The organism is Shinella zoogloeoides, assembly GCF_003574625.1.
Classification (GTDB): Bacteria; Pseudomonadota; Alphaproteobacteria; order Rhizobiales; family Rhizobiaceae; genus Shinella; species Shinella zoogloeoides_A.
Window position 1 is genome coordinate 227167 of the sequence record NZ_QNUJ01000004.1, and the last position, 112223, is coordinate 339389.

General features: G+C 65.4%; 102 protein-coding genes and 1 pseudogene (2 of these 103 only partly in view). 55 read left to right on the top strand and 48 right to left on the bottom strand.

Annotated features, from left to right (window positions below; translation table 11 throughout):
* Positions 1–314, top strand: partial view of an NADP-dependent phosphogluconate dehydrogenase gene (gene gndA, locus DSD28_RS09455; RefSeq protein WP_119256136.1) — the 3' portion only. 1117 nt of this gene lie to the left of the window's left edge; 314 of the gene's 1431 nt are visible here — the last part of the coding sequence; the start codon falls outside the window, past its left edge; its stop codon occupies positions 312–314.
* A 65-nt stretch (positions 315–379) separates the two neighbouring features.
* Here the strand turns inward: gndA and DSD28_RS09460 are convergent, their stop codons facing one another.
* A complete protein-coding gene (locus DSD28_RS09460; protein ID WP_119256137.1) occupies positions 380–1633 on the bottom strand; it encodes an MFS transporter in 1254 nt (417 codons plus the stop codon).
* Between the two features lie 134 nt (positions 1634–1767).
* A complete protein-coding gene (locus tag DSD28_RS09465) occupies positions 1768–2802 on the bottom strand; it encodes a LacI family transcriptional regulator (protein ID WP_432430849.1) in 1035 nt (344 codons plus the stop codon).
* 669 nt (positions 2803–3471) lie between these two features.
* Between DSD28_RS09465 and DSD28_RS09470 the strand changes: the two are divergent.
* A pseudogene (locus tag DSD28_RS09470) lies at positions 3472–4194 on the top strand (Gfo/Idh/MocA family protein); the annotation flags it as partial.
* Between the two features lie 221 nt (positions 4195–4415).
* The gene (gene mgrA, locus DSD28_RS09475; RefSeq protein ID WP_119256140.1) at positions 4416–5447 is read left to right on the top strand and encodes an L-glyceraldehyde 3-phosphate reductase; all 1032 of its coding nucleotides are present in this window, start codon (positions 4416–4418) and stop codon (positions 5445–5447) included.
* Positions 5448–5452: 5 nt separating this feature from the next.
* Here the strand turns inward: mgrA and zigA are convergent, their stop codons facing one another.
* Both zigA and znuA read right to left on the bottom strand, forming a co-directional pair.
* Positions 5453–6658: a zinc metallochaperone GTPase ZigA gene (gene zigA / locus DSD28_RS09480; RefSeq protein ID WP_119256141.1), complete on the bottom strand. Its 1206-nt coding sequence runs from the start codon at positions 6656–6658 to the stop codon at positions 5453–5455.
* A 96-nt stretch (positions 6659–6754) separates the two neighbouring features.
* Complete coding sequence (gene znuA / locus DSD28_RS09485; protein ID WP_119256142.1) at positions 6755–7789, bottom strand: zinc ABC transporter substrate-binding protein ZnuA; 1035 nt, start codon at positions 7787–7789, stop codon at positions 6755–6757.
* A gap of 98 nt (positions 7790–7887) precedes the next feature.
* Between znuA and DSD28_RS09490 the strand changes: the two genes are divergently transcribed.
* The 3 genes from DSD28_RS09490 to DSD28_RS09500 are packed head-to-tail and all read left to right on the top strand — an operon-like array spanning position 7888 to position 10017.
* Complete coding sequence (locus DSD28_RS09490; RefSeq protein ID WP_119256143.1) at positions 7888–8811, top strand: ATP-binding cassette domain-containing protein; 924 nt, start codon at positions 7888–7890, stop codon at positions 8809–8811.
* Positions 8804–9625 (top strand): metal ABC transporter permease, encoded by an 822-nt coding sequence (locus tag DSD28_RS09495; protein WP_119256144.1) that lies wholly within the window; start codon positions 8804–8806, stop codon positions 9623–9625. The genes DSD28_RS09490 and DSD28_RS09495 overlap by 8 nt, the downstream gene beginning before the upstream one ends.
* Positions 9622–10017: a Fur family transcriptional regulator gene (locus tag DSD28_RS09500; RefSeq protein WP_119256145.1), complete on the top strand. Its 396-nt coding sequence runs from the start codon at positions 9622–9624 to the stop codon at positions 10015–10017. Before DSD28_RS09495 ends, DSD28_RS09500 begins: the two co-directional genes overlap by 4 nt.
* Here DSD28_RS09500 and DSD28_RS09505 read toward each other — a convergent pair.
* A complete protein-coding gene (locus DSD28_RS09505) occupies positions 10014–10544 on the bottom strand; it encodes a gamma carbonic anhydrase family protein (RefSeq protein WP_119256146.1) in 531 nt (176 codons plus the stop codon). The genes DSD28_RS09500 and DSD28_RS09505 overlap by 4 nt on opposite strands.
* A gap of 102 nt (positions 10545–10646) precedes the next feature.
* Here DSD28_RS09505 and dusA point away from each other — a divergent pair, with 102 nt between their 5' ends.
* Together dusA and DSD28_RS09515 are read left to right on the top strand one after the other, a co-directional pair.
* Positions 10647–11711, top strand: a complete 1065-nt coding sequence (dusA, locus tag DSD28_RS09510) for a tRNA dihydrouridine(20/20a) synthase DusA (protein WP_119256392.1) — start codon at positions 10647–10649, stop codon at positions 11709–11711.
* A 181-nt stretch (positions 11712–11892) separates the two neighbouring features.
* On the top strand, positions 11893–12468 hold the full coding sequence (locus tag DSD28_RS09515; protein ID WP_119256393.1) for a J domain-containing protein: 576 nt from the start codon (positions 11893–11895) through the stop codon (positions 12466–12468).
* 21 nt (positions 12469–12489) lie between these two features.
* Here the strand turns inward: DSD28_RS09515 and DSD28_RS09520 are convergent, their stop codons facing one another.
* Positions 12490–12912, bottom strand: a complete 423-nt coding sequence (locus DSD28_RS09520) for a hypothetical protein (protein ID WP_119256147.1) — start codon at positions 12910–12912, stop codon at positions 12490–12492.
* Positions 12913–13898: 986 nt separating this feature from the next.
* On the opposite strand from DSD28_RS09520, the gene DSD28_RS25855 reads away from it, so the two are divergent.
* Positions 13899–14954 carry a HEPN domain-containing protein gene (locus DSD28_RS25855; protein WP_162911328.1) on the top strand — a complete coding sequence of 352 codons (1056 nt, stop codon included), beginning with the start codon at positions 13899–13901 and terminating at the stop codon, positions 14952–14954.
* Between the two features lie 74 nt (positions 14955–15028).
* Here the strand turns inward: DSD28_RS25855 and uvrB are convergent, their stop codons facing one another.
* Both uvrB and DSD28_RS09530 read right to left on the bottom strand, forming a co-directional pair.
* Positions 15029–18070 carry an excinuclease ABC subunit UvrB gene (gene uvrB, locus DSD28_RS09525; protein ID WP_119256148.1) on the bottom strand — a complete coding sequence of 1014 codons (3042 nt, stop codon included), beginning with the start codon at positions 18068–18070 and terminating at the stop codon, positions 15029–15031.
* 95 nt (positions 18071–18165) lie between these two features.
* Complete coding sequence (locus DSD28_RS09530; RefSeq protein ID WP_162911329.1) at positions 18166–20154, bottom strand: putative bifunctional diguanylate cyclase/phosphodiesterase; 1989 nt, start codon at positions 20152–20154, stop codon at positions 18166–18168.
* Between the two features lie 174 nt (positions 20155–20328).
* Between DSD28_RS09530 and DSD28_RS09535 the strand changes: the two genes are divergently transcribed.
* The gene (locus DSD28_RS09535) at positions 20329–20682 is read left to right on the top strand and encodes a DMT family protein (RefSeq protein WP_119256150.1); all 354 of its coding nucleotides are present in this window, start codon (positions 20329–20331) and stop codon (positions 20680–20682) included.
* A 5-nt stretch (positions 20683–20687) separates the two neighbouring features.
* On the opposite strand, the gene DSD28_RS09540 is transcribed toward DSD28_RS09535, so the two are convergent.
* Positions 20688–21278 (bottom strand): hypothetical protein, encoded by a 591-nt coding sequence (locus tag DSD28_RS09540; protein WP_119256394.1) that lies wholly within the window; start codon positions 21276–21278, stop codon positions 20688–20690.
* 15 nt (positions 21279–21293) lie between these two features.
* Positions 21294–21680 carry an acyl-CoA thioesterase gene (locus tag DSD28_RS09545; protein WP_119256151.1) on the bottom strand — a complete coding sequence of 129 codons (387 nt, stop codon included), beginning with the start codon at positions 21678–21680 and terminating at the stop codon, positions 21294–21296.
* 189 nt (positions 21681–21869) lie between these two features.
* On the opposite strand from DSD28_RS09545, the gene DSD28_RS09550 reads away from it, so the two are divergent.
* From DSD28_RS09550 to DSD28_RS09575, 6 genes are all read left to right on the top strand, one after another.
* Positions 21870–23690, top strand: coding sequence for a methyl-accepting chemotaxis protein (locus tag DSD28_RS09550; protein WP_119256152.1), 1821 nt, complete (start codon positions 21870–21872; stop codon positions 23688–23690).
* Positions 23691–23939: 249 nt separating this feature from the next.
* Positions 23940–25106: an extensin-like domain-containing protein gene (locus DSD28_RS09555; RefSeq protein ID WP_119256153.1), complete on the top strand. Its 1167-nt coding sequence runs from the start codon at positions 23940–23942 to the stop codon at positions 25104–25106.
* 5 nt (positions 25107–25111) lie between these two features.
* On the top strand, positions 25112–25888 hold the full coding sequence (locus DSD28_RS09560) for an aminoglycoside adenylyltransferase domain-containing protein (protein ID WP_119256154.1): 777 nt from the start codon (positions 25112–25114) through the stop codon (positions 25886–25888).
* A 416-nt stretch (positions 25889–26304) separates the two neighbouring features.
* Complete coding sequence (locus DSD28_RS09565; protein ID WP_119256395.1) at positions 26305–27231, top strand: ABC transporter ATP-binding protein; 927 nt, start codon at positions 26305–26307, stop codon at positions 27229–27231.
* On the top strand, positions 27228–27989 hold the full coding sequence (locus tag DSD28_RS09570; protein ID WP_119256155.1) for an ABC transporter permease: 762 nt from the start codon (positions 27228–27230) through the stop codon (positions 27987–27989). The genes DSD28_RS09565 and DSD28_RS09570 overlap by 4 nt, the downstream gene beginning before the upstream one ends.
* Positions 27990–28130: 141 nt before the next feature.
* Complete coding sequence (locus tag DSD28_RS09575) at positions 28131–28508, top strand: VOC family protein (RefSeq protein WP_119256156.1); 378 nt, start codon at positions 28131–28133, stop codon at positions 28506–28508.
* A gap of 52 nt (positions 28509–28560) precedes the next feature.
* Here DSD28_RS09575 and DSD28_RS09580 read toward each other — a convergent pair whose 3' ends face one another.
* Genes DSD28_RS09580 through DSD28_RS09590 form a run of 3 tightly spaced genes read right to left on the bottom strand, consistent with a single transcriptional unit; the run spans position 28561 to position 30327 of the window.
* The gene (locus DSD28_RS09580) at positions 28561–29259 is read right to left on the bottom strand and encodes a retropepsin-like aspartic protease family protein (protein WP_119256157.1); all 699 of its coding nucleotides are present in this window, start codon (positions 29257–29259) and stop codon (positions 28561–28563) included.
* Complete coding sequence (locus DSD28_RS09585) at positions 29256–29450, bottom strand: DUF1289 domain-containing protein (protein ID WP_119256158.1); 195 nt, start codon at positions 29448–29450, stop codon at positions 29256–29258. The genes DSD28_RS09580 and DSD28_RS09585 overlap by 4 nt, the downstream gene beginning before the upstream one ends.
* 43 nt (positions 29451–29493) lie before the next feature.
* Complete coding sequence (locus DSD28_RS09590) at positions 29494–30327, bottom strand: adenosylcobinamide-GDP ribazoletransferase (RefSeq protein WP_119256159.1); 834 nt, start codon at positions 30325–30327, stop codon at positions 29494–29496.
* Between the two features lie 258 nt (positions 30328–30585).
* Between DSD28_RS09590 and cobT the strand changes: the two genes are divergently transcribed.
* Positions 30586–31602, top strand: coding sequence for a nicotinate-nucleotide--dimethylbenzimidazole phosphoribosyltransferase (gene cobT / locus DSD28_RS09595; RefSeq protein WP_119256160.1), 1017 nt, complete (start codon positions 30586–30588; stop codon positions 31600–31602).
* Between the two features lie 96 nt (positions 31603–31698).
* A complete protein-coding gene (locus tag DSD28_RS09600) occupies positions 31699–32076 on the top strand; it encodes a diacylglycerol kinase (protein ID WP_119256161.1) in 378 nt (125 codons plus the stop codon).
* A 14-nt stretch (positions 32077–32090) separates the two neighbouring features.
* Here DSD28_RS09600 and DSD28_RS09605 read toward each other — a convergent pair whose 3' ends face one another.
* Positions 32091–33626 (bottom strand): sensor histidine kinase, encoded by a 1536-nt coding sequence (locus DSD28_RS09605; protein ID WP_119256162.1) that lies wholly within the window; start codon positions 33624–33626, stop codon positions 32091–32093.
* Between the two features lie 166 nt (positions 33627–33792).
* On the opposite strand from DSD28_RS09605, the gene DSD28_RS09610 reads away from it, so the two are divergent.
* From DSD28_RS09610 to DSD28_RS09620, 3 genes are all read left to right on the top strand, one after another.
* The gene (locus tag DSD28_RS09610; protein ID WP_162911330.1) at positions 33793–34362 is read left to right on the top strand and encodes a thermonuclease family protein; all 570 of its coding nucleotides are present in this window, start codon (positions 33793–33795) and stop codon (positions 34360–34362) included.
* The gene (locus tag DSD28_RS09615; protein WP_119256164.1) at positions 34362–35000 is read left to right on the top strand and encodes a uracil-DNA glycosylase family protein; all 639 of its coding nucleotides are present in this window, start codon (positions 34362–34364) and stop codon (positions 34998–35000) included. The genes DSD28_RS09610 and DSD28_RS09615 overlap by 1 nt, the downstream gene beginning before the upstream one ends.
* Positions 35001–35066: 66 nt before the next feature.
* Positions 35067–35555, top strand: a complete 489-nt coding sequence (locus DSD28_RS09620; protein ID WP_119256165.1) for an Lrp/AsnC family transcriptional regulator — start codon at positions 35067–35069, stop codon at positions 35553–35555.
* A gap of 7 nt (positions 35556–35562) precedes the next feature.
* Here the strand turns inward: DSD28_RS09620 and DSD28_RS09625 are convergent, their stop codons facing one another.
* The 3 genes from DSD28_RS09625 to DSD28_RS09635 all read right to left on the bottom strand — a co-directional run bounded on the left by DSD28_RS09625 (position 35563) and on the right by DSD28_RS09635 (position 37764).
* Positions 35563–35931 carry a hypothetical protein gene (locus DSD28_RS09625; protein WP_119256166.1) on the bottom strand — a complete coding sequence of 123 codons (369 nt, stop codon included), beginning with the start codon at positions 35929–35931 and terminating at the stop codon, positions 35563–35565.
* Between the two features lies 1 nt (position 35932).
* Positions 35933–36805, bottom strand: a complete 873-nt coding sequence (locus tag DSD28_RS09630) for an NAD(P)-dependent oxidoreductase (protein WP_119256167.1) — start codon at positions 36803–36805, stop codon at positions 35933–35935.
* 143 nt (positions 36806–36948) lie between these two features.
* Positions 36949–37764 (bottom strand): class I SAM-dependent DNA methyltransferase, encoded by an 816-nt coding sequence (locus tag DSD28_RS09635; protein ID WP_119256168.1) that lies wholly within the window; start codon positions 37762–37764, stop codon positions 36949–36951.
* A 127-nt stretch (positions 37765–37891) separates the two neighbouring features.
* On the opposite strand from DSD28_RS09635, the gene DSD28_RS09640 reads away from it, so the two are divergent.
* Positions 37892–38620 carry a DUF2270 domain-containing protein gene (locus DSD28_RS09640; RefSeq protein WP_119256169.1) on the top strand — a complete coding sequence of 243 codons (729 nt, stop codon included), beginning with the start codon at positions 37892–37894 and terminating at the stop codon, positions 38618–38620.
* 12 nt (positions 38621–38632) lie between these two features.
* Here DSD28_RS09640 and DSD28_RS09645 read toward each other — a convergent pair whose 3' ends face one another.
* From DSD28_RS09645 to DSD28_RS09660, 4 genes are all read right to left on the bottom strand, one after another.
* Positions 38633–38899: an usg protein gene (locus DSD28_RS09645; protein ID WP_119256170.1), complete on the bottom strand. Its 267-nt coding sequence runs from the start codon at positions 38897–38899 to the stop codon at positions 38633–38635.
* 144 nt (positions 38900–39043) lie between these two features.
* Positions 39044–39874, bottom strand: a complete 831-nt coding sequence (locus tag DSD28_RS09650; RefSeq protein ID WP_119256171.1) for an ABC transporter permease — start codon at positions 39872–39874, stop codon at positions 39044–39046.
* On the bottom strand, positions 39871–40674 hold the full coding sequence (locus DSD28_RS09655) for an ABC transporter permease (protein ID WP_119256172.1): 804 nt from the start codon (positions 40672–40674) through the stop codon (positions 39871–39873). Before DSD28_RS09655 ends, DSD28_RS09650 begins: the two co-directional genes overlap by 4 nt.
* A 204-nt stretch (positions 40675–40878) precedes the next feature.
* Complete coding sequence (locus DSD28_RS09660; RefSeq protein ID WP_119256173.1) at positions 40879–41661, bottom strand: ABC transporter substrate-binding protein; 783 nt, start codon at positions 41659–41661, stop codon at positions 40879–40881.
* A gap of 339 nt (positions 41662–42000) precedes the next feature.
* Between DSD28_RS09660 and DSD28_RS09665 the strand changes: the two genes are divergently transcribed.
* A complete protein-coding gene (locus DSD28_RS09665) occupies positions 42001–44160 on the top strand; it encodes an OmpA family protein (RefSeq protein WP_119256174.1) in 2160 nt (719 codons plus the stop codon).
* Positions 44161–44220: 60 nt separating this feature from the next.
* Here DSD28_RS09665 and mobB read toward each other — a convergent pair whose 3' ends face one another.
* From mobB to DSD28_RS09680, 3 genes are read right to left on the bottom strand one after another with little or no spacing between them, the layout of a single operon-like run.
* Positions 44221–44730: a molybdopterin-guanine dinucleotide biosynthesis protein B gene (mobB, locus tag DSD28_RS09670; RefSeq protein WP_119256175.1), complete on the bottom strand. Its 510-nt coding sequence runs from the start codon at positions 44728–44730 to the stop codon at positions 44221–44223.
* Positions 44727–45362 (bottom strand): molybdenum cofactor guanylyltransferase MobA, encoded by a 636-nt coding sequence (mobA, locus tag DSD28_RS09675; protein ID WP_119256176.1) that lies wholly within the window; start codon positions 45360–45362, stop codon positions 44727–44729. The genes mobB and mobA overlap by 4 nt, the downstream gene beginning before the upstream one ends.
* A gap of 57 nt (positions 45363–45419) precedes the next feature.
* The gene (locus DSD28_RS09680; protein ID WP_119256177.1) at positions 45420–46322 is read right to left on the bottom strand and encodes a DMT family transporter; all 903 of its coding nucleotides are present in this window, start codon (positions 46320–46322) and stop codon (positions 45420–45422) included.
* Between the two features lie 355 nt (positions 46323–46677).
* Between DSD28_RS09680 and DSD28_RS09685 the strand changes: the two genes are divergently transcribed.
* Positions 46678–49221, top strand: a complete 2544-nt coding sequence (locus DSD28_RS09685; RefSeq protein WP_119256178.1) for a methyl-accepting chemotaxis protein — start codon at positions 46678–46680, stop codon at positions 49219–49221.
* Between the two features lie 60 nt (positions 49222–49281).
* Here the strand turns inward: DSD28_RS09685 and DSD28_RS09690 are convergent, their stop codons facing one another.
* Positions 49282–49920, bottom strand: coding sequence for a DUF1176 domain-containing protein (locus DSD28_RS09690; RefSeq protein WP_119256179.1), 639 nt, complete (start codon positions 49918–49920; stop codon positions 49282–49284).
* A gap of 19 nt (positions 49921–49939) precedes the next feature.
* The gene (gene moaA / locus DSD28_RS09695; protein WP_119256396.1) at positions 49940–50926 is read right to left on the bottom strand and encodes a GTP 3',8-cyclase MoaA; all 987 of its coding nucleotides are present in this window, start codon (positions 50924–50926) and stop codon (positions 49940–49942) included.
* 200 nt (positions 50927–51126) lie between these two features.
* Between moaA and DSD28_RS09700 the strand changes: the two genes are divergently transcribed.
* From DSD28_RS09700 to DSD28_RS09715, 4 genes are all read left to right on the top strand, one after another.
* Positions 51127–51501, top strand: a complete 375-nt coding sequence (locus DSD28_RS09700) for a gamma-butyrobetaine hydroxylase-like domain-containing protein (protein WP_119256180.1) — start codon at positions 51127–51129, stop codon at positions 51499–51501.
* Between the two features lie 54 nt (positions 51502–51555).
* Positions 51556–53382: a monovalent cation:proton antiporter-2 (CPA2) family protein gene (locus tag DSD28_RS09705; protein WP_119256181.1), complete on the top strand. Its 1827-nt coding sequence runs from the start codon at positions 51556–51558 to the stop codon at positions 53380–53382.
* 71 nt (positions 53383–53453) lie between these two features.
* On the top strand, positions 53454–54020 hold the full coding sequence (locus DSD28_RS09710; protein WP_119256182.1) for a TMEM175 family protein: 567 nt from the start codon (positions 53454–53456) through the stop codon (positions 54018–54020).
* A gap of 15 nt (positions 54021–54035) precedes the next feature.
* A complete protein-coding gene (locus tag DSD28_RS09715) occupies positions 54036–55247 on the top strand; it encodes a low temperature requirement protein A (RefSeq protein ID WP_119256183.1) in 1212 nt (403 codons plus the stop codon).
* Here the strand turns inward: DSD28_RS09715 and DSD28_RS09720 are convergent.
* The gene (locus tag DSD28_RS09720; protein ID WP_119256184.1) at positions 55244–55720 is read right to left on the bottom strand and encodes a MarR family winged helix-turn-helix transcriptional regulator; all 477 of its coding nucleotides are present in this window, start codon (positions 55718–55720) and stop codon (positions 55244–55246) included. The two genes, DSD28_RS09715 and DSD28_RS09720, sit on opposite strands and share 4 nt — an antisense overlap.
* A 47-nt stretch (positions 55721–55767) precedes the next feature.
* Between DSD28_RS09720 and DSD28_RS09725 the strand changes: the two genes are divergently transcribed.
* From DSD28_RS09725 to DSD28_RS09735, 3 genes are all read left to right on the top strand, one after another.
* Positions 55768–56676 (top strand): alpha/beta hydrolase, encoded by a 909-nt coding sequence (locus tag DSD28_RS09725; protein WP_119256185.1) that lies wholly within the window; start codon positions 55768–55770, stop codon positions 56674–56676.
* Positions 56677–56793: 117 nt separating this feature from the next.
* The gene (locus tag DSD28_RS09730) at positions 56794–57138 is read left to right on the top strand and encodes a hypothetical protein (protein WP_119256186.1); all 345 of its coding nucleotides are present in this window, start codon (positions 56794–56796) and stop codon (positions 57136–57138) included.
* Between the two features lie 37 nt (positions 57139–57175).
* Positions 57176–57922, top strand: coding sequence for a M15 family metallopeptidase (locus DSD28_RS09735; RefSeq protein ID WP_119256187.1), 747 nt, complete (start codon positions 57176–57178; stop codon positions 57920–57922).
* A 15-nt stretch (positions 57923–57937) separates the two neighbouring features.
* On the opposite strand, the gene DSD28_RS09740 is transcribed toward DSD28_RS09735, so the two are convergent.
* From DSD28_RS09740 to fumC, 3 genes are all read right to left on the bottom strand, one after another.
* Positions 57938–58582, bottom strand: a complete 645-nt coding sequence (locus DSD28_RS09740) for a L,D-transpeptidase (RefSeq protein ID WP_119256188.1) — start codon at positions 58580–58582, stop codon at positions 57938–57940.
* A 334-nt stretch (positions 58583–58916) separates the two neighbouring features.
* Positions 58917–59987, bottom strand: a complete 1071-nt coding sequence (locus tag DSD28_RS09745; RefSeq protein ID WP_119256189.1) for a GGDEF domain-containing protein — start codon at positions 59985–59987, stop codon at positions 58917–58919.
* A 167-nt stretch (positions 59988–60154) separates the two neighbouring features.
* Complete coding sequence (gene fumC / locus DSD28_RS09750; RefSeq protein WP_119256190.1) at positions 60155–61579, bottom strand: class II fumarate hydratase; 1425 nt, start codon at positions 61577–61579, stop codon at positions 60155–60157.
* 503 nt (positions 61580–62082) lie between these two features.
* Here fumC and DSD28_RS09755 point away from each other — a divergent pair.
* The gene (locus tag DSD28_RS09755) at positions 62083–63963 is read left to right on the top strand and encodes a L,D-transpeptidase family protein (protein WP_119256191.1); all 1881 of its coding nucleotides are present in this window, start codon (positions 62083–62085) and stop codon (positions 63961–63963) included.
* Positions 63964–64053: 90 nt separating this feature from the next.
* Here the strand turns inward: DSD28_RS09755 and DSD28_RS09760 are convergent, their stop codons facing one another.
* Complete coding sequence (locus DSD28_RS09760; RefSeq protein WP_119256192.1) at positions 64054–64728, bottom strand: HAD family hydrolase; 675 nt, start codon at positions 64726–64728, stop codon at positions 64054–64056.
* A gap of 189 nt (positions 64729–64917) precedes the next feature.
* On the opposite strand from DSD28_RS09760, the gene rpiA reads away from it, so the two are divergent.
* Positions 64918–65616 carry a ribose-5-phosphate isomerase RpiA gene (gene rpiA, locus DSD28_RS09765; protein ID WP_119256193.1) on the top strand — a complete coding sequence of 233 codons (699 nt, stop codon included), beginning with the start codon at positions 64918–64920 and terminating at the stop codon, positions 65614–65616.
* A gap of 18 nt (positions 65617–65634) precedes the next feature.
* Complete coding sequence (locus DSD28_RS09770) at positions 65635–66174, top strand: DUF2059 domain-containing protein (protein ID WP_119256194.1); 540 nt, start codon at positions 65635–65637, stop codon at positions 66172–66174.
* A 69-nt stretch (positions 66175–66243) separates the two neighbouring features.
* On the opposite strand, the gene DSD28_RS09775 is transcribed toward DSD28_RS09770, so the two are convergent.
* On the bottom strand, positions 66244–66579 hold the full coding sequence (locus tag DSD28_RS09775) for a hypothetical protein (protein WP_119256397.1): 336 nt from the start codon (positions 66577–66579) through the stop codon (positions 66244–66246).
* A 270-nt stretch (positions 66580–66849) separates the two neighbouring features.
* On the opposite strand from DSD28_RS09775, the gene gor reads away from it, so the two are divergent.
* From gor to DSD28_RS09790, 3 genes are all read left to right on the top strand, one after another.
* Positions 66850–68238 carry a glutathione-disulfide reductase gene (gene gor / locus DSD28_RS09780; RefSeq protein WP_119256195.1) on the top strand — a complete coding sequence of 463 codons (1389 nt, stop codon included), beginning with the start codon at positions 66850–66852 and terminating at the stop codon, positions 68236–68238.
* 147 nt (positions 68239–68385) lie between these two features.
* Complete coding sequence (locus DSD28_RS09785) at positions 68386–69759, top strand: class II 3-deoxy-7-phosphoheptulonate synthase (RefSeq protein WP_119256196.1); 1374 nt, start codon at positions 68386–68388, stop codon at positions 69757–69759.
* A 121-nt stretch (positions 69760–69880) separates the two neighbouring features.
* Positions 69881–70276 carry a GFA family protein gene (locus DSD28_RS09790; protein WP_119256197.1) on the top strand — a complete coding sequence of 132 codons (396 nt, stop codon included), beginning with the start codon at positions 69881–69883 and terminating at the stop codon, positions 70274–70276.
* Between the two features lie 3 nt (positions 70277–70279).
* On the opposite strand, the gene DSD28_RS09795 is transcribed toward DSD28_RS09790, so the two are convergent.
* The 4 genes from DSD28_RS09795 to DSD28_RS09810 all read right to left on the bottom strand — a co-directional run bounded on the left by DSD28_RS09795 (position 70280) and on the right by DSD28_RS09810 (position 75073).
* Positions 70280–71995 carry a pilus assembly protein TadG-related protein gene (locus DSD28_RS09795; protein WP_119256198.1) on the bottom strand — a complete coding sequence of 572 codons (1716 nt, stop codon included), beginning with the start codon at positions 71993–71995 and terminating at the stop codon, positions 70280–70282.
* 1 nt (position 71996) lies between these two features.
* Positions 71997–72419 carry a TadE/TadG family type IV pilus assembly protein gene (locus DSD28_RS09800; RefSeq protein WP_245424795.1) on the bottom strand — a complete coding sequence of 141 codons (423 nt, stop codon included), beginning with the start codon at positions 72417–72419 and terminating at the stop codon, positions 71997–71999.
* 144 nt (positions 72420–72563) lie between these two features.
* Positions 72564–73094 carry a DUF1003 domain-containing protein gene (locus DSD28_RS09805; RefSeq protein WP_119256199.1) on the bottom strand — a complete coding sequence of 177 codons (531 nt, stop codon included), beginning with the start codon at positions 73092–73094 and terminating at the stop codon, positions 72564–72566.
* Positions 73095–73150: 56 nt separating this feature from the next.
* A complete protein-coding gene (locus tag DSD28_RS09810) occupies positions 73151–75073 on the bottom strand; it encodes an LTA synthase family protein (RefSeq protein ID WP_432430852.1) in 1923 nt (640 codons plus the stop codon).
* 298 nt (positions 75074–75371) lie between these two features.
* Here DSD28_RS09810 and DSD28_RS09815 point away from each other — a divergent pair, with 298 nt between their 5' ends.
* From DSD28_RS09815 to DSD28_RS09825, 3 genes are all read left to right on the top strand, one after another.
* The gene (locus DSD28_RS09815; protein WP_119256201.1) at positions 75372–77051 is read left to right on the top strand and encodes an NAD+ synthase; all 1680 of its coding nucleotides are present in this window, start codon (positions 75372–75374) and stop codon (positions 77049–77051) included.
* Positions 77052–77146: 95 nt separating this feature from the next.
* Positions 77147–77905, top strand: coding sequence for an NYN domain-containing protein (locus DSD28_RS09820; protein ID WP_162911332.1), 759 nt, complete (start codon positions 77147–77149; stop codon positions 77903–77905).
* A gap of 171 nt (positions 77906–78076) precedes the next feature.
* A complete protein-coding gene (locus DSD28_RS09825) occupies positions 78077–79492 on the top strand; it encodes a diguanylate cyclase domain-containing protein (RefSeq protein WP_162911333.1) in 1416 nt (471 codons plus the stop codon).
* On the opposite strand, the gene DSD28_RS09830 is transcribed toward DSD28_RS09825, so the two are convergent.
* On the bottom strand, positions 79489–80520 hold the full coding sequence (locus tag DSD28_RS09830) for a LacI family DNA-binding transcriptional regulator (RefSeq protein WP_119256204.1): 1032 nt from the start codon (positions 80518–80520) through the stop codon (positions 79489–79491). The two genes, DSD28_RS09825 and DSD28_RS09830, sit on opposite strands and share 4 nt — an antisense overlap.
* A 198-nt stretch (positions 80521–80718) precedes the next feature.
* On the opposite strand from DSD28_RS09830, the gene DSD28_RS09835 reads away from it, so the two are divergent.
* Complete coding sequence (locus DSD28_RS09835) at positions 80719–81537, top strand: SDR family oxidoreductase (RefSeq protein WP_119256205.1); 819 nt, start codon at positions 80719–80721, stop codon at positions 81535–81537.
* A gap of 17 nt (positions 81538–81554) precedes the next feature.
* Here the strand turns inward: DSD28_RS09835 and DSD28_RS09840 are convergent, their stop codons facing one another.
* Positions 81555–82661, bottom strand: a complete 1107-nt coding sequence (locus DSD28_RS09840; protein WP_162911334.1) for a DUF2865 domain-containing protein — start codon at positions 82659–82661, stop codon at positions 81555–81557.
* A 240-nt stretch (positions 82662–82901) separates the two neighbouring features.
* Between DSD28_RS09840 and DSD28_RS09845 the strand changes: the two genes are divergently transcribed.
* Positions 82902–84479, top strand: coding sequence for an ABC-F family ATP-binding cassette domain-containing protein (locus DSD28_RS09845; RefSeq protein ID WP_119256207.1), 1578 nt, complete (start codon positions 82902–82904; stop codon positions 84477–84479).
* A 50-nt stretch (positions 84480–84529) separates the two neighbouring features.
* On the opposite strand, the gene DSD28_RS09850 is transcribed toward DSD28_RS09845, so the two are convergent.
* Positions 84530–86842: an NADP-dependent malic enzyme gene (locus tag DSD28_RS09850; protein ID WP_119256208.1), complete on the bottom strand. Its 2313-nt coding sequence runs from the start codon at positions 86840–86842 to the stop codon at positions 84530–84532.
* A 233-nt stretch (positions 86843–87075) separates the two neighbouring features.
* On the opposite strand from DSD28_RS09850, the gene DSD28_RS09855 reads away from it, so the two are divergent.
* Together DSD28_RS09855 and DSD28_RS09865 are read left to right on the top strand one after the other, a co-directional pair.
* A complete protein-coding gene (locus DSD28_RS09855) occupies positions 87076–87921 on the top strand; it encodes a UDP-2,3-diacylglucosamine diphosphatase (RefSeq protein WP_119256209.1) in 846 nt (281 codons plus the stop codon).
* Positions 87922–88236: 315 nt separating this feature from the next.
* Positions 88237–89460, top strand: coding sequence for an MFS transporter (locus DSD28_RS09865; protein ID WP_119256211.1), 1224 nt, complete (start codon positions 88237–88239; stop codon positions 89458–89460).
* Here the strand turns inward: DSD28_RS09865 and dgcA are convergent.
* Positions 89430–90413 carry an N-acetyl-D-Glu racemase DgcA gene (dgcA, locus tag DSD28_RS09870; protein ID WP_119256399.1) on the bottom strand — a complete coding sequence of 328 codons (984 nt, stop codon included), beginning with the start codon at positions 90411–90413 and terminating at the stop codon, positions 89430–89432. The two genes, DSD28_RS09865 and dgcA, sit on opposite strands and share 31 nt — an antisense overlap.
* Before the next feature lie 95 nt (positions 90414–90508).
* Between dgcA and DSD28_RS09875 the strand changes: the two genes are divergently transcribed.
* From DSD28_RS09875 to DSD28_RS09890, 4 genes are all read left to right on the top strand, one after another.
* Positions 90509–91693: an ABC transporter permease gene (locus DSD28_RS09875; protein ID WP_119256212.1), complete on the top strand. Its 1185-nt coding sequence runs from the start codon at positions 90509–90511 to the stop codon at positions 91691–91693.
* A gap of 8 nt (positions 91694–91701) precedes the next feature.
* Positions 91702–92484: an ABC transporter ATP-binding protein gene (locus DSD28_RS09880; RefSeq protein WP_245424796.1), complete on the top strand. Its 783-nt coding sequence runs from the start codon at positions 91702–91704 to the stop codon at positions 92482–92484.
* Between the two features lie 46 nt (positions 92485–92530).
* On the top strand, positions 92531–93901 hold the full coding sequence (locus DSD28_RS09885; protein ID WP_119256214.1) for an MlaD family protein: 1371 nt from the start codon (positions 92531–92533) through the stop codon (positions 93899–93901).
* Positions 93902–94031: 130 nt separating this feature from the next.
* Positions 94032–94649: an ABC-type transport auxiliary lipoprotein family protein gene (locus DSD28_RS09890; RefSeq protein WP_432430850.1), complete on the top strand. Its 618-nt coding sequence runs from the start codon at positions 94032–94034 to the stop codon at positions 94647–94649.
* A gap of 360 nt (positions 94650–95009) precedes the next feature.
* On the opposite strand, the gene DSD28_RS09895 is transcribed toward DSD28_RS09890, so the two are convergent.
* Both DSD28_RS09895 and DSD28_RS09900 read right to left on the bottom strand, forming a co-directional pair.
* Complete coding sequence (locus DSD28_RS09895) at positions 95010–95969, bottom strand: Tim44 domain-containing protein (RefSeq protein WP_119256400.1); 960 nt, start codon at positions 95967–95969, stop codon at positions 95010–95012.
* Positions 95970–96150: 181 nt separating this feature from the next.
* On the bottom strand, positions 96151–102036 hold the full coding sequence (locus tag DSD28_RS09900; RefSeq protein WP_119256216.1) for a kinesin: 5886 nt from the start codon (positions 102034–102036) through the stop codon (positions 96151–96153).
* A 530-nt stretch (positions 102037–102566) separates the two neighbouring features.
* On the opposite strand from DSD28_RS09900, the gene DSD28_RS09905 reads away from it, so the two are divergent.
* Positions 102567–102935 (top strand): Hpt domain-containing protein, encoded by a 369-nt coding sequence (locus DSD28_RS09905; RefSeq protein ID WP_119256217.1) that lies wholly within the window; start codon positions 102567–102569, stop codon positions 102933–102935.
* Positions 102936–103119: 184 nt separating this feature from the next.
* Positions 103120–103440, top strand: coding sequence for a 2Fe-2S iron-sulfur cluster-binding protein (locus DSD28_RS09910; protein WP_119256218.1), 321 nt, complete (start codon positions 103120–103122; stop codon positions 103438–103440).
* A gap of 402 nt (positions 103441–103842) precedes the next feature.
* Here the strand turns inward: DSD28_RS09910 and DSD28_RS09915 are convergent, their stop codons facing one another.
* Entirely contained in the window at positions 103843–104451 is a 609-nt protein-coding gene (locus tag DSD28_RS09915) for a DUF922 domain-containing Zn-dependent protease (protein WP_119256219.1), read from the bottom strand.
* Between the two features lie 150 nt (positions 104452–104601).
* Between DSD28_RS09915 and folP the strand changes: the two genes are divergently transcribed.
* The 3 genes from folP to folK are packed head-to-tail and all read left to right on the top strand — an operon-like array spanning position 104602 to position 106371.
* The gene (gene folP / locus DSD28_RS09920; protein ID WP_119256220.1) at positions 104602–105501 is read left to right on the top strand and encodes a dihydropteroate synthase; all 900 of its coding nucleotides are present in this window, start codon (positions 104602–104604) and stop codon (positions 105499–105501) included.
* On the top strand, positions 105498–105866 hold the full coding sequence (folB, locus tag DSD28_RS09925; RefSeq protein WP_119256221.1) for a dihydroneopterin aldolase: 369 nt from the start codon (positions 105498–105500) through the stop codon (positions 105864–105866). Before folP ends, folB begins: the two co-directional genes overlap by 4 nt.
* Positions 105856–106371 carry a 2-amino-4-hydroxy-6-hydroxymethyldihydropteridine diphosphokinase gene (gene folK / locus DSD28_RS09930; RefSeq protein WP_119256222.1) on the top strand — a complete coding sequence of 172 codons (516 nt, stop codon included), beginning with the start codon at positions 105856–105858 and terminating at the stop codon, positions 106369–106371. The genes folB and folK overlap by 11 nt, the downstream gene beginning before the upstream one ends.
* A 3-nt stretch (positions 106372–106374) precedes the next feature.
* Here the strand turns inward: folK and DSD28_RS09935 are convergent, their stop codons facing one another.
* The 4 genes from DSD28_RS09935 to DSD28_RS09950 form a co-directional block, all read right to left on the bottom strand.
* A complete protein-coding gene (locus tag DSD28_RS09935) occupies positions 106375–106923 on the bottom strand; it encodes a hypothetical protein (RefSeq protein ID WP_119256223.1) in 549 nt (182 codons plus the stop codon).
* 147 nt (positions 106924–107070) lie between these two features.
* Positions 107071–108132: a YcjF family protein gene (locus DSD28_RS09940; RefSeq protein WP_119256224.1), complete on the bottom strand. Its 1062-nt coding sequence runs from the start codon at positions 108130–108132 to the stop codon at positions 107071–107073.
* Positions 108129–109604 carry a YcjX family protein gene (locus tag DSD28_RS09945; RefSeq protein WP_119256225.1) on the bottom strand — a complete coding sequence of 492 codons (1476 nt, stop codon included), beginning with the start codon at positions 109602–109604 and terminating at the stop codon, positions 108129–108131. Before DSD28_RS09945 ends, DSD28_RS09940 begins: the two co-directional genes overlap by 4 nt.
* Before the next feature lie 69 nt (positions 109605–109673).
* Positions 109674–110198, bottom strand: a complete 525-nt coding sequence (locus DSD28_RS09950; protein WP_245424797.1) for a SixA phosphatase family protein — start codon at positions 110196–110198, stop codon at positions 109674–109676.
* Positions 110199–110559: 361 nt separating this feature from the next.
* Here DSD28_RS09950 and dksA point away from each other — a divergent pair, with 361 nt between their 5' ends.
* Positions 110560–110979 carry an RNA polymerase-binding protein DksA gene (dksA, locus tag DSD28_RS09955; protein ID WP_119256227.1) on the top strand — a complete coding sequence of 140 codons (420 nt, stop codon included), beginning with the start codon at positions 110560–110562 and terminating at the stop codon, positions 110977–110979.
* Positions 110980–111173: 194 nt separating this feature from the next.
* Positions 111174–111548 (top strand): VOC family protein, encoded by a 375-nt coding sequence (locus DSD28_RS09960; protein WP_119256228.1) that lies wholly within the window; start codon positions 111174–111176, stop codon positions 111546–111548.
* Positions 111549–111584: 36 nt separating this feature from the next.
* Here the strand turns inward: DSD28_RS09960 and DSD28_RS09965 are convergent, their stop codons facing one another.
* Positions 111585–112223, bottom strand: partial view of a flagellar biosynthetic protein FliO gene (locus tag DSD28_RS09965; protein ID WP_119256229.1) — the 3' portion only. It continues 339 nt past the right edge of the window; 639 of the gene's 978 nt are visible here — the last part of the coding sequence; its start codon lies beyond the right edge, outside the window — the gene reads right to left on this strand; its stop codon occupies positions 111585–111587.

Sequence of the window (112223 nt, forward strand, 5' to 3'; positions counted from 1 at the left end):
AGTTCCTCGACGCGATCACCAGCGCCTTCACCAAGACGCCGGATGCCGCCAACCTCATCGTCACCCCGGCCTTCGCCGAGATGGTGAAGGAAACCGACGGGGCGCTGCGCCGCGTCGTCTCCGCCGCCGCCCTGCACGGCCTGCCGGTCCCGGCGCTCGCCTCGGCGCTCGGCTATTTCGACAGCTACCGCCGCGGCCGCGGCACGGCGAACGTCATCCAGGCCCAGCGCGACTTCTTCGGCGCACACGGCTTCGACCGGGTGGACGGTGCCGACAGTCATCACGGCCCCTGGGGCTCCGGCCTCAACGGCTGAGTTCCGGCGAAAGCCTGAAAGGCCCGGTCGCAAGACCGGGCCTTTTGCTTGAACGGCGGGAGGCGTCAGGCGTAGGCGCCCCTGAGATGCGGGCCGACGGCACCGCTCGATGCGGCTGCCGGGGCAAGCTCGACCGACGCCTTCGGCGGCGGCATTCTGGTGCCGATGGCGAACAGGATGGCGCTGACGATCGAGAAGCCGGCGAAGAGAAGGAACATGCCCGGCCCGCCGAAGGCGCCGAGCATGAGGCCGCCGAAAGTGGGGCCGACGAAGTTGCCGACGGTCGAGAAGGAATGGGCGCCGAAATAGCTGCCCCTGTTGCGGTCGTTCGAAATGCCGTCGACCAGCATGTATTCGGACGGGACGACCAGAATTTCCCCGATGGTGAAGATGACCATGGAGATCGCGAGGCCCCAGAGGCCGCTGGAGGCAAGGAAGCCGAGCTCGCCGACGAGGAACAGCAGGCAGCCGGTCACAAGTGCATTCAGCGCTCCGGCGCGTTCGATGAAGAGGCGGGCGAACGGGTTTCCGATCAGGACCACGGCGCCGTTGATGGAGACGATATAGGCGAAGATCTCGACGCCGCCGGCGATGTTACCGGCGAGGTAGGGAGCAAGCGTCGCCGACCATTGGCCGTAGACCGCCACCAGCATGGTGCCGCCGCCGACGAAGAAGGCGAGGCGGGGATCGCGGATCGCCATCTTGATGCTCTGGAGCACCGATATTTTCGGCGCGGGTGCCTGCTCGGCCTCGCTAAGCTGCACGGGCACTTTCAGCATGTAGAGGGCGAGCGCGAAGAGAGCGTAGACGATACCGGCGATGACGAACAGCGTCATGGATGCGGCGCCTGCCGCGATCCCGATCAGCGGGCCGACGGCGAAGCCGAAATTGATCGCCATGTACCGCCAGGAGAAATATTTGAGGCGCAGCGGTTCGAGGCACACGTCGCTCATCAGGGCGCGGGATACCGGCTCGTTGATCGCGATGGCAACAGCCGCGACCACCTGGGCAATGCAGAATGCGATGACGGTTTCGGCGACACCCATGCCGACCATGGCGAGGGCCATGGAAAGCAGCGTGAGCGTCAGCACGGTCTTGCGCCCTATCTTGTCCGACAGGGAGCCCGCGAAGGGCGCTGCGACCGCGCCCACCAGCGGGCCGATACCCAGCAGCATGCCGATCATCGCCGGCCCGAGGCCAAAGGTCTGCTGCAGCTTGATGGCAAGGAATGAGAGCGTCATCGCCCTCGCGACATTCACGAGGCCGGCGCCTGCGATGAGGAACAGCACATAGTTCAATCTTTGTTTCTCGTGGGCCATCGCCGCTCCTGCTTGCCGTCGCGACTGCTTCAATTCAGCGACGGCTTTGCGATGCCTAAAAAACGGGCGGCCTGCAACGGCTATATATGGCTACGCCCAGTTGCCGGCATGCCGAAGCGGCATGGGGTGATGCGTCAGGCCTCGTCCGTCGGGATCGGATAGCTCAGCGTCTGCAATTCTTCGGGCGGAATGCCCTCTATGCGGGCGATGACGGCCTTTGCAAGCTCCCGGCCGGCGAGGCGGATATCCTCGCGCATGGTGACGACCTCCGGCCGCAGCCATTGCAGGAACATGTGCGGTTCCTTGGAGACCATGTCGATGTCCTGCCCGAGCCCGCGGCCCCTGGCCTCGAGTGCCGCGATCAGCGCGACCGCGCCGGAGCCGCTGCCGGAGACGATGCCGTCAGGCCCGTCGGTGGTGTCGAACAGCGCCTCGGCGGCCCCGCGGATCTCGCGAAGATTGTTGTCGAGGTTGACGGTGTTGAAGGGCAGGGCAGTCGCGCCGAAATCGCGGATGCCCTTTTCGAAGCCCGCCCGCATGTGCAGGTAGAAGGTGAGGTAGGGCGGCGGCTGGAGCAGCATCAGCCGCTTGCGGCCGAGCTCGACCAGCTTGCGCACGGCCTCGTAGGCGAAGCGCTCGTTGTCGAAGTCGTGATAGGGATGGACAAGGCCCATCTCGGTGCGGCCATGCGTGACGAAGGGGAAGTTTCGCTCCATCATCAGCGCGACGCGCGGGTCCTTCGGCTCGGTGCGCGAGATGATCACGCCGTCGGCCGCGCCCGTTTCCAGCACGTAGCGCACCGGGTCGAGCGCATTGCCCTGCGTGCGGTAAGGCGTTACCACGAGATGGTACTGCGTTGCGGCGAGCACTTCCGAGATGCCGACGACCATGGGGCTCGTCAGGCCCATGATCTCCTCTTCCAGGCTGAGGATCAGGCTGATGACATTGGTCTTGCCGGTGCGAAGGCGCACGCCCGCGCGGTTCGGCTGGTAGCCGATCTGCCGGGCGACGAGGCGCACGCGCTCCTTCGTCTCGCTGCTGATGTCGGGCGCATCCTTCAGCGCCCGCGAAACGGTGGTGATGCCGAGGCCCGTCATGAAGGCGATGGTCTTCAGCGTCGGCCGCTCGCTGGAGGGAGGCGTCGATGCCGCCCGGCCCCCGCTCTTCATTCTGTCCATCCCCGCCTGTCCACCTCTTCGCATTAGCGGCCGGTTATACAGATTTTGCTTCCGCCCGCCACTCCCTGCCGGAAGTATCTATAAATCTGAAACGATACAGGTGCTTTGTCGAAGTGAAGTTTCAGGAAACTCCGTGTTTTCACTCTGCTTGCCTGACACTGCGCCGCAAAGCGATAATTCATGCGGTTACGAATGCGAGGTGTGGAAAACGTCGCTTTCCAATATAAATATAATAAATACAGTGTATTAATTCTCTTTTTTCTTTGTGCTTTCCTGTTCGCCTCGAGTCATAAGCGACCACTGCTCGACGGAAAACACATGAGCGACGCCCGGGCTGATTGCGTGGTCAAATCGATTGGATTAACTTTCCACTGAAACGTTTCAGTCGGGTAGGAGACTCATGGAAATTTGCTCGAGACGCCCACCGAGATGGTGGTGCGTTGCATCGGCCTGCGGCAGGTCGAGCTGATCACCGACAAGGACGAAGCGGGCAGCCGTTTCGCGCTGAAGGTCAACGGCCGCGAAATTTTCTGCCGTGGCGCGAACTGGATTTCGGCCGATGCCTTGCCGTCCCGCATTACGCCATCCGGCCTGCGCGACCTCCTGCGATCGGCCGTCGACGCCAATATGAACATGCTCCGTGTCTGGGGCGGCGGCTTCGACAGCGGCAAGCTTGGCAAGATCATGTCGGGCACGGCGCATGTGCTGGGACCAGGCATGGAGAGCTGGCACCCGAACCCGGACTTCTTCTTCGCGCCGGGCGGCGGGCCGATCCTCGACATGGGGCCGTATTACGTCAACAACCTCGTCAACCTTGTCGGCCCGGTGAAACGCGTCGTGGCGCTCGCCAACCGGGCGCGCGAGGAGCGGGTGATCGGCAACGGCCCCCGCCTCGGGGAGAAAGTGCCGGTCGTGGTCGCGACGAACATCCACGCCATTCTCGAATTCGCCAGCGGCGCGCAGGTGGCGCTGATGGCGAGCTGGGACGTCTGGGCGCATCGCCACCAGAACATGGAGCTCTACGGCACGGACGGCGCCGTCTTCGTGCCGGACCCGAATTTCTTCGGCGGGAAGGTCGAGGTCGCCGGTGACGACAAGGAGCCGAAGGACGTGGAGGTCTGGGATCATCCGCTGACCGCGCAGAACTTCCAGTTCGACTGGGGCAAGCAGGCGAACTACCGCGGCATCGGCCTTGCCGACATGATGGAGGCGGTGACGACCGGCCGCGACTATCGCTGCTCGCTCGACCGCTCGCTGCACACGATCGACGTGCTGACGGCGATCCTGCGTTCGGCGGAAGAGGGCCGGGCGATCGACATCGTGACGACCTGCACGCAGCCGGAGGCGCTGGGCATCGAAGAGGCACGGGCGTTGCTGCGGTGAGCGGCGGCGCGGCCCCTCATCCGGCCTGCCGGCCACCTTCTCCCCGCAGGCGGGGAGAAGGGGATATGTTGCGCCGGTTTCCCAAATCTCCAGCCTTGCATGGGGCCCGTCCCTCTCCCCGCTTGCGGGGAGAGGGATAGGATGAGGGGCAATTCCCCTTGTGAATACCGGCATGGGAGCGCTATGCAGGCGCAACACCTATCCAGCAAAGGAACGCGACCATGGCCTGGCAGCCGGCGGAAAACCGTTACGACACGATGACCTATAACCGCGTGGGGCGCTCCGGCCTGAAGCTGCCGGCGATCTCGCTCGGCCTCTGGCACAATTTTGGCGACGACACGCCGCATGACCGCAAGGTCGACATGTGCCGCACGGCCTTCGACCTCGGCATCACCCATTTCGACCTCGCCAACAATTATGGCCCGCCGGCCGGCACCGCCGAGATCGCCTTCGGCGAGATCCTGCGCACCGATTTCAGGGCGCTGCGCGACGAGCTGATCATCTCCTCCAAGGCCGGCTACGATATGTGGCCGGGTCCTTATGGCGAGTGGGGCAGCCGCAAGTACCTCATCGCTTCCTGCGACCAGAGCCTGAAGCGCATGGGCCTCGACTATGTCGATATCTTCTACTCCCACCGCTTCGACCCGGATACGCCGCTGGAAGAGACCTGCGGCGCGCTCGACCATATCGTGCGCTCGGGCCGCGCGCTCTATGTCGGCATCTCCTCCTACAATTCGCAGCGCACCCGCGAGGCCGCCGCGATCCTGAAGGACCTCGGCACGCCCTGCCTCATCCACCAGCCGAGCTATTCCATGCTCAACCGCTGGGTCGAGGAGGATGGCCTCGTCGATACGCTGGAAGACCTCGGCATCGGCTCCATCGTCTTCTCGCCGCTGGCGCAGGGCATGCTGACGACGAAGTATCTCGGCGGCATTCCGGGCGACAGCCGCGCGGCGCTGAACCACTTCCTCAAGAAGGATTTCATCCGCCCCGAGATCATCGACAATATCCGCAAGCTGAACGCCATCGCCGAAAAGCGTGGCCAGACGCTGGCGCAGATGGCGCTCGCCTGGGTGCTGCGCGGCGGTCGCATCACCTCAGCACTGATCGGCGCCAGCCGTTCCGCGCAGATCGTCGATTGCGTCAAGGCGCTGGAAAAGCCCGATTTCACGGCCGAGGAACTGGCCGAGATCGATGTCTACGCCAAGGAAGCCGACATCAACCTCTGGGCCAGCTCCGCGGAACGCGACTGACATTTTCAGCTCACCTGCCGGACCCAGACAGGAAACGGGTCCGGCAGGTTCGCCCACCGGGCAGGTTCGAAACCGTCCGCTTCCACGAGACAGGCATCGAGCCGGCGACGGATATCGGCTTCATCCATCGGGTCCGCGCCGATGAAGACCAGTTCCTGCCGCCGGTCGCCCCAGATCGGGTCGGAGTGGCGGGTGATGGCGTCTTGCGCCGCCCGATCCTCCGGCCAGTGCTGGCGCGGCACGGAAGCCCACCAGAGGCCGAGCCGGCCGCTCCTGACAAGCGCACCCGCCTGGCTCATCTCCCCGACATAGTGCGGGCGGGTGGCGAGCCAGAAGAAGCCCTTGGCGCGAATGACGCCCGGCCAGCTCTCATCAAGGAAGGCTTTGAAGCGGGCAGGGTGGAAGGGGCGTTTTGCCCGGTAGACGAAGGAGCGGATGCCGTATTCCTCGGTCTCCGGCACATGGTCCCGGAAGCTGTGCAGTTCCTTGAACCAGAGCGGATGTTCGCTCGCCTGCTCGAAATCGAAACGGCCGGTGCCGAGGATATCGGCGAATTCGACGCGGCCGAAATCCGTCTCGATGACGCGGGCGCTCGCATTGAGGCCGCCGACGATCTGGCGTGCGGCGAGGAGATCGGCGGGGCTTGCAGCGCCCGCCTTGTTGAGCACCACCACGTCGGCGAATTCGATCTGCTCGACCAGCAGTTCCACCAGCGTGCGCGTATCGCCTTCGCCGACGGTTTCGCCGCGATCGGCGAGGAAATCCTGCGAGCCATAGTCCTTGAGGAGGTTGGCGGTGTCGACGACCGTCACCATCGTGTCGAGACGGGCGACATCCGACAGGCTGCGGCCGTCTTCGTCGCGGAAGTCGAATGTGGTGGCGACGGGCAGCGGCTCGGAAATGCCGCTGGATTCGATCAGCAGGTAGTCGAAGCGGTCCATTTCCGCCAGGCGCCGCACCTCGTTCAGGAGGTCGTCGCGCAGCGTGCAGCAGATGCAGCCATTCGTCATCTCGACAAGCTGTTCATCCGTGCGTGACAGGTCCGCACCACCCTCGCGGATGAGGGCGGCATCGATGTTCACCTCGCTCATGTCATTGACGATGACCGCGACGCGCAGGCCGCTGCGGTTGTTGAGGACGTGGTTCAGCAGCGTCGTCTTGCCAGCGCCGAGGAAGCCGGAAAGGACGGTGACGGGGAGGCGGTTGTCCATCGGGATTTGCCCTTTATGTTATATTATTACATTTGATCGGCTGAAAAAGGCGGGAAAATTCCCGCCTTCCTGTGCGCTTGTTGGGAGGCCGAGTGCTCAGCCGTCCTTGCCGAGGCAATCGCGCAGGGATGTCGCGATGCTCTTCATCAGGGTGAAGTAGAGGTCCGGGCCGGGATCGAGCGTCGCTGCTTCGGGGTCGAGGGTGCCGGACTTTGCCGGCGTGCCTTCGATCACCACGTTCACCAGCTTCGGCTCGAACTGCGGTTCGGCGAAGACGCAGGTGGCGCCGAGGGTCTTTACCTTGTCGCGGATCTGGGTCAGGCGTTCGGCGCCGGGCAGGGTTTCCGGGCTGACGGTGATCGAGCCAGCGGCGAGCACGCCGTAGTGGTGCTCGAAATACTGATAGGCATCGTGGAAGACGATGAAGGGCTTGTTCTTGATCGGCGCAACCGTCTCGGCGAGTTCCTTGTCGAGCGTGGCGAGCTTCTCGTCCAGGCCGGCGAGGTTCTTGTTGTAGGTCTCCGCATTGGCGGGGTCCTTTTCGGCAAGCACCTTGGCGGCCTCGGCGGCGATGGCGCGGGCATTTTCCGGGCTCAGCCACAGGTGCATGTCGAATTCGCCGTGCTCGTGGCCTTCATGTCCGGCTTCCTCGCCATGCTCGTGGCCTTCGGCCTCCTTGGCATGGTCGTGGCCATCGGTGTCGTGGGAATGGCCTTCATGGGCGTGATCGTGGCCTTCCTCGCCCTCATGCGTATGCGCCTCGAAGGGGCCGCCCTCGCGGAACGGCAGCTTTTCAAGGCCCGGCGCGTCCTCCAGTTCGACGACGGTCGCCTTGCCGCCGAGCGATTCCAGCGGCTTTTCCAGGAAGGCCTCCAGCCCGTGGCCGACCCAGAAGATGACATCGGCATCCTGCAGGGCAGCGGCATTGGAGGGTTTGAGCGAATAGGTGTGCGGCGAGGCGGCACCCTCCACGATGAGACTTGGTTCCCCGACGCCCTGCATGATCGCGGAAACAAGCGAATGGATCGGCTTGATTGAGACGACCACGCTGGGCGCTTCGGCCCGCGCCGCGGCTGCGCCGACGGCAAAAAGGGCGGTGGAAAGAAGGAGGGTGCGAACGGCCTTTTGCATGGGATCTCCGTCTTGAGTGGAAATGTAATGTTATTACATCAATTGCGTTATGCTATAACGTGTGCCATATCGAGTGGCAACAGGCTTTTGGAAAAATCATGCTGCAGACCCCGAACAGGACCGTTCCGCCGCTCGTCTCCCTTTCCGGCGTCGGCGTGCGCCGCCAGGGCCGCTGGCTCGTGCGCGGCGTGGAATTCTCCATCGCGCCCGGCGAGATCGTCACGCTGATCGGTCCCAACGGCTCCGGCAAGTCGACCACCGCCAAGACGGCGATCGGCGTCATGAAGGCGGACGAGGGCAGGGTGGAGCGCAAGGCCGGGCTGAAGGTCGGCTATGTGCCGCAGAAGCTTGCCGTCGACTGGACCATGCCGCTCACCGTCGACCGGCTGATGACGCTGACCTCCCCGCTGAAGGGCGCTGAGATCGATGCCGCACTTGAGGCGACGGGTATCCGCCATCTTGCGCGCGCCGAGGTGCAGCATCTTTCGGGCGGCGAGTTCCAGCGCGCGCTGCTTGCCCGCGCCATCGCTCGCAAGCCTGATCTTCTCGTGCTCGACGAGCCGGTGCAGGGCGTCGATTTCTCCGGCGAGATCGCGCTCTATGATCTCATCAAGACCATCCGCAATGCGACCGGCTGCGGCATCCTGCTCATTTCGCACGACCTGCATGTCGTGATGGCCGAGACGGACACCGTCATCTGCCTCAACGGCCATGTCTGCTGCCGCGGCACGCCCGATATCGTCAGCCAAAGCCCGGAATATTTGCGCCTCTTCGGCGCCCGGGCCGGCCAGACGCTCGCCCTCTACAACCACAATCATGACCATACGCACCTGCCCGACGGCCGCGTGCTGCATGCCGATGGCTCGATCACCGACAATTGCCGGCCGGACGACGGCCACCATGCCGTCGATATCCTGCCTTCCGGCGGGCGGGCGGGGCGGATGCGCCTCGGCCATGTGCACGGGCCGAACTGTGGCTGCGACCACGAGGCGGCAGGCAGCAAGGAGCCGCGCGATGCTTGACGATTTCTTCATCCGCGCCCTCGTCGCCGGCATCGGCCTTGCGCTGACCGCCGGGCCGCTCGGCTGCTTCGTCGTCTGGCGGCGCATGGCGTATTTTGGCGATACGATGGCCCATTCGGCGCTGCTCGGCGTCGCGCTGTCGCTGCTGATGGATTTCAACCTGCTGCTCAGCGTCTTCATCGTCGCGGCGACGGTTTCGGTGCTGTTGCTGCTGCTCCAGAAGCGCGGCACGCTGTCCACCGATGCGCTGCTCGGCATACTCTCCCATGCGACGCTCGCCATCGGCCTCGTCATGGTCTCCTTCATGACGTGGGTGCGTATCGACCTCGTCGGATTCCTTTTCGGCGATATCCTCGCGGTCTCGCGCGCCGATGTGGACCTCGTCTGGGGCGGCGGCATCCTCGTCACCTTCGCGATCATCTGGATGTGGCGTCCGCTGATCGCCTCGACGGTCAATCCGGAACTGGCGGAGGCTGAGGGCATGCAGCCGGAGAAGACGCGGCTCGTCTTCATGCTGCTGATGGCGCTCGTCATCGCCATCGCCATGAAGATCGTCGGCATCCTGCTGATCACCTCGTTGCTGATCATTCCCGCCGCGACGGCGCGGCGGTTTTCCACCAGCCCGGAGATCATGGCCGTGCTCGCCTCCGTCATCGGGGCGCTGGCCGTTGTCGGCGGGCTGTTCGGTTCCCTGAAATTCGACACGCCTTCCGGTCCCTCCATCGTGGTCGCAGCACTTGGCCTTTTCATTCTAAGCCTGTTGACGAAGCCGAGGATGGGCGCAGTGGCGGCAAGCGAAGGAGGTCGTGCATGACCATGCAGCAATTGACGCGCAACCAGGGCCTCGTCTTCGACGTGCTGACGCATTCCGAAGGTCCGCTTAGCGCCTACTCCATCCTGGACAAGCTGCGCGACAGCGGTTTTCGTGCGCCGCTGCAGGTCTATCGGGCACTCGACAAGCTGCTGGAATTCGGCCTCGTGCATCGCCTCGAAAGCATGAACGCCTTCGTCGCCTGCGCCCATCCGGACGAGGGCTGCCATGCCCATGGCCTGACGGCCTTCATGATCTGCGAGACCTGCGGCGATGTCGTCGAATTCCACGATCACATGATCGAGGATCGGCTGAAGGGCTTTGCGAAAGACCGCAACTTCAAGACCGGCAAGACGACGATCGAGATCCGCGGAACCTGTGCCGGCTGCGCCTAGACGATCGCTTTGAGACCCCTCTTGAAGCGCTGCCAGTTGCGCACATAGCTTTCGGCCGATTTCTTCAGGCCTTCCACGGCGTCCGCATCCAGCGTGCGGATGGCCTTGGCCGGCGAGCCGACGATCAGGGAATTGTCCGGAAAGACCTTGCCTTCCGTCACCAGCGCATTGGCGCCGACGAGGCAGTTGTTGCCGATGACCGCGCCGTTCAGCACCGTCGCGCCCATGCCGATGAGCGAATTGTTGCCGATGGTGCAGCCGTGGATGATGGCGCTGTGGCCGATGGTGCAGCCTTCGCCGATGATGACGGGCTTGCCGGGGTCGGTATGCACGACGACGCCTTCCTGGATGTTCGAGCGCGCGCCGACGATGATCGGCTCGTTGTCGCCGCGCAGCGTCGCGCCGAACCAGATGCCGACATCCTCGCCGAGGATGACCTTGCCGATGACATTGGCATCCGGCGCCACCCAGTAGCGGTCGTCGGCGGGAAGCGTGGGTGTCCGGTCGTCAAGGGCGTAGAGCGGCATGGGTTCCTCCTTCGAATCCTCGGGGCAGTCTAGCACCCATCCCGCCGGGCGGGGAAAGGCCGAGGGTGGTTTTTCCCGGCCATATGGAGTATGAGCCGCGCCATGACGAAGACAGGCACATTCTACCAGCAGGCCGTGGAGACGGGGACGAAGATCTTCGCGACCGCGCCGATGATCGACTGGAGTGATCGGGCGTACCGCGTCTTCGCGCGGCAGCTTACCAAGAACGCGCTGCTCTTCACCGAGATGATCGTCGCGGACGCGATCCTGCGCGGCAACCGCGACCGGCTGCTCGGCTTCGACGCGGTGGAGCAGCCGGTGGCGCTCCAGCTCGGCGGCAACAGCCCGGAGAAGCTGGCGGAGGCGGCGCGGATCGGCGAGGGGTTCGGCTATGCCGAGATCAACCTCAATGTCGGCTGCCCCTCGGACCGGGTGCAATCCGGCACCTTCGGCGCCTGCCTGATGCGCGAGCCGGACTTGGTGGCCGATTGCGTGGCGGCGATGAAAGCGGCGGTTGCCATTCCCGTGACCGTCAAGTGCCGCATCGGCGTCGATGACCAGAACCCTGAAGTGGCGCTGCGCGATCTCGTTTCGCGGGTGAAGGCTGCCGGGACGGATGCCGTCTGGGTCCACGCGCGCAAGGCCTGGCTGCAGGGGCTTTCGCCGAAGGAGAACCGCGATATCCCGCCGCTCGACTATGGTCTGGTGCGGCGGCTGAAGGCGGAAAACCCGAATCTTTTCATCGGTCTCAATGGCGGGCTTCACAGTTTGAGTCAGGCTGTTGAAGAGATGGATGGCCTCGATGGTGTGATGCTCGGAAGGGCTGCCTATCAGGATAGCTGCGTTCTGACGGGCGTGGATGAACTTTTTCCGCATCCGCTGCTGGGCGGCCGGCCCTCCGGCATGTCTTCCGGTCCGCAGGCGCTTCCGGTCGCCTATTGGGAGGCGGTGCGGGACGGCATGATGGCCTATGCGGGCGAGGTGATCGCACGCGGCGGCCGGGTGGCGCATGTGACGCGGCATATGGTCGGGCTGTTCCAGGGTTTTCCGGGCGCGCGGCGCTATCGGCAGATCCTTTCGGCCGATGCCACGAAGCCCGGCGCGGGGCCGGAGGTGATCTCGGCGGCTTTCGCGGCGGTGCGGGGCGAGGTCGAGGCAGCGGAGTAGCGCTTTCTGTGCATCGTCGCGGCGTCACCACAATTTCGTCCCCTCCGGGTCGGAAAACGGCGTAAACAACGAACGACGCAATGCAGAAGCAGGTCCAGCAAAAGTGCGCAGCGGTTTTGCGTCCGGACTTGCGAAAGACAGGCAGAAACAGACAGGTGGCCGCGTGATCGATCCCTACGCCATGCTCGGACTTGAGCGCGATGCCGATGACGGCGCGGTCAAGACCGCCTACCGCAAGGCCGCCAAGGGCATGCATCCCGATTCGGGCGGCGATGCCGACCAGTTCGCCCGCCTGCAGGCCTGCTACGACCTCCTGCGCGACCCCGTGCGCCGCAAGGTCTTCGACGACACCGGCTTCGACCCGCAGCTCGCCGATCCGCGCGACCTCAAGGGCCTGATGCTGCTCGAGCCGCTGGTCAACGACGTCATCCTCGACGAGCGTGAGCCGGGCAGCTTCGATCCGCTGGCGGCGATGCGCCGCAAACTCTCCGACGACATCGTCAAGAGCCGCTTCCACATCCTCGAGCTGGAGCGCCACCGCAACCGCGTGCGCCAGCATATCGACCGCCTCGGCCGCAAGGCCGGCACGGATTTTCTGGGCTCCATGCTGCGCGCCCGCTCGCAGTCGATCACCGAGGCGATCCGCAATGCGGAAGGGCAGATCCAGGCCATCGAGCAGGCCTATACCATGCTGGAAGGCTATTCCTACGAACTGGCCGCGGCGCTGGAGCCCATGAAGGGCGAGGCGGCGGAATAGGCTGCCCCACCATCCCGGACATCACCATTTCAGCGGCGGCGAAAACCCGTCCCGGTCCGCTGGCGGCCGATTTTCGCGTATCCCGGCGAAGCGGCGGAACTCGCGCAGCGTCTCGCCCCGCAGGAGCGGGCGGGTGATCTCCACGGCGGCGTCCTGAAGCGCCCGCTCGTCGCGCCAGAAGGAGGCGAAGAACAGCTTGCTGTCCCGGCGGCCGTAATCGCGCACATCGCGGACCTGCTCGGCAAGCTGGTCGAAAAGCGCGCGCTGGCCGGCGTCGAGATTGGCGAGGCAGCAGGGCTGCTGCGTCTTGCGGAAAAACCAGGCGCAGCGTTTCTGTCGCCGGCAGGAGCGGTGGCGGCAGACGCGCTCCGGCAAGGCGAGCATCTCGGCGGTGCGGGCGAGCAGCGCGGCGTCGAGCGGGGGCAGTCTGGATCGGTCGAACATGGAAACTCCTAGAGCATTTCCAGCAAAAGTGCGAAGCGGTTTTGCGTTCGGAGAATGCGGCGAAACAAAGAGTTAGAGCGTTTTCGCGATTCGGAGAAAAGCGGAAATGCTCTAGTGATGGAGAGAGGTGAGGGAGGCGCATCGCGCCGGCCGCGCCCGCGGCGGACATGCGCCATCGTTCCCGCGCGAAAAACACCGCCGGGGCTTGCGCATGAAACTTCGGACGGGGCGCTGAAAGCTGCCGGGTCAGAAGTAGAAATGGCACCTTTCAGCGCCCCGTTCGGTGGTTTTTGCCCGCGACTTGGGTCTCTCTGCAAAGGCCGGGTCCGGCGGCGGTTGGCCGTCGGTTTCCGGGGCGGGCTCCTTCCGATTTTGGCGCGCCGGACCGGGCGCTCGTTCGCTCCCGCTCCGGGCGGAAAGGCTTTCACCTTTCCCGGAAAAACGTCACCCCGGCGGACGATGCCGACGCCGTCCGCCAGTCCCGGCCCCCTTGTGTGCCGCACAGGCACGCCCGGCGCGCCGTTCGGGGATGAAACCACGGGACCGGTCCGACGTCCCGCCGTTTCCCTCGTGTCGCCGGAGGGAGACCATTTTCCGCAGGCCCCCTGGGCGAAGGCCTACGTCCTTCCTCCACCCAAAGCACCGACCCCGCCTCGCCGCAACGCCTTGCGGTGTATCCGCGGTGGGATGAGGGGAGTATCGCATGGGTTTTGGAGGCGGGGAAAATTGCTCCACGCTCGTGGGCATTATTGTTGCACCAATGAAAATTGTAGGAGGAGTTTGTTTTAGGTTGAATGGCGCATGTGATTGATAATGAAATATTTTTTTATCTTTTATTGGTGTTTCAGGCGCTGCAAATCTCGTTTTCGGTGAAATTATAGGCCGTTGAATGTTGCGAAATTTTCACCGTTACTATTCGCCTTAGTTGAAATACCTTACGGGGATTCTCCCGGAATTTAATTCTCTGAGATGCTGTTGAGGTCTATATGAGTTCGATACCTGAGCGTGATCCAGTTAGGTTTTGTGTGAACTTAGGTGCTTATCTTACGAGAACAATTTCCGACGATTTTTGGGAAACTATAGATCCCGCTCATATATGCGCGTGGAAAGCTGCCACCAAAATTCTGCAAAACAGAACTTTTATTTTAGAGGATGATAATATTGATATATCAGTAAATTGGATGCCCGTGATCGATCGTATAAGTGCACATTATAAAGTGACAAGCGATCTATATAGGCCAGAAAATAAAGATAGATTATCTGAAGTGGTGCAAGGTTTTTCAACGGAAATAGTTTCTGTAGAATTTTCCGCATCGTCAAATTTAAATTTCGATAAAAATAAAACGTTTAATCGCCTGTATCATTTTATTGAATATTATCTATACGACGTATTTCTTGTCATGAATATAGCGTCTCCATCCTCTGCTAATTTTTATAGTACGTATATTTTCGATAAAAATATATCTAGTCCTAAAAATATGAGTTTGTCGACGGGTTTGTTTGAAACTTCTCTAATGGAGTCACTTGATGGCAAGTGGCCAGAGATAAAATTTATTGATTTGGAGTTGGTATCAAATTGGTATCATTCTGTTCGATCTGAACTGAAGCTTATTCCTTCTAGTAAGGTTGAGAAAATGCTTTTCTCGCTGCTGTTTTTGGCGTCTTCACCTGTGTCGCCTACAAATGTAGTTTGGATATTTTACGCGTTGGAGGCTTTATTTGATTGTAAGGTTGGAGAGAATTTTCGAATTCTGGTTTCCAGAATTGAGCTCCTACTTAAGCCGACAGCGAATGAATCTTCATATTTGCGAAAAAGAATGCGAGAAATTTATGATCTTCGGAGTTCTTTTGTGCATGGGGGCTTGGAAATTGTGCATCCTATGGAGAATGAGATTATCGATAAATCTATTGATAGCTCTTATATGAGGTTGATGAGAGCTACCGACTTCGGATTTCAAATCATTCTTGCTTCCGTGCAGGCTATTATTTCCGAAGGTTGGCGCGAACCCATTTTTCAAGAAACCCTTAGCGGAATTAAGTAGTCTCTTTTTAACATGACAAAAGAAAATGATGGAAAGGTTTGAGGATTGGCACTGACCGCAAACGGTAAGTGTGTTCACTGCCCCGGCCGTCCCGTCTTCCCCTTCGTCCGCCCCTTGCGCTTCGCCTCCGCCGGATCTTCATAGCTTCCGGCGCCGATCTTCCCGCGCCGAACCGGCTTGGCATCGTCCGCGCCGCTCGTCCGCTCCGGCTGGCCTTCGGCTGCCGGGGCGGTGCGTTTCTTGGTGGAGAGGGTTTCGCCCGGGCGTTGGGGGAGGTCGCCGGTGACGGGTTTTTCGGTGCGGCCGACGGTCATTTCGTCGAGGGTGTTCCTGCGGAAGAGGGATTTTCCGGCCGGAGTGGCGACGTCGCGGCCCATCTCGTCGAGGGCGGGCTTGCGGAAGAGCGGGCGTTCGGTGTCGGTGCCCGGGCCCATGTCGTCGAGCGAGGGTTTGGCAAAATAGCTTTTGCCATTCTCTTCTGTGCTCACGGCCGCAGCGCCCTTCGGGCTAGCCTCCGCACGGGGCGCCGGACGACCGGTGACGGCCGCCTGGCCTTGCGGCTTCGCCGCGCTTTTGCCCTTTCCTCCACCTTCCTGCGACCGTGCTTCGTCCCGTGCCATCGGGTCGTCCATGACGGCGAGTTCGGCGGCCTTGAGGCGTTTGATCTCGTCGCGGATGCGGGCGGCGGCTTCGAAGTCGAGGTCGGCGGCGGCGTCGCGCATCTGTTTTTCGAGCGCTTCGAGATGGGTCTTGAGGTTGTTGCCGACGAGGTGGCCGGCATCCGCGAACCCCTTGCCGGAGACGCCGGAAATGTCGGCGCGGACGTGGTCGCGCTCGTAGACGCTGTCGAGGATGTCGGAGATTTTTGCCTTCACGGATTCCGGGGTGATGCCGTTCGCCTGGTTGTAGGCGACCTGCTTCTCGCGGCGGCGGGTCGTCTCGTCCATGGCGCGCTGCATGGAGCCGGTGATCTGGTCGGCATAGAGGATGACCTTGCCGTCGACGTTTCGCGCCGCGCGGCCGATGGTCTGGACCAGCGACGTCTCGGAGCGCAGGAAGCCCTCCTTGTCGGCGTCGAGGATGGCGACGAAGCCGCATTCGGGGATGTCGAGGCCTTCGCGCAGCAGGTTGATGCCGACGAGCACGTCGAAGGCGCCCAGACGAAGATCGCGGATGATCTCGATGCGCTCCAGCGTGTCGATGTCGCTGTGCATGTAGCGCACGCGAACGCCCTGCTCGTGCAGGTATTCGGTGAGGTCTTCAGCCATGCGCTTGGTGAGCACGGTGACGAGGGTGCGGTAGCCGGCGGCGGCGGTCTCGCGGATCTCGCCCAGCACGTCGTCCACCTGGCTCTTGGCCGGGCGCACCTCGACCGGCGGGTCGATGAGGCCGGTCGGGCGGATGACCTGTTCGGCGAAGACGCCGCCGGACTGCTCCAGCTCCCAGCCGCCCGGTGTCGCCGAGACGGCGATGGTGTCCGGGCGCATGGCGTCCCATTCCTCGAAGCGCAGCGGGCGGTTGTCCATGCAGGAGGGCAGGCGGAAGCCGTATTCGGCCAGCGTCGCCTTGCGGCGGAAGTCGCCCCGGTACATGGCGCCGATCTGCGGGATGGTGACGTGGCTTTCGTCGATGAAGATCAGGGCGTTGTCGGGGATGTACTCGAAAAGGGTCGGCGGCGGCTCGCCGGGGCGGCGGCCGGTGAGGTAGCGCGAATAGTTCTCGATGCCGGCGCAGGAGCCGGTGGCCTCCAGCATTTCCAGGTCGTAGCGCGTGCGCTGCTCCAGGCGCTGGGCTTCCAAGAGGCGACCGGCCTTTTCCAGCTCCACGAGGCGGTGCTTCAGCTCCTCGCGGATGGCCTTGATGGCGCCGTTGAGGGTGGGGCGCGGGGTGACGTAGTGGCTGTTGGCGTAGATTTTTACCGATTTCAGGTCGCCGGTCTTCTGGCCGGTCAGCGGGTCGAACTCGGTGATGGCGTCGATCTCGTCGCCGAACATGGAGATGCGCCAGGCGGCATCCTCAAGGTGGGCGGGGAAGATTTCGATGGTATCGCCGCGCACGCGGAAGGAGCCGCGCTGGAAATCCATCTCGCGGCGCTTGTACTGCTGGGCGACGAGGTCGGCGAGGAGCTGGCGCTGGTCGAGCCGTTCGCCCACCTCCATCTGGAAGGTCATGGCGGTGTAGGTCTCGACCGAGCCGATACCGTAGATGCAGGAGACCGAGGCGACGATGATGCAGTCGTCGCGCTCCAGCAGCGAGCGCGTCGCGGAGTGGCGCATGCGGTCGATCTGTTCGTTGATCGAGCTTTCCTTCTCGATGAACGTATCGGAGCGCGGCACATAGGCTTCGGGCTGGTAATAATCGTAGTAGGAGACGAAATATTCGACCGCGTTGTCGGGGAAGAAGTTCTTGAACTCGCTATAGAGCTGCGCGGCCAGCGTCTTGTTCGGCGCGAGGATGACGGCGGGGCGCTGGGTCTCCTCGATCACCTTGGCCATGGTGAAGGTCTTGCCCGAGCCGGTGACGCCGAGCAGCACCTGGCTGCGCTCGCCGGAGGAGAGGCCGCCGACCAGATCGCCGATGGCGGTGGGCTGGTCGCCCGCGGGCTTGTATTCGCTGACCATGCGGATGGGGATGCCGCCCTCGGATTTTTCCGGGCGGGCGGGGCGGTGCGGCGTCCAGAGCTTGCCGTCCTTGAACAGCGGATTGCCGCTCTCGATGAGCGCCGAAAGCGCCTCCACCGTGGCGGTGACGCCGGAGCCCCTGTCGAGCGCGGCCGCGTCTTCCAGCGAGACGTCGAGGCCGGAGACCGGGTTGAGGCCGGCGGCAGCGCGGGTCTTTGGATCGGACGAGCCGCCGATCGAGACGCCGCGCGAGGTCTTCGAGACCGTCACCTGCTCGGTGTGGCGGCGCGCGGCATTCTCCACCGTCTTGCGGTGCTTGCCGGCCTTGGAGGCGACCTCGCGGCGGCTTTCGACGCTCGCGGCCTCCGCCTCCGCCTCGAGCTGCTTCACCCAGTCGGAGACGCTGCCGCTAAGCGGTTCTCCCTCGAAGGGCGATTGCGGGGCTTCCTCGAAACCGGGGTTCGGGGCGGTGGATTTCTTCGGTGATCTGGCCATGCGGAGAATATGGAGAGAGTCACCGCGAAAGGGAAGGGGTGACGAGTACAAAAGGGAAACGAATCTGTCGTCTCATGCCGCTTCGGCGGCGGGTGCTATCGTGCGGACGGTCGGGTGCGCGCGGCATGCTCGTTCAGCCAGCGCGGGACTTCGGCGGCGGGCATGGGGCGGGCGAAGAGGTAGCCCTGCGCGTGGCGGCAGCCGAGCATGCGCAGGATCTCGGCCTCCTCCTCCTTCTCGACGCCCTCCACCACGATGTCGATGGAGAGGGCGTGGCCGATGCCGATGAGGGCGGAAATGAGCGCCTGGTTCTCGCGGCTGGTGGCGATCCCCGAAACGAAGCTGCGGTCGATCTTCAGCCGGTCGATATGCAGGCTGACGAGATAGGCGAGGGAGGAATGGCCCATGCCGAAATCGTCGACGGCGAGGCGGAAGCCGGCGGCTTCCAGCCGGGCGAGCTCGGCGCCGGCGGCCTGCGTGTCGAGCGTCGCCTCCTCGGTGATCTCGATCTCCATCAGGCTGGGGGAAACCTCGTGTTCCTTTGCGATGCCGGTCAGGAGGCGCGAGAGCGTGTCGCCGGAGAATTCGCGCGGCGAGACGTTCACCGCGACGGCCGCCTCCGGCAGGCCGAGCCGGGGCAGGGTGCGCAGGAATTCCGCGGCGCGGGTGGCGACATAGCCAGTGAGCGCCGTCGAGATGTGCAGGGCCTGGGCGGCACGGACGATATCGGGCGGGGCGACGGCGCCGAGCTCGGGATGCGTCCAGCGCAGCAGCGCCTCGAAGCCGGTGACGGCGCCGGTGGCAAGCTCCACCTGCGGCTGGAAGACGACCTGCAACTGGCGTTGCTCGATGGCCTCGGTCAATGTCGCCTCGATGAGGCGCTGGTGCTCGATCCGGGCCTTCAGCACCGGGTTGAACAGGCCGAGGCGGCGGCGCCCGCCTTCCTTGGCGGCATAGAGGGCGATGTCGGCGCTGGCGAAGAGGTCGTCGGCCGTGTCGCCGTGCTGCGGATAGAGGGCGAGGCCCGCGCTGGCGCCGACGGTGACGGGGCGCTCGCCGATGAGGATGGGATCGCCGGCGAGGCGCACGATGCCGTCGCCGATGGCGCGTCCGCGCGCTTCCGCCTTCTCGCCCTCGACGATGACGGCGAACTCGTCGCCGCCGAGGCGCACGACGAGGTCGGTCGGCCCGGTCAGGCTGACGAGGCGGCTGGCGATCTCGACCAGCACCGAATCGCCCGCGCCGTGCCCCATCGTGTCGTTGATCGCCTTGAAGCGATCGAGGTCGATGGCGAGCAGCGCGAGCGTATCGGCGGGCAGGCCGCTCGCCAGAAGGTTGCGCAGGCGCTCGTTGAAGAGGGTGCGGTTGCCGAGGCCGGTCAGCGGGTCGCGGTTCGCCAGCGATGCGAGCTGGTGGTAGGACTGGCGGATCTCCGCATTGGCGTCGGACAGCGAGGCGGCGAGCGCCACCGCCTTCAGCCGGTCCATCTGGCTGCGGATGAAGCTCGCCTCGCTGAACTGGCTGGCGCGCAGCATCATCACGGCGAGCAGCAGCGCGTCGGCGGCGATGACGTAGGCTTCCGTCGTGCCGGCGAAGAGCAGTGAGGCGAAGGCCGCGGCGAGCGGCGGGCCGGCGAAGAGAAGAGCGGTGCGGGCATAGGCGGTGCTCTGCATCAGCGAACCGGCGCAAATGCCGCAGATGATGAAGATCAGATAGGGATTGAGCCCGTTCGCGCCGTGGGCGGCGCCGATGAAGGGCGGCAGGCTCCAGGCAAGGCCGCTCCCGAGCGCGCCGAAGGAGAGTACGCCGAGCGCGCGTTCCGGCCGCTCGACGGCGCAGTTCATCCGCCGGACGATGCGCACGGCGACATAGCGCGCAAGGTTGATGGCCAGCACGGCGGCGAGCCAGAGGAGGATGCCGAAGGCTGGCCCGTCGAGCCAGAGCACGGCGGCGGTGGTGGCGGCGATGAAGCTGTTGGCGTTAAGCGACAGCACGATGCCGTCCAGCACGGACAGGGCCTGCGCGGAAAGAATCTGTCGTCTCGTCGTTTCGTCCGCCGGCATCAGCCGGACTGCATCGGTCATTCTCTGTCCCCGCCCAGAAGCGCGTGCCGCCTTTTTCGCGGTCTGCGCAGAGGGTGGGGCGGGGGGCATAAGATAGTCTTAACGGGGGATCGCGAGAATCCATGACGTCCGGCTTGACGTGGCCGTCGGCTGAGCTATGCCATCGGCATATTCCCTTCCTTTCAGGATTCGCCGATGCCCTTCAGCCTCAACCCCGCGGCCGTGTGGCCGATCGTGCTGCTCTGCCTCTCCAACGTCTTCATGACCTTCGCCTGGTACGGGCACCTCAAGTTCAAGTCGGCGCCACTCTTCGTCGCGGTGCTGGCGAGCTGGGGCATCGCTTTCTTCGAATACTGCCTCGCTGTGCCGGCCAACCGCATCGGCCACGAGGTCTATTCGGCCGCGCAGCTCAAGACGATCCAGGAAGTGATCACGCTCCTGGTCTTCGCCGGCTTCTCGGTGTTCTGGCTGAAGGAAAGCCTGACCTGGAACCATGCGGTCGGCTTCATGCTGATCGCCGCCGGCGCTGCCTTCGTCTTCAAGGGCTGAGCGGCTTACTCAAGCATGTCGAAGGCGCGGAAGATCCAGCTGAGCTGGTAGAGGATGCCGAGGCTGACGAAGGTGGTGTGGTAGCGGCGGCTCGCCGTCCACGCCGCCAGAAGGCACAGCACGATGAAGACGGCGTTGCGTGCCGGATATTCGTAGCCGAAGGAGCCGAAATAGGCCTTTCCCTTCAACGCCGTGTCCAGGAGATCCACCGCGAAGACGAGCGCGAAGGCGCCGAAGAACCATTTGCGCCGCGAATAGAAATAGTCCTCATAGCCGGCATAGTCGTCGAGCGTGGTCGGGAACAGGAAGACGGCGAGCAGGAAGAACAGGCAGCAATAGCTGATCAGGAAGAGATAGACGCCGAAGCCGATGGTCGCCAGCGCCTGCAGGCGGAACTCCCACCACCAGAAATGCAGAAGGAACAGCAGCAGGAAGCCCGCCCAGGCCAGATGGACCGGATAGGCCTTCACCTTGCCGGGGTGCTGGACGAAGAGCGCAACGCCGGTGAGGATGCGCGCCACGCTGAGGCTGACCACCATGCCGATGACGACGCGAACATGGCCGAAGAGCGCGGGATCGTGCTGGACATGCTCCATGGCGCCCTCCATCTTCTATTCGACGGGTACGGGGGTCGGGTGACCCTGCTGGTCGAGCGCGACCATGACGAAGGTGGCGCCCGTCACCTTTTCCAGCGTCGTGGTGAGATAGCGCTGCGCCCAGGCCTCCACTGCCAGCGTGATCGAGGTTCTGCCGACGCGGGCGATGTCGGTATAGATGCTGAGCGTGTCGCCGATCTTCACCGGCAGTTCGAAGGCCATTTCCTTGACGGCGGCGGTGACGACACGGCCGCGCGCCCGCTCGGCGGCACGGATGCCCGAGGCAAGGTCCATCTGCGCCATGACCCAGCCGCCGAAGATGTCGCCTGCGGCATTGGCATCGCCCGGCATGGCGAGCGTGCGAAGGGTGAGCTGTCCGTTCGGCATTTTCGTATCGGTCATGCGGGGCCTCTCCAACTTTCCTTCAGGTCTAGCCGAATGCGGGCCATGGAGAAAGGGGGAAGGGCAGGCGCATTTTCGAGTATTTTCAACCTCTAAAAATTGACGATTGCAATTTTAGATCATTTTAAAGGGTTTCCCGCAGCTTCGTCGACAAGGCGTATTGCGCCTGCCGAAGTCGAGGAGAGCCCGGTGAAGAATTACAGAATATCCACGCGCCTGTCGTTGCTTGTGGGCCTTGCCCTGACCATCTTCGCCGTCGCGCTCGTCTACAGCCTCTACCATTACCAGGAGGCGATGGTCGCCGAGCGCAAGTCGAAGCTCGCGGCGATGGACGAGAGCATGCTGACGCTCTTCAAGCATTACCACGAGCTGGAGGTTGCCGGCACGCTGACCCGCGAGGAGGCGCAGACTCGGGCAAAGGACGCCGTGCGGGCGCTGCGCTACGAGGACAGCGGCTATTTCTGGATCAACGACATGAATGCCGTGATCGTCATGCACCCGATCAAGCCGGCACTCGACGGCACCGACCAGTCGGGCATGGCCGACCCGACGGGCAAGCACATCTTCACCGAATTCGTGAAGGCCGTGAAGGCGAGCCCGACCGGGCAGGATTTCGTCGATTACTACTGGCCGAAGCCGGGCTTCGAGGAGCCGGTGCTGAAATATTCGCATGTCGCGGGCTTCGCGCCCTGGGGCTGGGTCGTCGGCACGGGCGTCTATGCGGACGACCTCGCCGCCCTGTTCCGCCGCAACGCCCTCGGCATGGCGGTGATCCTCGCCGCCGGCGGCCTCGTCATCATCCTTGCCGCCTATGCTATAGTGAAGAGCGTAACCGGCCCCATCGTGCGCCTCAAGGCGACCATGCAGGCCATCGCCGAGGAGGACGTTTCCGGCGCGGTGCCGGAGACCGACCGCAAGGACGAGATCGGCGAGATGGCGAAGGTGGTCTCGATCCTGCGCCAGTCGGTCGCCGAGCGGGCGGAGCTGCGTGTCCGTGAGGGCGAGCAGCAGGCCCGCCTCGATGCCGAGCGCTCGGACGGCGAGCGCCGCCAGCGCGCCGTCAGCCAGAGCCAGTCGGATGCCATGCAGACCGTCGGCGAGGCGCTGGAACGGCTGGCGGGCGGCGACCTGACGGTCTCCATCTCTGCGATCGCGCCGGAATATGCCAAGCTGCGCGACGATTTCAACAGCGCGGTGGACGCGCTTTCCGGCGTCGTCCATGCCATCGCCCGGTCCACCGACATCGTGCATGGCAGCGCATCGGGCATTGCCGAGGCGGCCAACAACCTATCGCATCGCACCGAGCAGCAGGCGGCCTCGCTCGAGGAGACTGCCGCGGCGCTCGACGAGATCACGGCGACGGTGCGCAACGCCTCCGACCGCGCGGCGGAGGCGAGCCGCATGGTGGTCGAGACCAAGCAGTCGGCCGGCCGGTCGGGCGCCATCGTGCGCGACGCCGTCACCGCCATGAGCCGCATCGAGGATGCCTCCAACCGCATCGGTCAGATCATCGGCGTGATCGATGAGATCGCCTTCCAGACCAACCTCCTCGCGCTCAATGCCGGCGTCGAGGCGGCGCGGGCGGGCGAGGCGGGGCGGGGCTTCGCGGTCGTGGCGCAGGAGGTGCGCGAGCTTGCCCAGCGTTCGGCCAATGCCGCCAAGGAGATCAAGGGGCTGATCGGCAATTCGGCCGCGGAAGTCGGCAACGGCGTGGCGCTGGTGCGCTCGACTGGCGATGCGCTCACCGAGATCGAGACCCTCGTCAACCGGGTGAACGATCAGGTGACCTCTATCGCCACCTCCGCCCGCGAGCAGGCGACGGGCCTTGCCGAGGTGAACACGGCGGTCAACCAGATGGACCAGATGACGCAGCAGAACGCCGCCATGGTCGAGGAGACCAATGCCGCCGGCCAGACGCTGACCCGCGAAAGCGAGCAGCTGAAAGCGCTGCTCGGGAATTTCCGGCTGGATGCAGCCGGAGCGGCGGACCACCGCCGCCGCGCGGCATAATCAGAAGACCATCTCCGGAATGCCTTGCCCCGGCGCCCCCGCGCCGGGGTTTTTCGTTTCCGCCGGGAACGCTTCGTTTACCCTGTTGCGACAAAATCCCAAGGGAAAGCAGGCATGTCGGCCTGCCGTCCGGCTTTCAGGCCCGTCTCGTCCGAATGCGGACAAAAGCGGCCTGCACCATCGCCGGACAGGACTGTGTGCAACCGGGACTCCGCAACGGGCGGAGGCGGGCGCCGGGCGGATGTGACCATGGGTATTGCGTTTGTTTCTCGTCTTCGAAGGCCGCTCGGGCTCCTGTTGATCCCGGCGATGCTGGCTGCCTGTTCCGGCGGCATGACGCCGCCTGACGATATCGACGGCGCGGGCGTCAGCGCGGTCACGCCTGTCATGGATATGGGCGATACGGGCGGCGAGCCGGTCGAGACCGCGATGGCCGTGCCGGTGCGGCAGAAGAAGCGCCTGCCGATGATCGACAGCGACGAGGCGATGGGCGTCACGCAGCCGGTGCAGGCCTCTTCCGGCGCGCTCACCGTTCCCGAAGGCGGCGTCAACATGGACGAGGGGCTCGGCGTCGGGCGCGTCGAGGGGCTGGCCGAGGCGCAGGCGAACGAGATTGCCGAGGGCAATGCCAGCCAGGTCGTGGTCGACGGTGTCGGCACGGATATGCCGCGGCAGGTCGGTGAGCCGGCGTCGATCCCGATGTCGGACGGGGGCGCGGAACTCGGCGGCGAAGGCGACGGATATCTTCGCGTGCCGGACAAGGCGGCGACGCGCCGGCGGCAGGCGAGCGATGGCGAGCAGGTCGCCTTCCTGCCGCGGATGAGCAACCCGATGCAGATGCCCGAAGCGATGGGCGGCATGCCGGCCTCCGAACGGGCCTGTCGGCAGCGGCTGCAGAAGCTCGGCGTGAAATTCCGCGACGTGCCGCGCATCTCCCGCGGCCGCTCCTGCGGCATCGAGTGGCCGGTGGAGCTTTCCGGCCTTTCCGGCGGCATCCAGATCAAGCCGGCGGCGCAGGTCAACTGCCAGATCACCGAGGCCTTCGCGCGCTGGGTGAAACAGGAACTCGTGCCCTCGACGCGGATGCGCTACCTCTCCGGCGTCTCGGCCATCCACCAGATGTCGTCCTATTCCTGCCGCACCATGAATTCGCAGCGCGGCGCGGCGATGTCGGAGCACGCCAAGGGCAATGCCATCGACGTCGGCAAGATCGTGCTGACCTCCGGCAAGGCCATCGCCATCGAGAAGAAGGGCTTCTTCGCTTTCCGCGAGAAGGGGCTTCTGAAATCGGTGCGTGGCGACAGCTGCAAGTATTTCTCGACCGTGCTCGGCCCCGGCAGCGACCGCTTCCACAAGGACCATTTCCACTTCGACCTTCGCGCGCGCAAATCGGGCTACCGGCATTGCAGCCTGTGAGCGTGATGGCGGACGGGCTGAAACAGGCGAGGGCGGCGTGCGATGTGTTGCGCGACGTGCTCGGCGACGCCCTCCTGGCCGTCTACCTCCATGGTTCGGCGGTTTCCGGTGGATTGCGGCCGCAAAGCGATGTCGATCTGATCGCCGTCATCGAGCGGCGCATGACAGATGGGGAGCGGCGGACGCTTCTTGCGGCGCTGCTTGTCCTGTCGGGTCCGCACCCGGCCCCGCCGGGCGGACCCCGATGCCTTGAGGTGATGATTTTCGTGAAGGCGGATCTCGCAAGGCCGGCCTTTCCGGCGCGGGTCGAATTCCTCTACGGCGAATGGCTGCGCGATGCATTCGAGACCGGGGTTCTTCCCGGACCGTCAAGCGATGCGGAGAATACGCTGGTGCTGGCGCAGGCGCGCCGGGAGGCGATGGCGCTCCTCGGGCCGGATGCGCGGACGCATCTGCCGGAAATCCCGGCGAAACACGTGCGCCGGGCGATGCGCGAGGCGCTCCCCGCGCTTCTGGCGAGCCTTGAGGGCGATGAGCGCAATGTGCTGCTGACCCTTGCCCGGATGTGGCGGACCGCGGCCCTCGGTGATTTCGTCGCCAAGGACGTGGCTGCCGTCTGGGCCGCGCCGATGATGGCCGCGGGCGAAGCTGAGACGCTGCTCCTTGCGCGGGACGGCTATACCGGCAAGGCGAAGGACGTCTGGCTGGACCGGCGAGAGGCTGCCCGTCGCGCGGCGGATGCCATGTCCATGGAGATATCCGCGCTGCTGGAGCCGGATTGAAGGCAAAAAAAGACCGGCGGGACGCCGGTCGAAAGGGTGGCAGGCACGCGGAGGGGCGGCTGCCCGGAACTGTCACATTCCACCACCCGCGCCGGGGCGTCCGGCGAGGATGCATGCGGGCTTCCGTAAGGAAGCGGGCGGATGGGGCCGCCGGAGGCTCCCGCAGGGTATGGGAGCAAGGCCGCTGCGCAGGCAGGGGAACGATGGGGTGAGCGGGGGTGCAAACCGTTCCCTTCGGCCTCGATGAGAGCTTCCCTGAAATCGGTCACGGTTTGATGACAGGCGCTGTCCCGTCGCATGAAGATTTTGCGAGAGCCGGGCGGGGCGAATTTTTTCCGCGGCACGGGTGAAAATTGATGAGGAACACGCCATATAGGGTGTCCTTCCGCATGAATTTCCTCTTTCCGGACCCTCCCATGGCGCCCATCGTTTCCATTCGCAACCTTACCAAGAGCTATGCTTCGGGGTTCCAGGCGCTGAAGGGCGTCGATCTCGACATCGAGGAGGGCGAGATTCTCGCGCTGCTCGGGCCGAACGGCGCCGGCAAGACCACGATGATCTCGATCATCTGCGGTATCGTCACGCCGAGTGGCGGCAGCGTGACCGTCGCGGGCCACGACATCCTGCGCGACTATCGCGAGACGCGCTCCATCATCGGCCTCGTGCCGCAGGAGCTGACGCTCGACGCCTTCGAGACGGTGTGGAACACGGTGGCCTTCTCGCGCGGCCTGCACGGGCGCAAGCCGGATCCGGCGCTGATCGAGCGTATCCTCAAGGACCTTTCGCTTTTCGACAAGAAGGACACGATGCTGCGTCACCTTTCCGGCGGCATGCGGCGGCGCGTGCTGATCGCCAAGGCGCTCTCCTACGAGCCGAAGGTGCTGTTCCTCGACGAGCCGACGGCGGGCGTGGACGTGTCGCTGCGCAAGGACATGTGGCAGCTCGTCGAGCGCCTGCGCGCCGCCGGCGTCACGATCATCCTGACGACGCACTATATCGAGGAGGCCGAGGAGATCGCCGACCGCATCGGCGTCATCAACCACGGGCAGATCCTGCTGGTGGAGGACAAGAAGGCGCTGATGGCCAAGCTCGGGCGCAAGCAGATGACCGTCGAGCTTGCCGAGCCGATCGCCGCAGTTCCTGACGCGCTGTCGGCCTACGGGCTGACGCTTGCGGGCGAGGGCGCGCGCCTCGTCTACGAATTCGATTCCACCGGCGAGCGCACCGGCATCTCCTCGCTGATCACCGCCCTCTCGCAATGCGGCCTGCGGGTGAAGGATATTTCCACCGAGCAGAGCTCGCTGGAGGACATTTTCGTGGAACTGGTGGGAGCCGGCGCATGAACTTCGAAGCCATCAGGTCCATCTACGCATTCGAGATGGCGCGCACGCGCCGCACGCTGTTGCAGAGCGTCGTGTCGCCGGTCATCACCACCTCGCTCTATTTCATCGTCTTCGGCGCGGCCATCGGCTCGCGCATGCAGGAGGTGGGGGGCGTTTCCTACGGCGCCTTCATCGCGCCCGGCCTCATCATGCTGACGCTGCTCAACCAGTGTATCGGCAACGGCTCCTTCGGCATCTATTTCCCGAAATTCACCGGCACGATCTACGAGATCCTGTCCTCGCCGATCTCGATGATCGAGATCGTCATCGGCTATGTCGGGGCGGCGGCGACCAAGGGGCTGATCGTCGGCACGATCATCCTCATAACAGCCTCGCTCTTCGTCGACATATCGATCAAGCATCCCTTCATGATGGTGCTGTTCTTCGTGCTGACGGCGGTGAGCTTCTCGCTGTTCGGCTTCATGATCGGCATATGGGCGAAGGACTTCGAGCAGCTCAACCTCTTCCCGATGCTGATCGTCCCGCCGCTCGTCTTCCTCGGCGGCAGCTTCTATTCCATCGAGATGCTGCCGCCCTTCTGGCAGACCGTCAGCCACTTCAATCCGATGCTCTATCTCGTCTCCGGCTTCCGCTGGAGCTTTTACGAGATCGCCGACGTCAATCCGATTGTCAGCCTCGTGATCGTGCTCGGCTTCCTCGTCGCGTGCCTGTCGATCACGGCCTGGATCTTCAAGACCGGATACAAGCTGAAGAACTGAGACCGCCCCATTTCCTTGCGGTCCCGGCCGCGCTAGTCTCGACATCGTGGGCACCGTCCTGCTGACCCAAACATCAACGCGCGTACCTTTCGCCGGCACCGTCCGGTACGGTTTCGCGCCGTTGCAAACGGAGGTTCTGCGATGAACGACATCGCCGATCACGGTGTCCGGTTTGGACGGATTGCGGCCATGCTGCCGGTCAGGGACATGGACAAGGCCCATGACTTCTACACGCGCGTTCTCGGTTTCACGAAAGTCTTCGAGAACGGAAATCCCGTCGGCTTCATGATCCTGAAGCGCGATGCGGGGGAGCTGCACCTCACCCTGCAGCCCTCGCACGAGGCGGCGAATTTCAACGTCGCCCATCTGATGGTGGACGATGCCGATGCGCTGCATGCCCTGTGCCAGCGCCACGGCCTGAGGATCATCAAGCGCCTTCAGGACAAGGACTATGGCCTCAGGGCCTTCGTGTTCGAAGACCCGGACGGCAACCGCATCGATGTGGGGCAGCCGATCTGAGGCGAATGAACGGGGCGGCATGGTCCGCCCCGTTTTCGCCTGTCGCGAAATGTCAGTCCTTCAGCCGCAGTTCGTCGCGGGTGATCTCGATGGAGCCGAGGGTTTCGAGGAAGCTCATGCCGAGGAGGCTCTGGTCGAGCCGGCCCTGTTCGGTGACCATGCCGCGGATCGTGCCGCGCAGGATGGGGCCGATGGCGATCTGGCGCAGCGTCACGGGCGCGGCGAGCGCCCGGCCGTTGGCGGTGGAGACGTCGATGGAGAAGACGAGGTTGTCCGGGTTGATGCCGAGGCGCATGGCGTCCTCGTAGGAGAGTACCACCGAGCTTGCGCCGGTATCGACCAGCATGCGCATGGGAATGCCGTCGATGCTCACATCCGCCTCGAAATGGCCGGAGACGCCCTTGTGGATGACGAGGATCTGCTCGCCCTCGGCATTCGTCGTCACCACGGCGCGGCCGGGGATGAGGCCGGCGGTCAGCCGGTTGCCGACCTCCTGCAGGTCGAAGCGATAGAGATAGCCCGTCGCCAGCGCCATGATGATCACCAGCCAGATCGCCGCCTGCCGCAGGCTTTCGCCCCATTGCCGGCGGCCTGCCAGAATGCCGGCGGCGAGCATCGCGCCGATGGCGGAGAGCGAGACGAGCCGGCCGAAATCGTCGTTGGCAAGGCCGAGCGTGCGACCGCCGTCATGGTTGAGGATGAGGAGCGCAAGGCCCCCGGCGAGGATGGCGAGAAGGATATAGAGCCTCATGCGCTGCGCTCCGTCATCGGGGCCTGCCGGGGCATCGCGGCGAGCCGGGCCGGCAATGTCGCCATCAGGCTTCGGCGCTCGTCGGATGTGTAGCGCGTCCAGGCGCCGATCTCCTCGCGCGTGCGCCCGCAGCCGAGGCAATAGCCGGTCTCCGTATCGATCGAACAGACGAGGATGCAGGGCGATTCCATCGCGGCTCCGGGCTTCGTTGCGTTTCGGTTCTATATCGGCGGCTCAGAGCGCCAGGGCAAGGGCGAAGAGCACTGACATTTCCGCGAGCTGCTGGGTCGCGCCGATCGTGTCGCCGGTGTGTCCGCCGATCTTGCGGCCGGCGATGCGGTTGAAGACCAGCACGGCGGCGACGGCGGCGGCGAGCGCGAGGACGAGCGCGAGGACCGTGCCGTGCGGCAGGAGGAGGAGCGCGGCGATCGCGATGCCGCTTGCCAGCGCGAAGATTGTGGCGCTGCCGTCCGGTTCGCCGACGGAGGCGGCGACGCCGTCGCGGCGGGCGGGCGGCAGCAGCGACCAGTGCCAGACCATGGCGGTGCGGCTGGCGGCGGCGACCGCAAGCAGCACCATGCCGAGGCCGGAGGGCGTGAGCACCGTCGCAAGCGCGGCGATGGCGGCGGCGCGCAGGCCGAAGGAGAGGATGAGCGCCACGGCGCCGTAGGAGCCGACGCGGCTGTCCTTCATGATCGCCAGCGCGTTGTCGCGATCCCGCCCGCCGCCGATGCCGTCGGCGCTGTCGGAAAGCCCGTCCTCATGCAGCGCACCGGTGACGAGCACCTGCAATGCGAGGGCGGCGAAGGCCAGCAGCGCGGGCGGGGCATGGATAGCCGAAAGTACGGCGGCAAGGGCCGCCGCCGGCAGGGTGATCAGTACGCCGGCCAGCGGGAAGGCGCGCACGGCCTGCGACAGGCGGCCGTCATGCCCGGTGAAATGGCGCTGCGGCACCGGCACGCGCGAGAGGAAGGCGACCGAGCGTGCCGTGTCGTCGATGAAGTCGTGGATGGCCAAGGCGAGCGCTCCTTCCTGGGAGCGACGGCGAAGTCGGCGATTGTCCCTCATCCCCTGCCTCTTTCGCCCCGCAGGCGGGGAGAAAGAGGCAGAACGGCGCGCCCATCGTTCCTCGCCCCGTTCACGGGGAGAGGATGCCGGCAGGCAGGGTGAGGGGCCTTTCGCGCGGCTGTGCCTTCGCATCCGGTTGCCCTGTGACGAAAGGGCGGCGCAGACCGCCGCAATTGCGGTTGTCGGATTCGCGCCCTCGCTCTATTAGGAGACACCAAACACCCGCCTTTGAAAGCCTGAAGCGAGGAATTCCCCAAGATGAGTGCCAGCGGCCTGCCGTTCGATGATTTTCGTGAATTGCTGCGTAACCTGCCCGGTCCGGATTCGGCGGCGCTGGTCGCGGCGCGAGAACGCGATTCGCAGCTCACGAAGCCGCCGGGCGCGCTCGGCCGGCTGGAGGAGATCGCCTACTGGCTTGCCGCCTGGACCGGCCGTCCGCCCGCCGTCACGCGTCCGCTCGTCGCCATCTTCGCCGGCAATCACGGCGTCACCAAACAGGGCATCACGCCCTATCCGTCCACCGTCACGGCGCAGATGGTGGAGAATTTCGCGGCCGGCGGCGCGGCGATCAACCAGATCTGCGTGACGCACGATCTCGGCCTCAAGGTCTTCGACCTCGCGCTCGACTATCCTACTGCCGACATCACCGAGGAAGCCGCGCTCTCCGAGCGCGACTGCGCCGCCACCATGGCCTTCGGCATGGAGGCCGTTGCCGGCGGCACGGACCTCCTGTGCATCGGCGAGATGGGCATCGGCAACACGACGATCGCGGCAGCCATCAACCTCGCGCTCTACGGCGGCACGGCGGAAGAATGGGTTGGCCCCGGCGCGGGTTCGGAGGGCGAACTGCTCCAGCGCAAGATCGCGGTGGTGAAGAGGGCGGTGGAGCTGCACCGCGCGCATCTTTCTGATCCGCTCGAAGTGCTGCGTCGCCTCGGCGGGCGCGAGATCGCGGCGATGGCCGGCGCGATCCTCGCCGCGCGCATGCAGAAGATCCCCGTCATCATCGACGGCTATGTCGCGACGGCGGCGGGCGCAATCCTGCGCGCCGCCAATCCCTCGGCGCTCGACCATTGCCTGATCGGCCACGTCTCGGGCGAGCCGGGGCACATGAAGGCCATCGAGAAGCTCGGCAAGACGCCGCTGCTGGCGCTCGGCATGCGGCTTGGCGAGGGCACCGGCGCGGCGCTTGCTGCCGGCATCGTCAAGGCGGCCGCGGCCTGCCATTCCGGCATGGCGACCTTCGTTCAGGCGGGCGTCAGCAACCGTTCGTAGCGCATCGTCGGCAAAAAGCCCCAATGGCGTGAATTGAGAGCCCCGCATGCCCGTCCCAAGGGCATGCTGCAGGCACGGTGAGAGCGGGATATCGGAATGGGTCAGGCACCAATCGAGAAGAAGACGGGCATCAGCCACCTGTTCGCGGCGGCGAGCTATTCGGCGGCCGGCGCGCGCCGCCTGCTCGGCGAATCGGCCTTCCGGCACGAGCTGATCGCCTTCGGCGTCGCCATGGCGATCTTCGCCTTCGTCGGCGCGTCGTTCTTCCAGTATGTCGCGATGGCGATCCTCTTCCTGCTGATGGTCGCCTTCGAGGCGCTCAACACCGCCATCGAGGAGATCGTCGACCGGGTGTCGCCGGAGATTTCCGAGATGGGCAAGCATTCGAAGGACCTCGGTTCCTTCGCCGTCTTCTGCCTCATCATCGCCAATGCCGGCTATGCCGGGTATGTGGTGGTGTCCCAGTTCATCTGAACGTGGCCGACGCCTCAGGCGAAGCTCTTCCTGCGCGGGGTAACGGGCTGGGTCTCGCTGACGGCGGGCAGGCTCTGGAGGACGCGCTTGGCGGGCAGGATGGCGATGGCCTCGGTGCCTTCGCGCAGCCGGGATTTCAGGATGAATTCGCCGTTGTGCTTGGCGAGGATCGCCTGGACGATGGGCAGGCCGAGGCCGGTGCCCTGTTCGGCGCTCTTGATGGCGATGGAGCCCTGGCCGAAGGCGGAGAGGACCACGGGAATCTCGTCTTCCGGGATGCCGGGGCCGTTGTCCTTGATGGAGACATACTGGCCGCCGCCGGCCGTCCAGCCGGCTTTGACGACGACTTCGCCGCCCTGCGGCGTGAACTTCACGGCGTTCGACAGGAGGTTCAGGATGACCTGGCGCAGCGCCTTCTCGTCCGCCCAGACCGCCGGCATGCCGCTCTCGACCTGCTCGGAGATGGTGATGTTCTTGGCGCGGGCGCGCAGCTGCACCATGCCGATGCAGTCTTCGGCGATATCGACGAGCGCCACCGAATCCTCCGCGAGATCGTACTTGCCCGCCTCGATGCGCGAGAGGTCGAGGATCTCGTTGATGAGGTTGAGCAGGTGCTGGCCGGAGCGGTGGATGTCGGACGTGTATTCCTTGTAGACCGGGTTGTTGAGCGGCCCGAGCACTTCCGTCGACATGACCTCGGAGAAGCCGAGGATGGCGTTGAGCGGGGTGCGCAGCTCATGTGACATGGAGGCGAGGAAGCGGGATTTCGCGAGATTCGCCTCCTCGGCGCGGCGGCGCGCCTCGTCGGACATGGACTTGGCGACCTCCAGCTCGGCGATGAGGTCGTCCTTCTCCGATTGCGAGGAGAGGAGTTGCGCACTGGTGTGGCGCAGGCGGTGCGTCATGAAGACGAGGAAGGCGAGGGCGGCGGCGACGATGGCCGTCATGCCGACGGTCGAGGGATCGGGGCGCAGCAGCGAGGAGGCCGACAGCGCGATGATCGTGGGCATGAAGGCGCACAGGATCGCATGGCGCAGCATGAGCGTGCTCATGGCGGTGACGGCGAGCGCCACCAGCAGCGAGGAGCCCTTGTAGAAATCGAAGGCGACGCCGGAGCAGCGTCCGCAGGTCTGGAGCGCGAAGGTCGCCCAGGCAAGGCCCATGAGGACCTGCGCGAGGAGGAAGCGGCGCTGCCAGCGGCGCACGTTCTCGCCGGTGATGTCGTGCCGGCGCGCGCGGCGCGCGACGAGCATGCCGATGGCATGGACGCTGAGCGCCAGCACGGCCCAGGCGAGAAGGCCGATCTCCTGCGTGAGGTAGATGCCGCCGGCGGCGATCAGCACCACGACGACCGGGATGGCGAGCGCGCCCTGCACGGTCGCGCTGATGTGGAGCTGCATCATCTCGCGGTCGAAGCCCGGCGAATTGCCCGTTGCCGTCTGCAACCGCTCGCGAGTCGCGCGGACAGCCCGCGAGACAGCCTTGTTACGATGGCTGCGCGACTTGTCGACGATGATCTTGTCGGTCGAGGTACTGACGCCGGTACTCATCACGGTTGCAACTGTTGCGGACAGCATTGAATTCTAGGGTGGAATCCTTAAGAAGATGCTGCCGCGCATAAACCATTTGCGAACCATTCCGGCATTTTCCGTGACATGCGTTCGGCCATGTTCCGGCATAGGACCGATGTCGGGAATCAGGATAGGAATACGGTCCATGGGACTTTCCAGGCGGGGACGCGATGTCGGCGTGGCGGTTGCGTTTCTGGCGCTGACGGCGCTGATCGTCTTGCGGGTCGGCGGCGAGAGCGGCGGGACGATCACCGGCACGGCGCGGGCGGCGGACGGCGACACGCTGACGCTGGAGGGCCACCGCATCCGCCTCCTCGGCTTCGATGCGCCGGAGCTCATGCAGATGTGCAAAAGAGACGGCGCGGAATGGCGCTGCGGCGTCGCCGCGCGTTCGCGCATGGCGGAGATGTTGCGCGCCGGGCCGATCACCTGCCGCACGCAGGCCACTGACAAGTACGAGCGATGGCTGGCGCGCTGCACCGGCGCCGACGGCGCCGATCTCGGCGAGCGCATGGTGCGGGAGGGGCTTGCCGTCGCCTATGGTGGCTATGAGGGCGAGGAGCGGCTCGCCAAGGCCGAGCGCAAGGGGCTCTGGGGCTCGCAGTTCGACGTTCCACAGGAGTGGCGGCGGATGAACGGTCGGCCTCAGGAGGGACGGCATATGGCCGAGCCCGGCCTGTTCGGTGACATTCTGGAAGCATTGGGACTGAACTGATGGACGCAGACGGAAGGGAACGCGATCTGGCGGCGCTTGCCGCCGCCATTGCGGCCTGCCGGCTCTGTCGCGACGCGCCCGCGAAGGCCGACAATCCGTTGCCGCACGAGCCGCGGCCGGTCGCGGTGCTTTCCGAAAGCGCCCGCATCCTGATCGCCGGGCAGGCGCCGGGGCTGCGGGTGCACGAAAGCGGCCTGCCGTTCAACGACGCATCGGGCGACCGGCTGCGCAGCTGGATGGGCGTCACCCGCGAGGATTTCTACGATCCGCGGAAATTCGCCATCGTGCCTATGGGCTTCTGCTTTCCGGGCTACGACGCCCATGGCAGCGACCTGCCGCCGCGGCGGGAATGCGCGCCGCTGTGGCGCTCGCGCGCGATGGCGGCCATGCCGCAGGTCGAGCTGGTGCTGGCGATCGGCCAGTATGCGCAGTCCTGGCATCTCGGCGCGGCGAAGGCCGCCAGCATGACGGAGACGGTACGCGACTGGCGCCGGCATCTCCACCGCAACACGGGGCCGGCCGTGCTGCCGCTGCCGCATCCGAGCTGGCGCAACACGGCATGGCTCAAGCGCAATCCCTGGTTCGAGGAAGAGGTGCTGCCCGAGCTGCGAAAGCGTGTGAAAACGCTGGCTGGGTGAAATGTAATTCTTCCCATCCGGCCTGATTTGGGTGTATGAGGGAATTAATTTTCATAGGGGGACACAATGGACCGTCTGGACCGCAAGATCCTGCGTCTGCTACAGGAAGATTCCACGCTCGCGGTGGCGGATCTCGCCAAGAAGGTGGGGCTTTCCACCACGCCCTGCTGGCGGCGCATCCAGAAGATGGAAGAGGATGGCGTGATCCGCAAGCGCGTCGCGCTGCTCGATCCCGTCAAGATCAACACCAAGGTCACCGTCTTCGTCTCGATCCGCACCAATTCGCATTCGACGGAATGGCTGAAGCGCTTCTCCGAGGTGATCGTCGAGTTCCCGGAAGTCGTCGAGTTCTACCGCATGAGCGGCGAGGTGGATTACCTGCTGCGCGTCGTCGTGCCCGACATCGCGGCCTATGACGCCTTCTACAAGCGCATGATCGCCCGCATCGAGATCCGCGACGTCTCCTCCGCCTTCGCCATGGAGCAGATCAAGTACACGACCGAGCTTCCGCTCGACTACATGGCCGTGGACAACCAGAAGAGCGGCGAGGAATAGGCGCCGCTCACAGGTCGTCCGGCGGCCTGAAGGTGACGAGAAGCGTCTTCCACGTCGCATAGGGCGCAAGCTCGGCCAATCCCTTGAAGGGCGCGCAGCGGACGACGGCGCGCACCGCGCTCGCGGCAAAAGCCTTTGTCGCCGGGTCGCCGGCGACGGGGCCATCGATCGTCGGCGACCCGTCGAGTTCACCGGATTCGGTCAGCGAGACCTTCACGCGCACCGTAGCATCGACCGGCGTATCGGCCGGGAGCGACCAGCACCGGGCGATCTGCCGGTGCAGCGTCGTGGCCAGCGCCGCCGTCGCGTCCTCGGCCCTCGCCGGTGCGGAGAGGGCGAGGGCGGCCAAAGCGACGAGGGCTGTGCGGCGCAGCACCCTATTTCCTTTCGAGCCGCGCCAGCAGGGAAGACGTGTCCCAGCGGTTGCCGCCCATGTCCTGCACGTCGCCGTAGAACTGGTCGACGAGGGCGGTGACGGGCAGCTTGGCGCCGTTGCGGCGGGCTTCGGACAGCACGATGTCGAGGTCCTTGCGCATCCAGTCGATGGCGAACCCGAAATCGTATTTGCCGGCGTTCATCGTCTTGTGGCGGTTCTCCATCTGCCAGGAGCCGGCGGCGCCCTTGGAGATCACCTCCACGACTTTCTCGATGTCGAGGCCGGCCTTCTTGCCGAAATGAATGCCCTCGGCGAGGCCCTGCACGAGGCCGGCGATGCAGATCTGGTTGATCATCTTGGTGAGCTGGCCGGCGCCGGCCGGGCCCATCAGGCCGACCATGCGGGCATAGGCGTCAATGACGGGTCGGGCCTTTTCGAAGGTCGCCTCGTCGCCGCCGCACATGACGGTGAGCACGCCGTTCTCCGCGCCGGCCTGGCCGCCGGAGACGGGGGCGTCGATGAAGCCGCAGCCCTTTTCCTTCGCGGCGGCGTCGAGCTCGCGGGCGACTTCGGCGGAGGCAGTGGTGTTGTCGATGAGGATCGCGCCCGGCTTCATGCCTTCGAGGACGCCGTCCTTGCCGATCGTCACCGAGCGCAGGTCGTCGTCGTTGCCGACGCAGGTGAAGACGAAATCGGCGTCCTTCGCCGCTTCCGCCGGCGTGCGAAACGCCTTGCCGCCGAATTCGGCCGCCCATTTCTCCGCCTTGGCGAAGGTGCGGTTGTAGACCGCCACCTCATGGCCTCCCTTGACCTTCAGATGGCCTGCCATGGGATAGCCCATGACGCCGAGACCGATGAATGCAACCTTTGCCATGTCGTAACCTCCTGCAATTGCTGGCAGGTGGTGTAGCGGATGATCGATTTCGGCGAAAGTGTTTCTCGCAAAAGGTGATGGTGCGGGCGTGGATGGATCCTTGGGGTCGACCCGAGGATCCATCATCCGCGAAAACCTTCCGGTCAGCCGCGATATTTCGCCAGCACCAGATGGCCGGCAATGGGCTCGCCTTCCTCCATGCGCACGGTGATGTCCGTGATCTCGACGAGGTCGAAGCCGGTTTCGTCGAGGCGCTGGCGGACATAGCCGGCGGAATGGGCGAAGCGCTGGTGCGGGCCGACCATGAAGGGACGGCCGGCGAAGGTTTCGTCGGGCAGCGTCTCGGAGGAAAAGATGAAATGGCCGCCGGGCACGAGATTCTCGGCGGCGCCGAAGAACAGCGGCTCCAGCGCGCCGAGATAGGGCAGCACGTCGGTCGCGGTGATGAGGTCGAAGGGCTCGTCCTCGTTGTCGTCGAGGAAATCGACGGCCTCGGCGACGTAGAGCGTCTCGTAGAGGTCCTTGTCGTGGGCGACCTCGACCATGTTCTCCGAGAGGTCGACGCCGGTGATGTCCTCGGCCATGTCGCGCAGTGCCCCGCCGGTGAGGCCCGTGCCGCAGCCGAGGTCCAGGACGCGCTTGAACGGTCCCAGGCCGAGCGCCTGGAAGCGCTGGCGCACGAGGAGCGGCACGCAATAGCCGAGCTGGTCGACGAGCACGTTGTCGAAGACCTCGGCATGCTGGTCGAAGAGCGTGGTGACATAGGCGTCGGGCGCCTTTTCGGGCGTGTCGCCGCGGCCCATCGAGGCAAGGCGCACGGCCGCGCCGCCGTGGTCTTCCGGGTCGAGCGCCAGCACCTCGGCATAGGCCTTCGCGGCGGCGTCGAAATCGCCGGACTTCTCCAGCGAAAGGGCGCGGTTGTAGGCTTCCGCGAGCGCGTCTTCGTCGATCTTCTTCATGCGGCGTCTCTTACGGTCCGGTGCGGGCTTTGGCAATGAAGGATGCGCGGGCAAATAAGCATTTATCAATCAACGAAAGAGGCGCATGATCGCTCCCAAGACCAAAAAGACCATTGGGAGGAATGACATGCCCGCCGATATGCCCCTCACGTCGCTCTCCACCGATGCCAAGCGTTCCGCCAGTCCGGGCCTGCCGTCGACGCCGATGGAGACGATCAACACCATGGTGCACTACTACCGTGGCGAGCTCGGCCGCATGGCCGGCTGGCGCGACCGCATCGACCGGACCTCGAATTGGGCGATCACGGTGGTCGCGGCGCTGCTTTCGGTGTCGCTGTCGACGCCCAACGCGCATCACGGCGTGCTGCTCTTCGCCATGCTGCTGGTGACGCTGCTGCTCCTCATCGAGGCGCGGCGCTACCGCTTTTTCGACGTCTACCGGGCGCGGGTGCGCCAGCTCGAGCGGTTCTATTTCGCCGAAATCCTCAATCCGCGCGACCAGCTCGCCCTCGACTGGGCGGCGCCCATCGCTAAAAGCCTGCGCAAGCCGGAGTTCCTGATCAGCTACCGGGATGCCGCCTGCCGGCGGCTGCGGCGCAACTATTGCTGGATGTATCTCATCCTGCTGCTTGCCTGGGGGCTGAAGATCTCGTCCTCGGCTTTGCAGCGGCCCGCGACGGCGGGCCGGGACATGTCGCTCGCCGTCGAGCATGTGGTGGGCAATGCGGCGCTCGGGCCGGTGCCCGGCGGCGTGGTGATCGCGCTGGTGCTGATCTTCTACGTCGCCATCGCCTATTTCTCGCTCAAGGTGGACATGTCCGACAGCGAACTGGCGCACGGCTCGGTGCATGTCTGAGCGGAGCCGGCGTCAGTTGATGACGAATTCGCCCTTCAGCGCGCGCCATTCCGTCGCCGAGATCAGGCGGCGGTGGACGTAGCTGACGGAGTGGATGGGTCCGTCCAGCTTCTCCTGCCAGAATTTCAGGAAGCTCTTCATCTCCGGGAAATCCGGGGCGAGATCGTAGTGCTGCCAGATATAGGTCTGCAGGAATTGCCGGTGGTCCGGCATGCGGTAGAGGATCTGGGCCGTGGTCATGCCGTAGCCCCTGAGTTGCAGTGCCATGTCGTCGGTCATAACGGACCTCATTGCTTGCGAATGATGGTCCTTATGAGTGTGCGCCGGCATGATTAACCGGACCTTAAAATCTGCACTGTAACGGGAATAATTCCGTAAAAACAGGATGTTGGCAGCACCCATCGTCGAGTGCTGCCAAGATGTTCAGCGCTTGAGGTGGCGCGTCAGGCGGGCTTCCAGCCAGGCCCAGACATTGCGCAGCAACTCCACGATGATGAGGTAGAGCAGCGCTGCCCAGAGATAGGCCTGGTAGTCGAAGGTGCGCGAGAAGGCGCGGCGGGTCTCGCCCATCAGGTCGAAGACCGTGACGATGGCGACGATGGCCGAGCCCTTGATCATCAGGATGATCTCGTTGCCGTAGGGGCGCAGCGCCACGATGAGCGCCTGCGGCAGGATGACCTTGAAGAAGGCGACCTTCTTCGGCAGGCCGAGGGCGGCGGCGCCCTCGTGCTGGCCGCGCGCGACGCTCTCGATCGCCCCGCGCAGGATCTCGGCCTGGTAGGCGGCCGTGTTGAGGGTGAAGGTCAGCAGCGCGCAGTTCCATGCATCGCGGAAGAACCACCAGAGCCCCCAGGCCTTCAGCTCGGCCGAGAAGCTGCCGAGGCCGTAATAGACGAGGAAGAGCTGCGTCAGCAGCGGCGTGCCGCGGAAGAAGTAGACATAGCCATAGGCGAGCCAGGACAGGGCCTTGTTCTTCGACATGCGCGCGAAGGCGATGGGCAGCGAGAGCAGGCCGCCGAGCACGATGGAAAGGCTGACGAGCAGCAGCGTCACGCCGAGGCCGGAAATGTAGTTCGGGCCGTATTTGGTGAATTTCTCCGGATCCCAGCCCTCGACCATCATCATGAAGATGCCGACGGTGAGCGCCAGCCAGACGCCGAGGAAGATGTTGCCGAAGAAGCGGCCGGCGGTGAAGGGCTTGGGCGGCGCCGGGGGCGGGGCCTGCGGCGGCAGGAGGGTGGTGACGTGGCTCATCGCGCGGCCTCCGAACGCTTGGCCCAGCTCTCGATCCACGAGAAGATCAGCGAGGAGAGGAAGGCGAGGATGAGGAAGAGCAGGCAGGCGATGGCGTAGAACTCAAAGGCCTGCTTGGTCACGCGCGCGGCGACGCTCGTCTGGCGCAGGATATCGGGAAGGCCGACGACCGAGACGAGGGCGGTATCCTTGAGCAGCGCCATCCAGAGATTGCCGAGGCCGGGCAGGGCGACGCGAATGAGCTGCGGCAGGACGATGAGCTGCATGGTGCGTCCGTGATGCAGGCCGAGCGCATAGCCCGCCTCGTACTGGCCGCGCGGAATGGCCTTGAAGGCCGAGAGCAGCACTTCCGAGCAATAGGCGGAGAAGACGACGCCGAGCGCCACCATGCCGGCGGCGAAGGCATTGATCTCGACCGTGCCCTGATAACCGATGGCGGTCATGAGGTTCTGTACAAGGATCTGCAGGCCGTAATAGACGATGAACAGCGTCAGCAGTTCCGGCAGGCCGCGGAAGAGCGTGGTGTAGATGTCTGCCGCCAGGCGCAGCGACTTTTCTTCCGACTGCTTGGCAAGCGCGATGAAGAAGCCCATGGCGAGACCGACGGGCAAGGTGGCGACGGCAAGCGCTCCGGTGACCAGGAAGCCGAAGGCGATCTCGTCGCCCCAGCCGGCATCGCCGCATGCCAGCAGCGTGTTACCCGCGAACAGTTTGAAGATGCCGACCGGCCCGCAGAGAGGATCTATGATCCCGAAAAACGCGTATACCGCCTCGACAATGGCGGTGAAGAACCCGCTCATGCCAAAATCCCCCGATGCGCTTTGCGCTTGTCTTTAAGGCGTTTTCCACGCCCCGTCTTTTGTTCGTAGCGACGCCGTTTCGGTCGCGAAACCCCGTCTATCCTCGACTTCTCAAACAAATACGGCGGGAGAGCAAGCCCTCCCGCCGCTGCATTCTCGTGATGGGGTCAGAAAAAACCCGCATGAAGAGAAAGATGTTGCCTATCACTCACCGTAGACGTCGAACGGGAAGTACTTGGCGTTGATTTCCTGGTACTTGCCGTTGGCGCGGATCGCGGCGATCGCCGCGGTGAACTTGTCGGCGAGCGGATCGCCCTTGCGCACGGCCGCACCCACGCCGTTGCCGTTGATGACGGGATCGACCGGCAGGGTGCCGAGCAGCTTGCAGCAGGCGCCGTCTTCGGTCTTCAGCCATTCGGAGAGAATCACAACGTCGTCGATGGCCGCATCGATACGGCCGTTGGCAATGTCGAGCTTGTATTCGTCAGCCGTCGGGTAGAGCTTGAGCTCGGCATCCTTCATATGCGCTTCGGCATAGTTGGCGTGGGTCGTGGAACCCTGTGCGCCGAGCGTCTTGCCGGCAAGCGATTCGGCCGAGGCGTCCTTGATGTCGGAATCCTTCGGCACGACGATGGCCGGCGGCGTGTTGTAGTACTTCTTGGAGAAGTCGACCTTTTCCTTGCGCTCGTCGGTGATCGACATGGAGGCGAAGATCGCGTCGAACTTCTTTGCGATCAGCGCGGGGATCATGCCGTCCCAGTCCTGCGTGACGAAGGTGCAGTCCGCCTTCATCTCCTCGCAGAGGGCCTTGGCGATGTCGACGTCGAAGCCGGTCAGCGTGCCGTCGGATTCGAGATTGTTGAAGGGCGGGTAGGCGCCTTCCGTGGCGATCACGATCTTCTCGCCCTCCGCCATCGCGGCAGACGAGGCGAACAGCGCGATGACGGCGGCGGAGGCTGCCAGCGTGAAACGTTTGGAAATACGCATTTTAATCCTCTCAGTTGAAGGCGCTCGGGTTCTTCTTTTTGTCCGGGCCTTAAGTCCAGCGGGCAGGGCTGCCCGCTTGGGCCGGATAATCGACCCGTTTTCGCCAAAAAATCAACTGGTTTTCCGCCGTCATTCCGCCCCGTTTCCCCGACAATTTCTGCGCCCGCCTCTGGTTCGGCGGAAGGCGCGACCTATCTCGCCGGTCAACAGGAGGTTGTTCAGCGGGCATTCAGGCGCCTCTGATTACGCCTTTTCAGGAAAACGGCGATTTGCCGACCGGCCGCAGAAGCCGGCCGGTCGCTCTCGAAACAACAGACGGGACACCGTGAGGACAGAACGATGACTTTTCGCTCAAGACTTTTTGCAACCGTGGCGCTTCCGCTGCTTTCGGCATCGCTGATCGCCACGCCCTCGCTGGCCGATGCCCTGTCAAAGCCCTTCGAGGTTGCTCAGGAAAGCTCCGATGAAGGCCAGCCGAGCGAGGACGAACTGCTGCTGAAGCAGCAGCAGGAGGAACAGCGCCAGGCAGAGGAACAACAGCGCCAGGCCGAAGAGCAGCAGCGTCAGGCCGAGGAACAGCAGAAGGCTGCCGAGGATCAGCAGCGCGCGGCCGAACAGGAAGCCCAGCGTCAGGCCGAGGAGCAGAAGGCCGCCGAGGAAAGCGCCCAGCCGGCCGCCGAGGAAGAGCAGCCCCGCACCCAGAAGGAGCGCAAGGGCAAGAAGCGGCACCAGCAGGAGCAGCAGAGCGAAGAGCAGCAGCCCTCCGAGGAGCAGAACGCGGTCGGCGAGGACACCCAGCGCCAGGCTGAGGATCAGCAGCGCGCTGCCGAGGAAAGCGCCCAGCCTGCCGAAGAAGAGCAGCAGCGCCCGAAGAAGGAGCGCAAGGGCAAGAAGCACCAGCAGCAGCAGGAGCAGCAGCAGACCGAGGAGCAGCAGCCCGCCGAAGAGCAGAATGCGGACACCCCGCGTCAGGCCGAGGAGCAGAAGGCCGGTGAGGAAAGCGCCCAGCCAGCCGAGGAGCAGCAGCCCTCGCAGAAGGAACGCAAGGGCAAGAAGCGGCACCAGCAGGAGCAGCAGCAGACAGAAGGGCAGCAGCCGACCGAGGAACAGCCGGCGATGACCGGCAAGGGCACGCCTGCCGAAACGGAAGGACAGCCTTCGACCGCCGAACAGCCGATGGACGCGGAACAGCAGCCGGCCACCGCCGAGGGCGGCGAGGCATCCGGCGAGAAGAAGGCCCCGGCGGTCGTCGAGACCCTTTCCGAGGAGCAGAAGCAGGAAATCGCCGCTGATCCGAGCAAGACCGACGAAACCGTCGTCCTGCCGGTCGAAAACGGTGCCGCCGTGCTGGACAGCGACAAGGACGCCGACAATGCCGGCGGCCAGAAGAGCCGCGACCAGCGCCGCAAGAAGCGCGAGGAACTGCGTGCCGAGGAAGAGGCGGCTCCCATGCCGGAATCCGACGTCTCGGCCCAGGCTCCCATCTCGGACGAGGTGCGTGAGGCCCTGCCGCAGCGAATCGACGCCGCGATCAAGGAAAAGGGCGAGCGCCTCGACGCCGCGCCTGTCTTCGAAGTCCCGCAGACGACCAATGTCATCAACAATACCGTGATCAACAACACGGTGAACAACAATGTCACGCATGTGAACGTGGTGGAGAAGGTCGACAACCGCATGGTTCTGTCGATCGGCAACCAGCTCGTCGTGCGTGGCGACGACCGGGAACGCCTGCGGCACGATTCGGAAGAGGTCTATTACGACAACCTCGCGCGCGGCCGTGTCCGTGAAACCATCGTGCGTCCGGGCGGCGTGCGGCTGGTGACGATCTACAACCGCTACGGCGACATCATCCAGCGTTCGCGCATCGGCCGCGACGGCGACGAGCATATCCTCGTCTACGCGCCCGACCTCGGCGACGATGCGCCGCGGCCCGATTTCGTCGATGTCGGCTACGAGCTGCCGCCGATGCGCCTGCGCATTCCGGTTCGCGACTACATCATCGACACGTCCAGCGATCCGGACCGCGACTATTACGACTTCCTCGCCGAGCCGCCGGTCGAGCGCGTCGAGCGCGTCTACACGATTGACGAGGTGAAGCACTCGGCCCGCCTGCGCGACAAGGTGCGCCGTATCGACCTCGATACGATCACCTTCGCTACCGGCAGCGCGGAAGTGCCGATGTCTCAGGCCCGCACCCTGCGCAAGGTCGCCGACGCCATGCAGAAGGTGCTGGACAAGGATGCGGGCGAGACCTTCCTCATCGAAGGCCATACGGATGCGGTGGGGTCGGACAAGTCGAACCTCATCCTCTCCGACGAACGCGCCGAATCCGTCGCGAGCCTGCTCACCGACGTCTATGGCATCCCGCCGGAAAATCTGCAGACGCAGGGCTATGGCGAGCGCTTCCTGAAGGTTCGCACCCAGTCCGCAGAACAGCAGAACCGCCGCGTCACCATCCGCCGCGTCACGACGCTGGTCCGCCCGGTTGCGCAGAACTGATCGCAGGCATGAATAGGAAAGGCCGCGGGAGAAATCCCGCGGCCTTTTCATGTCCGGCGGTCAGGAAAGGCCGGTAAGGCGGACGACGAAATCGGCGATGGCCTTCGTGTCGTCGAGGTCGAAGACGGGCAGCGCCGTGTTCGTGACCGGATGGTCGGCGGCGATGGCGGCGATATGGGGATCTTCCGGGGCGAGCGGCGTGCGGTTGGCCGCGTCCAGCCGGCGCGCCTCGATCTTCGGGATCGGCTCGCGCTTGTAGCCCTCGATCAGCACGAGGTCGCAGGGGGCGAGGCGGGCGAGGATCTCCTCGAAGGAGGGTTCCGGCGCGCCGCGCAGCTCGTGCATGATGGCATAGCGCGTGCCGGAGACGATGGTGACCTCATGGGCGCCGGCCTGTCGGTGGCGGTAGCTGTCGGCGCCGACCTTGTCGATGTCGAAGTCATGGTGAGCGTGCTTGATGGTCGAGACGCGGTAGCCGCGGGCGACGAGTTCGCTCACAAGGCGGACGGCAAGGCCGGTCTTGCCGGAATTCTTCCAGCCGGCAATGCCGAAGATTTTCGGTCGCGTCATCGTTCCAGTATCCAGAGCCAGTTTTCCGCCGCATCGAGATCGTCCGGCGTATTGATGTTGAAGAAGGGGTCGAAGGCGCCGCGCGGGGTCTCGACCGCTGGAAAGGCGACCTCCCGCGCCTGGTGGCGCTCCAGGTAGCTGCGCACCCTGAGCGCGCCCCCGCCGGTCAGCCAGGCGGCAAGATCGTCCATCAGCGCGACGGGCCAGAGGGCGAAGACCGGATGGGGGCCGCTCACCGAGCGGGCGGCGGCGATGCGCTCCGGCCTGTCGACGGCCTCAGCGAGGCGTGCGACGAGATCGACCGGGAAGAAAGGGCTGTCCGTCGGCACGGTCGCCACGTGGCTCGCTTCGGGATGAAAGCGCCTTGCATGGTCGAGGGCGGCGAGCACGCCGCCGAGCGGGCCGGAGCGGGAGGCGTCGAGATCGGCGAAGACCGGCAGTTCCCCGCCTTCCTCGAAAAGCACGGGGCCGTTGGCATTGACGGCGAGGGCGGAGACCTGCGGGCGCAGCCGCCGGGCGGCGCGGTCGATCAGCGAGAGTCCGCCGAGCCGGATGCGCGCCTTGTCCTGCCCCATGCGGGACGACAGGCCGCCGGCCAGGATCACGCCCGGTATCGTCTCGCTCAGTGCCATTTCCTCCCCGCCTTTCCTTTATCCGATCTAGGCCCTGCGGGCTTTGCCCGCAAGTGTTCAGGATGCCACGGGGATTTGCGCTTCGGCCGCCTCGGACCGCCGCCGGTTCTCGCGATAGAAGGTGTAGAGGCCGGAGGCGACGATGATCGTAATGCCGACCGTCATCCAGGCGTCGGGCAGTTCGGCGAAGAACAGGAAGCCGATGGCGATGGCCCAGACGAGGCTGGTATAGCGGAAGGGCGCGATGAAGGAGATCTCGCCGACGCGCATGGCGCTGACGATCGTCTGGTAGCCGACGAGAAGCAGCACGCTCGCCGCCGCCAGCCGCGCGAGGACATCGGGCGGCATTGGCTGCCAGCCGCCCATCGGCACGACGAGCGCCCCGCCAAACAGCGTGATGGCGGCGGCCGTCACGGCGCTGATGAAGATGGAGGGTATGTCGCTGCGAATCCTGCGGGTGGAGAGGTCGCGCGCCGCGGCGCCGACCACCGAGCCGATGGCGTAGGTCGCCGCCATGGAAAAGCCCTCCGGGCCCGGCCGGATGATGACCAGCACGCCGGCGAAGCCCGCGGCGATGGCAAGCCAGCGCCGCCAGCCGACCGTCTCGCCGAGGAACAGCGCCGCGCCCAGCGTGACGGCGAGCGGCAGGGACTGGAGGATGGCGGACGTATTGGCGAGCGGCATGGCGCCGAGAGCCGAGATATAGGTGAGCGAGGCGAATATCTCCGCCGCAAGGCGCAGCGCCACGGCCGGCTGCAACACGATCCGCCAGGAGCCGAGCGCGCCCATGCTCCATGCGATCAGGAGGACCAGCGCGCTGGTCATCAGCCCGCGCACGAAGAGGATCTGGCCGGTATTCATGACATGGGTGACGGATTTGACGAGGGCGTCGTTGCAGGTGAAGGCCGCCATGGCGATGACCATGTAGAGCGCGCCCCGTGCGTTTCCGGAAGTGTTCATGCGGATGATTCCGAGCCTCTGTCGTCTTGTCATAGGCCGAATGGCGCAGCTTATCGACCGGAACAATCAGGGGTAACGGCAAAAGAGGATGCAAAGTCCGGTTTCCGTGCGGCTTGCGCCTGAATTGCTGCCCTCCCGCCGAAGGGTTTCATTAAGCTTCCCCACCTATCGTTGCGTGATCCCGATGAGCGATCGCATGATGCGACGGGTGAGGGCGCGCCGCCTGGTGGAAGATCGGCCGAAGCCCTGACAGCGAGGAGAACGGCCGGGCTCGGCAACGAGCCGAGCGGCCGCTTCGGCTTTGAGACACCCTGGGAAATCTTGGCTCTCATAAGAAGAACATATTGGGGAATCCATGTCATTCATCGACCGCCTGCTGCAGCAGCGTCGCATCGTCACGAAGGTGCTGCTGTTCGTCATTCCTCTCGTCGCCCTGATCGCGGGCATCGGCCTCGTCGGCTATTTCACCGCGAGCACGCTCAACGGCCACATGACCGTGACGCGCGAGACGATCAACAGCCTGTCGCATTTCCAGAACCTGCGCACCGGGCTTCAGGATTTCGTCGACCGGCCGGGCCAGGAAACGCGCGATGCGCTGGGCGCGCGGATCGACGAGCAGGAGGCCGGCATCCACGATCTCGACGCGCTTCTGCCCGACGCGGCGGAAAAGGCGAAGATCGCCTCCGTCGTCGCGCTTGCCGCGACCATGCGCAGCCAGAGCGAGACGCTCTGGGCCATCGACCAGGAGCGCAACGCCGTGACGGCTGACCTCGAAGGCGCGCTTGCCGCCATGACGCGCGACGGCGAATTCGCCGAAAAGCAGATCGGCGTCATCCGTGGCGAATCGGGCGAGAAGGAAGCCTTCGCCAAGGCGCTGCTCTTCGACGCCGCCGCCTACCAGGGCCTTGCCGAGCGCATCGGCAAGTTCCGCAAGCCCGTCGCGCTGGCGATGAAGGCCGAGGACAAGGTGAAGGCGGCCGAGACCTACCTGCCGCCGCTCCTCAAGCAGCTCGACGAATCCAAGGCGATCGCCTCGGCCAAGGCGCTGGAGCAGATCAAGCCGCTCGAGGTCGAGATCGCCGCCATCAAGGAAATCCTCGCCGCCGGCGACGATGCCGAGACGAAGAAGACGAAATTCGTGCCGGTTCTGACGCGGCTTTCGAAATTCGATGCGGATTTCGTGAAGGAGGCCGGCAAGAACTCCGACACCGCCGCCAAGCGTTTCGTCGGCATGGATGCCGAGATCGCCCTCCTGAAGACGCTGATCGCGCTGATGGGCGATACGTTCAAGGGCATCGACGAGACCCGCCTGCATATCAGCGAGCTGCACCGCAAGCTCGACCAGGCGAGCCGCGACGCCGTGCTGGTGGACGTGAAGGCGGTTTCCGAAAGCGCCGGCAAGCTTGCCGAACTCGGCGCCAAGAATGCCGCATTGCGCGACCTTGCCGAAAAGCTCGCCCCCTCGCTCGCCAAGATCAAGAAGGGCACGCAGGATCTCATCTCCGTCGGCGAGAAGTGGCAGGCGGCGCGTGTTGCCGCCTATGCCTCGGTCGCCGATGCCAGCCAGACGCTCGAGCAGTTCGTCTCCAGCGCGCAGGAAGCCGGCAAGAAGGACAGCCAGCGCTCGGCCAATGTCTCCATCATCGCCATGGTCGCGGGCACGCTGCTCGCCATCGTCGGCGGCCTGATGCTGGTGGAAACCCTGCGCGGTCCGCTGAAGCGCGTCACCGAGGCCATGTCGCGGCTCGCCAGCGGTGACCTCGACATCAGCATCGACGGGCGCAACCGCGGCGACGAGATCGGCGACATGGTGCGCTCGGTCGCCGTCTTCCGCGATGCGGCGCTTGAGAACATCCGGCTGGAGCAGGAGGCCGAAGCCCAGCGCCAGCTCACCGCGGAAGAGGAGGCCCGCCGCGCCAGCGAGCGCGCCCGCATCGAGGCGGAGCAGACCGAGGCGCTGACGGCGCTGTCCGACGTGCTCGGCCAGCTTGCCGCCGGCAATCTCGAGGAGAGCATGACGGAGGCGCTGGCCGCCGAATATGTCGCCATGGCCCGCACCTACAACAATGCGGTCGAGGCGCTGCGCGCCACGCTTTCCGACGTTCGCGCGACGACGATGGAGATCAACGGCGGCGCCGGCAACCTTGCCGCCTCCGCCGACGACCTCGCCCGCCGCACCGAGCAGCAGGCGGCGGCGCTGGAGGAAAGCTCGCGGGCGCTCCGCCAGCTCACCGACATCGTCCGCTCGACGGCCGAAAGCGCGCAGCAGACCGCCGTTTCCGTCGACGAGACGCACAGCTATGCCCGGCGCTCCGGCGAGGTCGTGGCCAAGGCGGTCGACGCCATGGGCGAGATCAACCGCTCCTCGGAGAAGATCGGCACGATCATCGGCGTCATCGACGAGATCGCCTTCCAGACGAACCTGCTCGCCCTCAATGCGGGCGTCGAGGCCGCGCGGGCGGGCGAGGCGGGGCGCGGCTTCGCCGTCGTCGCGCAGGAGGTGCGCGAGCTTGCCCAGCGCTGCGCGGGTGCCGCCCGCGAGATCAAGGGCCTCATCTCCGACAGCTCGGCGCAGGTGCGCAACGGCGTCGCGCTCGTCACCGAGACGGGCGAGGCGCTGACCGTCATCAACGAACACATCTCCTCGATCCATACGCTCGTCGGCAAGATCGAGGCGGCGGCGGCCGCGCAGTACGAAGGCATCAACGAGGTGAACCAGGCGGTGCACCAGGTCGAGCTCATCACGCAGCAGAACGCCGCGATGGTGGAGGAGAATACCGCCGAGATCCACGGCCTGCGCCGGCGCGTGCAGACCCTCAACGAGAAGATCGACCACTTCAAGACCCGCGACCTCGACCTGCGGCAGGACGACGGCTACGGCCGGTATCACGCGGCCTGAGGGCAAAAACTTTCGGTTGGAGGCGGGCCGGGCGGAAGCCCGGCCGTTTTCACGTCGGCCCTACCTGCCCGCCTCGTAGACGACATAGCTTTCCGGAACGTCCGGCAGAGGGTCGCCATAGGTGGGGTCGAATTCGAAGCGGATCAGCACGAAATCGCCGCTGCGGAATGTCCATTCACCGCTGTCCCAGGCGTCGCCGATGCCGCGCCATGCGGTATGGCTATTGATGGTCCGGCTCTTCTCGTCGAAACCGGCATTCACCAGAAGCGGCGTCGCGCGGAAACCGCGCACGATCGGCTCGGCTTTCAGCCTGTTTCGGTTGTCGTTCGTATAGCTGTAGTCGACGTCGGGCATGGCGAAGGCGATAAGCTTCGGCGTGTCGTCGTTACTCGTCTTCAGCACGACGGCATTGCGGATATTGTAGGCGCCGGAGCCGCAGAAGAGCAGGTAGAGCTCGGCCTGAATATCCTCGCCACCGGGATCGTAGGTGGGCTTGTAGGAGAAGCGGTAGACGGAATGGGCGAAGCCTTCCGCCTCGGGCCCGGCCATCGGAACCTCCTCCATGCCGTTCATGTCGCAATTCTCGCCGAGAGCCGCTTTGGCGATGGCCTCGGCGGCGGCGATGCCGGCCGGGCGGTCGGCGGTGACGCCGGGCGCGGGAAGGGCGGTGCAGAGGAGGGCTGCTAGAAGACGTTTCACCTGGCCTCCGTTCCGGCGATCAGCCGCCGGTGACGCTCATGTGACGGGCGACGGCCGGGCGGTTGCGGCGGTCGATGATGAAATCGTGGCCCTTCGGCTTGCGGCCGATCGCCTCGTCGATCGCCTGCGAGAGCAGGGCGTCGTTCTCGGAGGCGCGCAGCGGCAGGCGTAGGTCGGCCGCGTCGTTCTGGCCGAGGCACATATAGAGCGTGCCGGTGCAGGTGAGGCGGACGCGGTTGCAGCTTTCGCAGAAATTGTGCGTCATCGGCGTGATGAAGCCGAGGCGGCCGCCGGTCTCCTCCACCGTCACGTAGCGCGCCGGGCCGCCGGTGCGGTAGGCGTTTTCGGTGAGGGTGAATTCTTCGGCGAGCCGGGCGCGCATTTGCGAGAGCGGCAGGTAGCGGTCCGTGCGATCCTCCTCGATCTCGCCCATCGGCATGGTCTCGATGAGGGTGAGGTCCATGCCGCGGCCGTGCGCCCAGCGCATCAGGTCGGGGATTTCGCGGTCGTTGAAGTCCTTCAGCGCCACGGCGTTGATCTTGATCCTGAGGCCCGCGGCCTGTGCCGCGTCGATGCCCTCCATGACCTTGGAAAGCTCGCCCCAGCGGGTGATGGTCCTGAACTTTTCCGCGTCGAGCGTGTCGAGCGAGACGTTGATGCGCCGCACGCCGCAATCGGCAAGCTCGGCGGCATGCCTTGCAAGCTGCGAGCCGTTCGTCGTCAGCGTCAGCTCGTCGAGACGACCGGCATGGACATGGGCGCCGAGCCCGCGCACCAGATGCATGATGTTCTTGCGCACCAGCGGCTCGCCGCCGGTCAGGCGCAGCTTGCGCACGCCCTTGGCGATGAAGGCGGAACAGAGCCGCTCCAGCTCTTCCAGCGTGAGGAGATCCTTCTTCGGCAGGAAGGTCATGTTCTCCGCCATGCAGTAGGTGCAGCGGAAATCGCAGCGGTCGGTGACCGATACGCGCAGATAGGTGATCGCCCGCCCGAAGGGGTCGATCATCGGCGCTTCGGATTGCGCGACCGCGTTCGCGCCGTTCCAGGGTCCTGCATGCGAATTCAAACCACGTCTCCTTTATCGACATGTCGTGCGCGGGGCGCGCTCCGTCAAGCCAATGCGGCGATTATGACAGCATTTTCAGCCTTGCGCATCCCCGGCTTGCGGCATAGTCCTTCGCGAAATCGAATGGAAAGGGATCAGGCATGAGCGACCTCTGGCCGACCGAGCTGCGTGTGTCCAAGGACCGCCAGCGTCTCGTCGTCACCTTCAACGACGACGCGAGCTTCGATCTTTCCGCCGAGCTCCTGCGCGTGCTTTCGCCCTCTGCCGAAGTGCAGGGCCATGGGCCGGGGCAGAAGGTGACGGTGCCCGGCAAGCGCAATGTCGCGATCATCTCCATGACGCCGACCGGCAATTACGCCGTCCGCATCGGCTTCGACGACTTTCACGATACCGGCATCTATACGTGGTCCTATCTCCGGGAACTCGGGGAAAAGGGCGCCGGGCTCTTTGCCGATTACGAGCGCGAGCTTGCGGAGAAGGGCATGAGCCGCGATATTTCCGAGAAGCCGCGATAAACTTGGACTGCCTGCCGAAGGTAGCGTCCATTCCAATCCCGTCGGGAGACGCCTTTGGCAGCAGAAACGAACGCAAACGATCTCACCCAGGTTGTCGTGCTCCTGGCGGCGGGCGTCGCCGCCGTGCCGGTCTTCAAGAAGATCGGCCTCGGCTCGGTGCTCGGCTATCTGGCGGCGGGCCTTGCCATCGGTCCGTTCGGCCTCGGCTTCTTCTCCGATCCGCAGGCGATCATCCATGTCGCCGAACTCGGCGTGGTGATGTTCCTCTTCATCATCGGCCTTGAAATGCAGCCCTCGCGGCTCTGGGGCATGCGCAAGGACATTTTCGGCCTCGGCACGTTCCAGGTGCTCGGCGCCATGGCGGCGCTCACCGGGATCGGGCTTGCCTTCGGCTTTCCGCTCATTCCCTCCTTCGTCGCCGGCACCGGCTTCGTGCTCACCTCCACCGCCATCGTCATGCAGATGCTGCAGGAGAGGGGCACGCTTTCCACGCTCAAGGGGCAGCGCATCATCGCGATCCTGCTCTTCGAGGACCTTGCCATCGTGCCGCTGCTCGCCGTCGTCGCGCTGCTCGGCACGGGTGCAGCGGCGGCGGATGCGTCCGACCGCTGGCTGTCGATCGCGATTGCCATCGGCGCGGTCGTCGCGCTGGTGCTGGCCGGACGGTACCTCTTGAACCCGCTCTTCCGGGTGCTGGCGGCATCCGGCGCGCGCGAGGTGATGACGGCGGCGGCGCTGCTCGTGGTGCTCGGCTCGGCGCTCGCCATGCAGCTCTCGGGCCTTTCCATGGCCATGGGTGCCTTCCTTGCCGGCGTGCTGCTCTCCGAATCGTCCTTCCGCCACCAGCTCGAAGCGGATATCGAGCCGTTCCGCGGCATCCTGCTCGGCCTGTTCTTCCTCGGCGTCGGCATGGCGATCGACCTTTCGGTCATCGCCGCCAACTGGACGCTCGTGGTGGCGAGCGTCGCCGGCTACATGGTTGCCAAGACGGTGCTGATCTACGTCGTGGCGCGCCTCGTCGGCACCTGTCACAGCGAAAGCCTGGAGCGGGCGGTGCTGATGGCGCAGGGCGGCGAGTTCGCCTTCGTGCTCTATGCCGCCGCCGTCTCCGCCGGCATCCTCAACGGCGAGCAGAACGCCATCCTGACGGCGACCATCATCATCTCCATGGTGCTGACGCCGCTCTTCGTCATGCTGCACGACCGGCTGGTGCCGAAGAGCCAGCCATCCATCGAGGGCCTGACGTTGCCGGAAAATGTCGAGGGCACCGTGCTGATGATCGGTTTCGGCCGGTTCGGCCAGATCGTTAGCCAGCCGCTGCTTGCCCGTGGCTATACGCTCTCGCTGATCGACAAGGACGCGGAATTCGTGCGCGACGCCTCGGAATTCGGCTTCAAGGTCTATTACGGCGACGGCTCGCGCATCGACATCCTGCATGCGGCGGGCGCGGCGACGGCGAAAGCGATCCTCATCTGCGTCGACGACAAGGAAGCGGCGGTGAAGATCGCCGAGGTGGTGAAGGAGGAGTTCCCGCTCGTGCCCCTGCTTGCCCGCGCCTATGACCGCGGCCACGCGATCGACCTCGTCCATGCGGGGGTCGACTTCCAGATCCGCGAGACCTTCGAATCCGCCATGATCTTCAGCCGCGAGACGTTGAAGGCGCTCGGCGAGGACGAGGAACTGGCGGGCGAGGTGGTCGAGGAATTCCGCGACACGGACCGCGAGCGCTTCTCCCTCGAGACGGTCGGCGGCATCTATGCGGGCCGCCAGCTCATCCGCGGCAATGCCCAGCCCGCCGATATCGTGGCTGCGCGCACCGGCAGGGTACGGGCGGCGGCGGAAGAGGAGCGCCAGCGCCACGCCGAGGAAGAGGCGAATTGACGTTACGCAATCTTCTGTAGCGACTCAGCGCAACATGCGGCATCTCTAATGAGAACGGATAGGGAGCGCGCATGAACAAGGGACGTCTGGAAGCCTTCAGCGATGGCGTGATCGCCATCATCATCACGATCATGGTGTTGCAGCTCACGGTGCCGAAGGAACCGACCTTCGCGGCGCTGCTGCCGCTGATGCCGGTCTTTCTCGGCTATATCCTGAGCTTCGTCTATGTGGGGATCTACTGGAACAACCATCATCACCTGCTGACGGTATGTGACAATGCCAGCGGCAGCGTGCTCTGGGCGAACATGCATCTGCTTTTCTGGATGTCGCTCATTCCTTTCGTCACCGCCTGGATGGGCAACAATCCCTCCGCGGCGCTGCCGACGGCGCTCTACGGCGCGATCCTCCTGCTGTCGGCCATCGCCTATGCCATCCTGCAGATACGAATCGTTGCGGTTCATCCCGATCCCGAGCGGGTAAAGCGCGCCCTCGGAACCGACTTCAAGGGACGCTTTTCGCCTCTCTTCTATCTCGCCGCGATCCTGCTCGCCTTCGTCTCTCCGACGATCTCGCACCTCATCTACGCCGCCGTCGCGCTGCTCTGGGTGGTGCCGGACCGTCGTCTCGAAAAGCTCTAACCGAGGAAACCCGCCATGACGGCGCAGAATGACGAACGCTTCGCCCATTCCGCGAGCCTGCGGGCACGCGGCACCGCGCAGGAAGGCAAGGTCGCCTTTGCCGAGCTCTTCTTCGATCTCGTCTTCGTGCTGACGATCATCCAGCTTTCCCATACGCTCGCCGCACATTATTCGCCGCTCGGCCTCGTCGAGGCGGGCGTGCTGTTGCTGGCGGTCTGGTGGGTGTGGATCTACACGACCTGGGCGACGAACTGGCTCGACCCGGACAAGACGCCGGTGCGCGTGCTGCTCTTCGTGCTGATGTTCCTCGGCCTGATGCTCTCCATCGCCATTCCGACCGCCTTCGGCGAGGGCGGGCTGCTGTTCGCGCTGACCTATGTCGCCATGCAGGTCGGTCGCTCGGCCTTCACCGCCTTCGCGATGCGGCGGGACTGGCCGGAGAACAGCCGCAACTTCACGCGCATCACCGCCTGGACGGTGTTTTCCGCCGTGTTCTGGCTGGCCGGCGCCTTCGTCGAGCACGAGGCGCGGCTGGCGCTCTGGCTGGTCGCGCTCGGCGTCGAATATGTCTCGCCGGCGCTCGGCTTTGCCGTGCCCGGCCTCGGGCGTTCGTCGGTGAGCGACTGGCAGGTGTCGGGCGAGCACATGGCCGAGCGTTGCGCGCTCTTCGTCATCATCTGCCTCGGCGAGACCATCCTCGTGACCGGCCGCACGGTTGCCGGCATGGAACTGCTCGACGGCTTCACCATCTTCATGCTGGCCGCGGCCTTCGTCTCGACGGCGACCATGTGGTGGATCTACTTCCGCTTCGGCCACGGCGAGGCGGCGCATCTGATCGAGCATTCGGCAACGCCCGGCCGCATCGCGCGCATGGCCTTCACCTATGCCCATATCCCGATTGTCGCCGGCATCATCCTTTCGGCGGTGGCGGAGGAGTTCGCTCTCGCCCATCCGCACGGCCATCTCGATTTCAGGACGGCGAGCGCTATCATCGGCGGGCCGGTCGTTTTCCTGCTCGGCAATATCTGGTTCAAGGCGGCGATCCGCGGACGCTCGCCGCTGTCGCATCTTGTCGGCATCGGCGCGCTGCTGGCGTTGTCGCTGGTCGTGCCGGTCGTAGAACCCTACCAGCTCTTCATGGCGGCCGGCGCGGTGCTGTTCGGCGTCGCCGTCTGGGAGTTCCTGTCGCTGCGGTCGACCCGCGCGGACGACGTCGCCGCCGTCTAGTCTCCGGCGTCCGTTTCCGTCTCCATCGTCTGGAGGAGGCGGATGATGTCCTCCATCGCCTCGGCGACCTGGAGGCAGCGGTCGGCGGGCGTCTGCGACATGATCTTCTCGATCATTCCCGTCTGGATGGCCATGGCTTCCATGGTGAGCTTGCGGCCGGCTTCCGTCAGCGAAAGGCGCAGGATGCGCTTGTCCTTCGTATCCGGGCGGCGGACGATCAGGCCGCGCTTTTCGAGCTGCGGCAGCAGCATGCTCATGTTCGAGCGGCCGACCAGAAGCTTGCGGGCCAGCTCCTGCTGGGAAATGCCGTCGAAGCGGTAGAGATTGATCAGGATGTCGAGATGCGGCGTCTTGATGCCGAGGTCCGCGATCGCCCTAGTCATCGCCTGCTGCATGAGCTGGCAGGCGCGCGCCACGCCGATCCAGCTGCGAAAGCGCGGATGATCCCAGGGGAAGGCTTGATTTTCGTTCATGGTTGTACTTTATTGTTCAGCATTGAACATTTTTATGGATTCCCACTATGGCATCCTTTGGCTTGAAGGTCATCCGGCTGGCGCTTTCGGGCGTGGCCGCGGTGTCTCCCGATGCGGCCGGCCGCGCCGCCTTCCGTCTCTTCGCGATGACGCCCCGCCGGCGCCCCGGCACGGCGAAGGAGAAGGAGCTGTTCGCCCGCTCGCGCGGCTGGATGCGGCAGGCGCAGCGCGTCACGCTTTCCTTCGAGGGCGGCAGCGCCGTCGCGCACCGCTTTGCCGCGCGCCCCTGCGAGGCCTTTGCGGGGCGCGTCCTCGTGGTGCATGGCTGGGGCTCGCGCACGGCCTATCTTGCCGCCCTTACCGAGGGGCTGGTCGCCGCGGGCCATGAGGTCGTCGCGCTCGACCTGCCGGGCCACGGCGCCTCGCGGGGTCGCACGCTGACGCTGCCGATGGCCGTCCGGGCGATCGACGCGGCCTGGCAGCGCTTCGGCGGCTTCGACTATTTCTGCGGCCATTCCTTCGGCGGCGCGTCGCTTGCCTGCGCGGCAAGCGGCCTCGTGCCCTCGGTTCCCGCCCACCGGCCGCGCCGGCTCGTCACCATCGGCTCGCCGAGTGAGATGACATGGCTTTTCAAGGATCTCGGCCGGCTGCTGAAGCTGGGGCCCCGGGCGCAGGCGGCGCTGGAGAGCCACGTGGAACGGATCGCCGGCGCGCCGCTTTCGGCCTTCGATGCGGCGAACGGGGCAGGGCGGCTCGCAACGCCCATGCTGGTCCTCCACGCCGAGGACGACAAGGAGGTGCCGGCGCTGCATGCCCGCCGCTATGCGACCGCCGGGCCGAACGTGACGCTCGAATGGGCGAACGGCTTCGGCCATCGCCGCATCGTTTCGGCCGAACCGGTGATCGACCGCATCGTCGATTTCCTGGCGGAGGACCGGCGGCGTCTTGCCGCCTGAAGAAGGCGGCGAATATCCGGACCTGCCCGCCCGTCTTGTCATTGCTAAGGGCTTCGGCCGGATTTGGAGTGAGAAATGCGGACAGGAATTTTCGCGGCGGCTTGTGCTGCAACATTGATGGTTTCGACGGGTGCGGCCCATGCCGACGAATTGCTGGAAAGCTATGACGCCTATATCGGGCAGGACGATCTCTACAATTCCAGCAACGAGCGCCTGACCCAGCCCTGGCAGGTCATCCGCCAGGATCGCGCCAATGTGCACCGCTTCGGCATCCGCCAGCCTGGCGACGATATCGACAGCTTCTTCGCATCCGCCCGCAACCGCGATCTTGCCGAGCGCATGATCCGTAGCGGCCGGATCGAGGGCAGCGCCGCGCGCCGCATCCTCAATGGCGACGTGCGCATCTCCGTCGAAATCTGGCGCGGCGCGGGAGGCGACTATATCAATATCTCCGTCGACTAAGCGCTGGTTCGCCGCCGCGCTCGCGCTGGCGGCGGCCATGCCGGCCGCGCGCGCGGCCGAGCCCGACCTTGCCACGCGCCTCAAACTCCTCGTGGAGGTCTATCCCGAGAGCCTTTCCGGCGTCGAGGGCAACATGCTTCTCCTGCGCGACGGCGGCGAGCCGCTTCAGATCGACGACGGCAAGGCGAAGGACCATCAGGCGGCGCTCGCCGGCGGGGACATCGAGGACAGCCTGCGGCAGATCTATCCGCTCGGCGCCTGCGAGGCGAAGCCCGTGCTCGATTTCGACCCGGGCCGCGTCCGCAGCGATGCGCTGATGATGCGGCTCTATGGCCGGACCGCGAAGGCGGTGGAAGGCGACCTCGTTCCCGTCGCCTGGTTCGGCACGACATTGCGCGTCACCAAGCGGCAGGGCGCCGCGGCGGCGCTGGAAAAGGTGCGGGACGCGCTTGCGGAAAGGCCGGCGCTGAAGCGCTATCTGGCGCCCTCCGCCGGCACCTTCAACTGGCGCAAGGTCTCCGGCGCGCCGAACATGTCGGTGCACAGCTTCGGCGCGGCCATCGACCTCAACACGAAATTCGCCGATTACTGGGTCTGGTCCGGCGGCAAGCCGGGCAAGGTGCCGCGCCATGCCAACCGGTATCCGCTGGAGATCGTCGAGATTTTCGAGCGGCACGGCTTCATCTGGGGCGGGCGCTGGTACCACTACGACACCATGCATTTCGAATACCGCCCGGAACTCATCGCAATAGCAAAAGCGGCAGGCGCATCGGCCTGCCGCTGATCGTTCCGGTCTTCCTCAATTACGCACGATGACCGTCGTGCCGGGCGTCACCTGCGCATAGAGGTGCTCGACATCCTCGTTCGCCATGCGGATGCAGCCGGACGATTGCGCCTTGCCGAGCGAGGACGGCTGGTTCGTGCCGTGGATGCGATAGATGGTGGAGCCGAGATAGATGGCGCGGGAGCCAAGCGGGTTGTCGAGGCCGCCCTTCATGGTGACCGGCAGGACCTTGCCCTTCTTCGCCTCGCGGGCGCGCATGTCTTCCGGCGGCGTCCAGGTCGGCCATTCGGTCTTGCGCGTCACCGTTTCCGTGCCGATCCAGATGAAGCCCTCGCGGCCGACGCTGACGGCATATTTCATGGCAAGGCCGGAACCGAGCACGTGGTAGAGGCGCCGCTCGGAATTGTCGACGATGATCGTGCCGGACGGGACGTCCTCGTCGAAGGCGACGAGTTCGCGGGCGATGGGCGCGCGGGAGACGGCGGCGATCTTTGTATTCGACTTCACCGGCTTGCCGCCGGAGAGCACCTGCAGCCAGCCGGTCTTCTGCGAGGCGGAGGAGAGTGATGCGACCTCGATCGGATCGACCCTATTGTCGGCGGCGGCAATGCCCGTGGTGGAAAGAAAGCCGGCGATGAGCGCGATGGCAAACTTTTTCATGTCCTGTCCCCTGTCTTGAGGCCGGGGCGTTCCGCCCGGCGTGTTCCGATGGGGACGTTGTAGGACGGCGGCGGATGCCACGATGTTCCGGGGGGAACAGGCGCCCGCCGGCCGTATACCCTCAGAAGGGCTGAATCCAGACGAGGCTGCTGACCATCAGGACTGCGATGATCGTCATTTCGAGAAATCCGTTCTGCATGGCACGATCCTCCATTTGCCGTGGAAACGCTCAGGTCCCGCCACGGTTCCGCCGGATTTGGCCGGGGAGAAAATTTCGTTGCCGAAATGCAAACGGCGCCGCAAAGGGCGCCGTTTCGGGACAGGAACGGATGTCCTACTTGCGGTAGATCAGCCAGCTCTTGGTGAAGTCCTTCTTCATGCCGTCTTCGAAGGCCATGGTGCGGTTGCGCCCGCCGTTCTTGGCGCAGTAAAGCGCGATATCGGCCTTGGAGTAGAGTTCGCCAGGGCCTTCCGCCCAGGAGGCCATGCAGAAGCCGAGCGAGATGGTGATCGGGCCGTAGTTGACGCCGGTCTTGGAGTTCTTGAACGGCGTGTGCTCCAGCGCGGTGCGGATGCGCTCGGCGATCGCCATCGCCTCTTCCTCGGTATTGCCCTCGATGATCATCGCGAATTCCTCGCCGCCGGTGCGTGCGACGAGGATGTCCTTGCGCACGTTCGCGCGGATCAGGCTGGCGACGGAGGCGAGGATCTTGTCGCCGACCGGATGGCCATAGGTGTCGTTGATCTTCTTGAAATGGTCGATATCGGCAAGGACCAGCGCGGTGACGTTGCGCGACATGGAGGAATTGTAGATCGCCGAGAGCTTGTCGTCGAAGGCGCGGCGGTTGGAGAGCTGCGTCAGCGAATCGGTGTTGGCGATACGCTTGTATTCGTCCAGCTCCTTGCGGACGTTCTCCATCTCTATGGATTTCTGCGCGACGTTCTCGACCATCTCCTTGCCCTGGGTGATGGTGTCGCCGGTCGCTTCCGTCAGGACGCCGATGGCGCTGCGGATGATCTCGGCGCTGGTGACGCTCTTGCCGCTGATGCGCACGAAGGTTTCGTCGAGCAGCCTGTTATAGCTTTCGAGCGAGGTCTGTTCCTGCTTCAGGAGGCGGAGGATGCCTTCCAGCTCGCCGACGATCCTCGTATGCGCGCCGTCGATGACTGTTTCGCCGTGATGATGGCCGAAATAGCGGGCGCCGATCTCGTCCAGTTCCTCCTGCGAGGCCTTGGTGCCGAGGGCGGCCAGTTCCCGCGTCAGCTTGGGGTTCGAGCCGATATAGGCTTCGTAGAACAGCTCGTAATTCCGCGGAATGGGAGAAACGCCCATTATGCGCATGGCATAGGTCACCTGTGCCGCGATGTCGGGCACCTGGACCTTCTGCGCGACTGCCGTGTTCATTGCGGCTGCTCCTGATTTCCCTGGTTGGCTCCCATCCCGTAAAATACTGCGAAAAAGCTTTGGGAAAGATTAACGTTTGTGTATTCCGTAACGGAATGCGGAAAGAAAAAAGGCCGAAAATCCAATGATCTGCGGCCTTTTCGCTTATTATATTAAAAAAAACTTCTTCAACCCGGCATGATCATTTTTTCCGGGCGCACAACCTCGTCGAACTCCTCGTTCGTGACGTAACCGCCGCCGACGGCCTCCTCGCGGAGCGTCGTGCCGTTCTTGTGCGCGGTCTTGGCGATCTTGGCGGCATTATCGTAGCCGATCTTCGGGGCGAGCGCCGTGACGAGCATCAGCGAGCGGTCGAGCGCCGCCTTGATGTTGTCCTCGCGCGCCTCGATGCCGACGACGCAATTGTCGGTGAAGGAGATCGCGGCATCCGAAAGCAGCTGGACGGACTGCAGGAAATTGTAGGCCATCAGCGGGTTGAAGACATTGAGCTCGAAGTGGCCCTGGCTGCCGGCGAAGGTCAGCGAGGCATGGTTGCCGAAGACCTGGGCGCAGACCTGGGTGAGGGCTTCGCACTGGGTCGGGTTGACCTTGCCGGGCATGATGGACGAGCCGGGCTCGTTTTCCGGCAGGGAGAGTTCGCCGAGACCGGAGCGTGGGCCGGAGCCGAGGAAGCGGATATCGTTGGCGATCTTGAAGAGGGCGGCGGCGGCCGCGTTGATCGCGCCGTGCGAGAAGACCATGGAATCGTGCGCGGCGAGCGCCTCGAACTTGTTCGGCGCGGTCTTGAAGGCGATGCCGGTGATCTTCGCGATCTGATCGGCGACCTTTTCCGCAAAGCCGACCGGGGCATTGAGGCCGGTGCCGACGGCGGTGCCGCCCTGGGCGAGTTCGCAAAGGCCCGGCAGGGTCAGTTCGATGCGCTTGATCGAGGAGGCGACCTGCGCGGCATAGCCGGAGAATTCCTGGCCGAGGGTCAGCGGGGTGGCGTCCTGCGTGTGCGTGCGGCCGATCTTGATGATGTGGTCGAAGGCCTTGACCTTGGCCTCGAGCGCGGCGTGCAGGTGCTTGAGCGCCGGCAGCAGGTCATGGACGATGCGCTCGGCGCAGGCGATGTGCATGGCCGTCGGATAGGTATCGTTCGACGACTGGCTCATGTTGACGTGGTCGTTCGGATGCACCGGCTTCTTGGAGCCCATGACGCCGCCGAGCATTTCGATGGCCCGGTTGGAGATCACCTCGTTGGCGTTCATGTTGGACTGGGTGCCCGAGCCCGTCTGCCAGACGACGAGCGGGAAATGGTCGTTGAGTTTGCCGTCGATGACTTCCTGCGCTGCGGCGACGATCGCTTCGCCGAGCTTCGGGTCGAGGCGGCCGAGCTCCACGTTGGCGCGGGCGGCGGCCTGCTTGACGATGCCGAGGGCGCGCACGACCGAAAGCGGCTGCTTTTCCCAGCCGATCTTGAAGTTGCCGAGCGAACGCTGGGCCTGCGCGCCCCAATAGCGGCTGTTGTCCACTTCGATGGGGCCGAATGTATCCGTTTCCGTGCGCGTCGATGTCATTGTGCTTCCCGCTTTAAAGCCCATGCGCTCCATCCTGCCGCCGGCGATGCCGCCGCATGGGGCGCGGCAGGCCGGGCGAGCGCGGGCCGTTCGGGAAGGGCCGCGCTGGCGCGAAAAAATCGCGCAAATCTCTGGCCCATCTCAGACCCGGTTGCAAGGGCGGATTGGCGGTGCGGGACGAGACTTTCGGTTAAAATCGATTAGGCGGCGGATATGGTCGCGCAAGGGGTCTCGAAGGCCTCGCAGGCGCTGTGCCTTTTCCATCACAACCGACGGCACAAATTTTTTCTGATTTTCTGCCGAGGGATTTGGAAAACCGGCTCCAGGTAAAAAAATCCGCGTCAATTCAAATTTTTACCGGGTGTCGTCCGTCCTGTTTTGCAGGTTCGGGCATAACGGTTTCGTGAGGCGTGGAACGGTCGGCGGGGAGGGGCGTTTCCTTTTCATTCACCATCCTTTCCTATAACTTACCGGCCTGCTGGTTCGGGCGCCGCCAGAGACCGCAAGGTGCGGTTCATTCGGGGAATGGAATACTTATGAAGCTGTCAAAGACTGCCGTGCTGGCCGCTGCGCTGGCTCTGTCCTGCGCCACCATCACGCTGCACGCCGCGCCCGCAAATGCCATTACGCTGATGGATTTCATTCGCGGCGGCAAGAAGAAGGAGCCGAAGCGCGAGGAGCTTCCGGGCGTGCAAACCGGCGCGGTGATGCCGAATGCCGTGGTAAAGCAGGAAGCAAAGCCCCTGCCGCGCGTCACCGGCCCCCGTTACTATACCTACAAGGCCGATGCCCTGAAGCGTGTCGCCGTCGATAAACTGGCCGATCCCGTCGTAACCAGCTCGATCTCCGCGGATATCGTGCCGGCCGGCGATTCCGGCATTCGCGCGGCCTTCGCTTCGGTCAACGTGCGCACCACGCCGGACGCCGCCAAGGCGGTCGAGACGTTCTACGCCGACCACAAGAAGCTCGTCTGGGTCGTGGGCACGGGCATCAGCGAGAAAGCCAAGGCTGCCATCGCGGTGCTCGCAGATGCCGCGGCCGTCGGTCTCGACCCCTGGGACTACGCGGTGCAGATCCCCGCGGACAGCTTCGACAGCGCCGACATGAACGCGCGCTACAACGAGCTTGCGACCTTCGAGATCGCCCTCTCGTCGGCCGTCGCGACCTATGTGCAGGACGCGGTGCGGGGCCGGATCGATCCGAACCGGATTTCGGGCTATCACGACTTCAAGCGCAAGGACGTCAATCTCGTCGCCGCGCTGAAGAACGTGGCGCTGAGCGGCAACGTGAAGGGCTACCTCGAAAGCCGCTCGCCGGCCAATGCCGATTTCCAGGCGCTCAAGGCCGAGCTTGCCAGGCTGCGCGCCGAGACCGAGGGCGACGACCGCGTGGTGATCGCCGAAAATACCCTGCTGAAGCCGGGCCAGAGCAGCCCGGAACTCGCCAATATCGTCAAGGGCATCGTCAAGCACGGCTCGGATGCGTTGAAGACCGACCATTCGGTGACCATCGCAAGCTATGCGGGCACGCCGGACTATACGCCGGAACTGGTCGCGCTCGTCGAGGCCTTCCAGAAGGAAAACGGCCTGAAGCCGGACGGCGTCGTCGGCAAGGCGTCGATCCGCAAGCTCGTCGGCGGCGATTCGGTGGCCGACAAGGTCGCCAAGCTCGAAGTCGCGCTGGAACAGGCCCGCTGGCTGCCGGCCGATCTCGGCGCGCGCCATGTCTTCATCAACCAGCCGGCCTTCATGGTCTACTACTACGAGGACGGCGCGGAAAAGTTCTCGATGCGCACGGTCGTCGGCTCCAAGTCGCACCAGACCTATTTCTTCGAGGACCGCATCCAGACCGTCGAGGTCAACCCATATTGGGGCGTGCCGCAGTCGATCATCATCAACGAGATGCTGCCGAAGCTGCGCAACGACCCGTCCTATCTCGACCGCATGGGCTACGAGGTGGCCGTGGGCGGCCGGGCGGTGCCGTCGTCCTCCGTCAACTGGAGCGGCTCGACCGCCGGCGTTTCCGTGCGCCAGCCGCCGAGCGGCGACAATGCGCTGGGCGAATTGAAGATCCTCTTCCCGAACAGCCACGCCATCTACATGCACGACACGCCGTCGAAGAGCTTCTTCAAGAAGGACATGCGGGCGCTCAGCCACGGTTGCGTGCGCCTTGCCGAACCGCGCAAGATGGCGGCGGCCGTGCTCGGCGTCAGCGAGGCGGATGTCGGCAAGGAGATCGCGGCCGGCCGCAACAAGGCGCTGAGCGTGAAGGCGGATATCCCGATCTACATCACCTATTTCACCGCCTGGCCGAACAAGAACGGCGCGGTCGAATATTTCGACGACGTCTATGGCCGTGACGACTACATGCGCAAGGCCTTCGCCGCCACGCGCTCGGCACGGCAGGTCCAGGGCTGATGCTGCGAGCCGGCTGGTAAATCAAAGGGCACGCCTCCCGGGAGGCGTGCCCTTTTTCATTGCAGCATTTTCACATTTGCCGGAGATGCTCTAGCGGGCGATGAGGCGCTCCACGAGGTCGGGCGTCAGTTCGTCGAAATGGGCGATGACGTGGTTCGGCTCGAGTTCGGCGACCGGCACGTCCGAATAACCGAAGGGCACGCCGATCGACGGGACGCCGGCATTGCGGGCGACGAGCATGTCGTTGAGGCTGTCGCCGATCATCACCGTGCGCTTCGGATCCGCCCCGGCAAGGCGGACGGTGCCGAGCAGGTGTTCGGCATCCGGCTTGCGCACGGCGAAGGTATCGCCGCCGGTGATGGCGGCGAAGCGCGCCGTGAGGCCGAGGCCGTCGACGAGGCGGCGGGCAAGCCCTTCCATCTTGTTCGTGCAGACGGCGAGGCGGTAGCCGGTTCCGGCAAGACGGTCCATGGCGTCGGTGAGGCCGGGATAGGGCGTCGAGACGCCGGGCATGGCGTCCGCATAGTGCTCGACGAAGACGGCGAGCATGCGCTGCAGTTCCTCGTCGGAAATCTCGCGGCCGCGCAGCGCGAAGGCGCGCTTGATCATCACCTGGCCGCCGTGGCCGACGAGATAGGTGAGGTCGCCATAGCCGACCGGCTCCAGCCCTTCGAGGCCGATCGTGTGGTTGAGGCTCGCCACGAGATCGTGTGCCGTATCGATGAGGGTGCCGTCGAGATCGAAGACTACGAGAGGAGCGGACATGAAAACCTGCGGGTGGAAAGAGGGAGGATGCTTCCGGTATGCGACGGCGGGGCGGCATTTGCAATCCGCTTTCCTGCCGCAGGGAGGCGGCGATTTTGGCTTTCGTTTGCCGGCAGGGGCGTGTAAGTGTCTCACCGGAATTTCGGCCGCTTCGCGCGCCGGTTTGCAACGGCTCAGGGAGTTTTGGGCATGGACGCCCGTGAAATGAAGATCAAGGCCGCCGAGGCAGCGCTGGCCCATGTAGAAGACGGCATGCGCCTCGGCATCGGCACCGGCTCGACCGCCGAGGAATTCGTGCGGCTCCTGGCCGAGAAGGTGGCCGGCGGCCTCAGGGTCGAGGGCGTGCCCACCTCCGAGCGCACGGCGCGGCTCTGCGTCGAACTCGGCGTGCCGCTGAAGTCGCTCGACGAACTGCCGGAACTCGACCTCACCATCGACGGCGCCGACGAGGTGGACGGCAGGCTGCGCCTCATCAAGGGCGGCGGCGGCGCGCTGCTGCGCGAGAAGATTGTCGCCAGCGCCTCGCAGCGCATGATCGTGATCGCTGACGAGAGCAAGGTCGTCGAGACGCTCGGCGCCTTCAAGCTGCCGATCGAGGTCAATCCGTTCGGTCTTGCCGCGACGCGCATCGCCATCGAGAAGACGGCCGCGCGCCTTTCCCTTTCCGGTCCGATCGCGCTGCGCACCTCCGGCGACGGCCCGTTCATGACGGACGGTGGACACTACATTCTCGACGCATCTTTTGGCCGCATTCCTGATGCAGATGCGCTCGCAAGCAATCTCAATGACATACCGGGCGTCGTCGAACACGGCCTCTTCATCAATATGGCGTCGCTTGCCATCATCGCGGGACCCGCTGGTGCGCGCACGCTGACGGCGAAAGAATAGACAGGAGCACAGACCGACATGATCAAATTTGCTGGTTTCGGCCGGACCCTCGCGGTGACCCTCATCGTTTCGGCTGGCTTTGCCGGCGCCGTCAAGGCGCAGGACGTCACGGACGCGCAGATCAAGGCAGCCCGCGCCGCCATCGACGCCATCGGCGCGACGAGCCGCTTCGACGATATCCTTCCGAGCCTTGCCGCCCGGGTGAAGGCGTCTTTCGTGCAGGCATCGCCGAACCACGAATCGGAAATCAGTGCCGTCGTCGACGAACAGGCGCTGGCGCTGGCGCCGCGCCGTGCTGACCTCGAGAAGGAAGCCGCGACGATCTACGCCAAGACCTTCACGCAGGACGAGCTGAAGGCCATTGCCGACTTCTACGGCTCGGCCGTCGGCAAGAAGCTGCTGTCGGACGGCCCGATCGCCACGCGCGAAGTCGTGAAGGCTGCCGAAATCTGGGCTTCGGGCATCGACCGCGACCTGCGCACCGAAAGCGGCACCAAGCTCGACCAGATGATTGGCGCCAAGCCTGCCGAGGGCGGCGACGCGAAGCCGAAGCAGTAAGTATCGACGGAAAAAGGCGGCCACGGGCCGCCTTTTTCATATGCCTCGATGGCGACGGCCCGGCGCCGTCTATTCGTGGATCGTGTAGGAGCCGAGTTCGCACAGGTTCTGCGTGTCGGTCGTCGTATCCAGGGCGGAATCCTCCGAAAACTCGAAGCGCATGTCGTACTCGCAGACATCGCGGCCATCCGCGATGGTGACTTCGATCGTCTCGCCGGGCTCGAGCACCTGGTCGCCGAACACATCCTCTTCCCAACGGTCCTCGCCGACCGGGGAGGTGTAGAAGGCGGTGAGCGTGGAATTGGTGCCGTTCCTTAGCTCGAAGACGAGGTCTTCGGCGGCCGCAGGGCCTGCCAGGAGGGCGAGTACGGCCGCGCAGGCCGCGATACGCAGGGGCTTTTTCATGATGATCATCCACTTGGACCACAATCGGTCAGGTATTTCCTAACGCCCCTTCGCCCCGGCGTAAATCGGGCATCCACGCCGCCCGGTCCAGCATTTGGGGCGGATTTTCCGGCAATGTAAAGCGACCGCAGCGGGAGTGGCGCTCAACCGGCGATCCGGCCTTTTCCTTTTGGGCGCGCTGTTCCTATATGTGTCGGACGCAGCGGGCGGATTCGCCTTCCGCGTCCTCAGACGGCCGTCCGGCCAGGCTTGCCCGCAGGAGATCGCGACATGACGACATTCGACTACGACCTCTTCGTCATCGGTGGAGGCTCCGGCGGCGTGCGCAGCGCGCGCCTTGCCGCAGCCATGGGCAAGAAGGTGGCGATCGCCGAGGAGTTCCGCTTCGGCGGCACCTGTGTCATCCGCGGCTGCGTGCCGAAGAAGCTCTATGTCTATGCCTCGCAGTTCCACGAGCATTTCGAGGATGCCGCCGGCTTCGGCTGGCAGGTCGGCGAGACGACATTCGACTGGCCGGCGCTCGTTTCGGCCAAGGAGAAGGAGATCGCGCGCCTCGAAGGTCTCTATCGCAAAGGGCTGGAGAATGCCGGCGCGATCATCCTCGCGACGCGCGCAGTACTCGTCGGGCCGAACACGATCCGCCTGACCGCCACCGACGAGCTGGTGACGGCCGAGCGCATCCTGATCGCCGTCGGCGGTCATCCGACGCCGCATTTCGACCTGCCCGGTCATGATCTCTGCATCACCTCGAACGAGGCCTTCGACCTGCCGGCGCTGCCGAAATCCATCCTGATCGCGGGCGGTGGCTATATCGCCGTCGAATTCGCCAATATCTTCCACGGGCTCGGTGTCGAGACGACGTTGATCTATCGCGGCAAGCAGATCCTCTCGCGCTTCGATCAGGACATGCGCCACGGCCTGCAGTCGGCGATGATCGGCAAGGGCATCCGCGTCATCTGCGAGGATATCATCACCAGCGTCGCCGAAGGCGAGGGCGGGCGCCGTGTCGTGAAGACCAAGACCGGCGAGACACTGACCGTCGACCAGGTGATGCTGGCGCTCGGCCGCGTGCCGAACACCGGCAGCCTCGGGCTGGAGACGGCGGGCGTCGCCATGAACGAGCGTGGCGCGATCATCGTCGATGAGCATTCGCGGACCAACGCTCCCGGCATCTTTGCGCTTGGCGACGTGACCGACCGCGTGCAGCTGACGCCGGTCGCGATCCACGAAGCGATGTGCTTCATCGAGACGGAGTTTCGCGGCAATCCGGTCTCGCCGGATCATGACCTCATCGCGACCGCCGTGTTCTCGCAGCCCGAGATCGGTACGGTCGGCCTCAGCGAGGAGGAAGCAGCGAAGCGGTTCGACGATCTCGAAATCTACCGCGCCGAGTTCCGCCCGATGAAGGCGACGCTTTCCGGCCGGCAGGAAAAGACGATCATGAAGCTCGTCGTCAATGCCTCCGACCGAAAGGTGGTGGGCGCGCATATCCTCGGCCACGAGGCGGGCGAGATGGCGCAACTTCTTGGCATCTCGCTGAAGGCTGGTGTCACCAAGGACGACTTCGACCGCACCATGGCGGTGCATCCGACGGCGTCGGAGGAACTGGTGACGATGTACCAGCCAAGCTACCGCGTCAGGAACGGCCAGCGGGTCTGACGGCGGTTGCCACATCTGGCGCATTTGGGACAGTCGATCGCTAGAACTCCCGCTATGCAAGAACCATCTATCGGTTTATAAGCCCGCATCGTTAAAACGGAGGGGCGTTCCTGGCTTGTTGGGAGCGCTTCAGGACAGGTGAGTATCATGGCACAGAATTGGACGCCGAGCAGCTGGCGGCAGAAGCCCATCCAGCAGGTTCCGGATTATCCCGATCTCGCCGCATTGGCGGCGACCGAAGAACGCCTCGCGAAGTTTCCGCCGCTCGTCTTCGCCGGTGAGGCACGCCGCCTCAAGACCGCGCTTGCGAACGTGGCCGAAGGCAAGGGCTTCCTGCTTCAGGGCGGCGATTGCGCCGAGAGTTTCGCCGAGCACGGTGCCGATACGATCCGCGACTTCTTCCGCGCCTTCCTCCAGATGGCCGTGGTGCTGACCTTCGGCGCCCAGCTTCCGGTGGTCAAGGTCGGCCGCATCGCCGGCCAGTTCGCCAAGCCCCGTTCCTCGGGCATCGAGAAGCAGGGCGATGTATCGCTGCCGTCCTACCGCGGCGACATCATCAACGGCATCGAGTTCACGGAAGAGGCCCGCGTGCCGAACCCGGAACGCCAGATCATGGCCTACCGCCAGTCCGCGGCGACGCTGAACCTCCTGCGCGCTTTCGCCATGGGCGGCTATGCCAACCTGGAGAACGTCAACCAGTGGATGCTTGGCTTCGTCAAGGACAGCCCGCAGGCCGAGCGCTACCGCAAGCTCGCCGACCGGATTTCCGAGACCATGGACTTCATGAAGGCCATCGGCATCACCTCGGAGAACCACGCGAACCTGCGCGAGACGGATTTCTTCACCAGCCATGAGGCGCTGCTGCTCGGTTACGAGCAGGCGCTGACCCGCGTCGATTCGACCTCGGGCGACTGGTACGCGACGTCCGGCCATATGATCTGGATCGGCGACCGCACCCGCCAGGCCGACCATGCGCATATCGAATATTGCCGTGGCATCAAGAACCCGATCGGCCTCAAGTGCGGTCCGTCGCTGACGAGCGATGGCCTCCTTGAGCTCATCGACCTCCTCAACCCGCAGAACGAGGCCGGCCGCCTGACGCTGATCTGCCGCTTCGGCCACGACAAGGTCGCGGAGAACCTGCCGCGCCTCATCCGTGCCGTCGAGCGGGAAGGCAAGAAGGTCGTGTGGTCCTGCGACCCGATGCATGGCAACACGATCACGCTCAACAACTACAAGACCCGTCCCTTCGAGCGGATCCTGTCGGAAGTGGAGAGCTTCTTCCAGATCCACCGCGCCGAAGGCACGCATCCGGGCGGCATCCATATCGAGATGACCGGCAACGACGTGACGGAATGCACGGGCGGCGCACGGGCGCTTTCGGGCGCGGACCTTGGCGACCGCTACCACACGCATTGCGACCCGCGCCTCAACGCCGACCAGGCGCTGGAGCTCGCCTTCCTTCTTGCCGAGCGCATGAAGGGCGGCCGCGACGAGAAGCGGATGGTCGTGAACGGCTGATCGCCTTCCGTTCACGCTTCGGTTCCGTCGATGAGCGGGGCTGATGCATGCATTCAGGAATGTGAATTTGACAGGACCGGGCCGGCTGGCAAAGCTGGCCCGGTTTTCGTTTGGGGGGAATATGAGCGAGGAACATCGGGGACATTGCCTCTGCGGCGCGGTGCGTTTCCGCACGCAAGGAGACCTCAGCAAGATCGTCGCCTGCCATTGCAGCCAGTGCCGGCGGCAGACCGGGAATTTCTACGCCGCGGTCAATGTGCGCGACGAGAAGCTGACGGTGGAAGGATCGGAGAACGTCGCCTGGTATCGTGCAAGCGATTGGGCGGGCCGGGGCTTCTGCCGGACCTGCGGCTCCGCCCTGTTCTGGAAGGGCGACGGTTCCAACTATACCTCGGTCATGGCCGGCTCCTTCGACAGGCCGACGGGGTTTTCCATCGGCGTGCACATCTATTGCGCCGACAAGGGCGACTATTACGAGATTACCGACGGCGCGCCGCAATTCCCGCAGGGCGGCTAAGCCCTATTGCACGAGGGCGGGGCGCTGGCAGGCGACGCCCGTCACGCGGATATCCGCTTCCCCGATCTTCACGCCGACGGCGAGCAGCAGATTGTAGAGCAGTTCGTCCAGCGCTGGCGTCGCCGCGCCGAGCGTCGAGGCGAGCGCCTGCGTGACGAGCGAGGTGCTGAGCCCGAGATTGAGCAGCTTGATGTTGATCTCGACCTCGAGCTTTCCGAGCAGGCTCTGGATGGTGGAGGTGAGCGTATCGCGTGTCGAGGTGGATTTCGTCGCCTTGGCGGCGATCTCCGTCGGCGTGAAGGTGAGGCGGTCCTTCGTAAGGTTCTTGGCCTCGGCATGCGCCAGCGCGTCGATGCTGAGGAGCAGGGCATCGACGATCCGGGCTTTCTGCACCCGGGGCTCGTCGGAGAAATCGGCGAGCACGGACGGGTCCACCTTGCCGATGGCGATCTCCGCCACGCCCGCCACGGCATCGACCGCGACATTGGCATTGGACGGCGAGCCGCCGAGGCAGCGGATATCGGCGAGCTTTGCCTCGGACGCTGCGACCTCGACATAGAGCGGCAGCTTGATCCGAAGGCCCGCCAGCGCGGCAAGCCCGTCGACGCCGACCTCGACCGCAAGTCGCGTCTGGGCGCTGCGCACGGCGCTGCCAGGTGCGCCCAGACGGTGGGAGGGCGTTTCGACCGGCGGTTCGCCGATGGCGAGCGCGACCGTCACCGAGGCGAGGCCCGGAATGGCAAGGCCGGTGTCGAGCGCCACCTGGTTCTTGCCGTTGGCAAGGGCCGCGGCGGCGGTGACGATCTGCAGGGCGTTGACGGACATCGCCCAGTCGCCGCCCGTCGCCACGGCTATGCCCTTCTTCGGGTCGATGTTGAGGATGCGGGCGAGGGGGAGCTTCACCTTGCTGCCCGACGTCGCCGTCTCTATGGCGTGGAGGGCGGAGCGGACAGGGCCGGAAAGCCCCTCGACGGCGCGCATGGAGGCGAGAAGCTGCGGCATGGTGATGCCGGCATTCAGCACGTCCTCATAGGTGCCGGCCGTCAGGTTCAATTGCGTGGCGACGGCCTTCAGGAAGGGCTGTACCGAAAGATCCGTGTCGACCAACGCGCGGTAGTCCATCACCTTGAGCGAAAGCTTCGTGCCGAGGAGCTTGCCGAGCAGTGCGTTGAGGATGCCGTCGTTGAGGCTGGCAAGGCGTGTGCCGATGGAGAAGGCGGCGACCTTGGTGCGCGATGCCGAGCCGGTTGCCGAAAGCAGCGGCGACTTCGGCATGAAGACAGAGGCGACGAAGAGGTCGGCGGGGCGGGACAGCGTCACCCGTGCGGCGTCGGCATCGGCCGTCGCCGGCTTGAAGCGGTCCTCGGGCGGAATGTCGGGATCGGCGACGTAGCGGCCGCGCTCGACCGTCGCGGTGGTGACGGCGGCCTTGAGGCCGACCGGCGTCGCGGCGGGGATCGTCACGCCGTTCGTGCCGGAGACGGAAGCCGGCAGGTGGTTGAGTGCGAAATAGGTCGCGGCAGCCTTTTCCGCCTCCGCCACGTTGGAGGCGGCGGCGATCGCGGCAAGGTCCGCGGAGGACTGCAACTGCCGACGCTGCACGGTGAGGTAGCCGTAGTCCACGCCCAGCGCCAGCGAGAAGATCATCAGGGGCAGGCTCGCCGCCGCGAGTATGCCGATATTGCCGGAACGGTCCTGGAGCAGGCGGGGAGGCTTCATCTCACATCCCCCCGATGCGCACGGTGGCGTAGCGCTGGATCTCTTCCTTCGGCAGCGCGAAGGTGAAGAGCTTCCAGATCGGCAGGTCGCTGGAATCGTAGGTGATGGTGACGGTGAACTGGTCCGGATTGCCCGGATCGTCCGTGACGAGCACCTTCATCTTCGTGCGGTTGATGAAGGAATAGTCGAGGCGGGATGCATCGAGGTAGCGGTTGACGAGCGTGACGCGCTCGGTCGGGTTGAGCCCGGCAACCGCCGTGCGGGCGGCATCGGCGGCGATCTGCTGCACGGAATGCGTGACGGAAAGGTAGATGCCGTAGGCGATCAGCGTGAACAGCGCGAGGAAGAAGAGCGGGGCGATGATCGCGAATTCCAGCGCCGATGTGCCGGCGCGATCCTTCGACAGGCGGGACAAGGCGTGCACGACATCTCCTCCTTCGGATTGTGTGACGGCATGGCATTCCCCGCATCCCTGATGTGGATGCACGTTTATCGTGCGCCGAGAATCTTAATTTCTCCTATAGATTGATTTGTGTGAATCCCGCCTATTTTTGGTTGTGGCGGGTTGTCACCTCCGTTGGTGCAGCACGTCGTGCAGCCGCAGGATTTCCATCTTCAGCGCGGCGATCTCCTCGATGAAATGGGTGTCGATCTTGTGATGCAGCGCCATGAGCTCGATCTCCGCCTTGAGGTTCACCTCGTAGTCCTTGGTGGCCTCGAAGCGGTCGCGGGCGGCCTGCCGGTTCTGCGACATCATGATGATCGGAGCCTGGAGGGCGGCGAGCATGGAAAGCACGAGGTTGAGGAAGATGAAGGGGTAGGGATCGAAGGCATCCTTCGTCAGCAGCAGCGTATTGGCGACCGTCCAGACGACGAGGAAGGCGAGGAAGCCGATGATGAAGGCCCAGGAGCCGCCGATGCGGGCGATGGCGTCGGCGATGCGCTCGCCGACCGATTGCTTCGCCTCGTAGGCGATGTTGCGGTCTTCCGAAAGAATGCGGCCCTCGCGGGAGTGCAGCAGTACGTCGCGCTCGGTCTCATCGAGCTGGTCGGCAGGCTTACCGAAGAGGATTTGGGCTGCGTCGTCGAAGGGTCTCATGGCCGGGCTCCGGAAGCGGGAATCGGAACTCTAGCCTAGCCTTATTCCGGCGAAAATCAGTAGCCTGCCGCCATCAGCTCCGCATGGGAGTCGAAGAAGCGCTCGAGGCCGTACTGCTTGCCGAACATGATGTCGTGCTGCAGGAAGCGGAAGTCGCGCACCAGCGGGTCGAGCGTCTTCTTGCGCGCCCAATCGGGCGTGGCGTTGCCCTTGGCGTCGATCAGCATGTAGCGGTCGATGACGCGCAGCTTGTCGTGCACCGCGCCGAGGAAGCCGGTGTAGTAGGGGTGCTCGTAGCCCGCTTCCTTGAGGATGTAGTAGGAGAGGAATGCCGGGCTGATCGTGCCCACTTCCTTCTCCACGCCGGTCTTGTTCGACCAGATGACGAGCGGGGTCTCGTGCTCCTTCTTCATCTGCTCGGCCGAGCCCTTGCGCGAGGCGGTGATGCCCTGCATGTAGCCGGATGTCTTGTAGACCGTGTTGAGCGGCGGCAGGTGGTCGCCGAAGACGACGATGATCGTCTCGCGGTCGCGTTCCTTCGCCCAGTCCATCAGCATCTTGAGGCTCTGGTCGGCTTCCTTCACGCCCTGGGCGTAGCTTGCCAGCATGCGGTTCTCGCGGGCGTCGAGCTTGCCGTCGATGGCGATGTCGGTCTTCTTGTAGCGGCCGTCGTCATAGGGGCCGTGGCCCTGCAGCGTGACGGCGAAGAAGAAGAACGGGTTTTCCTGCGCGTCCGCCTGGCGGATGATTTCCTTCGTCAGCGCCTCGTCCGAGGTGAAGTTGCCGCGCTTTGCCAGCGGCGGCATCTGGTCGACGTCCTTGAAGGCCTCGAAACCGAAGGCCTTGTAGACGCTGGTGCGGTTCCAGAACCAGCCGGAGAACGGATGGATGGCGCGTGCCGTATAGCCTTCCGCGCGGAAGAACGTGGCGAGCGAGGGGATCGGCTTGCGCACATATTGCTGGTAGGGGATGCTGCCGGTCGGCAGGAAGGCGTTGGAGAAGCCCGTCAGCGCCTCGAATTCCACATTGGCCGTCAGGCCGCCGAATTCCGGCGAGAAGACGTTGCCGCTGGCGTTTTCGCGGATGACCGGCATCGGATCGGGCGACAGCTTGACGTTCTCAAGGCGCGTCGGATCCCAGAGGGACTCGCTCATCACCACGATGACGTCCGGCTTGGAGCGGTGCGTCGTGCCGGCCGGCAGGGGCTTGGACGGAATCTTGTCGATGGCGTCGGTCATGTAGCCGGCAGGCGCCTGCACGTTCGCCATCGGCAGGTTGATCGCGAAGGCCATGACGAAGCCGTTATGGCGGTAGTTCTCCGCCTGGTCCCACATGATCGGGAAGACCTTCAGCCGGTCGCGCACCCAGGAGAAGTCGTTGTAGTCCATGATGGACACGAATCCGGCGAGCAGCGGCAGCGTGACGGCAAGGCGCGTCAGGCGCTCCTTCCTGGTCAGCGGGCGGAAGCGGCGCCAGGCGAAGATCCACAGGGCGATGAGGCCGGCGACCGCGGCGAGAACGGTCAGCGCAAGGCCCGCGGCGGTCCACGGGCGGTCCTGCACCAGCACGGGCATCAGCTCGAGGATCTGGCGGCCGAAAAGCAGGTCGGTCGGATAGAGCGGGTCGGTAAGGAACACCTGCTTCTGCTGCGAGATGACGCCCATCAGCACGACGAGCGGGGAGACCAGCAGCACGGCCTTGTGCTGGCGGCCGATCAGCGCGTCGATGGCGAGATAGAGCAGGAAGAACATGCCGGCGGTCGTCCAGCCGGGCTGCTGGAGATTGGTCAGATAGGCATAGGTCTGCCCGAGCGAGCCACGCGTGATGAGTTCGACGACGACGACGGTGGCAAGCGCCAGGAGAAACGAGACGGCCAGCGAGCGCAGAACCGCCAGCGCCTTGGCATGGCGCGCGAAAAAGCCTGCCTCTGCGGCGGAAATCTCGGTGGCTTCGATTGCCACGGCTGCGGAAGTGAACAGGGCCAAGGCCTTCTCCGGGTGTCATAAAACTTTCGTGTATCTGTCATACGGATGTCATCTTGAACAGAACATGAATGGCTTGCCCAACGTTTCCGGCGTGCTTTGGTTCCTTCTGTTGCATTGCGGCAATGGTCGCGAACCCCCTGAAAAACGACGGATTTTGCCGAAATCGAATGCAAACCGGCCGCCGTTCATTCCCAAAACGCCAGCCATGCTCTAAAGAGCGTATCGACCGTCCGTCGTTTCCTCCGGCATCGCGCGGGAAAGGCGGACACGAGCAGGAGACGGGTCCGCAGACATGACTTCCGAGACTGAAAAGACCACGCTGCGCATCGCTGTCGCGCAATTGAACCCGACGGTCGGCGACGTCGCCGGCAACCTCGCCAAGGCGCGCGCCGCCCGCGAGGATGCGGCCCGGCAGGGCGCCGATCTCCTGCTCCTGACGGAACTCTTCATCTCCGGCTATCCGCCGGAGGATCTTGTGCTCAAGCCAGCCTTCCTGAAGGCCTGCCGCCGGGCGATCGACGACCTTGCCGCCGATACGGCGAAGGGCGGCCCCGGCGTCGTCATCGGTTTTCCGCGCCAGGACGAGACCGGGCGATACAATGCCGTCGCCGTGCTCGACGGCGGCAAGGTGATCGCGGTGCGCGACAAGGTGGACCTGCCGAACTACGGCGAGTTCGACGAGAAGCGCGTCTTCGACCAGGGCGCCATGCCCGGCCCGGTCAATTTCCGCGGCGTGCGGCTCGGCATTCCGATCTGCGAGGATATCTGGGGCGATCTCGGCGTCTGCGAGACGCTGGCCGAGAGCGGCGCGGAAATCCTGCTGTCGCCGAATGGCTCGCCCTATTATCGCGGCAAGGTGGACATGCGCCATCAGGTCGCCCTGAAACAGGTGATCGAGACCGGCCTGCCGCTCCTCTACGCCAACCAGCTCGGCGGGCAGGACGAACTTGTCTTCGACGGCGCGAGCTTCGCCTTCAACGCGGACAAGACGCTCGCCTTCCAGATGAGCCAGTTCGAAGAGACGATCGCGCTCACCACCTGGAAAAAGCACGGCGGGAGCTGGGTCTGCGACGGCGGGCCGATGTCGCGCATTCCCGAGCGGGAGGAGGCGGATTATCGCGCATGCCTTCTCGGCTTCCGCGACTACGTCAACAAGAACGGCTTCAAGAATGTCGTGCTCGGCCTTTCCGGCGGCATCGACTCGGCGATCTGCGCGGCCATCGCCGTGGACGCGCTCGGTGAGGAGCGGGTGCGCTGCGTCATGCTGCCCTACCGCTACACATCGAAGGACTCGCTGAAGGACGCGGCCGATTGCGCGAAGGCGCTCGGTTGCCGCTACGACATCGTGCCAATCGAGGCGCCGGTCAGCGGCTTCCTCTCTTCGCTCTCCGAGCTTTTCGAGGGGACGGACGAGGGGATCACCGAGGAGAACCTTCAGAGCCGCGCGCGCGGCACGATCCTCATGGCGATCTCCAACAAGTTCGGCTCGATGGTCGTCACGACCGGCAACAAGTCGGAAATGTCGGTCGGCTACGCCACGCTTTACGGCGATATGAACGGCGGCTTCAATCCCATCAAGGACCTCTACAAGATGCAGGTCTACGGCCTGTCGCGCTGGCGCAACGGGCATGTGCCGCCGGGCGCGCTCGGCCCCTCGGGCGAGGTCATTCCGCACAACATCATCGACAAGGCTCCGTCCGCGGAACTGCGGCCCAACCAGACCGACCAGGATTCGCTGCCGCCTTATCCGGTGCTCGACGACATCCTCGAATGCCTCGTCGAAATGGAGATGAGCACGGAGGAGATCGTCGCGCGCGGCCACGACGCGGCGACCGTCCACCGCATCGAGCACCTGCTCTACATCGCCGAATACAAGCGCCGCCAGTCCGCGCCGGGCGTGAAGATCACCCGCAAGAATTTCGGCCGCGACCGCCGCTACCCGATCACCAACCGCTTCCGTGACCGGGGGTAGTTTCGCATTAACCGTTGCAAGCAAAAGGCGGTGGTGTCGATTGCGACGGCGCCGCCTTTTGTTATCGTTTCCGCAAAATGGCGGAGGCGATGGCCATGACGGTGCAGCATGTAGCGGTTCTCATCGATGCGGAGAACGTGTCGGTCTCGGCAGCGGCAAGGATTGTCGACGAGGCGGCACGGCACGGCCTTGTGCGGGAGCGGCGGCTCTATGGCGACTTCGCGCGGCAACATCTTGCTTCCTGGCTTGACGCCGCGCCGCGCCATGCACTGACGCCGCGCCAAACGGCCGGGGGCACGACAGGCAAGAACGGTGCGGACATCGCGCTCGTCATCGATGCCGTCGAAATGCTTTGCCGGAACGAGGTGGACGTCTTCTGCATCGCCACCTGCGACGGAGACTTCACGCAACTGGCGATGCGCATCCGGCAGGAGGGAAAAACCGTTATCGGCCTCGGCAGCGCAGCGGTGTCGGCCCATTTCAGGCAGGCGTGCGATGCTTTCGTGGAGGTGGCGAAGGGCAGCAAGCCGGCAATTGTCTGCACCAGGGCCGCGCCGCCGGCAAGCAATGCATCTGCGCCGCGCAGGCTGGAGGCCGATCTCCTCCAGCGGGCCTTTGTCGCGGCGCCGCGGCTGGATGGCGGCGATTGGGTTGGCCTGCCGGACATGATGAAGGCCTTGAAGGAATGCGCGCCGGGCTTTGAGGTCAAGACCTACGGGCATAGCCAGCTTTGCAAGCTGCTCGCCTTTTCCGGCGCCGAACTGGCCGACAGCAACAGGAAGGTGCGCGTCGGCAAGTGCGCGCTGAAGAAGGTTGTCGATAACGGGCAGCCTTCCGTTGCAGTCGTGGGTTAAGCTTTCGCTCACCAGCCTGTTTAAGCGAATTTTGCCGTCTGTCCGCTAGCCTTCCCCCAACAATCCGGAAAACCGGATGGCCGGACAGGGGAAATGATGGCGGGCAGGGCGGAAAAGGGGCGGGCGAGGCGACGGCGCGGTGTCGGGACGGCAATCCGGATGACGGCCGTCATGATTGTCGTTCTGTTCGGCGCCGCCAATTATCTCGTCCTCGACCATGCCATCGACCGGTCCGACAGCTTCGTCATCGAGACCGAGCGCACGCTGGTCCGCAACGAGTTCAGCCACCAGATCGATCAGGTGGTGCAGTATCAGAGCCAGCTTTCCTTCTGGGACAAGACCTTCAGGGAACTGGCGAACGGCATGCCCGGCGAGGCTTTCGTGCATGACCAGATCCGCGACTGGATGTGGTCGGATTTCGGCTTCTCATGGATGATCTTCGCCTCGCCGGATGGGGAAAAGGTTCTCGGCGTGCATCGCGGCGAGAAGGTCTCGGACCGCAAGGCCCGCGAGAAGCTGCAATGGGTGAGCGATCTCACCCGCAAGGCCGAGCGGGCCTACCGCAATGCGCTTTCGCCCGATCGGGGCGGCTGGCAGGTTGCCCCCGCAAAGGAGGATCCCGACCTTCTGACGCCGGCGCTGCCGCAGATCCACGTCACCGGCATGCGGCTCATCGAGGGCACGATGAGCATCGTCGTCGTGCAGGCGGTCGTTCCGAAGACGCTCTATATCCCGGCAGGGCGTCTGCAGCCCACCCTGCTCGTCACGGTCAAGCCGATCTCGCAGAAGATGCTGGCCGATGCGGAACGGCGGCTCGGCGTGCATGGCCTTGCCTTCGTTCCCATCGTCAGCGTGGAGCCCGGGTTGGCGATGACGTCTGTCGGTGCCGATGCCTATAATCCCATGGTCGCCTCGTGGCGTCCGAACATGCCGGGCTCCTTCGTCTGGCACTCGGCGTTGCCGCAGATCGCGCTGTTCGTGCTGGTCTTTGCCGGCGTGATGCTCTTCGGTGCGGCCCGCTTTGCCGCTCTCGTCCGGGCGCTGCAGCGCAGCGAGGAAAAGAATGCCTTTCTCGCCCGGCACGATCCGCTGACAGGGCTGAGGAACCGCAGCGGCTTCGACGAGGACCTGCTTCACGCCGAGGGCGCGGGCAAGGGCTTTTCCATCCTCTCCATCGACCTCGACCGGTTCAAGGCGGTCAACGACCGGCATGGCCATGTGGCGGGCGATATCGTGCTGCAGGCCGTCGCCCGTCGCTTTTCCGACCGGGTCGGCGGGCAGGGCTGCGTGGCGCGGCTCGGCGGCGACGAATTCTGCGTGCTGCTGGCTGGCGAGCATGACCGCGAAAGCCTTCTGGCGCTGGCCGGCAACCTCGTGCTCGATACGCAGCTGCCCATCGCCTATGGCGCCCATCTGCTGCTGATCGGCGGCAGTGCCGGCATCGCGCAGTTCCCGGTCCATGGCGGAACCGTTCACGATGTCATGGTGAAGGCCGACGCCGCGCTCTATGCGGCCAAGAACGCCGGCCGTAACCGCGCCGTCCATGCCGGCGACATCGAGAACGTCGCGAGCACGCACGCCGCCTAGCGGATAAGGTCGGCCGGAATATTGAAGGGCGTCACCACTTCGACGGCCGAGAGCCGCGCCGGGCCGCCGGCCTGCCGCGGGCGCTTTCGGGCAAGCACCGCCTCGAAGACCCGCCGCGCATCCGTGCGCAGGTCGTGGTGCAGCACGAAGGAGAGCTTTCCCGCCCGCAGGAGATCGAGATTTTCGGCATCGAGGTCATGCCCGACATAGATCCGGCAGGGTCTTGCCGCCGCCTCGAAGGCCGAGAGCACGGCGCGGTTTCCGCCGCCGATGGAATAGACACCGGCAATGTCCGGGTGCCTTGCAAGGGCCGCGGCGACGAGGGCACCGGTCGCCGTATCGCGGCCGAAACCCTCGCTGACTTCGACGATGCCGAGTTCGGGATAGCACTCGCGCATCAGCCGGCGAAAGCCGATCTCGCGCTCCTCCTCGCCGCGGAAGCGGTTGGAGCTGAGCGTGACAAGGATATGGAGCCTTTCGCCCTTCAGCCGCTCGCCGATGAGATAGGCCGCCGTTTCGCCGGCGGCGCGGTTGTCCGCGCCGGCATAGGCGGTGCGCGGCGTGTTGGGCAGGTCCGTCACCAGCGTGACGACGGGTATTCCCGCCGCTTCCAGCCGGGCGACCGCGCCGGCCACTTCCGGCACGTCCGCCGCCTTGAGCGCGACGCCGTCGGTGCCGCGCAGGCGGATGCGGTCGAGCATCTGCGCCATGTCCGCCGGGCGGATGAGCTCGGCGAAATGGAAGCGCGCACGGAAAACGGCGGCGGCGAATGTCGCCGCCTCGCTTTCGAAGGCGCGGCGCACAGCGCTGGTGAAGCGATCCGGCGCCTCTATGACCACGTCGATGCCATGCAGGCGGGCGGGACTGTCCTGCGCCGCGGCTTGGCGTTCCAGCTCGATGATGGCCGCATGCACGCGTGCCGCCGTCTGCCGGCGCACGCCCGGGCGGCCGTTCAGCACGCGGTCGACGGTCGCCGTGCTGAGGCCGGCCTGGAAGGCGATGTCCTTGACGAGGAAGGGATGGGCCATGGCGTTCCTGATGGATTTTTGATGGTTTCCCGATCTATCGCGGATCGGGGTAGGCCGTATAGTTCCCGTTCGATATCGCATGCCGCCGGATATCCGCTTTTCGAAGGAAAGCCTTCCGAAACAGATGGATGGCCGCCACGGCTAAGAAAAAGAGTCAATGGGAAGCGGCCTCGTGACGAGGCCCGGAGGAGGAATGCAATGAGCGATGGTGCACGACTCGACGGCAGGATCGCCGTCGTCACCGGGGGGACGCAGGGGCTCGGCGCGACGATCGCCCGGCTTTTCGCCGAGCGCGGCGCGGCCGGCCTCGTCATCTGCGGCCGCAACGCGGCCAAGGGCGAGGCGAAGGCGCGGGAGATTTCGGAGATGACGGGCGTGAAGACCGTCTATGTGCAGGCGGATCTCGAAAAGGTCGACGATGCAAGGGCGGTGATCGCCGCCGCGGACAAGGCTTTCGGGCGCATCGACGCGCTGGTCAATGCCGCCGCCCTCACGGATCGCGGCACGATCCTCGATACGAGCCCGGAACTCTTCGACAGGATGTTCGCCGTCAATGTGCGCGCGCCGTTCTTCCTGATGCAGGAGGCGATCAAGGTGATGCGGCGCGAGAAGATCGAGGGCACGATCGTCAATATCGGTTCCATGTCCGCCAAGGCGGGCCAGCCCTTCATCTCGACCTATTGCGCCTCCAAGGGCGCGCTGGAGACGCTGACGAAGAACACGGCCTATGCCGTTCTGCGCAACCGCATCCGCGTCAACGGCCTCAATATCGGCTGGATGGCTTCCGAAGGCGAGGACCGCATCCAGCGTGAATATCACGGTGCGGCGGAGGACTGGCTGGCGAAGGCGGCGGCGGCCCAGCCGTTCGGCCGGCTCGTCGATCCGGCGGAAGTGGCGCGGGCCTGCGCCTATCTTTCCTCGGCGGAATCCGGCCTGATGACGGGTTCGGTCATCTGCTTCGACCAGTCGATCTGGGGCGCCTATGACGGCTCGCCCCATCCCGAAGCGCCGCTCTGAGCGGCCGGCCGCCGGCGTCAGTTGACGTCGGCGTCGGCCGGGCGGCCGAGGTCGATGGCGGTGGAGTTCTCCGGCAGGAAGACCGGGCCGACGGTGCGCACCTTGCTTTTTGCGGGATCGTAGTCGCGTTCCTCGACGGCGACCGGCGGCTTTTCGGCGACCGTTTCCTTCTTCGGCAGGGTGCGGATTGTGGTGACGGAACCGTTCTTGCCGCCGCCCGCTTCGCCGGTGCCGGCGGTCGTGCCGTTGCCTTCGACCGCCTTCTCGCGCCTGATCATCTCCTGATAATAGGCCGAGAGATTGCAGCCGCAATCGCCGGGTCTGGAGAGATCGCGTGTGCGGTAGGCGAAGGCGTTCTGTAATTCGTAATAGGGGCGCCCGGTGACCGTCGAGGTCATCTGCTCGGTTTCCTGGCCGCTCGACATCGACTGATAGAAGAGCTCCGTCGGCGTCTGCGGGCACATCATCTCGCAGACCTTCTGGTCGCGGCGGAAGTCGAGGGGCGTCGCGCTCGAGGAGATCGGGAAGAAGCCGCCGTCGCAGGTGCGCACGCAGACGGTGCGCAGGTTGCCATGGCCTGAGCTGCCGCCGAGCGAGCGCAGCTCCAGCCGCTCGCTGCCCTCCGGCGCCGTGCCGAGCGGCAGGGTGCGGGTGTCGTCGAGCGTGCGCAGGGGCTCGGTCGCGGCGACCGGCATGATTTCCGGCTCGTCGTTGCAGCCATTGGCCTCCAGGGCCGCAAGCAGGCGGTTCCGCTTGCCTGAAGATGACACGCCGCCGGCAAACTCCCGCCGCTTGCCGTCGAGCACCTGGATGTTCTGCTCCATGCGGCCGATGACGGAGGCGAGCGTCGCGCAGGCATCGGCATTCGGTCCGCCGATCACGATGATGCTGCCGCTGGAGCAGCGCAGGCGCCGCTGGTCGCTCTTCGCCTTGCGCAACTGGATGTTCTGCCGGGCGATCGCACTGGCATATTTGCGGGCGCTCGCCGTGTCGACGACGACTTTTGGCAGGTTCGCAAGCTCGGCCCGGATGCCCTCGCACACGCCCGCCGCCGCCGTGCCGCCCGAAAGGATGAGCGGCAGGCCGGCGAGAGCGGCGAAAAGAAGACGGGCACGTGCCTTCACGTCGATCGATCCCTGAATGCTTGAATTCCTTGGGCCTGAAGGCCGTTTTCGAGGCTTCATCATAGGCCGCGCGGAGGGGATCGCAACGTTCTCCCGCATTTGTGATTAACGGGCCTGCCTTGCAACCGCCGCCGCAGGGCCCTAGATATCGGCCATCGTCAATGCCGACCGGATGGTGCGCCATGGAATTCGACCCGACCGCAAACCGACTTCGTTTTGTCCTCGGGGAAATCCGTATCCATGCCGCATTCCATCACACTTTCGAAAATCACGTGGTCGACGCCTGACGGGCACACGCTTCTTTCCGATCTCGACCTGACCTTCGGCTCCGAGCGCGCCGGCCTTGTCGGCCGCAACGGCGTCGGCAAGACGGCGCTGCTGAAGCTCGTTACCGGCGATCTTGCGCCGCAATCCGGCTCCGTCACGGTCGACGGCACGCTCGGCCTCCTGCGCCAGAGCGTGCAAATCGCGCCGGACGAAACGGTTGCCGATCTCTTCGGCATTGCCGAAGCGCTCGACCTTCTTGCCCGCGCCGAGCGCGGCGAGGCGAGCGCCGAGGCGCTTGCCGGGGCCGACTGGACGCTGGAGGCCCGGCTTGCCGCCGCGCTCGCCCGCGTCGGGCTGGAGGCGGAGGCGGGAACGCCGCTGGCCGCGCTTTCCGGCGGGCAGGGGACGCGGGCGGCGCTTGCCGCCCTCATCTTCCGCGAGCCGGATTTCCTGCTGCTCGATGAGCCGACCAACAATCTCGACCGCGATGGGCGGCGGGCGGTCATCGACATGCTCGCCGGCTGGCGGGCGGGCGCCATCGTCGTCAGCCACGACCGCGAACTTCTCGACACGATGGACGCCATCGTCGAGCTGACAGGCCTCGGCGCGACGCGCTACGGCGGCAACTGGAGCGCCTATCGCGCGCGAAAGGCGCTGGAGCTTGCGGCCGCGCATCGCGACCTTGCTGACGCGGAAAAGCATGCGGTCGATATCGCGCGCACAGCGCAGGCCGTTGCCGAGCGCAAGGCACGCAAGGACAGCGCCGGGCGCCGCAAGAAGGCGCGAGGCGACATTCCGCGCATCATGCTGGGCGCGATGAAGGAGCGGAGCGAGCTGACGAGCGGCGCGAATGCGCGGCTTGCCGAAAGCCGGCAGGCGCAGGCGGCCGAGGCGGTGACGACGGCGCGCGAGCGCATCGAGGTCCTCCAGCCGCTCACCGTCTCCGTGCCGCCGACGCATCTTCCAGCAAGCCGGACGGTGCTGCGCATGGAGGGCGTGACGGCCGGCTATCTGCCGGAACGGCCGGTGATCCGCGACCTTTCCTTCGCGATGACCGGGCCGGAGCGGGTCGCGGTGACGGGGCCGAACGGCTCCGGCAAGACGACGTTCCTCGCGCTCGTCACCGGACAGTTGCAGCCTTGGCAGGGGAGCGTGCGCCTCTTCACCGATGCCGCGATGCTGGACCAGCGCGTCAGCCTGCTCGACCCGGCGCTGTCGATCCGCGACAACTTCCGGCGCATCAATCCCGAGGCCGACGAGAATGCCTGCCGCGCGGCGCTGGCGCGTTTCATGTTCCGGGCGGATGCGGCCTTGCAGGTCGCCGGAAGCCTGAGCGGTGGGCAGATGCTCCGCGCCGGCCTTGCCGCCGTACTCGGCGGGGCCAGGCCGCCGGCGCTTCTCATCCTCGACGAGCCGACGAACCATCTGGACATCGATTCCATCGAGGCGGTGGAGGCGGGTTTGCGATCCTATGACGGCGCGCTGCTGGTAGTCAGCCACGATGAGCCGTTCCTGCAAGCTATCGATATCACGCGCCGGCTGGAACTCTGAACGAAAACGGCCGCCGGAAGGCGGCCGTTTCATAAGGCGGATGGCGCGGCTCAGGCCGGGTTGGAGGCTTCCACCACGGCGAGCGCGGCCATGTTGACGACACCGCGCGAGGTGACGGACGGCGAGAGGATGTGGGCGGGCATGGCCGCGCCAAGCAGGATCGGGCCGACATGCAGGCTGTCCGTCATCGTCTTCACCACGCCGAGCGTGATGTTGGCGGCGTCGAGGTTCGGGAAGACCAGCAGGTTGGCCTCGCCGGTGAGCGTCGAATCCGGCATGACGCGCTGGCGCAGCACCTCGGAGATCGCCGAATCGCCGTGCATTTCGCCATCGGCTTCCAGCGTCGGGTCCACCTGGCGGACGATCTCCATCGCCTTGCGCATCTTGAAGCTGCTATTCGAATCCCGCGAACCGAAATTGGAATGCGAGACGAGGGCGGCGCGGGGCGTGATGCCGAAGCGGCGGATTTCCTGCGCGGCCATGACGGTCATCTGCGCGACCTCCTCGGCCGTCGGGTCCATCGTCACATAGGTGTCGGTGAAGAAGGTGGCGCCGCGCTGCGAGATGAGCAGGCTGAGCGCGGAGAAGTCGAGCACGCCTTCCTTCTTGCCGATGATCTGGCTGACGTCGCGCAGGTGCTTGGCGTAGCGGCCTTCGACGCCGCAGATCAGCGCATCGGCCTCGCCGCGCTTGACGGCGAGCGCGCCGATGACCGTCTGGTTGGTGCGCACGATGGTGCGGGCGGCCTCCGGGATCACGCCGCGGCGGCCGACGATGCGGAAATAGTCGTCTACATAGTCGCGGTAGCGCGGATCGTCTTCCGGGTTGACCACGGCGAAATCGGTGTTCGGGCGGATGCGCAGGCCGTAGCGGTTGAGGCGCGCCTCGATGATCTGCGGACGGCCGATGAGGATCGGCTTGGCGATCTCCTCTTCCAGCAGCACCTGCGCGGCGCGCAGCACGCGCTCGTCCTCGCCTTCGGCGAAGATCACGCGCTTCTTCTCGGCCTTCCTCGCGGCGGCGAAGATCGGCTTCATGATGAAGCCGGAGCGCCAGACGAAGCGGTTGAGCTGGTCGAGATAGGCGTCGAAATCGGTGATCGGCCGCGAGGCGACGCCGGTTTCGGCCGCGGCGCGCGCGACGGCCGGCGCGATGCGCAGGATGAGGCGCTGGTCGAAGGGCGAGGGGATCAGGTAGTTCGGGCCGAAGCTCGGCGTATCGCCGGAATAGGCGCGGGCGGCAACGTCGGACACTTCCTCGCGGGCGAGCGCGGCGATGGCCCGCACGGCCGCCATCTTCATCTCCTCGTTGATCGTGCGCGCGCCGCAATCGAGCGCGCCGCGGAAGATGTAGGGGAAGCAGAGGACGTTGTTGACCTGGTTGGGGAAATCGGAGCGGCCGGTGCAGATCATCGCGTCGGGGCGGGCGGCGCGCGCCTCCTCCGGCATGATCTCCGGCTTCGGGTTGGCGAGTGCCATGATCAGCGGCTTTTCCGCCATGCGCACGAGAAGCTCCGGCTTCAGCACGCCGGCGGCCGAAAGGCCGAGGAAGACGTCGGCGCCGTCGATGGTCTCGGAAAGCTGGCGCTTGTCCGTCTCCTGCGCGTAGACGGCCTTCCACTGGTCCATCAGCTCTTCGCGGCCCTTGTAGACGACGCCCTCGATGTCGTGGACCCAGATGTTCTCGACCTTCGCGCCGAGGGCGACGAGCTGGTTGAGGCAGGCAAGAGCGGCAGCGCCAGCGCCGGAAGCGACGATCTTGGCGTCGGGCAGCGACTTGCCGGCAAGCTCCAGTCCGTTCAGGACGGCGGCCGCGACGATGATCGCCGTGCCGTGCTGGTCGTCGTGGAAGACGGGGATGTCCATCTTCTCGCGGAGCTGGCGCTCCACCTCGAAGCATTCCGGCGCCTTGATGTCTTCCAGGTTGATGCCGCCGAAGGTTGGCTCCAGCGCCGAGACGACATCGACCATCTCGCCGACGGTCGGCGCGTCGATCTCGATGTCGAAGACGTCGATGCCGGCGAATTTCTTGAAGAGGACGGCCTTGCCCTCCATCACCGGCTTGGAGGCGAGGGGGCCGATATTGCCGAGGCCGAGCACGGCCGTGCCGTTGGAGACGACCGCGACGAGGTTGGCGCGGGCGGTATAGTCGGCGGCGGTGTTCGGATCGTCGCGGATCGCAAGACAGGGCGCGGCGACGCCCGGAGAATAGGCGAGCGCGAGGTCGCGCTGGTTGCCGAGCGGCTTGGTCGGGTTGATCTCCAGCTTGCCGGGGCGCGGATGACGGTGGAAGAAGAGGGCCTGCTGGTCGATGTCGCCGCTTGCGGGGCCGTCCTGCGTCCTCGATTTATCAGCCGTGCTCATGATACGTCCTGCCATATGCTGTTTTCGTCGCGGTTTCTCGGGGGCGAAGCCGCCGCAACGGTAAGTTTCCGGAGTCTTCCATAAAGCCGCAATCGCCGGCCTGTGCAATGCCTATTTGCTGCCGGAAAAGGCATAGGTGTGTCATCAATCTGAAACAGGAGTCTGGTTTTCAACGGGAGGAAAGCCGCCCGTCCGAAGAGGATCGCGGCGGCCGGCCACCCGGAGACAGACGCATGACCGCGACCCCCGTCGACCCCAATGTCCGCCACTTCCGCACGCTGTTCATCTCGGACGTGCATCTCGGATCGAAGGCCGCCAAGGCGGACTTCCTGATCGACTTCCTGCGGCATCACGAAGCGGAGACCATCGTGCTCGTCGGCGACATCGTCGACGGCTGGCGCCTCAAGCGCAACTGGTACTGGCCGCAGGCCTTCAACGACGTGACGCAGAAGCTCCTGCGCAAGGCCCGAAAGGGCACCCGCATCGTCTACATTCCCGGTAACCATGACGAATTCCTGCGCGACTTCCCCGGCACGCATTTCGGCGGCGTCGAGGTGGCCGAGCGCATCATCCACGAGGCCGCCGACGGTCGGCGCTACCTCGTGCTGCACGGCGACGAGTTCGACGTGGTGGTGCGCCATGCCCGCGTCGTCGCCTATCTCGGCGACTGGGCCTATGACGCGGCCATCGCGATCAACGTCGTCTTCGCCGCCATCCGCCGCCGGCTGGGGCTGCCCTACTGGTCCTTTTCCTCCTGGGCCAAGCAGCAGGTGAAGACGGCCGTGAACTTCATCGGCGAATTCCAGAGGGTCGTCGTCGAGGAGGCGCGCCGCAACGATGCGGACGGCGTCATCTGCGGCCATATCCACCATGCCGTGATCACCGAGATCGACGGCATCCGCTACATCAACAGCGGCGACTGGGTGGAAAGCTGCACGGCCATCGCCGAGCACGACGACGGCCGGATGGAGCTGATCACCTGGCAGCAGATGGCCGCAGCCCCCGTCGAGGTCCTGCCGGTCTCGCGCCAGATGCCCGCCATCGAGGTGCGGGAGCCGGCCGGCGTGGAGGCTGCGTAGGGGGATTTTCGTTAGGGCAATCTTTGGGGCTTGCCCCTCACCCTAACCCTCTCCCCGCAGGCGGGGAGAGGGAACTTGCCCCAAGCGACGTTGGGGGAAATTGGGGAAACCGGTGCGGCATATCCCCTTCGCCCCGCAGCCAAGGAGAAGGTGGCCGGCAGGCCGGATGAGGGGCGCGGCATCCATCGCGATTGCCGCTCTCGCGGGGAGGTGCCGCCTCGCAGAATTATCCGCCGCCACCCGCAGAAATAGCGGATTGGCGTACGTATATCGGCGTGATAGAGCGGAGGGCGTTCCAACGCAGGTTCCCCGCCAATGACTGCCCCTTCCGGGTTTACCGTGACCGCCGGCGCGCCGCCGTATTTTGCCGCGCGCATCGCCCTCGTCTTCTGCGCGCCGATGATGGTCAACGGCATTGCGCTGCCGTTCTTCCCGGTCTGGCTCGAAACCCTGTCGATGAACGATTTCCAGATCGGCATCGTGCTCGCCCTGCCGATGTTCGTGCGTGTCTTCACCGCGCCTGCGGCGGGCGTCATTGCGGACCGGATCGGTGAGCGCTCGGTCGTGCTCATGTGGTCGGGCGTGCTGTCGCTGGCGACGGCGCTCCTGTTCTTCGGCGTGCACGGTTTCTGGCCGGTACTCCTGCTCTATACGCTGCAATGCGCGGTCTACTCGCCCTATGTACCGATCACCGACGCCATCGCGCTTTCGGGCGTGCGGCGCTGGAATTTCGACTATAGCCGGATGCGGCTGTGGGGCTCGCTCGCCTTCATCGTGGCGACGATGATCGGCGGCTGGCTTGCCGGGCTCTATGGCGGCGCGATGGTGCTGCCGGCGATGGCCGCGGCCTTCGCGCTGACGGTGGTGGGGGCGGTGATCGTGCCGAAGATCGGCCGGCCGCGCCGTCCGTCCCCCATCGCGGCGATCGCCACCATGCCGGCGGCGCGCACGCTCAGGCAGCGCGACGTGCAGCTCATGCTGATCGGCGTTTCGCTGGTCAATGCGAGCCATGCCATGCTCTATGCCTTCTCGGTGATCTACTGGCGCAAGAAGGGCTTCAGCGGCACGGATATCGGCCTTCTCTGGAGCGTCGGCGTCCTTGCCGAGGTGATCCTCTTCGCCTGTGCCGTCCGGTTGCGGCGGCGATTCAATCTGTGGTCCATGATGATCTTCGGCTGTTCGGCTGCGGTCGGGCGCTGGCTGGTCTTTCCGCTCGAAATGCCGTTCGCCGGCTATTTCGTGCTGCAATGCCTGCACGCCTTCACCTTCGCGCTCCTGCATGTCAGCGTGCAGAGCCGCATGGTCGAGCGCGTGGCGGAGGAGCAGGAGGCGGCGGCGCAGGGGCTCTATTTCTTCTACACCGGCATCTTCATGGCGGCGGCCACCTTCATCTCCGGCTATGCCTTCAACTGGTACGGCGTCGACGGGTTCTATCTGATGTCCGTCATCGCGGCGGCGGGGCTCGTCTGCGTCGTCGCAGGGCGGTTCGCCGCGCCGCGCCTGGGCGATCAGCCCCAGAGCGTGGCTTCCGGCGGATAGACGTTCGAGCCTTCGTAGTGAAGGCCGGGTTCCCGGTCGCGAGCCAGCAGCAGCGGGCCGTCTAGATCGACGAAATCGGCGCCTTGCGCTAAAAGCACCGCCGGGGCCATGCCGAGCGACGTGCCGACCATGCAGCCCACCATTATCTTGAGGCCGTGGTCGCGCGCGGCCTGCCTCAGCGCCAGCGCCTCCGTCAGCCCGCCGGTCTTGTCGAGCTTGATGTTGACCGCATCGTAGCGGCCGGCGAGCGCCGCCACGTCCTGCGTGCGGTGCACGCTCTCATCGGCGCAGACCGGGATGGGGCGCGCATGGTCGCGCAGCGCCGAATCGCCCCCGGCGGGAAGCGGCTGCTCGACGAGGGCGATGCGCGCTTCGGCGCAGAGCGCGAAATGATGGGCGAGGTTTTCCGGCGTCCAGCCCTCGTTGGCGTCGAGGATGATGGCGCTTTCCGGCGCGCCGGCGCGCACCGCGCGGATGCGGGCGGCATCGTCCGGCGTGCCGACCTTGACCTTCAGCAGCGGCCGCCAGGCATGTTCGGCCGCCTGGCGCTGCATCGCCTCCGGCTCGCCGAGCGAGAGCGTATAGGCGGTGACGAGCTTTTGCGGAGCGGCGGTGTCGATGACCTGCCAGGTCGGCACGCCGGAGAGTTTGGCTTCGAGGTCCCAGAGCGCGCAGTCGAGGGCGTTGCGCGCCGCGCCTGCGGGCATGGCGCGGGCGAGGTCCTCCCGGCCCATGCCGTCCTCGATAGCGCCGCGCATCGCCTCGATGGCGTCGAGCACGCCGGCGACCGATTCGCCGTAGCGGGCATAGGGCACGCATTCGCCGCGGCCGGAAAGGCCCGAGGCGCCTATCGCGCAGGTCACCACCTCGGCCGTCGTCTTCGCGCCGCGCGAAATGGTAAAGGCCCCGGCAATGGGGAAGCTTTCGGTTTGGGCGAGGAGTGTGCGGCGCATGATCAATCCTGACAGGGCAGAAAATTTCGGGGCGGAGTGAGGCTTTCGGCGGTTCGTTCGGTGACAGATGGCCGGCGAGCCGGTAAGACAGGCGCATGTTGTCCCAAGCACGGGAAGATGCAAGAGACTTGACCGCCGCCAGCCCCACAGCCGAAATCGCGACCGAGCGCCTGCCGGACAATGGCGGGGAGATCTGGCGTCTCTCTGGTCCCTGGATCAACACGACCGCCGTCGCCGCCGGCAAGCGGCTCGACAAGATCGCGAGCGGCGAGGGCGGGACGCTCGAAATCGATCTCAGCGCCGTGGACGAGATGGACACCGCCGGCGCCTGGCTGCTGCGCCGCGCCATCACCGCGCGGCAGGCCAAGGGGGGCGAGGTCAGCGTCAGCGACCACAAGGGCACGCGCTATGCCGACCTGATATCCGCCCTGCCGGAAACGCTCGCCGAGCCCGGCGAGGACAAGCGCCCGCCCGGCACCCTGTTCGAGCGCCTGTTCGCGCCGGTCGGCAAGATCATGTACAATCTCTGGGACGATGCCGTCGCGGCGATGTTCATCCTCGGCTCGGCGGTGCGCGGCGCGCAGCTCAAGCTCGGCCGCAGGAGCGGCGTATCGCCGGCCGCCATCGTGAACCAGATCGACCATATGGGCGTGCGCGCCGTGCCGATCATCCTCCTGATGTCCTTCCTCATCGGGGCGATCATCGCGCAGCAGGGCGCTTTCCAGCTCCGCTATTTCGGCGCGGAAGTCTTCGTGGTCGACCTCGTCGGTATCCTCCAGCTCCGCGAGATCGGCGTGCTGCTGACGGCGATCATGATCGCCGGCCGCTCCGGCAGCGCCATCACGGCCGAAATCGGCTCGATGAAGATGCGCGAGGAGATCGATGCGCTGAAGGTCATGGGCCTCAGCCCCATCGGCGTGCTCGTCTTCCCGCGGCTCGTCGCGTTGACCGTAGCGCTGCCGCTCCTGACAATCATCGCCAACTTCGCGGCCCTTGCGGGCGCGGCGGTCGTCGCCTGGGCCTATTCCGGCATCACCTTCGACACGTTCCAGTCGCGCCTGCGCGAGGCGATCGACCTTTCGACCATCGTCTCGGGCATGATCAAGGCGCCGTTCATGGCCCTCATCATCGGCATCGTTGCCTCGGTGGAGGGCCTGAAGGTCGGCGGCAGCGCCGAATCGCTCGGCCGGCACGTCACCGCCTCGGTGGTGAAGGCGATCTTCGTCGTCATCCTGGTCGATGGGCTGTTCGCCATGTTCTACGCCGCTATCAATTTCTAGGGATGCCCATGGATCCGGCAAAACAGGACGACGTGGTGCTCTCGGTCAAGGATCTGACCGTTGGTTTCGGCAGCAACATCGTCCTCGACAGGCTCAACCTCGACATCTATCGCGGAGAAATCCTCGGCTTCGTCGGCGCGTCGGGCACCGGCAAGTCGGTGCTGATGCGCACCGTGCTGCGCCTCCTGCCGCGCCGCTCGGGCAATATCCGCATCTTCGGCACGGATTTCGACAAGGCATCGGAAGCCCAGAGGCTGGCGCTCGACATGAAGCTCGGCGTGCTCTTCCAGCAGGGCGCGCTATTTTCTTCGCTGACGGTGAAGGAGAACATCCAGGTGCCGATGCGCGAATATCTCGACCTGCCGCAGGCGATGATGGACGAGCTGGCGCGCCTCAAGATCGAGCTGGTCGGCCTTGCGCCCGAGGCGGCGGACAAGTTCCCCTCCGAGCTTTCCGGCGGCATGATCAAGCGCGCGGCGCTGGCCCGCGCGCTGGCGCTCGATCCGGCGCTGGTCTTCCTCGACGAGCCGACCTCGGGCCTCGATCCCATCGGCGCGGCGGAATTCGACGAGTTGATCGCCAAACTGCGCGACACCCTTGGCCTCACCGTGTATATGGTGACTCACGACCTCGACAGCCTGTTTTCGGTATGCGACCGCATCGCCGTGCTCGGGCAGAAGAAGGTTCTGGTCGAAGGCACGATCGAGGACATGCTGGCCTTCGACGATCCGTGGGTGCAGTCCTATTTCCGGGGCAAGCGGGCACGGTCGATCGTGCGGAAGCAGGAATAACGGGACCTTTCGGCCCCGGCGAATAGAATTGCGGCAGGATGGACGCATGGAAACGAAAGCCAACTACGCCCTCGTCGGTTTCTTCACCGTGCTGGTCATGGCGGCCGCCTTCGTCTTCGTCTACTGGATGTCGCAATACGGGCGCGGCGGTGACATGGCGCAGCTGGCGATCCGCATTCCGGGCTCGGCCAACGGCCTTTCCGTCGGCTCGCCGGTGCGCTTCAACGGCATTCCCGTCGGCTCGGTGCGCAGCCTCGCCATCGATTCCAAGGATCCGCGCTTTTCCGTCGCCATGACGGAGGTGCTGACGAGCGCGCCGGTGAAGAAGTCGACCAGCGCGGTGCTGGAAGTGCAGGGCCTGACGGGCGCGGCCTATATCGAACTCGGCGGCGGCAATGCGGGCGATCCGAACATCCTGCGCGAGGCCTTCGACAACGAGACGACCGCCGTCCTCCAGGCCGAGCAGTCGAGCGTTACGAACATCCTTTCGACCGCCGACAAGATCCTGAAGCGCGCGGACACGGCGATTTCCGATATTCAGGGCTTCGTCGCCGATGCGCGTGGTCCGCTCACCAACACGATCCGCAACGCGGAGAAGTTCTCCGATTCGCTAGCGCGCAACGGCGAGAACATCGACGAGTTCCTGAAAAGCGTCGGCGGGCTGTCGGATACGTTCAGGAACCTTTCCGGCCGGCTGGACTCCACGCTCGCCTCCGTCGATTCGCTCATCAAGGCCGTCGATCCGAAGAAGGTCGAGGACTTCGTCGGCAATGTCGACAAGGTCAGCAGGGACATCGCGGACGCCTCGGGCGACGTGAAGGCGACCGTCGAGGGCTTCCGCAAGACGGCCGAGACCTTCGACGCCTTCGGCAAGCGCGCCAGCGAGACGCTCGACAAGGTCGATACGCTGATGGCTGCCGTCGACGCGCAGAAGGTCAGCGGCGCGATCGACAATATCTCAGTCGCGACGGACGATGCCCGCAAGGCGATCGCCTCCGTCACGGGCGTTGCCAACCGCATCGGCGAGCGCAAGGAAGACATCGACCAGATCATCACCGACGTGAAGCAGATGTCGAACAAGCTGAACGCCGCGTCCACGCGCGTCGACGGCGTGCTGGCCAAGCTCGACGGCTTCCTGGGCGAGGGCGATTCCGAATCGCTCTTCGCCGAGGCCAAGGCGACGCTGCAATCGATCAAGCAGGCCGCCGATACGCTGAACGGCCGCATCGGCCCCATCGCCGATGGCCTGCAGCGCTTCTCGGGCTCGGGCCTGCGCGACGTCGAGGCTCTCGTGCTCGACACGCGCCGGACGGTCCAGAATCTCGACAGCGCCATTTCCGGCTTCGAGCGCAATCCGCAGCGCCTGCTCTTCGGCGGCGACACCGTCAAGCAATATGACGGGCGCACCCGGCGGTAACGGCCCGAAGTGTGGCTCTATCCCCACATCGGGGAGGCCGCAGCAGGCGGACGCGAATTTGTCCGCTCGCGCAACCGTGACAGCGTGCCGTGCCGCTGCTACACATTGATTCCCAGGGTTTGAGGATGAAATGACGGTATCGGGTATGGAGTTGTTGCGGAACGGGACTGCGGCGCGCGCCGCTCTCATCGCCGTTCTGGCGGCAACGCTCGCCGCCTGCGGCGGGGCGCCTGCGAAGAACGACACGTTCAGCCTCTCGGCCACGGCCTCTGCGGAAGGCCCTTCGGCGAAGAACCGGCAGATCCTCGTGCCGCAGCCTTCCGCCCTCAAGGCAATCGACAGCGACCAGATCGTCATCCGCCCGTCGTCCTCCGAAATCCAGTATCTCGCCAAGTCGCAGTGGAGCGACAGCCTGAGCAAGATGGTGCAGGCGAAGCTCGTGCAGGCCTTCGAGAATACCGGCCGCGTCGGCGGCGTCGGCATGCCGGGGCAGGGGCTGGCCATCGACTATCAGGTCGTCACCGATATCCGCACCTTCGAGGTGCAGACCTCGGGCACGGCGACGGCCGTCGTGGAGATTTCCGCCAAGCTGCTCAATGACCGCAACGGCACGGTGCGCACGCAGAAGGTTTTTCGCGCGACGGCTCCGGTGCGCGGTGCGGATAGCACGGCTTTCGTGAAGGGGCTCGATGCGGCTTTTGCGACGGTGACCGCCGATATCGTCGGCTGGACGCTGAAGTCCATCTGATCCGGAAATGCCCCTCATCCGGCCTGCCGGCCACCTTCTCCCCGCAAGCGGGGCGAAGGGAGGGATGACAGGGATTCCCTTCCAAAGGACCTGAATGTTTCAGGAAAGGCAGGCATCCTCGCCTTCTCTCCGCTTGCGGGGAGAGTGTCGCGGCAGCGGAACGAGAGCGAGCGTCCCTCCAGAAAATGTTCTTCATCTAGCCTGCCGGCCACCTTCTCCCCGCAAGCGGGGCGAAGGGAGGGATGATAGGGTTTCCCTTCCCAAGGACCTGAACGTTTCAGGAGAGGCGAGCATCCTCGCCTTCTCCCCGCTTGCGGGGAGAAGGTCGCGGCAGCGGGATGAGGGGCGGGCGCCCCTCCATCACGCGGCTTCGACGCCCTGGATGGCCGAGACTTTCCACTCGCCGCCGTTGCGGCGCAGGAATGTCCACACTTCCACGGCCTCGGTGAGATTGTCCGGATCGCCGGAAACGACACGGCCGCTCGAACGGTCGCGCATCACGTCGATGCTTTCATAGCGCATCGCGACGGTCGCGTAGTCATCCGCGCCTTCCCGCCAGGCTTCCGCCACGTCGCCCTGGACGAGATGGATGTCGCGGACCTCGTTTCGGAGACCCTTCGTGGCGTTGTCGCCGATTTCCTCCGCGAGATAGGACATCGCTTCCGGCGTTGTGATCTGGCGAAGCGTGCGGAAATCCTCGGCTGCATAGGCTGCCTGCAATTCCTTCAGCAGGCCCTCGAACTGGTCGAGGTCCGCCTGCTGGACGCCGATCTCGTCACCGGCCTTCGGCTGCGGCGCCTGCCGGCCACCGCCGCCGATGCGCGGGATCTCGAAATCGGAGCCGCCATTGCTGTACTGGCCTCGCGCATTGCCGGAATAGGCGGGCGCGTTCGTCTGCGCGAACATGCGGCGCAGGAACATGAAGACGCCGGCGATCAGCAGCACCTGCAGGATGAGGCCGAGGAAGCCGACGCCGCCGCCGAGCCCGTGGCCGAGGAACATGCCGACGAGGCCGCCCAGCATGAGACCGCCGAGAAGCGAGCCGCCGAAGCCGCCGAAGAGGCCGGGGCGCGGGTTGGCCGTCGTGTTGCGGCCTGCAGAAGGCTGCTGCGCGGACGGCTGGCGCGTCATGGTCCGGTCGATCGGCATGGCGTCGGTCGGCGCGGTGCGCGTCGTCGAGGGTGTCGAGAAGGTGCGCGTGCCGCGGCTGCCGAAACCGCCGCCGGCGCGGCGGGCCTCGGCGACGTCCACCACGGTCATCACCACCATCAGCGCCACGGCGACCATTGCGAGCGCGCGGCCAAATCCTTGTATCGACATCATTTTCGCTTCTCTTCCCCTGCGTTCCATCTGTGTCGGAAGGCATATAGAGGGGCGGGCATCCGATTTTAAGGTTTCGGGCGGTGAAAAATGGGGTGGCAGGCGCAGGTTTCACGACCTTCCCCGAAAGCAGAACGGCCGCCCCGAGGGGCGGCCGTTCTCTACTCTGGTTCCGATCCGCTCAGTTGAAGCGGCCGGCGGCATGGGCCAGCATGGTGTAGACCTTGCCGGTATCCGAGGTGAGATAGGTCTGCGTCATGACCTTGTCGCGGTCGTTGCGCGCGACGTCGGCGAGCAGCTTCTCGAAGTCCGAGATGTAGCGGTCGACCGCGGTGCGGAATTCCGGCTCGCGCTCGTATTTGCGCTTGATCTCGTCGAAGGTCTGCTGGCCCTTCAGCGTGTAGAGGCGACGGGTGAAGACGTCGCGCTCGCCGCGCTGGTAGCGCCGCCACAGATCGACCGAGGCGTCGTGGTCGATGGCGCGGGCGATGTCGACCGACAGCGAGTTCAGCGATTCGACGACATGGCGCGGGTTGCGGGTGTCCGCCGGGCGGGCGGCCTGGCCTTCGCCGCGCGGCTGGGCGAACTGCGCTTCCTCGCGCGAGACGGCGCCGCGCAGGAGGTCGCGCATCCAGCCGCCTTCGCCGGCCGCCTTGGCGTCGGCTTCGGCGGGCAGGGGCTGCGCGCGCTGCGGGATGCCGGCGGGGGTTGCCGCGCGCTCGATGCCGAGGCTGCCGCGCAACTGCTGGGCCGGCTGCTCTTCACGGCGCGGCTCGACGCGGGGCTGCTGCTGCACCGGCTGGGCGACGGTTGCTTGCGCGGCCGGGCGGGAGACTTCCAGCGCCGTGGAGGACTTGCCGATGATGTCGGAAAGATCCTGCAGGGCCTTGATCTGCTCGCTGACGGCGCGGCGCATCTGGGCGGCGTTTTCCTTGGCCTCTTCCGGCAGGTCGAAGGCACCGCGCTTCAGTTCGCCGCGGGTCTGGTCGAGTTCCTTGCGGATATCGGCGGCGGCGCGGCGGATTTCCTCCGTGGCGCCGGAGAACTTGCCGACGGCTTCCTCGACGGCCTGGCGCAACGTTTCGCGCATGACGGTCGTCGCGGCTTCCGACTTCTGGCCGGATTCGGCGAGCAGGCGGTCGACGTCGGAGAGCGAGGCGCCGACGCTGCCGCGCAGGCGGTTCGCCACTTCCTTCGTGCGCTCCTCGGCGCGGGTGAAGGCGCCTTCCACCGACTGGCCGGCTTCCTCGCCGGCCTTGGCCAGCGAGTCCCGCAGCGTGTTGGCGGCTGCTTCCGCGCGCTTCTCGGTCTCGCCGAGAATGCGGCCGACCTCGTTGAAGGAGGACTGGATACCGCCACGCAGGTTGCCGGCGATCAGGTTCGAACGCTCCTCGGCGCGGCTGAAGACGCCTTCCACCATGCCTTCGAGCGACTGCATGGTCTTCTCGATCTCTTCCGAGCGCTGGACGAGGCCGACGGAGAGCGAGCGCAGCGCATCCTGCCGCTCTTCCAGCGTCGAGACCAGGTTCGACTGGGCGGCGGCGAGGAGGTCGGAGGCCTGCGACAGGATCTTCGAATGGTCCTCGAAGCGGCCGACGATGCCGCCGATCTGCGAGAGCGTGCCGGCGGAAATGTCGGAGAGGCGGTCGACCTTGCCTTCGAGCAGGCGCGACGTGGTGGAGACCATGTCGGATGCCCGCTCGGCGGAGGCGGTGAAGCGCTCTGCCGTGGAGGTGAGGCGGCCGTCGATGGCGCCGAGCGTCTGGCTCGCCTCGTCGACCATGCCGGCGATGGCGCCATTGCTTTCCGAAAGGCGGGCGATCAGGCTCTCGACATTCGACTGCAGGCCGCTCTCGATGGCGCGCATCGTGCCGGCGGCTTCCTCCGTGCGGGCCGAAATGGCGGCCAGCGTATCGGCGGTGCGGGCGGAGATCGCGTTGATGAGCGCGGCATTTTCGTTACGCAGGCGCTCGGCGCTCTCGCGGGCGACGCCGGTGATGCGCTCGGCGGCCTCGCGGCCGGCGGCGGCATAGTCGTCGATGACCGGACGGGCTTCCTCGTTGATGAGGCGCGACAGTTCCTCCGTGCGGCTTGCCAGCATGGAGTTGAGTTCGCGGGTACGGTCGTCGAGCGCCGTGCGGATGGAGGCGCCGCGCGTTTCCAGCGCCTTCTCGACATCGCCGAGGCCGCTATGCAGGGACTGGGCCTGGCTTGCGAGGCGGCTTTCCGTGTCGGCGAAGCGGGCGACGGCGGAGGAGGTGGTTTCCTCGACGGCGCGGGTGAAAGCTTCGTTGCGGGCCGAAAGGTTCTCCGCGAATTCCTCGCCCGTCTTGGCGATGTTCTCCGCGGCGCGCTGGGCTTCGACACCCATTTCCTGTGCCGCGCGGGAGACCGCGCCGCGCAGGGTGCTGCTGAGGCTTGCGAATTCCTCGCCGGTCTTGGCGAGCGACTGCGCCGAGCGGATGGCTTCGGCATCCATGTCCTGCGCGGCCTGGGAGACGGCGTCGCGCAGCGTCTGGGCAAGGCCGGCGGCCTTGCCGTCGATGGTGCGGTTGACGCTGTCGAGACCGATGGTGAGCGCCCGGTCCATCGTGCCGAGGCGTTCCTCGATGCGGCCGGTCTTCTCGTCGATGGTGGTGGCGATGCGCTCGGCGGCTTCGGTCGAGATGCGCTCGATGTCGCCCGTGCGGGTAGAGAGCGTGCCGTCAATGCGGGCCGCGGCTTCGCCGGTGATGCGCTCGATCTGGGTGGCGCGCTCGGCGAGCGTTCCGTCGATGCGGTCGGCGGCTTCGCCGGTCACGCGCTCGATGTCGCCGAGGCGGTTCGAGAGAGCGCCCTCGATGCGGTTGGCGGCATCCGCGCTGACGCGCTCGATATCGGTGAGGCGGCCCGAAAGCGCGCCTTCGATCCGGTCGGCGGCGTCGACGCTGATGCGTTCGATGTCGCCCACGCGGCCGGCAAGCGCGGCGGCGATGCGCGCGGTCGTCTCGTCGCCGATGCGGTCGACTTCGGCGATCGGGCGGGAAAGGGCGTCGGAAACGCGCAGCGAGACGTCGCCGCCCACGCGGTCGAGATCGGCGAGGCGCTCGGACAGCGTGTCCGAAATCCGGGCGGCGGCTGTGTCGACGATGCCGGAGACATTCTCGACGCTGTGTTCGATGCGGGCTTCGAGCTTGCCGAGGTTTTCCTCCAGCCGGCTGCCCGTCGTGTCGAAGCGGCTTGCGACGCTGTCGACGGTCTGCTCCATGCGGGTGCCGAAGGCATGGGCTGCTTCGGCGATCTTCGAGGAGGTCTCGCCGAGGCGCTCGGCGACGGCGCCCGCGCTTTCGCGCACGCGCTGGTCGAGAAGGGCGGCGCTGCCGTCGATGGTGCGGCGCAGCGTTTCCTCGTGCTGTTCCAGCGACATTTCCAGCATGCCGGCGCTGGTGGCGATGGACGTGCCGATGGAGGTCGCCTGGTCGTTCAGCGTCTCGGTGAGCTGGTTGCGGCCTTCGGTGATCGCGACGTTGATCGCATTGATGCGGTCGTCGAGGGTCGTGCGGATCTGCTCGTGGGTAGAGACGAGCGAACCGGCGAGTTCGGAGGCACGGCCCGACAGGGCTTCGGCGATTCCGGCGGCGCGGCCGGAGAAGGCGTCGGCGAACTCGGCCGCCTGGCCATGCAGGACGCCGCCGAGCTGCTGGCTGCCTTCCGTCAGGACGGTTTCAACGCGGTCGGCGGCCGCGTCGATGGCGGATTGCATGGAGCCGGCGCTGTTGGAAAGGACCGAGGCGAGGTTGGCCGTGCGGCCGGTGATGACCTCGTCGATCTGGCGAGCGGCGCCCGTCAGCGCGGTCTCGACGCGGCTTGCGGCCGAACCCACCGATTGCTCGAGCTGGCTGCCGGTCTCGTTCAGCATGGAGGAGAGGGCGGCCGTGCGCTCGGTGAGCGCGTTGTCGATGCGGTTGTGGCTTGCCGCGATGGTCGAGGTGATCTCGTCGGCGCGGGCGCCGAGCGCGTCTTCCATGCGGGCCTGCGCGGCCTCGATGCCGCCGGCAATGGTCGCGCCGCGGGTGTCGAGGGCGTCCGTCAGCCGGCGCTCGCTGCCCGAGATGCTTTCGACCAGCGCGTTGGCGCGCGCGCTGAGCGCCTCTTCCATGCGGGTCTGGGCGGCGTGGATGTCGCTGGCGATGGTGGTGCCGCGCGAATCCAGCGCGTCCGTCAGGCGGCGTTCGCTGCCCGAAATGCTTTCCGCGAGCGCGTCGGCGCGGGCGCCGAAGCCGGTCTCGATGCGGTTCTGCACGTCGGCGAGGCCGCCGAGCAGCGTCGCGGACTTTTCGGAGAGGATCGCGCTCATGCGCTCATGCGCACCGCCGACGGCGTTGCCGATGGATTCGGCATGGCCGGAAACAGCGTGCTCGATGACTTCCTGGCTGGTGGCGAGGGTGGTCGCCAGCGCGAAGGACTGGTCGGTGAGCGTGTTGCCGAGGCGCTCGATGCTGGAGGTGAGGATGCCGTCGATGGAATCGTGGCCGCTGGCGACCGTCTCGTTGATGCGGGCAAGGCTTTCCATCAGCTTGGAGTCGAGCGAGCCGGCGCGCTGGTCGAAGGCGTTCGCGAATTCCTCGACGCGCTGGTCGAAGGCGCTGGCGATCTGGCCGACCGTCGCCTGCATGCGCTCGTCGAAGAAGCCGGTGCGCAGGTCGAGGTCCATGACCGTGTCGTCGGCGGCGTTCTTGAGGCTCTGGCGGAACTGCGCGCCCTTTTCGTCCAGCGCTGCGTTCATCGACTGGAGGACATGGTCGAGGCCACCCGTCACGGCCTGCTGGCCGATGGAGAGGCTTTCGCTGATCTCGCGGGTGCGGGCGATCAGCGTCTCGTTGAGCTGCTTGGCGCGCTCGTTGAGGGCGGCGTTCAGCTTCTCGGTGTTGGTGTCGAGCGAGGAGGCGCGGGTCTCGAACTGCTGCAGCAGGTCGCGGCCGCGGGAATCGAGGCTTGCCGTCAGCTGGTCGAGGCGGCTGTCGAACTCGTTGGCGAGCGCAAGGCCGGAAGAGCTGAGCGTGGAGAGCAGGCTGTCGGTGCGGGCCGAGAGCATGGCGCCGATGGTCTGCGTCGCGCTGTCGGACTTTTCCATCAGCATGGCGGCGCGAGTGTCGAGCATCGAGGCGAAGGCCTCGCCCGACGTCGCGATGCGCGCCGTGATGCTTTCGCCGGCGCTGGCGAGCTCGTCTTTCAGCTGTTCATGCGCGCCGGAGATCGAGGAGCGGATGCGCTCGGCATGGCTGACGATCGCCTCGCGCTCGGAGCCGAGTTCCTGCACGAGCGTGCGTACGCGCATTTCATTGTCGGAATAGCTGCGCTCGAGCGCGTTGACTTCGGAATGCACGAGGGTTTCGAGCTCGGTCGCGCGGGCGATGGTGCGCTCAATGCCTTCGTTCATCGCCGAGACTTCGCGGCGGACGGCCTGGCCGACGGACATGATGCGGTCGGTGGCGACCGTTTCCGGCTCGGACAGGCGAAGGGCGACCTCGGCCATCGAGCGGGCGGCGCTGCGCAGCTCATGGGCGCGCGCGATCATGATGGCGAAGGCGAAGAAGAGCATGATCGGCATGACGATGGCGACGATCATGCCGATGGCGCCGGGCAGGGCGACGAGGTTGGCGACCGAGCGGATCTGCCAGATCTGCGGCGCATAAAGAAGGTTTGCGACGCCGAGGCCGCCGATGACCCAGAGGATGGAGGCGAGCACCGCCATGCGTAGCGGGCCGCGCGAGGAGCGCATGTCGAGCGACTTCAGGATCGCGGCCGGCGTCTTGCGCGAGCCGTCGTTGGCCGGCGTGAAGACCGGGGCCTTCGGGCCGGGCTCGGGGGAAAGGTTGCGCGGGGTCTCTGCGCCGGCCGGCTGGGCCGCCGTCTTTTCCTGTGTCTTGTTGGGAATGCGGCTTGCTGGTTCCGACACGCGGGCCTCCGAGGCGTCCTGCTTTGCGGGCGTTTCCGGCGCCAGATCGTCGAAGTCGATCTTCAATGCTTCTTCGAGGGCCTGGAAGGCCTTTTCGTCGATCGACTCAATGGACTTGTTCGTCGCCATGCGGTTACGCCTCGTTACCATGTCCGGGATCGGCCTTCATGCGCGCTGCCGCTGCTCAGGCGCACTGGAACCGTCCGGGTGGTGGCCGGTCTTGCTGCTAACCCTCATGGCAAGCAGCGTCCGGACCGCCGTTCATTCCAACTTCGCTCGATAAACCGAAACGGTGAAAGGGTGTATCTCCGCGCACGGTTTATCCACCGGGACTACCCGGTCGTATCGTAGTGACACATTAGCCTGTATCACACAATTCATTGCCATCTCCCTTCGCCCGAAACTTAACAGGAAGTTAAAATCGGGCGAATCCGTATCGCGATGGAAAACTTGAGAAAACGGCAATTTTTCAGCCGTTAACCATAGTTTGCGATTCATGCCCATTTTGCGCCGCCTTTTAATCGGATAGGCGCGCCGGCCGCGCAGAATGAATTGCCGGGTGAACGGTGCGGAAGGGCGGAAAACGCCTGCGCCACCCGCCGGCATCTGCGTGCATCACAACGAAACAAGCGTACGTAGCGTATATAAGGATATTGGCAATGGCAGCGCTCAACATCGCATTCGAGGCGCCCGACAATCCGGGCGGCATGTGTCCCCCGAATGGACGACCGATCGATCTGGTACACCTTGCCCGGCAGACCATGGGCGACAAGGCCCTGGAACTGGAAGTGCTGCAGATGTTCGCACGGCAGGCCCGCGCCAGCATGAAGGAGATCGCGGAAACGCAGGGCCCCGCCCGCGCCGCCGTCGCCCATCGCCTCAAGGGCTCGGCCCAGTCCGTCGGCGCCACCATCGTCGGCGCGGCCGCCGAGGCGCTGGAGCGCAATCCCGCAAATGCCGTTGCGCTGGCGAATGTCACGGCCGCCGTGGTCGAGGCTGAAAACTTCATCCTGAAACTCTGCCGCTGAGCGGCAGTCCCTGCCGCAAGGGCGGCCGCGCGGCGCCGGGTCCTTAAAGTCCCGGATGCGGCGCACTATGTTGACTGGTGACAGGTTTTGTTGGAAACAGCCGCCGGAAAACCGGCGGCGCGCACCCTCTCTGCCGTCCAGTCACGTGCCCGCACCGGGCAGCCTACAGGATCCGGAAGTCATCATGAGCAAACTCACCATTGTCGCCTTCGACGGCACGCGTCACGAACTGGATGTCGCCAACGGTTCCACGGTGATGGAAAATGCCGTGCGCAATTCCGTGCCCGGCATCGAGGCGGAATGCGGCGGTGCCTGCGCCTGCGCGACCTGTCATGTCTATGTCGACGATGCCTGGAGCGCCGTCGTCGGCCCGCCGGAGGCGATGGAAGAGGACATGCTGGACTTCGCCTACGATGTCCGCCCGACCTCGCGGCTTTCCTGTCAGATCAAGATGTCGGATGCGCTCGACGGGCTCGTCGTCCACGTGCCGGAACGCCAGGCCTGACATCATCCCCCGGATAGAAACCTTGCCGCTCTTCTTCGCGCGTGAAGCAGAGAACGGGTGAGGTCTGTTCTTTCCCAAGAATAGATGGACAAAAAAATGCCTCGCCGGTCACCAGGGACGAGCGAGGCCAGGAGGGCGCATCGCAGTCAGGAGAGGGAGGAGAACACCTGCTGCTTCGATAGGGATGCGCCAGGAGAACCTGTCAAAACCAATTCATGCTGCGTTGGAAAGCAAGAGAAACTTCCCGATCGCTGTTGGAATGACGATAAGATGATTTGCAGAATTGCGCTATCGCTAAAATTCACCACTGATTTTGTGCAGGTCGCGCTGCTCTCGGCTTGATCCGTTCCGGTTGCACTGGGAATTTTTCGGGAAATACATGCAAGGCCCTGCGGCCTTTACTCACTTGCCGTTGTTGAGGCGGTGCGTGAGCAGGCGCATCATGCGGTCGTTGAAGTTCTTCGACTCGATGCGGTCGAAGCGCGCCTGGTCGGCGTCGTGCTTTGCGACGGCATCGGCGGTCACCCGGTCGACCCGCGCCTGCATGCGCTCGCAGCTTGCTTCCGGCGGCAGGCGCTTGAGGGTGCGCTCCAGGTCGCGGGCGTGGTTCCGGGCGATTTCGGCGTGGCGTTCCTCATGGCGGCGGATGTCGGCGGAAAGCGTGTCCCAGATGAGGGCGAGCGAGGGCGTCGCGCGCTTGCGGTTCTTCCAGCGGGGCAGGATGATCTGGGTGGAGAGCGTGACCCTGGCATTGCCCACCGCGCAGCGGTCCCCGCGCCGCACATAGGTGACGGAGCCGCCCCACTTGATCCGCGTGGCGCCGGGATGGCGCGAACCGCTGTGCTTCATGACGGGGCCGCGCTTCGACAATTCTTCGTCGAGTTCGGCGGCCGTGCGCCCGCCGACGGAGAAATAGGCGAAGGACTTCGAGGTGATCGTCTCGGCGCGGGCCGGCTGGAGAGCGAGGCAGGCGAGGGCGGCAACGGCCATCAGGCGGGCGATGGTCTTCATTTCGGTTCAGCATTCCTTTCGCCACCGGATCCGCCGATGGTGTGCCGGCTCGATACGCTGAACCGGTTGAACTTCCTTTAAGCTTGGGGCATAGGCTCGGCGAGCGCAACACCCTTTCAGGGCACTGGTTAATCGCGGGAGGAAACCGCCATGTTCTCGCCGTTCGAACCCTTCCGCTGGGCGCTTGCGCACGGTCGGCATCTGGAACTCGGCCCGCGTGGCATTCTGATGGCAATCGTCAACGTCACCCCCGATTCCTTTTCCGACGGCGGAAAATTCGACAGCGCGGATGCCGCGGTGATGCAGGCAATCCTCTGTCTGGAACAAGGCGCCGAGATCATCGATATCGGCGGGGAATCGACCCGGCCCGGCGCCGCGGCCGTGACGGCCGCCGAGGAGCAGGACCGGATCCTGCCCGTCATCGAGGCGCTTGCCGGCACCACGGACGCCATTCTCTCCGTCGATACCTACCGCGCCGAAACCGCCCGGCTCGCCGTTGCCGCCGGCGCGCATATCGTCAACGACGTGCACGGGCTGCAGCGCGAGCCCGATATTGCGCGCGTGGCGGCCGAGACCGGGGCGGGGCTCTGCATCATGCATACCGGCCGCGACCGGCAGAAGCTCCCCGACGTCGTGGAGGACCAGTATCTCTTCCTCGGCCGTTCGCTGGAGATCGCGCGGGAGGCCGGTGTCGCCCGCGAGGCCATGGTGCTCGATCCCGGCTTCGGCTTTGCCAAGGATACAGACGAGAATATCGAGCTCATGGCGCGTTTCGGCGCGCTTTTCGGCTTCGAACTGCCCATTCTCGCCGGCACGTCGCGAAAGCGCTTCGTCGGTGCGGTCACCGGCCGCGAGGCGGCGGAGCGGGATGCGGGCACGGCCGCGACGACGGCGCTGCTGCGTGTCGCCGGCGCGGCGGTCTTCAGGGTGCACGATGTCGCAATCAACAGGGATGCGCTTGCCATGGCGGATGCTATGCTCGACGCAGGGCGCAAGGTGAAGGCGCGCGAGGCGCGCGCCGGAGAGCCAACCGGACAGGATAGACCATGACCACGACTTATACGATCACGCTCAAGAACTGCGCCTTCTTCGCCCGCCACGGCCTGCACGATGCCGAGGAATTCCTGGGGCAGCGCTTCTTCGTCGATGCCGAGCTGGACGTGCGGCCGCTGCGCCCGCTTTCCGACGATGCGATCGAATCGACCGTCGATTACGGCGTCGCCTTCCAGGAGATCGAGAAGATCGTCACCGGCCAGCGGCGCTACCTCATCGAGGCGCTGGCGCAGGAGATCGCCACCGTTCTCTGTGCGCGCTTCCCGCAGATTTCCCGCGCGCGCATCACCGTGCGCAAACCGAACGCGCCGGTGCCCGGCGTGCTCGATTATGTCCAGGTGACGGTCGACCATGCCGTCTGAGCCCCTCCGCCGGGCGACGCTCGGCCTCGGCGGCAATATCGGCGATCCGGTGCGATCGATGGCGGAGGCGCTGCGCATGCTCGATGCGCGGCCGGACTGCCGCGTCGTCGCCGCATCGCGGCTCTATCGCACGCCGCCTTGGGGCAAGACGGACCAGGACTGGTTCTTCAATGCCTGCGCGCTGGTGGAGACGACGCTCGCCCCGGAAGCGCTTCTCGATGCCTGTCTCGGCATCGAGCGTGACATGAAGCGCGAGCGCAAGGAGCGCTGGGGGCCGCGCACTATCGATATCGATGTCCTGACCTATGAGGGCGTGAAGCAAGCGGGTGGCCGGCTGGAGCTGCCGCATCCGCGCATGACGGCGCGCGGCTTCGTGCTGATGCCGCTGGCGGATGTCGCGCCAACTCTCATTGTCGAGGGGCGGACCGTCGAGGCGTGGCTTAAGGATGCGGATGTCGCGGGGATCGAGCCGGCGAGCGCCGGCCCGGACTGGTGGAAGGCCTGAGCCTTACTTGATCGAGCCGACGGCGATGTCGTCGAGGCTGCGGTCCAGCGACAGGCCGATGACCGGGACCATCTTGTTCTCGACCTTCACCGAGATGGTGATGTTCATCTTGTTGTCGCTCTCCAGCCGCGCGATCATCGCGCCGTTGAGCTTCTGGCGGTTGATGCCGACGACGACCTTGTTGCCGGCGACCTGGCCGGAGGTGATGTCGAGGCCCTTGCCGTTCGCGCCGTCGAGGAACTTGCCCTTGTAGGTGGCGCCCGCCTTGGTGATCAGCGCGGACATCGGCTGCTTGAACACGCCGACGCGGCAGAAGCCGTCGAGCTGGATGCCGGCATCCTTCGCGGCGGCGGTGTCGCCGGTGAGGTCGCAGCTGAACTTGGTGCCCTTGTACTTGCCGGCGACGATTTCGCCGCTGCCCTGCCAGTTGCCCGCGACCTGCTGGAAGAATGCCTTGTCGCGCGAGCCGGCGGCGGCCGGAGGGGCGAAGGCGGTGGTTGCGAGAATGGCCGCTACGGAGACGCGGGCGATCAAAGAGGTGCGCGAGTACATGAACGATCCTTGATGGGCGACGGCCATCTGGCCTGCTCTGGTGAGAGGAGATTTGCGCGAAAATGGTTAATGGACGGTTTCCCGCCGCCCTGTCCATTCGTATTTGATTATGGCCGAGGCCCTGAGAACCGGGGTGTTGCAGTCCGGTCACGCCTCGTCGCGGCGGCTGCTCCCGGTTCCCGGCGTCAGGTCGCCGATGAAATCGCCGATGCCGGGCCGTTTCAGCGCGCGGAAGGGCATGGGCCGGCAGAGGTCCATGGCGGCGATGCCGATTCGTGCCGTCATCAGGCCGTTGATGACGCCTTCGCCGAGCCGCGCGGAGAGCTTGGAGGCGATGCCGTGGCCGAGCACCTGCTGGACGAGGCTGTCGCCCATGGCGATGGAGCCGGTGACGGCGAGGTGGGCGATGACGTCGCGCATCAGGCGCAGCATGCCGATCTTGCCCGGCCTTCCGCCATAGAGTTCCGCCATGCCGCGCACCAGCCGGCTGCTTTCGTAGACGACATAGCCGAGGTCGACCAGCGCGCGCGGGCTGACGGCGGTGACGATGGAGACGCGCTTGGCGGCGCCGAGGATCAATGCCCGCGCCTCGCGGTCGAGCGGAGCCATCAGCTCCCGCTCCGCAAGGTCGACGAGATGGGCGGCGTCGATGATCTCGCCCTCGGTCTCGGCGAGCCTTGCACGCCCCCGGGCCGTCTGAGGCCGGGCGGCGAGAAGATGGACGAGGCGGGAGACGATGGCGCGGCCGACCGACGGCGTCGGGGAGGCGGCGGCTTCGAGGATATCGTGCTTGAGGTCCTGCACGGCGGCGAGCCGGCGCAGTCCGATGAGCTCGCGCAGCACTACGCCGAGAAGGGCGAGCACGGCGACGGCGGCGGCGGCGACCGCGAGATAGCCGAGCCAGTCGTTGCGGGTGAAGAGATCGCGGATCAGCGCATCCACCCAGAGCCCGACGGCGAGCGAGAGGAGGAGGCCGAGCGCGCCGAAGGCGATGCGGCCGAGCGTCAGGCGGCGCGGACGGGGCGTCGCGACAGGCGGCATCAGCTCGGGCAGGTCGGCCGTGGTGGCGATGAAGGGATCGTCCGCGTCCGGCGTCAGCGTCACGGCATCGTCGAAGGCGGCGGGCGTGCGGGGCTTGCTGCGCTCCGGTTCCTTCGCCGCGGCGGGCGGAAGCGAGAAGGCGGCGGGCCTGCGCGGACGGTCTGTCATGCGAGCCGGTCTCCGATGAGATATTGCAGCGCCCGGTCGAGGCGGATATGCGGAACCGACAGTTTCAGGCCGCCGCCGGTCTCCTCGATATGCGGCGGGCGGAAGCGGACGAAATTGAGAAGATGCGGCGCTTCGCCTTCAGCGGACGATTCAAGCGCTTGAAAAAGTGAATCCGGATCCTTCGGCAAGTCCCCGGGAAATATCGCTGTTTTCCGTTCGCCGTCGAAGACCTCGCCGTCGATCCTCTCGCCCGCCATCGGCACGCCGACGATGACCGGCAGGTCCTCGCCATCGTGCTTGACGGTCGCTTCGCGGGTGGCGCGCACGGAGGCGAGCGCCATGACCTCGATGCCCGCGCCGCTCATGCCGATGCGCTCGATGGCGCGCTCGACCAGCCGGCGGGTGATGGCCTCCAGCCGCGGATGGCTTTCATGATGCAGGTGGTCGGCCTTGGTGGCGGCGATGACGATGCGGTCGATGCGGCGCGTGACGAAGGAGGAGAGGAAGCTGTTGGCGCCGGCGCGGAAGCAGTCGAGCACGTCGCCGAGCGCCCGCTCCAGGTCGTGGACGGCTTCAGTGCCGCGATTGATCGCCTGAAGCGCGTCGATCAGCACGATCTGCCGGTCGAGGCGGGCGAAATGCTCGCGGAAGAAGGGGCGCACGACATGGGCCTTGTAGGCTTCGTAGCGGCGCTCCATCATCGCATGCAGCGAGCCCCTGGCGGGACTGCCTGCCGCAAGGTTCGGCAAGGGGGCAAAGGTAAGCGCGGGCGAGCCTTCGAGGTCCCCCGGCATCAGGAAGCGGCCGGGCGGCAGGGTGGAAAGCGAGCGCTCGTCGGACTTGCAGGCTTTCAGATAGGCGGTGAAGGCTTCGGCGAGCGACCGGGCGGTGGCCTCTTCCGCATGGGCGGCGGGATCGACCGTGCCGGAAAGCGCCAGCCAGTCGCGCGCGAGCTCGGCGCGGATGCCGGACTGCGCGAGCGCGACGGTGTTCCGGCTGAAGGTGCGGAAATCCTGCGCCAGCAGCGGCAGGTCCAGCAGCCATTCGCCGGGATAGTCGACGATGTCGATGGAGAGCTTGCCGGGCGAGAACAGGCGGCCCCAGCCGGACGCGCTCTCATAATCCAACGTGATGCGGAGTTGCGAGATGGCGCGGGTCGAGTCCGGCCAGAGGCGGTCGGCGACAAGCGCGCGGATATGGTCCTCGTACTGGAAGCGCGGCACGGCATCGTCCGGCTGCGGCTCCAGCCGGATCTTCGAGACGCGGCCGGAGCGGCCGGCCTCGAACAGCGGCAGGCGTCCGCCGTTCAGCAGATTGTGCACGAGGGAGGAGATGAAGACCGTCTTGCCGGCGCGCGAAAGACCCGTCACGCCCAGCCGGATCGACGGGCTGACGAGATTGGTGGCGCGGCCGGTGAGCGCATCGAGCGCGAGCCGGGCTTCGTCGGTGAAGGTGGTCAGGCTAGGCGGCAAGGTCTCTTTCCAGCATCGAGGGCGATATAGGAAACGAAATCCGGCAGGAAAAGAGGCGACGCCGTTTCGTCAATGGGCCGGACGCGGCGCCATGAAGCCGGCAAGGCAGGCGCCCGTGTAATCCTCTTCCGTCGGGCGCCGGTCGAAATCGAGGATGGCGAGGCCCGCCGTCGGGTAGCCGAAGGGCGCGGCGGTCTCGGCGATCTCCTTGCCGACGAGGCGATGGAAGAATTCCTCGATCATCGGATTGTGGCCGACGACCATCACGGCGCTTTCCCGCCGGTTCGCGAAGGCGAGCTCTGCATAGGCGTCGATCGTGCCGGAATAGAGCGAGTCGACATAGTCTATGGAAAGCTCCTCGCTGACGGCGCGATGGAACGGTTCCGCCGTCTGGCGGCAGCGCACGGCGGTCGAGGAGATGATGAGGTCCGGCCGGTAGCCCTGATCGGCCGCTTCCTCGGCGATCACCTCGGCTTCGGCGAAGCCGTCGTCGTCGAGCGCCCGGTCGAAATCCGACTGGCCGGGCTGGGCCCAGGCGGCGCGGGCGTGGCGAAGGATATAGAGCCGGAAGGCCGGCGTGCCGAGAGATGCCAAGTCTGTCCTCCATCCGCCTGCGGCATGATCGATGCCGTCTTCAGACTTCATGTCTTTCCTTGCCGGAAAGATCAACCGGTTTTGCGCCGTTGCCGGCATGGCAAGAATTCTGTGCTTAAATTCACGGCAGGGATGGCGCTTGGCCCATTCTGGGGACACCTTTTCGTGTGAAGCGGCAAGCAAATTTGGGGCCGATTCGGGGACGTTTTCCCCATCCCGTTGTAATCTTGATGAAATATTAGTCTGGCAGGGTTTAAAATAGAGGCACGCGCGAAAACCGTGGGTAAGTCCCGGCAGGCTTGAATCGCGTTACCCGTGGGGATATACAGCGCGCCTTGAGATGTTCTTCAGGAGAATCGCGTTGAGTGAGAAGATCGATCTTAGCAATTTCGTCCTCGATGAGGGCGAGGAATTCATGAATGCAAACCAGCGCGCCTACTTTCGAGCGAAGTTGAACGCCTGGAAAAACGATATCCTGCGCGAAGCGCGCGAAACCCTCGATCATCTGGCGGAAGAAAGCGCCAACCACCCGGACCTCGCGGACCGGGCATCCTCGGAAACCGACCGTGCCATCGAGCTTCGCGCTCGCGACCGCCAGCGCAAGCTGATCTCCAAGATCGATGCGGCGCTCCAGCGTCTCGACGAAGGCACCTACGGCTATTGCGAGGAAACCGGCGAACCGATCGGCCTCAAGCGTCTCGACGCCCGTCCGATCGCAACGCTGTCGATCGAGGCGCAGGAGCGCCATGAGCGTCGGGAGAAGGTGTATCGCGACGAGTAGGCGTTTCCTGCGGGTCCGAGGAGGCTCGCAGGCCGCGCCGGCAAGGATCGAACATCGGACATTGTCCGGTGCGGGCGGTTTTCGGACCGCGTGACATCGGGAAGACTGCCAAAAGCCGCCGCGGATATCCCGGCGGCTTTTTGGTTTCTGGTTTTCGAACCCTAGCCAGCGTTGTCCGAGCTTCAGGAGGAACCATGTTCGATCATGTGAAATTCGGCGTCAGCGACTATGAAGCGAGCAAGGCCTTCTTTCTCAAGGCGCTCGCGCCGCTCGGCGTGGCCGTCGTCTCGGAAGGAACGCCGGCCTATGGCGTGGAGATGAGTTCGGACGGCAAGGTGTCGCTGTGTCTTTACCGGACAGAGGAGAAGCCGGCGCATCTTCACCTTGCATTCGTCGCCGAGCGCCGGGAACAGGTGGATGCCTTCCACCGTGCCGCTCTGGAAGCAGGCGGCAAGGACAATGGTGCTCCGGGCCTGCGTCCCCGCTACCATGCGAACTATTACGCGGCATTCGTCATCGGTCCCGACGGGCACAATATCGAAGCGGTTTGTCACACGCCGGAGGCGTGATCCTTCACGCCTCGGTTCCCTTGTCGGGCCGGAAGATCAGGCCTTACGGTTCGCGGCGATCTCGCCGAGCAGGCGGGCCATTTCCGCTTCCGTCTCCTCGCGGCTCTTGGCGGCGGACTGGCCCTGGCCGATCATCGCCGCGGTCTGCATGGGATTGGTCGTCGGCTGGGTGACGGTGCGGGCCGGAACGGTAGCCGCGGCAGCGGCATTGTTCGCCATTTCCGCTTCGAGGATCTTTTCGAATTCGCTCACCAGCGCCGGATTGTCGGCGGCGCTCGCCGTCGGGTTGGTGATCGCCGCGCTGGTGACGGGGCGCTGCACGGGCTGGGTGACCGTGGCAGCCGTCTGCGGTGACAGCACGCGCTGGCGATTCTGCTCCAGCATCTCCTCGACGCGGCGTTCCGGCACGCGCTGCTGCGTGCCGGTCTGCGCCTGCTGCGCGACGGCGGCCGGCTGCTGGGCGGGACGCGCGGGCAGGGCGCGGACGGCGGCATCCTCGTCACCGGAATAGAGCACCTTGCTCATGGCCGAGACGCCTTCTGGCAGCGCGGCCGGCTGGCGCTCGGCGGCGAGGGGAACGGTTCCGGCGGCCACGCCCGCCGTGGCGGAGCGGGCGGCGAGCGGGGTCTCGGCAGTCTTGGCGATTGCCTCCTGCACGGCGGGCGAGGGCTCGGC

Excerpts from the sequence above, each read along its gene's own strand:
- DSD28_RS09540 (WP_119256394.1), bottom strand. The coding sequence starts at position 21,278 with ATGGAGCATGTCCAGCACGATCCCGCGCTCTTCGGCCATGTTCGCGTC.
- DSD28_RS09900 (WP_119256216.1), bottom strand. The coding sequence starts at position 102,036 with ATGGCGACGAACAAGTCCATTGAGTCGATCGACGAAAAGGCCTTCCAG.
- DSD28_RS09895 (WP_119256400.1), bottom strand. The coding sequence starts at position 95,969 with ATGTCGATACAAGGATTTGGCCGCGCGCTCGCAATGGTCGCCGTGGCG.
- DSD28_RS09685 (WP_119256178.1), top strand. The coding sequence starts at position 46,678 with ATGTCATTCATCGACCGCCTGCTGCAGCAGCGTCGCATCGTCACGAAG.
- DSD28_RS09565 (WP_119256395.1), top strand. The coding sequence starts at position 26,305 with ATGGCGCCCATCGTTTCCATTCGCAACCTTACCAAGAGCTATGCTTCG.
- DSD28_RS09755 (WP_119256191.1), top strand. The coding sequence starts at position 62,083 with ATGAAGCTGTCAAAGACTGCCGTGCTGGCCGCTGCGCTGGCTCTGTCC.
- mobB (WP_119256175.1), bottom strand. The coding sequence starts at position 44,730 with ATGACGCGACCGAAAATCTTCGGCATTGCCGGCTGGAAGAATTCCGGC.
- DSD28_RS09745 (WP_119256189.1), bottom strand. The coding sequence starts at position 59,987 with ATGAACACGGCAGTCGCGCAGAAGGTCCAGGTGCCCGACATCGCGGCA.
- DSD28_RS09770 (WP_119256194.1), top strand. The coding sequence starts at position 65,635 with ATGATCAAATTTGCTGGTTTCGGCCGGACCCTCGCGGTGACCCTCATC.
- DSD28_RS09935 (WP_119256223.1), bottom strand. The coding sequence starts at position 106,923 with ATGTACTCGCGCACCTCTTTGATCGCCCGCGTCTCCGTAGCGGCCATT.
- DSD28_RS09465 (WP_432430849.1), bottom strand. The coding sequence starts at position 2,802 with ATGAAGAGCGGGGGCCGGGCGGCATCGACGCCTCCCTCCAGCGAGCGG.
- DSD28_RS09715 (WP_119256183.1), top strand. The coding sequence starts at position 54,036 with ATGACGGCGCAGAATGACGAACGCTTCGCCCATTCCGCGAGCCTGCGG.
- DSD28_RS09740 (WP_119256188.1), bottom strand. The coding sequence starts at position 58,582 with ATGAAAAAGTTTGCCATCGCGCTCATCGCCGGCTTTCTTTCCACCACG.
- DSD28_RS09555 (WP_119256153.1), top strand. The coding sequence starts at position 23,940 with ATGGGTATTGCGTTTGTTTCTCGTCTTCGAAGGCCGCTCGGGCTCCTG.
- DSD28_RS09635 (WP_119256168.1), bottom strand. The coding sequence starts at position 37,764 with ATGAAGAAGATCGACGAAGACGCGCTCGCGGAAGCCTACAACCGCGCC.
- DSD28_RS09785 (WP_119256196.1), top strand. The coding sequence starts at position 68,386 with ATGGCACAGAATTGGACGCCGAGCAGCTGGCGGCAGAAGCCCATCCAG.
- DSD28_RS09910 (WP_119256218.1), top strand. The coding sequence starts at position 103,120 with ATGAGCAAACTCACCATTGTCGCCTTCGACGGCACGCGTCACGAACTG.
- DSD28_RS09825 (WP_162911333.1), top strand. The coding sequence starts at position 78,077 with ATGATTGTCGTTCTGTTCGGCGCCGCCAATTATCTCGTCCTCGACCAT.
- DSD28_RS09805 (WP_119256199.1), bottom strand. The coding sequence starts at position 73,094 with ATGAGACCCTTCGACGACGCAGCCCAAATCCTCTTCGGTAAGCCTGCC.
- mgrA (WP_119256140.1), top strand. The coding sequence starts at position 4,416 with ATGGCCTGGCAGCCGGCGGAAAACCGTTACGACACGATGACCTATAAC.
- DSD28_RS09605 (WP_119256162.1), bottom strand. The coding sequence starts at position 33,626 with ATGAGTACCGGCGTCAGTACCTCGACCGACAAGATCATCGTCGACAAG.
- DSD28_RS09795 (WP_119256198.1), bottom strand. The coding sequence starts at position 71,995 with ATGAAGCCTCCCCGCCTGCTCCAGGACCGTTCCGGCAATATCGGCATA.
- DSD28_RS09645 (WP_119256170.1), bottom strand. The coding sequence starts at position 38,899 with ATGACCGACGACATGGCACTGCAACTCAGGGGCTACGGCATGACCACG.
- DSD28_RS09590 (WP_119256159.1), bottom strand. The coding sequence starts at position 30,327 with ATGAGGGACAATCGCCGACTTCGCCGTCGCTCCCAGGAAGGAGCGCTC.
- DSD28_RS09850 (WP_119256208.1), bottom strand. The coding sequence starts at position 86,842 with ATGAGCACGGCTGATAAATCGAGGACGCAGGACGGCCCCGCAAGCGGC.
- DSD28_RS09775 (WP_119256397.1), bottom strand. The coding sequence starts at position 66,579 with ATGAAAAAGCCCCTGCGTATCGCGGCCTGCGCGGCCGTACTCGCCCTC.
- DSD28_RS09790 (WP_119256197.1), top strand. The coding sequence starts at position 69,881 with ATGAGCGAGGAACATCGGGGACATTGCCTCTGCGGCGCGGTGCGTTTC.
- DSD28_RS09875 (WP_119256212.1), top strand. The coding sequence starts at position 90,509 with ATGTTGTCCCAAGCACGGGAAGATGCAAGAGACTTGACCGCCGCCAGC.
- DSD28_RS09885 (WP_119256214.1), top strand. The coding sequence starts at position 92,531 with ATGGAAACGAAAGCCAACTACGCCCTCGTCGGTTTCTTCACCGTGCTG.
- DSD28_RS09660 (WP_119256173.1), bottom strand. The coding sequence starts at position 41,661 with ATGCGTATTTCCAAACGTTTCACGCTGGCAGCCTCCGCCGCCGTCATC.
- DSD28_RS09700 (WP_119256180.1), top strand. The coding sequence starts at position 51,127 with ATGAGCGACCTCTGGCCGACCGAGCTGCGTGTGTCCAAGGACCGCCAG.
- DSD28_RS09460 (WP_119256137.1), bottom strand. The coding sequence starts at position 1,633 with ATGGCCCACGAGAAACAAAGATTGAACTATGTGCTGTTCCTCATCGCA.
- DSD28_RS09515 (WP_119256393.1), top strand. The coding sequence starts at position 11,893 with ATGCTCGGACTTGAGCGCGATGCCGATGACGGCGCGGTCAAGACCGCC.
- DSD28_RS09680 (WP_119256177.1), bottom strand. The coding sequence starts at position 46,322 with ATGAACACTTCCGGAAACGCACGGGGCGCGCTCTACATGGTCATCGCC.
- DSD28_RS09890 (WP_432430850.1), top strand. The coding sequence starts at position 94,032 with ATGACGGTATCGGGTATGGAGTTGTTGCGGAACGGGACTGCGGCGCGC.
- DSD28_RS09865 (WP_119256211.1), top strand. The coding sequence starts at position 88,237 with ATGACTGCCCCTTCCGGGTTTACCGTGACCGCCGGCGCGCCGCCGTAT.
- DSD28_RS09630 (WP_119256167.1), bottom strand. The coding sequence starts at position 36,805 with ATGGCAAAGGTTGCATTCATCGGTCTCGGCGTCATGGGCTATCCCATG.
- DSD28_RS09545 (WP_119256151.1), bottom strand. The coding sequence starts at position 21,680 with ATGACCGATACGAAAATGCCGAACGGACAGCTCACCCTTCGCACGCTC.
- zigA (WP_119256141.1), bottom strand. The coding sequence starts at position 6,658 with ATGGACAACCGCCTCCCCGTCACCGTCCTTTCCGGCTTCCTCGGCGCT.
- DSD28_RS09615 (WP_119256164.1), top strand. The coding sequence starts at position 34,362 with ATGGACGCAGACGGAAGGGAACGCGATCTGGCGGCGCTTGCCGCCGCC.
- znuA (WP_119256142.1), bottom strand. The coding sequence starts at position 7,789 with ATGCAAAAGGCCGTTCGCACCCTCCTTCTTTCCACCGCCCTTTTTGCC.
- DSD28_RS09830 (WP_119256204.1), bottom strand. The coding sequence starts at position 80,520 with ATGGCCCATCCCTTCCTCGTCAAGGACATCGCCTTCCAGGCCGGCCTC.
- DSD28_RS09600 (WP_119256161.1), top strand. The coding sequence starts at position 31,699 with ATGGGTCAGGCACCAATCGAGAAGAAGACGGGCATCAGCCACCTGTTC.
- DSD28_RS09725 (WP_119256185.1), top strand. The coding sequence starts at position 55,768 with ATGGCATCCTTTGGCTTGAAGGTCATCCGGCTGGCGCTTTCGGGCGTG.
- DSD28_RS09915 (WP_119256219.1), bottom strand. The coding sequence starts at position 104,451 with ATGAAGACCATCGCCCGCCTGATGGCCGTTGCCGCCCTCGCCTGCCTC.
- DSD28_RS09560 (WP_119256154.1), top strand. The coding sequence starts at position 25,112 with ATGGCGGACGGGCTGAAACAGGCGAGGGCGGCGTGCGATGTGTTGCGC.
- DSD28_RS09760 (WP_119256192.1), bottom strand. The coding sequence starts at position 64,728 with ATGTCCGCTCCTCTCGTAGTCTTCGATCTCGACGGCACCCTCATCGAT.
- folK (WP_119256222.1), top strand. The coding sequence starts at position 105,856 with ATGCCGTCTGAGCCCCTCCGCCGGGCGACGCTCGGCCTCGGCGGCAAT.
- gor (WP_119256195.1), top strand. The coding sequence starts at position 66,850 with ATGACGACATTCGACTACGACCTCTTCGTCATCGGTGGAGGCTCCGGC.
- DSD28_RS09575 (WP_119256156.1), top strand. The coding sequence starts at position 28,131 with ATGAACGACATCGCCGATCACGGTGTCCGGTTTGGACGGATTGCGGCC.
- DSD28_RS09940 (WP_119256224.1), bottom strand. The coding sequence starts at position 108,132 with ATGACAGACCGTCCGCGCAGGCCCGCCGCCTTCTCGCTTCCGCCCGCC.
- cobT (WP_119256160.1), top strand. The coding sequence starts at position 30,586 with ATGAGTGCCAGCGGCCTGCCGTTCGATGATTTTCGTGAATTGCTGCGT.
- DSD28_RS09495 (WP_119256144.1), top strand. The coding sequence starts at position 8,804 with ATGCTTGACGATTTCTTCATCCGCGCCCTCGTCGCCGGCATCGGCCTT.
- DSD28_RS09505 (WP_119256146.1), bottom strand. The coding sequence starts at position 10,544 with ATGCCGCTCTACGCCCTTGACGACCGGACACCCACGCTTCCCGCCGAC.
- DSD28_RS09845 (WP_119256207.1), top strand. The coding sequence starts at position 82,902 with ATGCCGCATTCCATCACACTTTCGAAAATCACGTGGTCGACGCCTGAC.
- DSD28_RS09580 (WP_119256157.1), bottom strand. The coding sequence starts at position 29,259 with ATGAGGCTCTATATCCTTCTCGCCATCCTCGCCGGGGGCCTTGCGCTC.
- DSD28_RS09490 (WP_119256143.1), top strand. The coding sequence starts at position 7,888 with ATGCTGCAGACCCCGAACAGGACCGTTCCGCCGCTCGTCTCCCTTTCC.
- DSD28_RS09585 (WP_119256158.1), bottom strand. The coding sequence starts at position 29,450 with ATGGAATCGCCCTGCATCCTCGTCTGTTCGATCGATACGGAGACCGGC.
- DSD28_RS09835 (WP_119256205.1), top strand. The coding sequence starts at position 80,719 with ATGAGCGATGGTGCACGACTCGACGGCAGGATCGCCGTCGTCACCGGG.
- DSD28_RS09530 (WP_162911329.1), bottom strand. The coding sequence starts at position 20,154 with ATGACCGATGCAGTCCGGCTGATGCCGGCGGACGAAACGACGAGACGA.
- rpiA (WP_119256193.1), top strand. The coding sequence starts at position 64,918 with ATGGACGCCCGTGAAATGAAGATCAAGGCCGCCGAGGCAGCGCTGGCC.
- dgcA (WP_119256399.1), bottom strand. The coding sequence starts at position 90,413 with ATGCGCCGCACACTCCTCGCCCAAACCGAAAGCTTCCCCATTGCCGGG.
- DSD28_RS09815 (WP_119256201.1), top strand. The coding sequence starts at position 75,372 with ATGACTTCCGAGACTGAAAAGACCACGCTGCGCATCGCTGTCGCGCAA.
- DSD28_RS09730 (WP_119256186.1), top strand. The coding sequence starts at position 56,794 with ATGGTTTCGACGGGTGCGGCCCATGCCGACGAATTGCTGGAAAGCTAT.
- DSD28_RS09880 (WP_245424796.1), top strand. The coding sequence starts at position 91,702 with ATGGATCCGGCAAAACAGGACGACGTGGTGCTCTCGGTCAAGGATCTG.
- DSD28_RS09720 (WP_119256184.1), bottom strand. The coding sequence starts at position 55,720 with ATGAACGAAAATCAAGCCTTCCCCTGGGATCATCCGCGCTTTCGCAGC.
- fumC (WP_119256190.1), bottom strand. The coding sequence starts at position 61,579 with ATGGAGCGCATGGGCTTTAAAGCGGGAAGCACAATGACATCGACGCGC.
- DSD28_RS25855 (WP_162911328.1), top strand. The coding sequence starts at position 13,899 with ATGAGTTCGATACCTGAGCGTGATCCAGTTAGGTTTTGTGTGAACTTA.
- folB (WP_119256221.1), top strand. The coding sequence starts at position 105,498 with ATGACCACGACTTATACGATCACGCTCAAGAACTGCGCCTTCTTCGCC.
- DSD28_RS09620 (WP_119256165.1), top strand. The coding sequence starts at position 35,067 with ATGGACCGTCTGGACCGCAAGATCCTGCGTCTGCTACAGGAAGATTCC.
- DSD28_RS09855 (WP_119256209.1), top strand. The coding sequence starts at position 87,076 with ATGACCGCGACCCCCGTCGACCCCAATGTCCGCCACTTCCGCACGCTG.
- DSD28_RS09905 (WP_119256217.1), top strand. The coding sequence starts at position 102,567 with ATGGCAGCGCTCAACATCGCATTCGAGGCGCCCGACAATCCGGGCGGC.
- folP (WP_119256220.1), top strand. The coding sequence starts at position 104,602 with ATGTTCTCGCCGTTCGAACCCTTCCGCTGGGCGCTTGCGCACGGTCGG.
- DSD28_RS09500 (WP_119256145.1), top strand. The coding sequence starts at position 9,622 with ATGACCATGCAGCAATTGACGCGCAACCAGGGCCTCGTCTTCGACGTG.
- DSD28_RS09640 (WP_119256169.1), top strand. The coding sequence starts at position 37,892 with ATGCCCGCCGATATGCCCCTCACGTCGCTCTCCACCGATGCCAAGCGT.
- DSD28_RS09570 (WP_119256155.1), top strand. The coding sequence starts at position 27,228 with ATGAACTTCGAAGCCATCAGGTCCATCTACGCATTCGAGATGGCGCGC.
- DSD28_RS09735 (WP_119256187.1), top strand. The coding sequence starts at position 57,176 with ATGCCGGCCGCGCGCGCGGCCGAGCCCGACCTTGCCACGCGCCTCAAA.
- uvrB (WP_119256148.1), bottom strand. The coding sequence starts at position 18,070 with ATGGCCAGATCACCGAAGAAATCCACCGCCCCGAACCCCGGTTTCGAG.
- mobA (WP_119256176.1), bottom strand. The coding sequence starts at position 45,362 with ATGGCACTGAGCGAGACGATACCGGGCGTGATCCTGGCCGGCGGCCTG.
- dusA (WP_119256392.1), top strand. The coding sequence starts at position 10,647 with ATGACGAAGACAGGCACATTCTACCAGCAGGCCGTGGAGACGGGGACG.
- DSD28_RS09665 (WP_119256174.1), top strand. The coding sequence starts at position 42,001 with ATGACTTTTCGCTCAAGACTTTTTGCAACCGTGGCGCTTCCGCTGCTT.
- DSD28_RS09710 (WP_119256182.1), top strand. The coding sequence starts at position 53,454 with ATGAACAAGGGACGTCTGGAAGCCTTCAGCGATGGCGTGATCGCCATC.
- DSD28_RS09650 (WP_119256171.1), bottom strand. The coding sequence starts at position 39,874 with ATGAGCCACGTCACCACCCTCCTGCCGCCGCAGGCCCCGCCCCCGGCG.
- DSD28_RS09535 (WP_119256150.1), top strand. The coding sequence starts at position 20,329 with ATGCCCTTCAGCCTCAACCCCGCGGCCGTGTGGCCGATCGTGCTGCTC.
- DSD28_RS09655 (WP_119256172.1), bottom strand. The coding sequence starts at position 40,674 with ATGAGCGGGTTCTTCACCGCCATTGTCGAGGCGGTATACGCGTTTTTC.
- DSD28_RS09610 (WP_162911330.1), top strand. The coding sequence starts at position 33,793 with ATGGGACTTTCCAGGCGGGGACGCGATGTCGGCGTGGCGGTTGCGTTT.
- DSD28_RS09960 (WP_119256228.1), top strand. The coding sequence starts at position 111,174 with ATGTTCGATCATGTGAAATTCGGCGTCAGCGACTATGAAGCGAGCAAG.
- moaA (WP_119256396.1), bottom strand. The coding sequence starts at position 50,926 with ATGATCGACCCCTTCGGGCGGGCGATCACCTATCTGCGCGTATCGGTC.
- DSD28_RS09520 (WP_119256147.1), bottom strand. The coding sequence starts at position 12,912 with ATGTTCGACCGATCCAGACTGCCCCCGCTCGACGCCGCGCTGCTCGCC.
- DSD28_RS09820 (WP_162911332.1), top strand. The coding sequence starts at position 77,147 with ATGACGGTGCAGCATGTAGCGGTTCTCATCGATGCGGAGAACGTGTCG.